The following is a 115,343-nucleotide window of genomic DNA, read 5'->3' as shown; positions in this document are numbered from 1 at the left end:
AGGTCTGCCCCCAGCAGGCTCAGGTCATGCCCGGCATAGATGCGGTCAGCCTTGGTGGCTTTGAGCAGCAAGGCATGGCCCTGTTGCACCGGCCAGCCCGGCATGTCCTTGGCCCGGATGTCGCGGGCGAACACCTTGTCGCCGCAGACTTTGAACAACGCATCGTTACGGAAACGCGCCTTGCCGTCGTGGTTCATCCACTTCTGCGGCGAAGTGGTGACGCGTTCCTCCATCAGCGCGGCGAATGCCTGGCTGCCAAGTGGCGCCATGGTCACACCGACACCAGCGACCAGGCCGCCTTGCAGGAAGGCGCGCCTGGAAATATCACGGTTGGACATGCTTGATCCTCTGGGCAGTCGAGGGTCTGCCCTTTCTTCTGATTCTGGGCCTGGCTTGCAGAAAGCTGACCTGAGCGTCAACTTTACAGCAATTTAGCGAGGACAGGCAAAGTCAAGCCGACAATATGTCGCGGTGTGTCGGGTTTTTAGCGGGGGGATCCTTGCTTGGGCTGATAGGTGTTCGCCTTTGAAGATTCGACGCTTGGGAGATCGAGCGCCGCCCGCGCGGCGCTTCGCGGGTAAACCCGCTTGTACAACGGGCCGGGGTGGCCGGCAGCCCTGCGGGGCCGGGCCGGCATCATTGATCGATGTAGGAGCGGGTTTACCCGCGAATACGATGGTGCCGGCAATGCACAATGCCTGGCAGAAACTGGCCCGCAGGCCTGGCCCTTTCGCGGGTAAACCCGCTCCTACAACGGGCGGGGGTGGCCGGCAGCCCTGCGGGGCCGGGCCGGCATCATTGATCGATGTAGGAGCGGGTTTACCCGCGAATACGGTGGTACCGGCAACGCACAATGCCTGGCAGAAACTGGCCCGCAGGCCCGGCCCTTTCGCGGGTGAACCCGCTCCTACAATGAATCGCGCAAGCTTTTCAAATTTTGAGAAAGACAGTTGCTCCGTTTGTTTTCGGGCCAGTTATGCCTGTGGGATTTGCGCGCGAACGCCTTGGCGCCCACCACGATATCGCGCCGTACGAACAAGGCGGTCGCGCGCGCCTGTCACAGGCAATACTGGCCCGAAACAAGCGTAGGAGCGGGTTTACCCGCGAAGCGCCGCGCGGGCGGCGCTCGGTCTCACAGGCGCTGCAAATCCCCCGTCAAGCACCGAAAAACCCTCACCCCCTTCAAAACCGCCGTTAACCTTCATTTAATCAACCCCAGCCAGCATGGCCCCATTCCCCGATCTGCCAAGGCGAAGACATGCGCGTTCTCCTGCTCTTCCTGACACTGCTACTGGCTGGCCCCCTGCAAGCCAACCCGTTCGACGTCAAACCCGATTTCCTGCCGGTCGAGCAGGCCTTCGTACTGACCCACGACCGCCAGGCCGACGGCCAGATGCGCCTGTACTTCCAGATCAAGCCGGGCTACTACCTGTATCAGAAGCGCCTCAAATTCGATGGCCTGCCGAGCGATCAACTGCCGCAATTGCCGCCGGCACTCAACCACCACGACGAGTTCTTCGGCGACAGCGCGGTGTACCGTGACCAGCTTGAACTGCTGCTGCCGGCCAACGCCCAGGGCCAGTTGCGCCTGGGCTGGCAGGGCTGCGCCGACGCCGGCCTGTGCTACCCGCCACAAACCACCAGCATCGACCTGGGCGGCAGCGTAGCGCCGGCCGCCGAACAAGCCAGCGACCAGGCCTTGGCCAGCGGCCTGCAACAGGGGCGCCTGGCATGGAGCCTGCTGGCCTTCTTCGGCCTGGGCCTGTTGCTGGCCTTTACCCCCTGCTCGCTGCCGATGCTGCCGATTCTCGCCGGGCTGGTGTTGGGCAACGGTGCCAGCGCCCGCCGCGGTTGGCTGCTGGCCGGGGTCTACGTACTGAGCATGGCCCTGGTCTACGCCGCCCTGGGCGTGGTCGCCGCGCTGCTAGGCGCCAGCCTGCAAGCCTGGCTGCAACAACCCTGGCTGCTGGGCAGCCTGGCGGGGCTGTTCATCATCCTTGCCCTGCCGATGTTCGGCGCCTTCGAACTGCAGTTGCCCGCCGCCCTGCGTGATCGTCTCGACCGGGCCGGGCAAGGTACCCGCGGCGGCAACCTGTATGGTGCGGCCTTGCTGGGCGCGTTGTCCGGGTTGCTGCTGGGCCCCTGCATGACCGCGCCTTTGGCCGGGGCGCTGCTGTACATCGCGCAAAGCGGCGATGTGCTGCAAGGCGCGCTGGTGCTGTTTGCCCTTGGCCTGGGCATGGGCGTGCCGCTGCTGTTGCTGGTCACCCTGGGCAACCGCTACCTGCCACGCCCGGGCGCCTGGATGGACCGGGTAAAGGCGGTATTCGGCTTCGTGTTCCTGGCCATGGCGCTGTACACCGTGCGCAGCCTGCTGCCGGCCAGCCTGCTGCTGGCCCTCGCCGGAGCCTGGCTGGTCGCCCTGGCCTGGGCAGCCTGGCCGGCCCTGCAGCGGCTGCCGGCACTGCGCGCAGTGCCGCTGCTGGGGGCGCTGTGGGGGGGCTTGCTGTTGGTTGGCGCGGCAGCCGGCGGCGACGACCTCTGGCAACCCCTGCGCCCATTCGCCGGGGGGGCAGCCGCGCCAGCCACTGCTGCGCATGCCGAGGACAGCTTCGTCACCGTCAGCCGCCCAGAAGACCTGCAACGCGAACTCGATGCCGCCAAGTCTCGCGGGCAATGGGTCATGCTCGACTACTACGCCGACTGGTGCGTGTCGTGCAAAGTGATGGAAAAACAAGTGTTCAGCCGCAGCGACGTGCAGGCCGGGCTGGCCGGCGTGCACCTGCTGCGGCTGGACGTGACCGCCAACAGCCCCGCCAGCAAAGCGCTGCTACAACGCTACCAGGTACCCGGCCCGCCCAGCATCATCTGGATCGGCCCAGAAGGCGAAGAGCGCCGCGCGCGGCGCATCACCGGTGAAGTGGACGCCGCCGCGTTCCAGCAACACTGGGCCCAGACCAGGAGCCAAGGCTGATGCTCACCGTGACCCTGGGGCCGCTGACCATGGCCCTGAACCACCTGCTCATGCTCACCGCGCTGGTGATCGCCAGCGTGGTCGGCTGGTGGGTCGCACGGCGCGGCGGTGAAAGCCCGGAGTCGGCGCTGTTCAACCTGTTTCTGCTTGGCTTGCTCAGCGCGCGGGCGGGGTTCGTGCTGGCGTACTGGCCGATGTACCGGGACGATCCGCTGCAAATCATCGACATCCGTGATGGCGGCTTTCTGTTCTGGTCGGGCCTGGCGGGTATCGTGGGCGGTGCCCTGTGGCAGGGCTGGCGCCACCCAGGCCTGCGCCGCCCGCTGGGCTGGGCGCTGTTCAGCGGCGCGCTGTTCTGGGGCCTGGCCAGCTTTGGCGGGCACTTGTACAGCAAGGGCACCGAACTCCCCGAACTGAACCTGCGCAATGCCGGCGGCCAGCCCGTGGCGCTGCACAGCTACCGCGGTACACCGCTGGTGATCAACCTCTGGGCCACCTGGTGCCCACCCTGCCGGCGCGAAATGCCGGTGCTGCAGCAGGCGCAGAGCGAATACCCGAACGTGACCTTCCTGTTCGTCAACCAGGGCGAGACCCCGGAAAACGTCAGCACCTTCCTCGCCACCACCGGCCTGAGCCTGACCCACGTGCTGTTCGACGGCACCGGCCTGCTGGCCCAACGCGTCGGTTCGATGGCCCTGCCCACCACGCTGTTCTATGACGCCCAGGGGCGGCTGGTCGGTAGCCACCTGGGCGAGTTGTCCCGGGCCAGCCTGCGCCATGCCCTGGAACCTTTCGAGCGGGCCGCAGCGCCCGCCCCTGCCGCACAAGGAAACTGAAATGCGATTGACTGCACTGCTGCCCCTGTCCCTGGCCCTGCTGGCCGCCCCCGCCTTGCAGGCTGAAGAGCTGCCCAAGGCGGTTCAGCAACTGCAAGCCAAGGGTGCGGTGATCAAGGGCAGCTTCGACGCCCCCAACGGCCTGCGCGGTTACGCCGCCGAGTACCAGAACAACGCCCTGGCCCTGTACCTGACGCCCGACGGCAAGCACGTACTGGTCGGCAACCTGTTCGACGAACAGGGCAAGGACCTGAGCGCAGAGCCGCTGGAAAAGCTGGTGTATGCGCCGATGAGCAAGGAAATCTGGGCGAAGATGGAGAAAACCGCCTGGATCGCCGATGGCAGGGACGATGCACCGCGCAAGGTGTACCTGTTCAGCGACCCCAACTGCCCGTACTGCAACATGTTCTGGGAACAGGCACGACCTTGGGTCGAGTCGGGCAAGGTGCAGTTGCGCCACATAATGGTCGGCATCATCCGCGAAGACAGCCCAGGCAAGTCGGCCGCCCTGCTGGCGGCACAAGACCCGGCCAAGGCTTTGCACGCGCATGAGAAGGCCGGCAAGGCCAGCACCCTGACAGCGCTGAAGCAGGTGCCGCCGGCGGTTCAGCAAAAGTTGGCGGCAAACATGGCGTTGATGGAAGAGATGGGGTTGCAGGCCACCCCAGCGATTTTCTACCAGGATGACCAGGGTCAGCTGCAGAGCCAGCAAGGCGCACCACGGCCGGAGATGCTTGGGAAGATTCTTGGCAAGCGCTGAGATATTGGTTGCCAGTACTGGCCCGTTCGCGGCCGAACCCGCTCCTACAGGTACTGCATAAGCCTTGAGAGCGGCGCTATATCTGTGGGAGCGGGCGTGCCCGCGAAACAGGCGACGCGATGGATGCCACTGACTTTGCCGGTGTTCGCGGCGGTTCGACGCCTCGACAAGCTCGCTTCCACAGGCCGCGTCGCTGGTATCGTCTCACCACACCGAAGAAATCGTAACGAACTGCCACCGGTTCTACATGCTTGCACACCAGCGCATCGAGTCGTTCGGGAATGGTGAAGCGTTTCTGACCCGCTACAGCGCAAAGTCCTATGATGAAGCTTTTATCAACGCTGCGATGTAAATCCAGTCATCTAGTTTGCATGGCGCGCCCCCGCCGCCAGACATTGGCGGTAGGGGCATAGCCTGCGGTTTACAACCCCTCCAGCTCCGCCATCAGGTCACTTAGCCGATCGACCTTGTCGTCATCCAGTGCACTGCCCTGCAGCCCCTGCACATACTCGGCCAGCTCCGCCACGGTGCTGCACTCGAACATCGCCCTCAGCGGCACGTTCAACTGCAACTGCTTCTGCACCCGCGAGGCTATCTGCGTGGCCAGCAACGAGTGCCCGCCCAACTCGAAGAAGTTGTCGTGCACCCCGACCCGCTCAGCCTTGAGCACCTCGGCCCAGATACCCGCCAGTACGTCTTCCAGCTCATTGCGCGGTGCCTGGTAGGCCTGGCTGTGCTGGCCGCCGATGTCGATGGCGGGCAGGGCCTTGCGGTCCAGCTTGCCGTTGGCATTGTGCGGCAGGCTGTCGAACCAGCCCCAGTGCAACGGCACCATGTACTCCGGCAACTCGGCGCGCAGGCGTTGCTTGATCCGCTCCAGCAATTCAGCGTCCCCGGCAATGCCCTGGTGCGCAACCAGGTAACCGACCAAGTGCTTGCCATTGGCACCCTCCTGCACCCCCACGGCAGCATCGCGGATTTGTGCCTGTTCGTGCAGGCGCGCCTCGATCTCGCCCAACTCGATGCGATAACCGCGAATCTTCACTTGGTGGTCGATGCGCCCAACGTACTCCAGCACACCGTCCGGGCGCTGCCGCGCCAGGTCGCCAGTACGGTACAGGCGCTCGCCCGGCGCACCGTACGGGTGCGGGATGAACGCCAGCGCCGTGCGCACCGGGTCGCCAACGTAGCCACGGCCAACGCCGGTGCCAGCCACGCACAGTTCACCCACCGCGCCCAGCGGCACCAGGGCCTGATCGTCCCCGCACAGGTACAGGCGGTTGTTGTCGGTCGGCGTGCCGATCGGCAAATAGGCGCCTTGAGTCGAGGCAGCATCGACCCGGAAGAACGCCACGTCATCCGAGCACTCGGCCGGGCCATAGGCGTTCACCAGCCCCACCTGCGGGTAGCGCTGCAGCCACTGCGCGGCCAGCTCCGGTGGCATGGCCTCGCCGGTTGGCAGCATCCAGCGCAAGCTATCGAGCGCCTGATGGTCGCTGGCCAGCATGCCCTGGATCAGCGATGGCACGCTTTCCAGCACGGTGATGCCACTGGCCTGCACATGCGCCAGCAGGCCCTGCGGATCATGGGCGATGGCGTTCGGCACGATCTGCACGGTAGCCCCGAACAACGGCGCAGCCAAGAACTGCCACACGGAAATGTCGAAACTCTGCGACGCCGTCTGGGCTATCACATCCTGCTCGCTGAGGCCCAGGTAAGGCACCTTGCTCAGCTGGTTGTTGAGCATGCCGCGCTGCTCGACCATCACGCCTTTGGGCAGGCCGGTGGAACCTGAGGTGTAGATCACGTAGGCCAGGTTGTCCGGCCCGCTGTGAATCCCAGGGTTGTGGCTGGCGACCTGGCTGGCCTGGATTTCCTCCCACACCAGCAGTTGCGGGCGCGCCTGCGTGGGCAGCGCACTCAACAGTTGCCGCCCTTGCTCGGCACAGGCGGCGCTGCACACCAGCACCGGCGTGCGGCTGAGCTCGATGATGCTTTGCAGGCGCGCCGCCGGCAGGCCAGGGTCCAGCGGCAGGTAGCCGGCGCCGGCCTTGAAGCTGCCGACGATCATGCCCAGCAGCGGCAAGCCGCGCTCGGCCAGCAGCGCCACCGGCTGGTCGACCTTCACGCCGGCCAGGATCAGTGCGTGGCCCAGGCGGTTGGCGGCCAGGTTCAGACCGGCATAGTCGTAGGCGCCTTCCAGGCAGCGGGCAACGACACGCTGCGGGTGCGCGGCCACTTGCGCTTCGAACTGGGCAACGTAGCTTTGCTCCAGCGGATAAGCCCGCCCGGTGCTGTTGCAGTCTTCCAGCAGGAAGCGCTGCTCTTCGGCGCCCAGCAACGGCAGTTCGCTCACCTCCCCGGCAAAGCCCTCTACCAGCGCCAGCAACAGCCGCTTGAACTCGGCCAGCAAGCGCTCGACGGTCGGGTAGTCGAAGTAGCGCTGGTCGAAAGACAGGTGCAGGCCCAGGTCATCGCCGGGGTAGCACACCGCCGTGAGCGGGAAGTTGGTGTGGGTACGGCCCGAGTCGGAGCTGGCGTTCAGGTGCTGCGCATGGTCGAGCACCGCGGTTTCCACCGGGGCGTTCTCGAACACGAACAAGCTGTCGAACAGCGGCTGGCCCTTGGGCAGTTGGCTGCACTCCTGGATCGCCACCAAGGGCAGGTACTCGTACTCGCGCAGCTCCATGTTGCTTTGCAGCAGGCTGTGCAACCACTGGCGCACGCTGCAACGCTCCCCGGCCAGCGGCAGGCGCACGCGCAACGCGACGCTGTTGATGAACAGGCCCACGGTGCGCTGCATCTGCGGCATGCTGACCGGGCGGCCGGCCACGGTCACGCCAAAGGCCACGTCACGCTCGCCACTGTAACGCGCCAGCAGCAGGGCCCAGGCCGCCTGGGCAAAGGTGTTGACGGTCAGCTGGTGCGCCTGCGCCAGTTCGCGCAGGCGCACGCCCTCGCTCACCTGCAAGCGGGTATGGCAGTCGCCCACGACCATGCCGCTGCCGGCATGGTCATGGCGCAATGGGCGGTCACTGGGCAGCGCCGTGGCGCGCTCGAACCCGGCCAGGTTGGCCTGCCACCAGGCCCGCGCATCGTCCAGCCCCTGGCGTTGCAGCCAGCCAATGTAGTCGCGGTAGCGCGGCGGCACCGGCAACTGCGCCTGGCGGCCCTCGCCAAGCGCCTGATAAACCTCGAAGAAGTCGTTCATCAACAGCGAGCGGCACCAGGCATCGATCAGGATGTGGTGGTTGCTCATCATGAACCAGTAGCGCTCGTCTGCCACGCGCACCAGGCGCAGGTGGAACGGTGCCTCGCTGAGCAAGGCGAAGCCCGCTTCGCGCTCCTGCTTGTGCAAGGCTTGCAGGCGTTGCTCCTGCGCAGCCTCGGCAATCCCGCGCCAGTCCTGGTAGTCGACGGCCAGGTCGCCCGGTTTGTGAATGATCTGCAACATCGCCTCACCGCTGTTCCAGCTGAACGAGGCGCGCAGTGCTTCGTGGCGCGCCACCACGACCTGCCAGGCCTGGGCGAAGCGATCGGGGTCCAGCGCACTGTTGATGCGGTAGCGGTCCTGCATGTAGTACAGGCCGGTGCCCGGCTCCAGCAGGGTATGCAGCAGCATGCCCTCCTGCATCGGGCTCAGCGGGTACACGTCCTCGATCTGCGCTGCCGGCACCGGCAGGGCGTCGATCTGCGCTTGCGTCAGGTGCGCCAGCGGGAAATCCGAAGGGGTGAAACTGCCATTGCCCTCGGCCAGGCAATGCTCCACCAATGCCAGCAGTTCCAGGCGGTAGGCTTCGGCCAGCGCGGCAATGGTCTGCCTGTCGTAGCGTTCGGCGCTGAAGGTCCAGCGCAGCTGCAGGGCGCCGCCATACACCTGGCCATCGACACTCAGCCAGTTGGGCAGCGGCGCGTCGGGGTCGTGGGCCAGGCCGGCCGGGGCATCCAGCGGCTGGAACAGCGCCGCGCTGTCGAACTGCTGGTCGAACTGGCCCAGGTAATTGAAGGTAATGCGTGCCTGCGGCAACGCCGCCATCTGCTCGCGCCCGGCGTCGTCTGCCAGGTAGCGCAGCACGCCGTAACCCAGGCCTTTGTGCGGCACCTGGCGCAGCTGCTCCTTGATGCGTTTGATCGAGCCTGCCCGCGCGGCGTCATCCTCACCGGGCACCGGGCGCAGGCTCAACGGGTAGGCATTGGTGAACCAGCCCACGCTGCGGGTCAGGTCCATATCCTCGAACAGCCCATCGCGGCCATGGCCTTCCAGCTGCACCAGCACGCTGTCGTCACCACTCCAGCGGCACATGGCCCGCGCCAGCGCGGTCAGCAGCAGGTCGTTGACCTGCGTGTGGTAGGCAGCCGGGGCCTGTTGCAGCAACTGCCGGGTCTGCTCGGCATTCAGGCCGGTCGCCAGGGTTAGCGCGTGGCGGTGCAGGTTACCGCCCTGGGGGTGATCGCATGGCAGCTCACGGCGGGCACCCCCCAGTTGGCTTTGCCACCAGCCCAGCTCGTCACGCAACGAATCGCTGCCGGCATAGCTGGCCAGGCGCGCGGCCCAGTCGCCCATGGCATGGGTCTTGGCGGGCAGTGGCTGGCCACGGTACAGCGCCTGCAAGTCTTCCAGCAGCACACGCCAGGACACACCATCGACCAGCAGGTGGTGAATCGCCAGCAACAGGCGCTGGTGGCCCTGGCCGTCCGTCACCAGCAGGCCGCGCAGCAGCGGGCCCTGCTGCAGGTCGAGGCTGCGCTGCACATCGCTGTACAACGCCTGGCAATCGGCAAAATCGGCGACGGTGGCAGCCCACAACAGCTGATCCTCAGCCGGCTGGGTGTAGGCAGCCTGCCAACGGCCCGCGGCAGCACTGAAACGCAGGCGCAGGCTGTCGTGGTGCTGCACCAGCGCGGCCAGCGCCTGCTCCAGCGTGGCTTTATCCAGCGGCTGGCGCAGCGCCAGCAACAGCGCCTGGTTCCAATGCTGTGGCTGCGGCACCTCGCTGTCGAAGAACCAGTGCTGGATCGGGGTCAGGCCAACCTGGCCCTCGCGCAGCCCCTGGTCGATGCTGCTGTGCGCTTCGCTCTGCCTTGCCACAGCGGCCAGCGCCTGGATGGTCTGGTGCTGGAACAGGTCGCGTGGCGTGAACTGCAGCCCGGCCTGCCGCGCCCGGCTGACCACCTGGATCGACAGGATCGAATCGCCGCCCAGTTCGAAGAAGTTGTCCTGCACCCCCACCGGGGCGACGTTGAGCACCTCGCCCCAGATCTGCGCCAGCCGAGCTTGCACGTCATCGCCAGGGGCCTGGTAGTGCTGGCGGGCGTGCTGAAGGTCCGGTAGCGGCAGGGCGCGGCGGTCGAGCTTGCCGTTGCCCATCAGCGGCAGGCTGTCGAGCAGCACCAGGTGCGCAGGCACCATGTAGTCAGGCAAGTGCTGGCGGGCCTCGGCCTTCACGGCTTCGCGCAGGCGGTGCTGCGCCTCGTTGTCGGCTGCGGCCTGCTGGCACACCAGGTAGCCTACCAGCTGCTTGCCGCCTGGCAGGTCGAGGGCCAGTACCACTGCCTCGTCGACATCGGCGTGTGCCTGCAGACGGCTTTCGATCTCGCCCAGTTCGATGCGGAAACCGCGAATTTTCACTTGCTGGTCAGCGCGGCCAACATACTCGACCAGGCCATCGGCGCCCAGGCGTACCAGGTCACCGGTGCGGTACAGGCGCCCACCTGCGCTGCCGAACGGGTCGGCAACGAAGCGCTCGGCGCTCAGCCCCGGGCGATCGTGGTAGCCCTGGGCCAGGCCGGCGCCGCCGACATACAGCTCACCGATACCCCCTTGCGGCAACAGCGCCAGGTCTTCGTCGAGGATGTAGGCCGTGCGGCTGCCGATGACCTGGCCGATCGGCACACTGCCCAGCGCTGCAGGCAGCACCTCTGGCGCCAGGCAGGCCAGCGGCATGACCACGGTCTCGGTCGGCCCATAGGCATTGAAGAACTGCTGGGGCGCGAATGCCTGGCGAATACGCTGCAGGTGCTCACCGGTCAGCGCCTCGCCACCGGTGATCACCAGGCGAACCGGCAGCTGCTCGCCCTGGCCGCCCAGGTATTGCGCCAGTTGGCTCCCGTAGCTTGGGGTAAAGCCAAGGATGTTCACCTGCTGCTCACGCACCAATTGGCATATTTCCTCCGCACCCCACTGCCTCTGGGCACGCAACACCACCCGCGCACCGCACAACAGTGGCACCCACAGGCGCTCGCTGGCGGCGTCGAAGTTGATCGAATAGAAATGCAGCTCGCAATCGTCGCTGCGCATGCCGAACGCGGCGCTCACGGCCTGGCAGTGCATGGCGAACTCGCCATGGCTGACGACCACGCCCTTGGGTTTGCCGGTGGAGCCAGAGGTGTAGATCAGGTAAGCCTGGTGCTGCGGCAGGCTGAGGTTGGCCAGCGGCGCAGCGCTGTAGGCCGCCAGGCTGGCTGCGTCGTCTTCCAGGCTCCAGCGCGCCACGCCTTCGGGCAATTCGCCCAGGCTTTGCAGCAGCTCGCGCTGGCTAAGCAGCAGGCCGATACGGCTGTCCTCGATCATGTAGCGCAGGCGGTCGAGCGGGTATTCAGGGTCCAGTGGCACGTAGGCGCCGCCAGCCTTGAGGATGGCCAGCAGGCCAACCACCATTTCCAGCGAACGCTGCAGCGCCAGGCCTACCCGCACCTGCGGCCCGACACCCCGTTCGCGCAGGGCCCGGGCCAGGCGGTTGGCGCGCTGCTCGAGCTCGGCATAGCTCAGGTGCTGGCCGGCGAAGGTCAACGCCCCGGCCTGCGGCGTACGTGCGGCCTGGGCCGCGAACAACCCGTGCAGGGTCTGCCCGAGGCCCAAGTGCGGGTCGCCCTGCAACTGGCCCAGCAGTTGCTGCTGCTCGCTGCTGCTCAGCATCGGCAGCTCGCACAGGCGCTGTTGCGGGTTGTCGAGCAGACCGACCAGCAGCTGTTGCCAGTGTTCGGCCATGCGCGCGATACGCGGCTCATCGAACAGGTCACGGCTGTAGGTCAGGCAGCAGCCCAGGCGGCCATCCAGGTCGGTCACTTCCAGGTACAGGTCGAACTTGGTGGCGCAGGCGTCGTTGACCAGGTAATCCACCTGCATGCCGGCCAGGCTGCGGCTTTGCTGGAAGGCCCAGCGCTGCACGTTGCACATCACCTGGAACAACGGGTTGTAGGCACTGCTGCGTGGCGGTTGCAGGGCCTCGACCAGTTGATCGAACGGCAGGTCCTGGTGCGACTGGCCTTCGATGGCAGCCTGACGCACCTGCTCCAGCAAGGCGCTGGCGCTCATCTGCCCATCCAGTTCGCAGCGCAGCACCTGGGTATTGAGGAAGGCGCCGATCAGCCCTTCGCTTTCCGGGCGGATGCGGTTGGCCACCGGCGCACCGATGCGCAGGTCGCGCTGGCCACTGTAGCGGTGCAGCAAGGCAGCCAGGGTGGCTGTCATGGTCATGAACAGGGTCAGGCCACGCTGGCTGTTGAAGGCATGCACGCGCTCGACCAGGGCCGGGTCGAGCTCGAAGCGGTACAACCCGCCCCGGTGGCTTTGCACCGCCGGGCGTGGGCGGTCGGCGGGTAACGCCAGCACCGGGTGCTCGGTGCCCAGGCGCGTTTGCCAGTAGGCCAGTTGGCGAGCGCCCTCGCCGCTTTCCAGCCATTGCCGTTGCCACACGCTGTAGTCAAGGTACTGCACCGGCAGTGGCGCCAAGGGCGACTCGCGGTCGTCGACAAAGGCCTCGTACAGTTCACCCAGCTCGCGGGCGAAGATGTCCATGGCCCAGCCTTCGGTCACGATATGGTGCAGGGTCAGCACGAAGAAGTGCTCGCGCTCTGCGGCCTTGACCAGGCAGGCGCGCAGCAGCGGGCCGCGTTCAAGGTCGAACGGCTGGTGCGCCTGGTCATCGGCCAGCTGTTGCAGGCGTTGCTCACGGGCAGCGCCGGGCAAGGCGCTGAAGTCCTGCCAGTGCAGGTGCAGGCCGCTGTCTTCGGCCACGCACTGGTAGGGCACCCCGTCGATGCTGGGGAACGTTGTACGCAGGGCTTCGTGACGCACGATCAGCGCATGCAGCGCCCGCTCGAACGCCTCAACGTGCAAGGTGCCGCGCAAGCGTGCCATGCCGCCCACGTTATAGGCCGGGCTGTCGGGCTGCATTTGCCAGAGGAACCACATGCGCTGTTGCGAATAAGACAGCGGCACCGCCTGGCGGCGGTCTACGCGGGCGATCTGCCCTTGCAGGTTGCGCTGGCCATTGCCCTGGATGCGGGCAACCTCGGCACAGAATGCGCCCAGCTCGCTGGCCTCGAACAGGGCCTTGAGCGGCAGCTCCACGTCGCACGCCTGGCGCGTGCGGGAAACGATCTGTGTGGCCAGCAGCGAGTGGCCGCCCAGGGCGAAGAAATCATCGCGCAGGCCCACACGGGGCAGGTTCAGTACATCGCGCCAGATGGCAGCGACCTGCTGTTGCAGTGCTGTTTGCGGCTCGACGTGCTCACGCTGCTGCCACACCGGGGCCGGCAGCGCCTTGCGGTCGACCTTGCCGCTGGGGCCCAGGGGCATTTGCGCAAGGGCAGTCAGCTGCGCCGGCACCATGTACGCCGGCAGGTGCTCGGCCAGTACCGTCAACAAGGCTTCGGCCTGGGCGCTGCCGGTGTAGTAGCCGACCAGTTGCGCGCCGACCGCATCGTTGTGAATCAGTACCAGCGCCTGCTCGACACCCGCTTGCGCCAACAGGCAGGCCTGGACTTCTTCAGGTTCAACGCGCAACCCCCGTACTTTCACCTGCTGATCCAGGCGCCCGAGGTATTCCAGCGCGTGCAACTGAACCTGCCAACGGGCGCGGTCACCACTGCGGTACAGGCGCTGGCCGTTGCCATCGGCCTGGGGTACGAAACGCTCGGCGGTAAGCCCTGGGCGCCCCAGGTACCCACGGGCCAGGCCCGCACCGCCCAGGTACAACTCGCCCGGCACGCCGGGTGCGGTGAGCTCGAGTTCGTCATCCAGTACCCGGCACAGCACGTTGGCCAGCGGCCGGCCGATGGGTGAACGCTCGCCGTCCGTGGCCTGGCAATGCCAGTGAGTGACGTTGATGGCGGTTTCGGTCGGACCGTAGCGGTTGTGCAGCTGCACGTGCGGCAGCAGTTGCAGCACCCGGTCGCGCAGCGCCGCCGACAAGGCCTCGCCCCCGGAAAACACCCGGCGCAGGCTGGCGCAGCCCGCGGCCTGTGGTTCCTGGACAAACACCTGCAGCAGTGGCGGCACAAAATGCAGGGTGGTCACGCCATGCGCCTGGACCAGGGCCGCAATGCGCTGCGGGTCGCGATGCTCGCCAGGGCCGGCGAGCACCAGCTTGCAGCCGGTGATCAACGGCCAGAAGCACTCCCACACCGACACGTCGAAACTGATCGGTGCTTTCTGCAGCAGCACATCCTCGTCGCCCAACCCATAGGTGGCCTGCATCCAGTGCAAGCGCTCGGCCAGCGCCGCGTGAGTATTGCCCACGCCTTTGGGCTGGCCGGTGGAGCCGGATGTGTAGATCACGTAGGCCAGGTTGTCACCTTGCAGGTGCAAGCCAGGGGCATGGTTGGGCCAGTTGTCCAGGTGCAGCTGGTCGAGGGCGATGGTGCTGACGCCATCGACCTGTGGCAGCTTGCCCACCAGGCTGCTATGGCTGAGCAACAGGCCGGTACCACAATCGGCCAACATGTACGCCAGGCGCTCGGCGGGGTAATCCACGTCGAGCGGCACGTAGGCGCCGCCGGCCTTGAGAATGGCCAGCAAGCCGACCAGCAGTTGCGGCGAGCGCTCGAGGGCGATGGCGACGCACGTGTCAGGACCGACACCTTTGTCGCGCAGGTAGTGGGCCAGGCGGTTGGCCTGCTGGTGCAGTTCGGCGTAGCCCAGGCTGCCGCCCGCCCATACCAGGGCAGTACGTTGCGGCGTCAGGCGGGCCTGCTCGTTGAGTTGCTCGACCAGCAGTTGCTGCGGCGCGGCGGCTTCGGCCTGGCCCCAGCCCGACAACTGGCGCCGGCCCGCCTCGTCGAGCAGTTGCACCTCGGCCAGGGCCAGGTCGGGCGCGGCGCACACTTGCTCCAGCAGTGCCAGCAGTTGCCCGGCCAGGCGCTGGATGGTGCTGGCCTCGAACAGTTCGTCGGCATAGTCGAACGCCAGGCTCAGCCGGCCCTGGTGGTCCTCCTCACTGTGCAGCTGCAGGTCGAACTTGGCTTCGCGGCTGTGCCACGGCAACTCTTCGGCCAGCAGGCCTGGCAGGCGGCGCAGTGCCGACAGGTCGCGTTGCTGGTGGTTGAACATGACCTGGAACAGGCCCTGCTCGCGGGCTTGCGGCAGGGCCTCGAGCAACTGCTCGAACGGCAGGTCCTGGTGGGCCTGGGCCTGGAGCGTGGCCTGGCGCACCTGCGCCAGCAGCTGGCTGAACGGCATGCGGCCATCGAGTTGCGCGCGCAGCACCTGGGTGTTGATGAAGAAGCCGACCATGCCCTGGGTTTCCAGGCGCGGGCGGTTGGCATTCGGCACGCCGACGCGGATCTCGGCCTGGCCGCTGTAGCGCTGCAACAGTGCCTGCCAGCCGGCCAACAGGACCATGAACAGGCTGGCCTGCTGCGCCTGCGCCAGGTCCTTGAGGGCTTGGCTGAGCGTGGCGGGGACCTTCACGCTGAAACGCGCAGCACTGAATGTGCGCTGGTTGGCCCGGGGTTGGTCGGTGCACAGGTCAAGCACAGGCAGTTCGTCACCGAGCTGGGCCTTCCAGTACTGCAGTTGGCGTTCGGCTTCGCCGTCGGCCAGCCACTGCCGCTGCCAGTTGCCGTAGTCGGCGTAGCCCAGGGGCAGCGGCGGCAACGGTGCCTGCAGGCCCTGGCAGTGAGCGGCATACAATTTGGCGAATTCATCGAGCAGGATGTTCAGCGACCAGCCGTCGGCCACGATGTGGTGCAGGGTCACCCACAGCTGATGGTTTTCATCGTCGAGCCGGGCCAGGGTCACACGCAGCAACGGGCCTTGCGTCAGGTCGAACGGCTGGCAGGCCTCGGCCTCACGCTGGGCGGTGACCTGCTCGGGGGTCTGGCCTGCGAGGTCCAGGCGGGCGAGGCTGAACGGCTGCTGCGGCACAATACGCTGCAGCGCCTGGCCGTTTTCTTCAGCGAACACGGTACGCAGCGACTCGTGGCGCGCCACCAGTGCCTGGAATGCGGCCTGCAGGGCGCTAGCGTCCAGTTCGCCGCGCAGGTGCAGGCCGGCGGGAATGTTGTAGGCCGCCGATTGTGGTTGCAGTTGCCACAACAGCCACAGGCGGTTCTGCGCCAGCGACTGGGGCAGCGCCTGGGCGCGTGCCAGGGGCGCGATAGCTGCGGGCTGGGCAGCGCCTGCACCGATGAGCGCAGCCACCGCATGGCTGTAGTCGGCCAGCACCGGCGCCTCGAACAAGGTGCGCAGGCTCAGGTCGATGCCCAGTTCGTCGGCCAGCCGTGCCGTGGCCTGGGTAGCGGCGATGGAGTTGCCGCCCAACAGCAGGAAATGGTCATCTGCCGCTACTGCCTGGACCTTGAGGGTGTCGCGCCACACCGCCGCGATGCGCGCCTGCAAGGCATCGCCTGATGCCTGGGTGGCAGCAGCGGCGCTCGGCTCAGGGAATTGGGCATAGCAGTCCAGGCTGCCATCGGCCATGCGCACGCGGCAGGCCGAACGCTGCAGCTTGCCGCTGGAGGTTTTCGGCAGCGCGCCTGGGTTGAGCAGCAGCACCACCGCCGGCGCCTGGCGGCAGGCATCGGCGGTGACCTGGCGCAGGGTGTTGATCAGCGCCTGGGGTTGGGTGGCCTTTTGCACGCTGCGGCTGATCTCCACCGCCACGCCGATGCCCTCCTCGCCCTGATGCTCGACGGCGAACACCGCCACCCGGCCTTTGCGCAGTGCCTGCACTTCACGCTCGAGGGTTTTTTCCAGGTCTTGCGGGTACAGGTTCTGCCCACGCACGATCAGCATGTCTTTCAGGCGCCCGGTAACGAACACCTCGCCTTCACGCATGAAACCCAGGTCACCGGTTCGCAGCCAGGTCTGCCCGTCCATTTCGACGAAGGTGCGCGCGCTGGCTTCTGGGTTACGCCAGTAGCCCGAGGCGATACTCGGCCCGCCGGCCCAGATTTCCCCCACCTGGTTGTCGCCCAGCCATTGCCGCTGTTGCGGCTCGACGATGCGTACCGCGTGCCCCGGCTGCGGGAAGCCGCAACTCATCAGCACGCTGCCGGTACCGGGTTCGGCGCGGTTGGCGGCCAAGGCGTCGGCATCCAGCGCAAGCGCGGGGATACCCTGGCCACGGCGGCTACCGCTGACGAACAAGGTTGCTTCGGCCAGGCCGTAGCTGGCGAAGAAGCTCTGGGGGTCGAAGCCGCAGGCCTTGAAGGTGTCGGCGAAACTCGCCAGGCTGTCCTGGCGGATCGGCTCGGAGCCCGAATAGGCCACGCGCCAGCGGCTCAGGTCGAGCCCGGCCAGCGAGGCCTCGCTGACCCGCTCGCTGCACAGGCGGTAGGCAAAATCGGGGCCGCCGCTGATGGTGCCGCCGTAGTCGCTGATGGCCTGCAACCAGCGCACTGGCCGGGCGAGGAAGTAGCCTGGCGACATCAGTACGCAAGGCACACCGCTGAAGATCGGCTGCAACAGGCCGCCGATCAGCCCCATGTCGTGATACAGCGGCAACCAGCTGACGATCACGTCGTCGGGGTTGAGGTCGATGCCAAAGCCGCTGCGGATGAGTTGTTCGTTGGCCACCAGGTTGCCATGGCTGACCTGCACGCCTTTGGGCAGTGCGGTGGAGCCGGAAGTGTACTGCAGGAAGGCGATGTCCTGGCTGCTGAGGGCAGGTTCCTGCCAGGTCTCGGCCAGGGCGGGGTCCAGGCCATCCACTGCCAGCAACGCGGGCGCCGCCTCGGCGGCAAGTGCTTCCAGGCCCTGCAGGTTGTCGTGCAGCGCCGCCACGGTCAGCAGCAGGCGCGGCTCGGCGTCGGCGATGATCGACAGCAGGCGTTGCTGGTGGTGCTGGCGGGCAGATTCCGGCGGGTAGGCCGGCACTGCAATCACGCCGGCGTACAGGCAGCCGAAGAACGCCGCTACGTAATCCGGCCCACTGGGAAACAGCAACACCGCGCGGTCACCGACGCTGGCGCGTGCCTGCAGGGCGGCGGCGATGGTGCGCGCGCGCTGGTCGAGCTCCCGATAACTGAGCACAGCCTGCTCGTGCGGGGCGTCGGCGAGAAAGCGCAGGGCAATCCTGTCCGGGGTCTGCGCGGCGCGTTGCGCCAGGGCCTGGACCAGCGAGAGCGGGAGTTCGAAGGCGTCCGTCATGGGGTGTTCCTGCCAGTATCTGTTGGGGCGTGCCGACTGCGCCGCGAACATTGGCGGGCAGCGGTTGGCGGCCGGGGATGTACACAGGGGAACGGATGGGCGGCGGGAGAAATTAGCGGAGGTGGCGGGGTAAGGCGGGTTCAGGGGTATGCCAGCGACACGCATGTCATGGCCTATGCCTCAAAAATCGAAAACTCCTGATACCAATTACATTTCGCATTTGACAATCATTATCATTGTGAATAGCTTGTCGCACGTCGTAGGAAGCGTCCCTGCCCCGGGTGCCTCCTCCCCCTCTGTGACAAGGTGATTTCCATGGCGGAACAACTATCCACAAGTAAGTGCGATTCACCATTACTGCAGGCCTTCGTAGACAACCGCAGCATCCTGGTCAAGATCGCTGCGCGCATTACCGGCTGCCGCTCGCGTGCCGAAGATGTGGTCCAGGACGCCTTCTTCCGGCTCAGCGCCGCCCCGCAGATAACCTCGTCGTTCAAAGCGCAGCTGAGTTACTTGTTCCAGATCGTGCGCAACCTGGCGATCGACCATTACCGCAAGCAGGCGATGGAGCTGAAATACTCCGGCAGCGAAGAGGAAGGCCTGAATGTGGTCATCCAGAACGCCTCGCCCGAAGCTACCCATATCAACCTGGCCGCGCTGGACGATATTGCCGAAGCGCTGAACCAGTTGCCCCAGCGCACCCGCTATGCGTTCGAGATGTACCGCCTGCATGGCGTGCCGCAGAAGGACATCGCCAAGGAGCTGGGCGTGTCGCCGACCTTGGTCAACTTCATGATCCGCGATGCCCTGGTGCATTGCCGCAAGACCGCTAACCGGCAGGGCTGACCAAAGCTGCAAGCTGCAAGCTGCAAGCTGCAAGCTTCAAGCTTCAAGCTTCAAGCTTCAAGCAAAAGCCGATCGCGTTCTGCCTTGGCTTTTTCTTTTAACTTGTAGCTTGTAGCTTGTAGCTTGTAGCTTGCCGCTTGCCGCTTGCCGCTCTCGCCATCAGGCGAGCCTGCAACGATCGAAGAACCGCTCCCGGCCCAGCATCATCAGCGCCGCGCGCTTGTGCGGGAAGTCGAACTCTTTCTCGCAATGGAAGCACTGGTCGAGCATGTAGCCGATCATCTTGCCGTTGTCGGCACGCGGCTCGGCGACTACCCGCTGGGTACGCGGGTCATCCAGGAACAGGTAATGCACCAGCGCCGATAGCCAGCTGGCGACCTTGTGCGGCCCACGATGGCTCTGCTCCCCGACCAGCATGTGGATGCCGCGGTCGTAGTCATCGGCCGGGTAGAACGGTGCAATGCGGTCTTCCTTGGCCCAGTATGCCTCGAAATAGGCAAAGGGCTGATCGTCGAAACAGCCAATCAACGTCAGGGTATGCGGGTCGGCCTCCAGCTTGGCCAGGTACGCGCGGTGCTGGGCAAGTGTGCCGCTTTCCTGCCAGAACGCCTCCACGCGCGGGTTGTTCTGCCAGCGGTTGAAGCGCTCCAGGTCATGTTCGATGTCCAAGGTGCGCAGCGATACCCAGCTACCCAGCCGCGCATCGAAGCGCCGATAGACCTCGCCACGGGGCTTGGGCGCACGCCGCGGGTGGCGCTTGCCGTTACTGATCTGCATCTGCTGCGGGTAGGGGGCAGCCAGCGCCTCACCCAGCCAGGGTTGCGGCAACTGCCAGAACAGCGCGCGCTCGCACAGGTACTGGCCAGGCACATCGCCCACCAACAGCAGGCCGCTGGTCAATGCCTGCGGCACCACCTCGGGCAGGTGCCAGGCCAGGCGCTGGCGGGCGCTGTCACGGGACAACAGCCAATAGCAGGCAGCCCACAGGGCTTGATAAGGGCGCTCGGGGCACAGTTGCTCAAGGTGTACCTGCAAGGGTGGACCTGCCTGCAGGCGCACCTGCGCCAGCGGGCGGCCCTCCAGGGTCAGGCTCAGCCTGTTGTCCCCCTCCTCGGCGCTGAGGCTGCGCCAACGTGGCGGTGACTGTGGCTGCGAAGCGGCATCGAAGGGCATGGGTAGGTCTCGCGAATGAACAAAGGGCTCACTGTCGAGAACGATGCCACCTGGCGGCAATTTAGTCCTCGGGCGCACTGACGGCGATGCGGTAAGGCTGGAAAATGCGCGCCAGCTCGCCACTATCACGCAAGCCTCTCAACAGTTCAGCGAACGACTGCTCACCAATGGGTGCGGCGGGCCGCAGCAGTGCGTAGTGGTGGTAAACCTGGTCGATGCGTTGCGAGGCGACCAGTTGCGCACGGCTGGACGGGTTACGTGCCAGGAAGTCACTGAAGTAGGAACGCGTGACCAGGGCGATGTCGGCGCGGCCAGCCTGCACCATCAACAGGTTGCTGTCGTGCGAATAGGTCAACGTCGCGTTGTAGACCTTGCGCAGGTAGCGCGGGTCGGCGTTGAAGCCGGTGAACGCATAGTGGTAGCCATTGAACAGCGCCAGGCGCTTGCCCTTCAGGTCATCGAAGTAATGCGGGTCGCGCCCGTCGACCTGGCGGGCCACGAACACTTCGGCGTCTTCAAGGCCCATGTCCACCTGCTGGTGGGCGATCTGCTGCCAGCCCCACTGCGGGTTTTCGAAAATGGCCATGTCGGTACGGCCTTGCTGGAAATCACTGAAACGCCGCTGGATGGAAGTGGGCACCAGCACGAAGCGGTAGCGCTGCTGGGCACGGTTGAGCGCAGCGACCAACTGCGGCAGCAAACCGACATCGGCCCCCTGCTCGGGACGCACCGTATACGGCGGGAAATGCGCGGCACCGACCTTCACCTCGATGGCATCTGCCGCCCATGCCGGTACGGCCAACCAGTAAACAGCCAGCAACACGAGGGTGGACAAGGCCTTCAGGCCGGGCGCGGGGGTCAAGGCGGACATTCATCACGGTTCATGCCTGGGTCCGCTTAAGCTAGGCGTTTTCCGAGGGCGGCACAACTGCTGCCTCCGGCTTTCGTGCCCCTCGATACGCCATTGGCGGTGACAAAACGGGCGGCAAAATGCCACGAGGTGCCGGATGCGCCGAGTTTGGCTACGCTCTAGCAGGATCTGCAAGGGAGCCTGGTATGGGCCATTGGTTGGTGATCGACCTGGAGGCCACCACCGATGAGGGTGGGTGGCCGGTCACGGAGATGGAAGTCATTGAAATCGGCGCGAGCCTGGTCACCCGCGAAGGGCGTGAGGTCGACCACTTCCAGCGGTTCGTGCGCCCGCGGCGGCGCCCGCAGCTGACCCCGTTCTGTCGCGAGCTGACCCACATCAGCCAGGCTGACGTTGACGCTGCCGCGCCGTTTCGCGAGGTGTGGGCCAGCTTCGAGCACTGGCTCGGGCAGCATCGTCAACAGCTGCAGGCCTGGGTCAGTTGGGGCGACTACGACCGCCAGCAACTGCACCAGGAATGGCACCTGCACGGCGTGGACAGCCTGCTGCGTACGCTGGCGCACATCAACCTCAAGCAACGCTTTGCCAAGGCCCGCCACCTGCAGCGCCCTGCCGGCCTGAACGGCGCCCTGCAACTGGCTGGCATGCACTTTTGCGGGCAGCAGCACCGGGCCCTGGAAGATGCGCGCAACACAGCGCGGCTGCTGCCCTTGAGCCTGCCCGCCGACGGGCCCTGAAAGCAGATGACGAGGCCATTGGGCTTGGGCATACTGGCCAGCCCTTTTTCCTCCCCTTTTTCAGGAGACGCCCATGTTCCAGGTCAACGAGTACTTCAACGGCACCGTCAAGTCGATCGCCTTCACGGGCGAAGAAGGCCCGGCCACTGTCGGCGTGATGGCCCCGGGCGAATACGAGTTCGGCACCGCCAAGCGTGAAATCATGCACGTGGTGTCGGGTGCGTTGATCGTCAAGCTGCCAGGCAGCGACAACTGGGAAACCTTCAAGGCGGGCGACACGTTCAATGTACCGGCTGACAGCAAGTTCCAGCTGCAGGTCAAGGTAGACACCGCTTACCTGTGCGAGTACCGCGACTAAGCGTCATCCTGCATCGGCCCTATCGCCGGCAAGCCAGCTCCCACAAGATCACCGCCAGCCTCCAGGGCTGCGCAGTACGTGTGGGAGCGGGCAAGCCCGCGAAGCATCCAGCGCTAACCCTTCAGGAATGCCGCAACCTGTTCAGCCGCCGCCTGCAAATGCTGCTCATGGCTGAACCCCGAAGCCTTCAACGGCTTCAGGTCATGGTCCGCCGCCACTAGCCAGCTCACCTCGATCGCCGGCGACAACGCATACCCTGCCACCGCCTCCCGGTTGCCCAGCGCATCGCGCTCGCCCTGCACGATCAACGTCGGTGTTTTCAACTCGGCCAGGTGCTCCACGCGCGGCTTCTCGGGTTTGCCCACCGCGTAGAACGGGTACCCCAGGCACACCAGCGCATCGGCGCCCAGTTCGTCGGCCAGCAGGCTGGCCATGCGCCCACCCATCGACTTGCCACCCACAGCCAGCTTGCCCGCGACCAAAGGTCGCACCTGCCGATATACCTCGCGCCAGCTTTCCAGCAATACCTTCTGCGGGTTCGGCGGCCGCTTGCCACCGCCAACCCGGCGCTCGGCCATGTACGGGAACTCGAAGCGCAGCACCGCTACCCCAAGTGCCGCAAGCCTTTGCGCCATTTCGTCCATGAACCCGCTGTCCATCGGCGCACCGGCACCGTGGGCCAGGATCAGGCAGCCCTTGTAACCCTCCCCGCCCTCGACCCGCGCAAGATCGCAACGCAAGCCTGGGACATTTCCGACCTTCGCCCATTGATCCCCGTCAATACCGGCACTTTGCCCATTAATCATGCTTGCCTCGCTGTAAAGCCTGCCAAATAACCGTGGATGGGAACCCATACATGAACACAACCAGCAGTACCGCCTATAACTACAAGGTGGTCCGCCAATTCGCCATCATGACGGTGGTGTGGGGAATCGTCGGGATGGGGCTCGGCGTTTTCATCGCCGCCCAGCTTGCCTGGCCTGCCCTCAACTTCGACCTCCCCTGGACCAGCTTCGGCCGCCTGCGCCCACTGCACACCAATGCGGTGATCTTCGCCTTCGGCGGCTGCGCGCTGTTCGCCACGTCCTATTATTCGGTGCAACGCACCTGCCAGACCACCCTGTTCGCACCCGGCCTGGCCGCGTTCACCTTCTGGGGCTGGCAGCTGGTGATCCTGCTGGCGGCCATCAGCCTGCCATTGGGCTACACCAGCTCCAAGGAATACGCCGAGCTGGAATGGCCGATCGACATTCTGATCACCATCGTCTGGGTCTGCTACGCCATCGTGTTCTTCGGCACGCTGATCAAGCGCAACACCAAGCACATCTACGTGGGCAACTGGTTCTTCGGCGGGTTCATCCTGACCGTGGCCATGCTGCACATCGTCAACAACCTGGAACTGCCGGTCAGCCTGACCAAGTCGTACTCGGTCTATGCCGGTGCCACCGACGCCATGGTGCAGTGGTGGTATGGCCACAACGCGGTGGGCTTCTTCCTGACCGCGGGCTTCCTGGGGATGATGTACTACTACGTGCCCAAGCAGGCCGAGCGCCCGGTGTATTCCTACCGCCTGTCGATCGTGCACTTCTGGGCGCTGATTACCCTGTACATCTGGGCCGGCCCGCACCACCTGCACTACACCGCCCTGCCTGACTGGGCGCAATCGCTGGGCATGGTGATGTCGCTGATCCTGCTGGCACCGAGCTGGGGTGGCATGATCAACGGCATGATGACCCTGTCGGGGGCCTGGCACAAACTGCGCAGCGACCCGATCCTGCGCTTTTTGGTAGTGTCGCTGGCGTTCTACGGCATGTCCACCTTCGAGGGCCCGATGATGGCCATCAAGACGGTCAACGCCCTTTCCCACTACACCGACTGGACCATCGGCCACGTGCACGCTGGTGCCCTGGGCTGGGTCGCGATGATCTCGATCGGCGCCCTGTACCACACCATCCCGAAAGTGTTTGGCAAGGAACGCATGTACAGCATCGGCCTGATCAACGCGCATTTCTGGCTGGCCACAATCGGCACCGTACTGTACATCGCCTCGATGTGGGTCAACGGCATTGCCCAGGGCCTGATGTGGCGCGCAGTGAACAGCGACGGCACGCTCACCTATTCGTTCGTGGAAACCCTGGTGGCCAGCCACCCCGGCTTCATCGTGCGCTTCGTCGGCGGTGCGATCTTCCTCAGCGGCATGTTCCTGATGGCCTGGAACACCTGGCGCACCGTGCGTTCGCCGGCGCTTGATGCTGCCCCTGCGAACGCCCAGCTGGCTTGAGGAGACCTGCCTGATGAAACATGAAGTCATCGAGAAAAACGTTGGCCTGCTGGCCCTGCTGATGGTATTCGCCGTCAGTATCGGCGGCCTGACCCAGATCGTGCCGCTGTTCTTCCAGGACGTCACCAACAAGCCGGTCGAAGGCATGAAGCCCTACACCGCGCTGCAGCTCGAAGGCCGCGACATCTACATCCGCGAAGGCTGCGTGGGCTGCCATTCGCAGATGATCCGCCCATTCCGCGCCGAAACCGAACGCTACGGCCACTACTCGGTCGCCGGCGAGAGCGTGTGGGACCACCCGTTCCTGTGGGGCTCCAAGCGTACCGGCCCGGACCTGGCCCGGGTCGGCGGCCGCTACTCGGACGACTGGCACCGCGCGCACCTGTACAACCCGCGCAACGTGGTGCCGGAATCGAAAATGCCGGCGTACCCCTGGCTGGTCGCCCAACAGGTGGATAACAGCCACACCGACGTGAAGATGCGCACCCTGCGTACCCTTGGCGTGCCGTACACCGACGACGACATCGCCGGTGCCCGCGACGCGGTCAAGGGCAAGACCGAGATGGACGCGCTGGTGGCCTACCTGCAGGTGCTTGGCACCGCGATCAAGAACAAGAGGTGATTGCGATGGAAATGGACACCGGCATGATTCGCGGCCTCGGCACCCTGGTGGTGATGGTCGCCTTCATCGGCCTCTCCTTGTGGGTATTCAACCGCCGTCGCGACCGTGATTTCGCCGAGGCGCGCTTGCTGCCCTTCGTCGACGACCGCCTGCCCGCTGCCGGGCAGGAACCTGCTGCAAAAAGGAGTAACGGGCAATGACCACCTTCTGGAGTACGTATATCAGCGTACTGACCATCGGGAGCCTGATTGGCCTGACCTGGCTGTTGCTCGCCACCCGCAAGGGCCAGAGCCACAACCCCACCGACCAGACCATGGGCCACAGCTTCGACGGCATCGAGGAGTACGACAACCCCTTGCCCAAGTGGTGGTTCTGGCTGTTCGTTGGCACCCTGGTGTTCGCGGTCGGCTACCTGATCCTTTACCCGGGCCTGGGCAACTGGAAAGGCATTCTGCCGGGTTATGAAAATGGCTGGACCGGCGCCAACGAATGGCAAAAGGAAATGGACAAGGCCGACGCCCGCTTCGGGCCGATCTTCGCCAAGTACGCCGCCATGCCGGTGGAGGAAGTGGCCAACGACCCGCAGGCGTTGAAAATGGGCGGGCGCCTGTTCGCCTCCAACTGCTCGGTCTGCCATGGCTCGGACGCCAAGGGCGCGTTCGGCTTCCCCAACCTCACCGACAAGGACTGGCGCTGGGGCGGTGATGCGCAGACCATCAAGGCGTCGATCATGAATGGCCGCCATGGTGTGATGCCGGCCTGGGCCGAGGTGATTGGCGAGCAGGGCGTGGCCGACGTCGCCGCGTTCGTGCTGACCAGCATGGACGGCCGTAAACTGCCGGAAGGCGCCAAGGCCGACCCGGCCAAGGGCAAGGAGATCTTCGCCGGCAACTGCGTGGCCTGCCACGGGCCGGAAGGCAAAGGCACCCCGGCCATGGGCGCGCCGGACCTGACCCACCCACAGGCGTTCATCTATGGGTCGAGCTTTGCCCAGCTGCAACAGACCATCCGCTACGGTCGCCAAGGGCAGATGCCGGCGCAGGCCGAGATTCAGGGTAACGACAAAGTGCACCTGTTGGCGGCTTATGTGTACAGCCTGTCGCAGGATGGCGCGGCTGAAACCGTGACCTCCAAGTAATAGCCCTGGGGCCGCTTTGCGGCCCATCGCGACGCAAGGCCGCTCCTACAGGAGATCGCATTTTTTCTGAAGGAGCGGCCTTGCGTCGCGAAAGGGCTGCAGAGCAGCCCCAGCGCTCCCCCGCCCTACTCCCCCCCTTGCACCCCCTCCGAACAGAACTAAGCTTGTTGCCACGGTGGGCATACTACGAAAGCACCGGCGCATACGCCGCGCCTGGCGAGTGGCCGCCCCAAAAAAAGCTTGACCGATCGATCAGAAAAAGGTGAAAAACGGTACACATTACAAATATTTATTTGTGTACAATCCACCTGACCCGAGCGCTGCGGGACATCAGTGAACGGGCCCGGACACGGGTCGGCGTACCAAAGTTGCGTTGCGGTAACCCGGATGGTTATCAATACTGGCGCCGATTTTTCAACCAACAAGAACATCAAAACCGTGGAACCTTAGAATGAGCACAGCAATCAGTCCGACTGCTTATAACTATAAGGTCGTCCGCCAGTTCGCCATCATGACGGTGGTCTGGGGGATCCTTGGCATGGGCCTCGGCGTCTTCATCGCCTCGCAGCTGGTGTGGCCACAACTGAACCTGGACCTGCCCTGGACCAGCTTCGGCCGCCTGCGTCCGCTGCACACCAACCTGGTGATCTTCGCCTTCGGCGGCTGCGCGCTGTTCGGCACCAGCTACTACGTGGTGCAGCGCACCTGCCAGACGCGGCTGATTTCCGACAGCCTGGCCGCCTTCACCTTCTGGGGCTGGCAGGCAGTGATCGTCGGGGCGCTGATCACCCTGCCGATGGGCTACACCACCACCAAGGAATACGCCGAGCTGGAGTGGCCACTGGCAATCCTGCTGGCCATTGTCTGGGTCACCTACGGGGTGGTGTTCTTCGGCACCATCGTCAAGCGCAAGACCAAGCATATCTATGTCGGCAACTGGTTCTACGGTGCCTTCATCGTGGTCACCGCGATGCTGCACATCGTCAACCACATTTCCCTGCCGGTCAGCCTGTTCAAGTCGTACTCGGCCTACGCCGGCGCCACCGATGCGATGATCCAGTGGTGGTACGGGCACAACGCCGTGGGCTTTTTCCTGACCACCGGCTTCCTGGGCATGATGTATTACTTCGTGCCCAAGCAGGCCGAGCGGCCGATCTACTCGTACCGCCTGTCGATCGTGCACTTCTGGGCGCTGATCACCCTGTACATCTGGGCCGGCCCGCACCACCTGCACTACACCGCCCTGCCCGACTGGGCGCAGTCGCTGGGTATGGTGATGTCGATCATCCTTCTGGCGCCAAGCTGGGGCGGCATGATCAACGGCATGATGACCCTGTCGGGGGCCTGGCACAAACTGCGTACCGACCCGATCCTGCGCTTTTTGGTGGTGTCGCTGGCGTTTTACGGCATGTCCACCTTCGAAGGCCCGATGATGGCCATCAAGACCGTCAACTCGCTATCGCATTACACCGACTGGACCATCGGCCACGTGCACGCCGGCGCCCTCGGCTGGGTCGCCATGATTTCGATCGGCGCCGTGTACCACATGATCCCACGCCTGTATGGCCGCGTGCAGATGCACAGCGTTGGCCTGATCAACGCGCACTTCTGGTTGGCCACCATCGGCACCGTGCTGTACATCGCCTCGATGTGGGTCAACGGCATTACCCAGGGCCTGATGTGGCGTGCCATCAACGATGACGGCACCCTCACCTACTCGTTCGTCGAAGCACTGCAAGCCAGCCACCCGGGCTACATCGTGCGCGCCCTGGGCGGTGCGTTCTTCGCCAGCGGCATGCTGCTGATGGCCTACAACGTGTTGCGTACCGTGCGTGCCGCCAACCCGGCACAGGCTGAAGAAGCCGCCAAGATCGTCGTTGTGGGAGCGCACTGATGAAGCATGAAGCCGTCGAGAAGAACATTGGCCTGCTGGCCTTCTTCATGGTCATCGCGGTAAGCGTCGGTGGCCTGACCCAGATCGTCCCGCTGTTTTTCCAGGACGTGACCAACAAGCCGGTGGAGGGCATGAAGCCGCGTACCGCCCTGGAAGTGGAAGGCCGGGACATCTATATCCGCGAAGGTTGCGTGGGCTGCCACTCGCAGATGATCCGCCCGTTCCGCGCCGAAACCGAGCGCTACGGCCACTACTCGGTCGCCGGCGAGAGCGTGTGGGACCACCCGTTCCTGTGGGGCTCCAAACGCACCGGGCCGGATCTGGCACGGGTCGGTGGCCGCTACTCCGATGACTGGCACCGCGCGCACCTGTACAACCCGCGCAACGTGGTGCCGGAATCGAAGATGCCGGCCTACCCCTGGCTGGTCGAGAACACGCTCGACGGCAAGGACACCGCGAAGAAGATGGAGGTGCTGCGCACACTCGGCACACCGTACACCGACGCCGACATTGCCGGCGCCCGTGACGCGGTCAAGGGCAAGACCGAAATGGACGCCCTCGTGGCGTACCTGCAGGGTCTTGGCACCATCATCAAGAGCAAACGGTGACGCTGATGGATATCGGGATGATTCGCGGCCTGGGTACCGTCGTGGTGATGGTGGCGTTCGTGGGCCTGGCGCTGTGGGTGTTCAACCCACGGCGCAAGAAGGACTTCGACGAAGCGACCCAACTGCCCTTCGCCGATGACCCCGAGGCCAAACAGCCCGTCGAGCAAGCAAAAGCTTCTGGGAGCAAACAACAATGACAACCTTCTGGAGTCTGTACGTTACCGTCCTGACCCTGGGCACCATCTTCTCGCTGACCTGGCTGCTGCTGTCGACCCGCAAGGGCCAGCGCGAAGAGGTGACCGACGAAACCGTCGGGCACGCTTTCGATGGTATCGAGGAGTACGACAACCCACTGCCGAAATGGTGGTTCTGGCTGTTCGTCGGCACCATCGTCTTCGCCCTCGGCTACCTGGTGCTGTACCCGGGGCTGGGCAACTGGAAAGGCATGCTGCCGGGTTATTCGTACCTGGACAACGACAAACAGACCGAGTTTTCCAACGGCCAGCAGGGCTGGACCGGCGTGCACGAGTGGGAAAAGGAAATGGCCAAGGCCCAGGCGCGCTTCGGCCCGATCTACGCCAAGTTCGCCGCCATGCCTATCGAGGAAGTGGCCAAAGACCCGCAGGCGCTGAAAATGGGCGCACGCCTGTTCGCCTCCAATTGCTCGGTATGCCATGGCTCCGACGCCAAGGGCGCCTTCGGTTTCCCCAACCTGACCGACAATGACTGGCGCTGGGGCGGCGAGCCGGAAACCATCAAGGCCACCATCATGGGCGGCCGCCACGGTGTGATGCCGGCATGGGCCGAAGTGATCGGCGACCAAGGTGTGGCCGACGTCGCGGCATTCGTGGTCAGCAAGCTCGATGGCCGTACCCTGCCGCAAGGGGTCAAGGCCGATGTGCAGAACGGGCAGAAGATCTTCGCCGCCAACTGCGTGGCCTGCCACGGGCCGGAAGGCAAAGGCACGCCAGCCATGGGGGCACCTAACCTGACCCACCCGCAGGCGTTCATCTACGGCTCCAGCTTTGCCCAGTTGCAGCAGACCATCCGCTATGGCCGCCAGGGGCAGATGCCGGCCCAGGAACAGCTGCAGGGCAACGACAAGGTGCACCTGCTGGCGGCTTATGTGTACAGCCTGTCGCACCAGGCTGAGCCGGCCAAGGCCGAGTAAGGCAGGCCTGGCCTCTTCGCGGGTAAACCCGACCCTTGTAGGAGCGGGTTTACCCGCGAAGAGGCCGGTACTGGCACAGCATTTCTCGCAGGCTGATGACCTGGATCAATTGACACCTGCCATAACACGATTCATACCGCGAACCCAACGCGACTAAAGGTCGCAGTGCGACCCCGGGCCGCCCACAGCGGCGTATCATGAACCGCAGAGCGCTAGCAGATTGCGCGAGACTGCGGCCGGCACGCACTGGCCGCGGCATTTTTCCACTGCCGTGGGACTTGATGATGAGCAAGCAAATTCCGGTACATGATGTAACGCCGCCTGCCACGAAAGGGAAGGACGCCGTCGACCTCTACGCGTCCCGCGAAAAAATCTATACCCGCGCCTTCACCGGCCTGTTCCGGCGTTTGCGCATGGTTGGCGGTGCCGCACTGTTCCTGCTGTACTTCGGCACCGTATGGCTGAACTGGGGTGGCCACCAGGCGGTGTGGTGGAACCTGCCCGAGCGCAAGTTCTATATCTTCGGTGCCACCATCTGGCCGCAGGACTTCATCCTGCTGTCAGGCATCCTCATCGTCGCCGCCTTCGGCCTGTTCTTCATCACCGTGTTCGCAGGCCGGGTCTGGTGTGGCTACACCTGCCCACAAAGCGTGTGGACGTGGATCTTCATGTGGTGTGAAAAGGTCACCGAGGGCGACCGCAACCAGCGCATCAAACTCGACAAGGCGCCCATGAGCGCCAACAAGTTCCTGCGCAAGTTCAGCAAGCACAGCCTGTGGCTGCTGATCGGTTTCGTCACCGGCATGACCTTCGTCGGCTACTTCTCGCCGATCCGTGAACTGGTGATCGAGTTCTTCACCGGCCAGGCCGATGGATGGGCCTATTTCTGGGTCGGCTTCTTCACCCTCGCTACCTACGGCAACGCCGGTTGGCTGCGCGAGCAGGTTTGTGTGTACATGTGCCCCTACGCCCGCTTCCAGAGCGTGATGTTCGACAAGGACACACTGATCGTCTCCTATGACCCGCGCCGCGGCGAAACCCGGGGGCCGCGCAAGAAAGGCGCGGATTACAAGGCCCAAGGCCTGGGCGACTGCATTGACTGCACCTTGTGCGTGCAGGTCTGCCCGACCGGCATCGACATCCGCGACGGCCTGCAGATCGAATGCATCGGCTGCGCGGCCTGCATCGATGCCTGCGACAGCATCATGGACAAGATGAACTACCCCAAAGGGCTGATCAGCTACACCACCGAGCACAACCTCTCCGGGCAGAAAACCCACCTGCTGCGGCCACGCCTGATCGGCTACGCGCTGGTGCTGCTGGTGATGATCATCGGCCTGGCCACGGCCTTCGCCACCCGCTCGCTGGTCGGTTTCGACGTCAGCAAGGACCGTGTGCTGTACCGCGAAAATGCCCAGGGCCGGATCGAGAACGTGTACAGCCTGAAGGTCATGAACAAGGACCAGCGTGACCATGTGTATGTGCTGGACGCCACTGGCCTGCCAGACCTCACGCTCGAAGGCCAACGCGAGATCCGCGTGGCCGCCGGGGATATCGTCAGCCTGCCGGTGCAGCTGTCGGTGGCGCCGGAAAAACTGCCATCGACCACCAACGAAATCACCTTCATCCTCAACAGCGCCGACGACAGCAGCGCGCAGGTTGAAGCCAAGAGCCGCTTCATCGGCCCACAGATCCGCTAAGAGAGATAACCCACAATGCCTGCCACCGCCGCCGACCCTTGGTACAAGCACCTCTGGCCCTGGATCATCATTGCGATCCTCACCACCTCGGTGTGCCTGAGCCTGAGCATGGTCAGCATCGCCGTCAACAACCCGGACAACCTGGTGAACGACAATTACTACGAGGCGGGCAAGGGCATCAACCGCTCACTGGACCGCGAACTGCTGGCACATAAGCTGCGCCTGCAAGCCAGTGTGCATCTGGATGAACTGACCGGCGAAGTGGACCTGCGCCTGACCGGCAACAGCAACCCGCAGAACCTGGAACTGAACCTGATATCGCCCACCCAACCGGAAAAGGACCGCAAGGTGCTGCTGAGCCAGGTCGAGGCCGGGCGTTACGTGGGGCAGCTGCAAGACAAGGTTGACGGGCGGCGTTTCGTTGAGCTGCTGGGCAGTGAAGGTGGCCAGGTGTGGCGGCTGTTCGAGGAGGAAAAGGTCGAGCATGGCGTGACCTTGCAGCTGGGTGATGAAGCCATCCAAGGCGCCGAGCACTTGTAGGAGCGGCCTTGTGTCGCGAAAGGGCTGCGCAGCAGCCCCTGCAACCTATGCTGCGAAGCTGAGATCGTGGGGCCGCTTCGCGCCCCTTTCGCGACACAAGGCCGCTCCTACAGGGAAGCGCGCCAACCGGCCGCTATGTGTAAGGCAATGATGTGATGACCCAACCCACCCCCTGCTACCACTGCGCCCTGCCCGTCCCCGCCGGCAGCCGCTTCACCGCCGTGGTCCTCGGCGAGCCCCGGCAGTTCTGCTGCCCCGGCTGCCAGGCAGTGGCCGAGGCGATCGTGGCCGGCGGCTTGGAACACTACTACCAGCACCGCAGCGACAACAGCGCCAACCCCGAAGCGTTGCCCAGGCAGTTGCAGGACGAACTGGCCTTGTACGACCGCAGTGACGTGCAGCAAACCTTCGTCCACCACGTGGGCGACCTGGCCGAGGCCACCTTGCTGATCGAAGGTATCAGCTGTGCGGCGTGTGGCTGGCTGATCGAAAAACACCTGCGCAACCTGCCCGGCGTCGCCGAGGCGCGCCTGAACCTGTCCAACCACCGCCTGCTGGTTGCCTGGGATGCCTCGCAACTGCCACTGTCGCGCCTGCTGGCCGAACTGCGCCAGATCGGTTACGCCGCCCACCCCTACCAACCCGACCAGGCCGCCGAGCAGTTGGCCCGGGAAAACCGCAGCGCCCTGCGGCGCCTGGGCGTAGCCGGGCTGCTGTGGTTCCAGGCAATGATGGCGACCATGGCCACCTGGCCGGAATTCAACATCGACCTGTCGCCCGAGCTGCACACCATCCTGCGCTGGGTGGCGCTGTTCCTGACGATCCCCATCGTGTTCTACAGCTGCGCACCGTTCTTCAAAGGCGCCGCCCGCGACTTGCGCACCCGCCACCTGACCATGGATGTTTCGGTGTCACTGGCCATTGGCCTGGCCTTCGGCGCGGGTATCTGGACAGCCATCACCGGCAGCGGCGAGCTGTATTTCGACACGGTGGGCATGTTCGCCCTGTTCCTGCTGACCGGGCGCTACCTGGAACGCCGCGCCCGCGAGCGCACCGCAGCGGCCACGGCGCAACTGGTGAACTTGCTGCCGGCTTCGTGCCTGCGCCTGGACAGCCAAGGCCGCAGCGGGCGCATTCTGCTCAGTGAACTGCAATGCGGCGACACCGTGCAGGTGCTGCCCGGCGCGGTGATTCCCGCCGACGGACGCATCGTCGAAGGCCGCTCCAGCGTCGACGAATCGCTGCTCACCGGTGAATACCTGCCACAGCAGCGGCGGGTGGGGGACCGGGTCACCGGCGGCACCTTGAACGTGGAAAGCACGCTGAACGTAGAAGTCCAGGCCCTGGGCCACGACTCGCGGCTGTCGGCCATCGTCCGCCTGCTGGAGCGCGCGCAGACGGAAAAACCACGCCTGGCAGAAATTGCCGACCGCGCCTCGCAGGGGTTCCTGCTGTTCTCGCTAATGGCCGCAGTGGCCATCGGCCTGTGGTGGTGGTACCTGGAACCGGCACGGGCGTTCTGGATCGTGCTGGCCATGCTGGTGGCGACCTGCCCTTGTGCGCTGTCGCTGGCCACCCCCACCGCACTCACTGCAGCCACCGGCACCCTGCACAAGCTTGGCCTGCTGGTGACCCGTGGCCATGTGCTGGAAGGCCTGAACCAGATCGATACGGTGATTTTCGACAAGACCGGCACGCTGACCGAAGGCAGGCTGACCTTGCGCAGCATTCGCCCGCTCGGCAGCCAACCCGCGGATCGTTGCCTGGCGCTGGCGGCGGCACTGGAGAACCGTTCGGAACACCCCATCGCCCGCGCCTTCGGGCGCGCGGCCACACCTGCTGAAGAGGTGCAGACTGTGACCGGCGTGGGCCTGGAGGGGCTGGTCGATGGCCAGCGCCTGCGCATTGGCCAGGCCAGCTTCGTCTGCGCCTTGAGCGGTGCGCAAATACCCGCAGTGCCCGAGCCTCGCGGCCAGTGGCTGCTGCTGGGCGACCGCCAGGGGCCATTGGCCTGGTTCGGCCTGGACGACCGCTTGCGCGATGATGCACCGGCCCTGCTGGCTGCCTGCAAAGCGCGGGGCTGGCGCACCCTGCTGCTGTCTGGCGACAGTTCACCGATGGTGGCGGAAGTTGCCGCGCAACTGGGCATCGACCACGCCATTGGCGGCCTGCGCCCGGACGACAAACTGGACCGCCTCAAAGCCCTGCAGGCCGACGGGCGCAAGGTGCTGATGCTGGGTGACGGGGTCAACGATGTGCCGGTGCTGGCCGCCGCCGACATCAGCATCGCCATGGGCAGCGCCACCGACCTGGCTAAGACCTGCGCCGACGCAGTGCTGCTGTCCAACCGCCTGAACGCGCTGGTGCAGGCGCTGGAACTGGCGCGCCGCACCCGCCGCAATATCCTCGAGAACCTGCTGTGGGCAACCCTGTATAATGGCCTGATGTTGCCGTTCGCCGCCCTCGGCTGGATCACCCCGGTGTGGGCTGCTGTCGGCATGTCGGTGAGCTCACTGATCGTGGTGCTCAATGCCCTGCGCCTGACCCGCTTGCCAGTCAGCGCCGGGCTGCTCGCGATGGATGCCGCGCAACCCGCCAGGAGTACGCCATGCCCGCCCTCTATGTCATGATCCCCGCAGCCCTGCTGCTGGTCGGCGTGGCCGTGTACATCTTCTTCTGGGCCGTGGACAGTGGCCAGTACGACGACCTCGATGGCCCGGCGCACAGCATTCTGTTCGACGACCAGGACCCTCGTCACCAGGCGGCGGTCAAACCCGACGACACGCCGGACAACGCCGACAAGGACTTGCCACCCCGTGCCTGACCTGCTTCCCCTGCTGGGCTCGGCGCTGGTGCTCGGTTTGCTCGGCGGCGGCCACTGCCTGGGCATGTGCGGCGGTCTGATGGGTGCGCTGACCTTGGCCATCCCCCCTGAACAACGCGGCAGGCGCCTGCGCCTGCTGGTGGCGTACAACCTTGGGCGCATCTTCAGCTATGCCTGCGCCGGGTTGCTGCTGGGCCTGGCCGGCTGGGCCGTGGCCAGCAGCCCGGCTGCCCTGGCCCTGCGGGTCCTGGCCGCCTTGCTGTTGATTGCCATGGGCCTGTACCTGGCCGGCTGGTGGAGCGGGCTGACGCGTATCGAGGTGCTAGGCCGCGGCGTGTGGCGGCATATCCAGCCGCTGGCGTCGCGCTTGCTGCCGGTGTCCAGCCTGCCCCGTGCGTTGCTGCTGGGGGCCTTGTGGGGGTGGTTGCCATGCGGGTTGGTGTACAGCACGTTGTTATGGGCGGCCAGCCAGGGCCACGCCGGCTACAGCGCGGCGTTGATGCTGGCGTTCGGGGTGGGCACCTGGCCGGTACTGCTGGCCACCGGATTGGCGGCAGAGCGGGTAAACACTTTGTTGAAACGGCGCAGTGTGCGGGTGGCCGGCGGGGTGCTGGTGATGCTGTTTGGTATCTGGACCATGCCCGGGCCGCACCAGCATTGGCTGATGGGGCATTGAGGGCTACAAGCTACAAGCTACAAGCTACAAGCTACAAGCTACAAGCTACAAGCTACAAGCTACAAGCTACAAGCTACAAGCTACAAGCAAAAGCAGATCTGCTTTCGACTTTCGACTTTCGACTTTCGACTTTCGACTTTCGACTTTCGACTTTCGACTTTCGACTTTCGACTTTCGACTTTCGACTTTCGACTTGCCGCTTGCCGCTTGCGGCTTGGCGCTTGATACAAATCAACACAGATTCCTACAGACGCCCATAGACTCCGGTTCACTGCTGCTCTTTCCGGGGACCGCCCACATGCTCGACGACATTCGTTGGGATACCGACCTGATCCGCCGCTACGATCTCGCCGGGCCACGCTACACCTCCTACCCGACCGCCGTGCAACTGCACAGCGAGGTGGGTTCGTTCGACCTGCTCCACGCCCTGCGCGAAAGCCGCCGGGCGGTACGCCCGCTGTCGCTGTATGTGCACGTGCCGTTCTGCGCCAACATCTGCTACTACTGCGCCTGCAACAAAGTCATCACCAAGGACCGCGCCCGCGCCGCGCCGTACCTGCAGCGCCTGGAGCAGGAGATTCAGCTGATCGCCTGCCACCTGGCACCGAAACAGCGGGTGGAACAGCTGCATTTCGGCGGCGGCACCCCGACCTTCCTCAGCCATGTGGAACTGCGCCAGCTGATGACTACCCTGCGCCAGCACTTTCACTTGCTGGACGATGACTCCGGCGACTACGGCATAGAGATCGACCCCCGCGAAGCCGACTGGTCGACCATGGGCCTGCTGCGTGAACTGGGTTTCAACCGCGTCAGCCTCGGCGTGCAAGACCTCGACCCAGCCGTGCAGCGCGCGATCAACCGCCTGCAAAGCCTGGAGCAGACCCGCACCCTGATCGAGGCGGCGCGCACCTTGCAATTCCGCTCGATCAACCTCGACCTGATCTACGGCCTGCCCAAGCAAACCCCGCAAGGCTTCGCCCGCACCGTCGAAGAGGTGATCCGGCTGCAGCCCGACCGCTTGTCGGTGTTCAACTACGCCCACCTGCCCGAACGCTTCATGCCACAACGGCGTATCGACAGCAGCGACCTGCCCAGCGCGGCCGCCAAGCTGGAGATGCTGCACGCCACCATCGAGCAGTTGACCGCCGCTGGCTACCGCTATATCGGCATGGACCATTTCGCCCTGCCCGACGACGAGCTGGCCATCGCCCAGGAAGAAGGCACCCTGCAGCGCAATTTCCAGGGCTATACCACCCACGGGCACTGCGACCTCATCGGCCTTGGCGTGTCGGCCATCAGCCAGATCGGCGACTTGTACTGCCAGAACAGCAGTGACCTCAACACCTACCAGGACAGCCTGACCAACGCCCAGCTGGCGACCCAGCGCGGCCTGCTGTGCAACCATGACGACCGCATCCGCCGGGCGGTCATCCAGCAACTGATCTGCCATTTCCAGCTGGATTACGAACCCATCGAGCAAGCGTTCACGATCGATTTTCGCGGTTACTTCGACCACCTCTGGCCAGAACTGCTGACCCTGCAGCGCGACGGCCTGATCAGCCTGGACGACAAGGGCATCCGCATTCTCCCGGCAGGGCGCCTGCTGGCGCGCTCGGTATGCATGGTGTTCGATGCCTACCTGGCGCTGCAGAACCGCCAGCGCTTCTCCCGGGTTATCTGAAAAGCGAGACGTTCAACCGCATGGACACGCCACCTTGCCAGGCACACTATGGGCGAACAAGGACCCCCGGCAGGCCATTTGCCGGGGTTTCGCCAGCGCGCAGCATCGATGCGCACACTGGCCTACACCCTGTGTCGTAGGTTACCCTTACGACTTATGTGTGCTTTCCCACAAGGATCGATCCAAATGTCCGAGCCAGTCAAACTGCGCCCCCACAACCAGGCCCATTGCAAGGATTGCAGCCTGGCCCCCCTGTGCCTGCCTCTTTCGCTCAACCTGGAAGACATGGATGCACTGGATGAAATCGTCAAACGCGGGCGTCCGCTGAAAAAAGGCGAGTTTCTGTTCCGCCAGGGTGACATTTTTGGCTCGGTCTACGCGGTACGTTCCGGTGCCCTGAAAACCTTCAGCCTCAGCGACAGCGGCGAAGAGCAGATCACCGGTTTCCACCTGCCCAGCGAACTGGTCGGCCTGTCAGGCATGGACACCGAAGCCTACCCGGTGTCGGCGCAAGCTCAGGAAACCACCTCCGTGTGCGAAATCCCCTTCGAGCGCCTCGACGAACTGTCGGTCCAGCTCCCGCAGCTGCGCCGCCAGCTGATGCGGGTAATGAGCCGTGAAATCCGCGATGACCAGCAAATGATGCTGCTGCTGTCGAAAAAAACCGCCGACGAGCGCATTGCCACGTTCCTGGTGAACCTGTCAGCACGTTTCCGCGCCCGCGGTTATTCGGCCAACCAGTTCCGCCTGAGCATGTCGCGCAACGAAATCGGCAACTACCTGGGCCTGGCAGTGGAGACCGTGTCACGGGTGTTCACCCGCTTCCAGCAGAACGGCCTGCTGCGCGCCGAAGGCAAGGAAGTGCACATCCTTGACCCGATCCAGCTGTGTGCGCTGGCCGGTGGTGCAATGGAGGCCTGAGGCCGGTATTTAGCGGGTATACTTGGGCATTCGTTTTCCCAGGATACCCGCAACAATGCACAGCGACGCCTTCGACCTCAAAGCCCTGATCCGCCCAGTGGTGGACTTTCCCAAGCCCGGCGTGATCTTCCGTGATATCACCCCGCTGTTCCAGTCGCCGCGCGGGCTGCGCTATGTGGCCGACCAGTTCATCGAGCGCTATGTCGAGGCTGAGTTCAGCCACATTGGCGCCATGGACGCGCGGGGTTTCCTGATTGGTTCGATCATCGCCCACCAGTTGAACAAGCCACTGATCCTGTTCCGCAAGCAAGGCAAGCTGCCAGCCGACGTGCTGAGCGAGGGTTACCAGACCGAGTACGGCGAGGCCTTCCTGGAGGTGCACGCCGACAGCCTGTGCGAAGGCGATTCGGTGTTGATTTTCGATGACTTGATTGCCACGGGCGGGACCTTGCTGGCAGCGGCCAACCTGGTGCGCCGCACTGGTGCGCAAGTGTTCGAGGCCGCCGCGATCATCGACCTACCCGAACTGGACGGTTCGCGCCGGCTGCAGGCGGCGGGAGTGCCGACCTTCTGCCTGACCGAGTTTTCCCTCAGCGAGTATTGAGTTTCAAGTTGAAAATCGCAAGTCGCAAGCAAAAGCCGATCTGCTTTTGCTTGTAGCTTGTAGCTTGTAGCTTGTAGCTTGTAGCTTGCAGCTTGCAGCTTGCAGCTTGCAGCTTGCAGCTTGTAGCTTCAGAGCGAAATCGGCCGTCGCCCGGCAAAGGCATGGGCCAGTGTCCCGCCATCCACCAGTTCGAGTTCCCCGCCCAGGGGCACACCATGGGCGATGCGCGAGGCCACCAGGCCTTTTTCATTGAGCAGTTGGGCGATGTAATGCGCCGTCGCCTCGCCTTCCACGGTCGGGTTGGTCGCCAGGATCACCTCGGTGAAGGTACCCTGCTCTTCGATCCGCGCCATCAGTTGCGGAATGCCGATGGCCTCCGGGCCCAGGCCGTCCAGCGGCGACAGGTGGCCTTTGAGCACGAAGTAACGGCCGCGGTAGCCGGCCTGCTCGACCGCATACACATCGGTCGGCCCCTCGACCACACACAGCTGGGTGTCGTCACGCCGTGGGTCAGCACACTGTGGGCACAGGTCCTGCTCGGTCAAGGTGCGGCACTGCCGGCAATGCCCTACCCCTTCCATGGCCTGGGTCAAAGCCTGAGCCAGGCGCAGCCCCCCGCTACGGTCACGCTCGAGCAGTTGCAGGGCCATGCGCTGGGCGGTTTTCTGGCCTACACCTGGCAAGATGCGCAGGCCGTCGATCAATTGGCGGATAAGGGGGCTGAAGCTCATGGGGAAGGCCTGACAATTCAATAAGGGGCGGTTTATACCCAGCGGGGGCAGTGGCGTCAAATCAGCCTCCGGGTGGGAGCGCGCCGGGTCAAGAATAATGACCGCGGCGGCTGCGAGTACGCACAAAAAAAACCGCCGCTGGTGTCAGCGGCGGTTTTCGAGGGCGCATGCCTTAGAACGGCATCTTGAAGCCCGGCGGCAGCTGCATGCCGGCGGTCATGCCGCCCATTTTTTCCTGGCTGCTCTGCTCCACCTTGCGCACTGCATCGTTCAACGCAGCGGCGATCAGGTCTTCCAGTACTTCCTTGTCATCTTCATCGGTCGACATCAGGCTCTGGTCGATGCTGACGCGCTTGACGTCGTGACGACCGGTCATCACCACGCTCACCAGGCCGCCACCGGACTGGCCGGTGACTTCGGCGTTGGCCAGCTCTTCCTGCATTTTCTGCATTTTTTCCTGCATCTGCTGGGCCTGCTTCATCAGGCCGGCCATGCCACCTTTCATCATGGGGGTATACCTCGATTGGGTCATTTGATGCGGCCCAGCGCCGGGCCGGCCGCAGGGTTATCCGTTACTGGCCCTGGTTGGCCAGGGCTTCTACAGGCTCAATAGTATCCTGCCGCACCTTGGCACCGAACAACTTGATCATCTGCTGGATCAATGGATCCTGCTCGATCGAGGCGACGGCGCCCTGCTGACGCTCGGCCCGCTTGCGCGCGGCGGCCTGGGCCGGGGTTTCCTGCTCGGGCAGGACCAGTTCGATGCGCAGGTTCAGCGTGCGCCCCAGATGCTGGTTGAGCGCCTCGTTCAGGCGCCGCTGCTGGGTCGTGTTGAACAGCGCACCTTGGCCTGGGTCCAGGTGCAGCAGCCAGTCGTCGCCATCGGCGGCAATCAGCGTACAGTTTGCTGCGATGTTGCCTGTCATACCGGAGACAGGCAACTGTGGGAATAATTCCAGCCATTGCAGGGCCAGACCGGTGGCCGGCTTGGCGGCTGGCAACGGGGCAGGCGCGGGCGCAGGGGCTTCTTCCTGAACGTGTTCGGCCAACTCGTCGAGGTAGCTGAAGCCAACCGGATCGCTTTCGCCGCCATAGTAGTCCTCGTCCAGCGGCGGCTCGTCGTCCCGGTCCATGCCAACGGCGGCATAGGCAGACGGGTCGAAAGGCGGCTCGTCATGCACGACAGGCGCAGCCTGCGGGGTCGGCCGCGGGGCTGGCGCGGGCTCGGCAACAGGCTCTGTGACAGGCGCGCTGGCCGGGGCTGGGTCCTCCCACGGCAGGTCGACCACCTCGGCGACGGGCTCAGGCACCGAAATGGCCTCGACTTCGGCCCTCAGCTCGGCGTCTGCGGGCAGCTCGGGCTCATGGTCCACCGTGGCTGGCGGCGGCACTACCAGCGGCGCGGGCGCCGGCTCGGCGGCGGGCGGCGGCACGGCAGGCGCAGGGGCTGCCACCGGGTTGGCAGGATCAGCTGTGGCCTGGCTGATCCCCACTGGCTTTAGCACCGGTTTCGGCGCATCGTCGGTGTCGGCCGGGCGGAAGGCGAGCATCCGCAACAAGACCATCTCGAAGCCACCACGCGGGTCCGGCGCCAGCGGCAGGTCACGTCGGCCGATCAGGCCCATCTGGTAATAGAACTGCACATCCTCGGCCGGTAATGCCTGGGCCAGCGCCAGCACCCGGTCGCGGTCGCCCTGGCCGTTGTCCACTGCCTCGGGCAGCGCCTGGGCGATGGCTACACGGTGCAGCACGTTGAGCATTTCCGCCAGCACGCCAGCCCAGTCCGGGCCTTGCTCGGCCAGGTTGCGCACGGCCTCCAGCAGGGCCCGGGCATCGCCCTCGAGCAGCGCCTGCAGCACCCCATAGACCTGCCCGTGGTCGAGGCTGCCGAGCATGGCCCGCACATCGGCGGCCAGCACCTTGCCTTCGCCGAATGCGATGGCCTGGTCGGTCAGGCTCATGGCGTCACGCATGGAGCCGTCGGCGGCACGGCCCAACAGCCACAGGGCATCTGCCTCGAACGGGACGTTCTCCGCAGCAAGCACATGGCTGAGGTGCTCGACCACCCGCTCTGGGCTCATGTTCTTCAGCGAGAACTGCAGGCAACGCGACAGGATGGTGGCCGGCAGCTTCTGCGGATCGGTGGTGGCCAGGATGAACTTGACGTACGGCGGCGGCTCTTCCAGGGTCTTGAGCAAGGCGTTGAACGAGTGCGTCGAGAGCATGTGCACTTCGTCGATCAGGTAGACCTTGAAGCGCCCACGGCTGGGCGCGTACTGCACGTTATCGAGCAGTTCGCGGGTGTCTTCGACCTTGGTACGGCTCGCGGCGTCGATTTCGATCAGGTCGACGAAGCGGCCCTCGTCGATCTCCCGGCACACCGAACAGGTGCCGCAGGGCGTGGAGGTGATACCCGTCTCGCAGTTCAGGCATTTGGCGATGATACGGGCAATGGTAGTCTTGCCCACGCCACGAGTACCCGTGAACAGGTAGGCATGGTGCAGGCGCTGGTTGTCCAAGGCATTGATCAAGGCCTTGAGCACATGGGTCTGGCCGACCATTTCGCGGAACGAGCGCGGACGCCATTTACGTGCAAGAACCTGATAACTCATCGAAAAACCATCGTAGCCTGATCGAGCGGAAGATCGCTAATGCTAGCGGAGCGGGGGCAAAATTGCACCCTGCGCAGCTCGGCTAAGCTATGAATCGAGCGCCTGTTGTCCAGGGAGGAGATGCTTTTGCGAAAACTGCTGGCCTTGCTGTTGGTCTGGGCTACCCAGAGCGTGGCTGAACAGCCGGTGCTGCGTTTTTCCGTGGCTGAAAGCTGGAGCATGCCGCTGGTGCGGGTTGAAGACGACCAGCCGGTTGAGGGCCTGGTCTATGACCTTGTACAGGCGCTGGCCAGGGAAGCAGGGGTCCGCCCTCACTATCACGTGATGGCCAGGCTACGCTTGCAAGAGGCCATGAACAGCGGTGACATTGATGTGCGTTGCTATGTCAGCACGCAATGGTTCAATGACCGCCCAGGGGACTTTGTCTGGAGCATACCGCTGTTTCACCAGCGCGACGTGCTGGTGGGGCGCATTGGCGACAGCACCCCGGTCGCAGCAGAGCAACTGCCACCCCAAGCCATCGGCACGGTGCTGGGTTATACCTATCCATCCCTGCAACCCCTGCTTGACCAAGGCCGCCTGAGCCGCGAAGACAGCCGCAGCCAGCTGCTGGTCCTGCAGAAATTGCAAGCCCACCGCTATCGCCATGCAGTGAGCAACGAGTTGTCGCTGCAGTGGTTCAACCAAGGGCAGCCGGCGGCTCAGCAACTGCAAGTACTGGCAGTGCTGGAGGAGCAGGACCTGGGGTGCATGGTGCGCAACGACCCGACGATACCCACACAAGGGCTGCTGCGCGCCTTGGTGCGGCTGAAGCAGACGGGGGAAATCGAGCGGATCCTTCAGCGGTACGCGGGGATGGGCCGTAGCGACAACCCGTCTGTCGCTCGCCCGTGAAACAGACGCGCTGGTGATGCTCAGAAGCTGCAAGCCAGCACTCTCCCTGTGGTCGCTGCCTTGCCGGCGATCTACGGTGAAGCTGGTGCCTATACCGCGTCGCCTGTTTCGCGGGCACGCCCGCTCCCACAGGGTATTGCGACCGATTCGAGCTCGCGTGCTGCCTGTGACATGGACTACAGCATGCATGGAAACCGGCGATAGTGCCTCGCACCCTGTCAGCGCATAGTTTCGTGATACCTATGGCAGCTTAACCACTACCGAAAAGACAGGCCGATGCTTCAGGATGACCGCTCACACCTCGAACTTGAGAAGTTACAAAATGAAGGCCGCAAGCTAGGCGCCGAGACGCAGAAATTCGTGGCAGAAGCGCGTACGCTCAGACAAGAAGCTTTTTGGTATCCCATAGCAACTGGCTCAGCGGTCGTAACGACCATCGTTGGCATCATGGCGCTGGCCAGCAAGCTGTAAGTTTTAGATCGATCCAGTAACAAGGAGTCGCTAATGCGCTTCACTCCCCCCAAGTCACACTGAAAACGCACGAAGTGAAGCGGAGGCATTCGCCGAGGAAATGCGCAAGCTCAGAACATCCTCACCCTGGACAGGCGTGCTGCTGTTTTACCTTGGCGCACTTTCTACAGCGCTCATGCTGATTGCCGGCATTTTAATCCTGCGCTCGCTCTGACCGCCGGCCTGTACTCACACCGAGGCCCGCAGCCCCGCACTCAGGAACAACCCCACACCAAACACAAAATGCGTAACCAGGCTCTTCACGCAATTACGCGCAGGCGTCGGTGTCCTCGACGCAAAGAACCCTGCCCCCAACAACGGCTGCATGAGACACAACGGCGCAACGGCCGTGCCCACACCGAGAACTACCGCAGGCAGCAAGGTAGGCGCCATCAACCATCGCTCCCCCACAAACCCAACCAGCAATATCGCGAACAGCACGCCGACGGCGTAATGAATCCCCCACCCCAACACCTGCTCATGCCGCACCGGTTCAGCCCTGGCAATCGCCTGATGCCGCACACGCCCATTCAGCAGATGCCCCGCCCAACGCCCGACCATGGCGAAATTCAAGGTGGCAACGCCCAAGCGCCTCAGCAACAGGCCCCACATGTCCATTACTACCGTAGCACCGATACCGATCGGCAAGGCCGCTGAAAACATCGCAGTAAACGTCATTGAAAATTCCCATAGATTGACTGTCATCACCACGCCACGCCACGCAGCATAGAAGTTGAAGCCAGCTTTAAGTCAAGGACCCAAAATGGACATAGCCGAGGTTGCCAAACGCACGGGCGTACCCGCCTCGACACTGCGTTACTACGAGAAGAAAGGGCTGCTCAAATCGCTCGCTGCACACGGCCAGCGGCGTCAGTTCGCAGCCGATGTGGCAGACCGCCTGGCGCTGATCGCCTTGGGCCAGGCTGCGGGTTTTTCGCTGGATGAGATGGGAGCGATGCTGGTGAATCTGCAGGTCGACCGGCAGCAGCTGCTACTCAAAGCCGATGAACTGGATGCACGGATCAGGCGCCTACAGGCTATGAGCAAAGGCTTGCGACATGCGGCGCAGTGCCCTGAGGAGGATCATCTGGCCTGCCCTAAATTCCAGCGACTGATGAAGCTGTCGGCGTTGGGGGCATTGGGCGAGAAGCAGGACAGAAAGAAGGCGTTCGCAGCAGATTGAGGTTTTCCGACCCCGGAATGGAGGCGGCCCCACCAGCCACACCCCGGCACTCGATGTTCCCGCTATGGCTGCTCCCTTCCGGGCCTGACCAGGTTAACGGGTAATCAATGCGGGGGGACCGATGGGGCCACCACTACATGCCTCGCTGAGCAGCGAGTGGCGCCATTGTACCGGTCCTGGGGGCAGATACAACCTCTAGGAGCAGAAAAAGTCATCATTTCTCAATGACTTGTCTGGGTTGGGGTGATGTTGCAGGCAAGACTGGCGCGAGCCCTGTGGGAGCGGGCGTGCCCGCGAAGCAAGCTACGCGATGGATGGCACCGGCTTTGCCGGTGTTCGCGGGCATGCCCGCTCCCACAAGGGGCGCGCGCAGGGACTTAAATAGCGATGCCCTGCTCGGCCAGGAACGCGACGAAGGCCTCTTCGTCCAGCACCTTCACGCCCAGCTCGCTGGCCTTGGCCAGCTTCGATCCAGCCCCCGGCCCTGCGACCACGCACTGGGTCTTGCCCGACACCGAACCGGCCACCTTGGCGCCAAGGCTTTCCAGCTTGTCCTTGGCCACATCCCGGCTCATGCGCTCCAGGGTACCGGTCAGTACCCAGGTCTGGCCGGCCAGCGGCAAACCTTCGGCGACTTTCTTCTCGCTGGTCCAGTGCATGCCGAACGCCAGCAACTGCGCCTCGATAGCCCGCGCCAGTTTCTGGTTGGCTTCATCCTTGAAGAATTCACGCACCGCATCCGCCTGCTTGGCCGCCAGTGCCTGGCGCAGGTCGATGCCGTCGGCAGCGATGATCTTGTCCAGGCTGCCGAGCTTGGCTACCAGTTTCTCGGCACCGGTTGGGCCTACCGAAGCGATGTCGAGCTTGGCGATCATGCCGGCCAAGCTGGTGCTGGCCGCGAATTCGGCGGCCAACTCGCCTTCGTCCTGCAGTTGCATGCCGCTGTCGAGCAACTGCTGGATAACCTTCTGGTTGTGTTCGTCTTCGAAGAAGTTGTGAATCTCGTAGGCGACCTCAAGGCCAATGTCCGGCAGATACGTCAGCACCTGCGGCAAGGCCTGCTGCACGCGCGCCAGGCTGCCCAGCGAACGGGCCAGCACCTTGGCCGTCTCCTCACCCACATCCGGTATGCCCAGCGCATAGATGAAACGCGCCAGGCTCGGCCGCTTGCTGGCTTCGATGGCATCCAGCAGTTTGCGGGTGGACACCTCGGCGAAGCCTTCCAGGCCGACCACCTGCTCGAACTGCAGCTTGTACAGGTCAGCCGGCGAGCCGATCAGGCCTTCGTCCACCAACTGCTCGACGCTTTTTTCGCCAAGCCCGTCGATGTCCATGGCGCGACGCGACACATAGTGAATGATCGCCTGCTTGAGCTGCGCACCACAGGCCAGGCGGCCGACACAGCGGTACACCGCCCCTTCGCTGGTGGTTTCCTTGCCCTTGCTGCGCTTGACCAGCTGGGTGCGCTCGACTTGCGAGCCACACACCGGGCACTCGCTTGGCACGGCAACCGGGCGGGCATCGTCCGGGCGACGCTCCAGCACCACCTGCATCACCTGCGGGATCACGTCGCCGGCCCGGCGGATGATCACCGTGTCGCCAATGCGCAGGCCCAGGCGGGCGATTTCGTCCATGTTGTGCAGGGTGGCGTTGGACACGGTCACGCCCGCCACCTTGACCGGTTTCAGGCGCGCCACCGGGGTGACCGCGCCGGTACGGCCGACCTGGAACTCGACGTCCAGCACCTCGGTCAGCTCTTCCATGGCCGGGAACTTGTGGGCGATTGCCCAGCGCGGTTCACGGGCGCGGAAGCCCAGTTCACGCTGGGCGGCCAGGCTGTTGACCTTGAATACCACACCATCGATTTCATACGGCAGGCTGTTACGTCGCTCGCCGATGTCGCGGTAGTAATCCAGGCACTCTTCGATCCCTGCCGCATGCTTGAGCTCGCGGCTGATCGGCAGGCCCCATGCCTTGAGCTGTTCAAGGATGCCGATATGGCTGTCGCCGATGCTGGCAGACAGCTGACCGACGCCGTAGCAGCAGAACTCCAGCGGGCGGCTGGCCGTGATTTTCGAATCGAGCTGGCGCAGGCTACCGGCAGCCGCGTTGCGGGGGTTGGCGAAGGTCTTGCCGCCGGCTTCGGCCTGGGCTGCATTGAGGCGGTCGAAGCCGGCCTTGCTCATGTAGACCTCGCCACGCACTTCCAGCACCGCGGGCCAGCCCTCGCCGTGCAACTTCAGCGGAATGTTGCGCACGGTGCGTACGTTGGCGCTGATATCTTCGCCAGTGGTGCCATCGCCGCGCGTGGCACCCTGCACCAGCTGGCCGTCGCGGTACAGCAGGCTAACGGCCAGGCCATCGAGCTTGGGTTCGCAGCTGTAGTCAACGGCGCCCGGCTGATCGAGGCCGTCCACCACACGGCGGCCGAACTCACGCAGGTCGGCTTCCTCGAAGGCGTTGCCCAGGCTGAGCATGGGCACTTCATGGCGCACCTGGCTGAAGGCCGACAGGGCTGCACCGCCGACGCGCTGGGTGGGCGAGTCGGGGGTAACCAGGTGCGGGTGTTCGGCTTCCAACGCCTTGAGCTCGTTGAACAGGCGGTCGTATTCGGCGTCGGGCACACTGGGCTCGTCGAGCACGTAGTAGCGGTAGTTGTGCTGGTCGAGTTCGGCACGCAGTTCGTGGATACGGGTTTCGGCGGTCATGGGGTTTGTCTTCTCTTGCAAAGCAAAAGAGCAGCCTGGGGTGGTGCGCGGGGTTCCAGGTGTCTATTGCCTGTGCCGGCCTCTTCGCGGGTAAACCCGCTCCTACATGGGCATCACACGCCCAATGGCGGTGGTGTACCTGTAGGAGCGGGTTTACCCGCGAAGAGGCCGGCACAGGCAACGACGGTACCCGAACCGACCCGCACGCCCTCAGGCTGCTCTTTCGTTGGATCTGTCAGCGCTTCTGGGTCAGCGCACGGCGCTCGAACTCGACGATGCGCTGGCGATAGTGCTCGATGGTCTGGGCAGTCAGCACGCTGCGCTGGTCGTCCTTGAGCTCACCGTTCAGTTCATGGGCCAGCTTGCGCGCGGCCGCCACCATCACGTCAAAGGCCTGCTTCGGATGACGTGGGCCAGGCAGGCCGAGGAAGAAGCTCACCGCACGGGTGCTGAAATGGTCGATGTCATCCAGGTCGAACACACCAGGCTTGACCGCATTGGCCATGGAGAACAGCACTTCGCCGTGGCCGGCCATGCTTTCATGGCGGTGGAAGATGTCCATTTCGCCGAAGCGCAGGCCGCTTTCAAGAATGTTCTGCAACAATGCCGGGCCCTTGAAGCCACCCTCGTCGCGGGAAATGACGCTGATCACCAGCACCTCTTCGGCCGGCGGCAGCTCCTTGACGCTGCTGCTGGCAGCGGGCGCAGGGTTGGCACGGGTGTTGTCGGCGGCGAAGTCGTCGTCGCTGTCGGTGAACAGGTCGGGCTCGCGCGGCTCGGCGCTCAGGCCCAGGTCGCCCTGCTGCACATCGGCCGCGGCTGTGGCGCGCTTGCCACGCTTGCTGGCCTTGGCCGGCTTTGGCTCGCGCTCGCGGTCACGTGCCGAGGCGCTGAGCGAAGGCAGGTCGCTTTCGTCCAGTTCCGGTTCTTTATGGGTATCCAGCACCCGCGGCGGGCCGAGCACTTCGGCACTGCCGCCCTCTTCGTCCGGCAGGTTGGAATAACTGCGGTCCAGACGGAATTTCAACTTGCCTTTGCCGCCGCGCATGCGGCGCCAGCCGTCGAAAAGAATACCGGCAATGACAATGATGCCGATGAGGATCAGCCACTCGCGCAGACCGATTTCCATGTAATCCCGTGCCTCTATAAAAATATGCTTGAAAACAAAGGGTTCAAAGCCCTTTAACACGTGGCGCCAACTCTATGTTCTGACAGGCGTTTTACCCACGCAATAAACGAGTGACATTAAGCTAGCACGACCAAAGACAACTTTACACCGTCTGTCGCACATGACGGGGGCATTTCCTTGGAGAAAGTGCCCGCATCGTCGCGCATCACGCATCGACCATGGCCATGGCGGCCTCCACATCAACTGCAACAAGACGTGAACAACCGGGTTCATGCATGGTTACCCCCATCAGTTGATCGGCCATCTCCATCGCAATCTTGTTATGGGTGATGTAGATGAACTGCACGCTCTCACTCATTTCCTTGACCAGGCGCGCGTAGCGCCCGACGTTGGCATCGTCCAGCGGCGCATCGACTTCGTCGAGCATGCAGAACGGTGCGGGGTTCAACTTGAAGATGGCAAACACCAGCGCCAATGCGGTCAGTGCCTTTTCGCCGCCGGACAGCAGATGGATGGTGCTGTTCTTCTTGCCCGGTGGTCGCGCCATGATCGTCACCCCTGTATCGAGTAGATCTTCGCCCGTCAGTTCCAGATAAGCGCTGCCACCACCGAAAACTTTTGGGAAAAGTGCCTGTAACCCGGCATTTATCTGATCAAAGGTATCCTTGAAGCGGTTGCGGGTTTCCTTGTCGATCTTGCGAATGACGTTTTCCAGGGTCTCCAGTGCCTCCACCAGGTCGGCGTCCTGGGCATCAAGGTAGCGCTTGCGCTCAGATTGTTGCTCGTACTCCTCAATGGCGGCGAGGTTGATCGCGCCCAGGCGTTGGATACGCGCCTCGAGTTGCTCCAGCGCCTGCTCGGTGCCCTGCTCGCTGGCATCGGACTCCAGGGTGGCAAGCACCCCTTGCAGGTCGTAACCGTCGGCCAGCAGCTGCTCATGCAAGGTCTTGCGCCGCACATCCAGGCCTTGGCACTCCAGCCGCAGCTGCTCCAGCTGGCCGCGCAACAGCAGCGCCTGCTGCTCGGCCTGCGTGCGGCGCTTCTCGGCCTCGCGCAATTCGCGGTCGGCTTCGTCCATGTGCAGGCGCGCCTGGCGCATTTCCTCGTCAACACTCATGCGCAGTTCCAGCAGCGCTTCGAGCTTCAGGCGCAACTCCTCCTGTGGCGCCTCGCCCTCCTCCAGGTTCAGGCTCAGTTGCTCCTGGCGCTCGGCCAGCCTTGCCGCCTGCTGTTCCAGGCGCTCCAGGGCCTGGCGGGTGGATTCATGCTGTGCCCGCAGCGAGCCCAGGCGCACGGCCAGCTGGTGGGCGTGGTCCTTGTGCTGGCGGGCCTCCTGGCGCACCCGGTCGAGGCTTTCGCGCAGGGCGTCGCGGCGGGCCATCAATTGCTCGCGCTGTTCGGTGTCCTGGGCCATCAGCTCCACCGCCTCTTGCAGCAACAAGCGGGCTTCGCCCAGCTGTTCGTGCTCAAGGGCGCGCTGCTCCTCCAGTTCGGCCAGTTCTTCGTGCAAGCGCCGGCGGCGCAGCTCGACCTGTTCGGCGCGCGCACGGCTGGCCGAGAGGCTGGCTTTCAGTTCACCGTGCAGGCGGTTTTCTTCCTGGCTGCGGCGGCGCAGTTGCTCGCGCTGTTCTTCCAGGTCCCGCTGCTGCTCGCGCAGGGTTTGCAACTGTTGCTCAAGCTGTTCCAACGCCGCTTCCTGCCGCAGTTGTTCCTGGCCCAGGCGGTCGATTTCCTGGCCACGCGCCAGCACACCGCCTTCGGCCTCACCGCCACGGCGCACCCGCAGGAAGTGCCGGCCAACCCAGTAACCATCGCGGCTGACCAGGCTCTGGCCGTCGCCAAGCGATGTGCGCTGCGCCAGCGCCTGGGCCAAGTTTTCGACAGGCTTGACCTGGCTCAGCCAGGGGGCCAGATCAACACGGCCTTCGACCTTTTCCAGCAGGCTGCCGGGCAACGACGCGCTGGCTTCGCTGGCCTGCAGCAAGCGCAGCTCGCCTTGTTCCAAACCGGCAAAATCCAGGCCGTTGAAATCGTCCACCAGCACGGCCTGCAGGTCAGCGCCGAGCACGGCTTCTACGGCAAGCTCCCAGCCCGGTTCTACCCGCATGCCTTCGGCCAAGCGTGGCTGTTGCTCCAGGCCCTGGCCCTGCAGCCAGTCTGCGGCGCCGGCCCCCGGCTCCAGGGCTGCCTGCTGCAACGCTTCCAAGGATGCCAGGCGGCCGCCCAGGCGCTGCAGGTCGCCTTGCGCCTGCTGCTGGGCCTGGGTAGCCTGCTGCAACTGCCCGCGCGCGCATTCCAGACGCTCGACCACCTGTTCTTCGCAGAGCTGCAGTTCTTCCAGCAACATTTCGCTGCTGGCCAGTTGCTCGGCCAGATCCAGCAGGGTGGCGTCCTGCGGATCGCTCCCCAGTTGCTCGCGCTCTTCGCCCAGCTTGCGCTGGCGCTCAGCCTGGCGCTCCAGGCTGGTTTCCAGCTGCTGCAGGCGCGCCTGCTGCACTTCGGCCTGGCGGCGTGGCTCGGCGGAACGGCTGTTGAAGCTGTCCCACTGCTCTTGCCAGCCGTGCATGGCCAGCTCGGCCTCTTCCAGTGCCGCCGCAGCCTCTTCGGCGGCGGCCAGGGTCATTTCCTGCTCGGGTTCGAGCATGGCCAACTCTTCGCCCAGGGTCGCCAGCAACGTGCGATCATGCCCCAGGTGCGACTCGGTTTCCAAGCGGGTGCGTTCGGCCTCCTTGAAGTCGTCCTGCAACTGGCGCAGGCGCTGCTGACCGTGCTGGATACTCTGCTCGACCCGGGCAATGTCACCGGCCACCGAATAGAAGCGGCCCTGCACCTGGTTGAACCGCTCGGACAACTCGTGATGACCGTCACGCAGGCGCTCGATACTGGCATCGGCGTTGCGCTGCTCGGCCACCAGTGCCTCGTGGGCCACGCCCTGGTCACCGATCACCGACTCGCGCTGGCGCACTCGCTCGTCCAGGTCGCGCCAGCGCAAGGCCGACAGGCGCGCTTTCAGCTGCCGTTCCTGCGCCTTGTACTCACGGTACTTTTCCGCGGCCTGGGCCTGGCGGTGCAGGCGCTCGAGCTGGCGTTCCAGTTCTTCACGCAGGTCGGTCAGGCGCGCCAGGTTTTCCTGGGTGCGGCGGATCCGGTTCTCGGTCTCGCGGCGGCGCTCCTTGTATTTGGAGATGCCGGCGGCTTCCTCGATGAAATTGCGCAACTCTTCGGGCTTGGCCTCGATCAGCTTGGAGATCATGCCCTGTTCGATGATCGAGTAGCTGCGCGGCCCCAGCCCGGTGCCGAGGAAAATGTCGGTGATGTCGCGCCGGCGGCACTTGGTGCCGTTCAGGTAGTAGCTGTTCTGCCCGTCGCGGGTGACCTTGCGGCGGATGGAAATTTCGGCGTACGCGGCATACTCGCCGACCAGGGTGGTTTCACTGTTGTCGAATACCAGCTCGATGCTGGCCTGGCTGACCGGTTTGCGGCCACTGGAGCCGTTGAAGATGACGTCGGTCATCGATTCGCCGCGCAGGTTTTTCGCCGAGCTCTCGCCCATCACCCAGCGCACCGCGTCGATGATGTTGGATTTGCCGCAGCCGTTGGGGCCGACCACGGCCGCCATGTTGCTGGGGAAATTGACCGTGGTCGGGTCGACGAACGACTTGAAGCCGGCCAGGCGAATGCATTTGAGGCGCATCGGTCAGCCTCGGGCCAGTGCCGCCAGCACCAGTTCGCAGCTGCGCTGGCAGTAAGCGGTAAGCACCTCGCGAATGTGCGGCAGGTCACGGGCGACCACTGCTTCGAGCAGGCGGGCGAACAGGTCGAGGTAATCGATCATGTTGGCCTGGCGTTGGTCCAGCGCCAGGTAATAGGCACGGCTCATGGCCGGCTGCAGGTTTTCCACGGTTTCCTGCAGGAATGGGTTATCGGCAAACGGATAGGCGGCGCGCATCACCGCGAAGCTGTCGCCGACGAAAGCCTTGATGTCCAGCCGGTCGTGGGCGCGCTGAAGCCGTTGCTGAATTTCCAGAAACGGGCGCAGGTCGGCTTCGGTGCGCCATTTTTGCGCAACCGCGTTGCCCAGCAGGATATAGAACTCGCCCATCAGCGCACACAGGCTGCGCACGTTGCGTTCGTCCAGCTCGGTGACGTGCGCACCGCGGCGCGGCAAAATCGCCACCAGGTGGCGGCGTTCGAGAATCAGCAGCGCTTCGCGCACCGAGCCACGGCTGACATTGAGTGCCTGCGTAACCTTTTGCTCCTGAATGCGCTCGCCGGGCGCCAGCTCGCCGCGGATGATGCGTTCGGCCAGGTAATCGGCAATCTGCTCGGAGAGGCTGTCCGGGGCCTTGAACGTCATGGTTTTCCTTCAAAATCATTGAACTGGGCACAAGGGGCGAAGTGTAGCGCACTTGACCATTGGTCGCGCAGAGGGAGCAGGCGCTTTATTTGACCCCGCAGACAACCGCGGGGCCGGCGCGATCTATGCTTGCAATAGGGCAATGAACAGGGTTGGGCGAGACCATGCGCAATTTCTTGACCTTTGGGTCAGAAAAATATTGACCTGCTGGACAGGTGTTGCTTAGAGTCCGCCCAACAACAATAAAACCATTGCGAGGCCATCCCCGTGATCCAGTTTCTCGTCAATCAGGAGCTGCGTAGTGAGCACGCCCTGGACCCTAACATGACGGTGCTGCAGTACCTGCGCGAGCACCTGGGCAAACCCGGCACCAAGGAAGGCTGCGCCAGCGGTGACTGCGGCGCCTGCACCGTGGTGGTCGGTGAACTGACCCAGGACGAACAGGGCAACGACAGCCTGCGCTACCGCAGCCTCAATTCGTGCCTGACCTTCGTCTCGTCGCTGCATGGCAAGCAACTGATCAGCGTCGAGGGCCTCAAGCACCAGGGCCAGCTGCACATCGTGCAGCAGGCCATGGCCGACTGCCATGGTTCGCAATGCGGGTTCTGCACACCAGGCTTCGTGATGTCGCTGTTTGCCCTGCAAAAGAACAGCGACGGTGCCGACCTGCACCAGGCCCAGGAGGCCCTGGCCGGCAACCTGTGCCGCTGCACCGGCTACCGGCCGATCCTCGACGCCGCCGAGCAGAGCTGCCGTCAGCCTTGCCGCGACCAGTTCGATGCTCAGCAGGCGCATACCATCAGCCGCCTGAAGGCCATTGCCCCCACCCAGACCGGTGAACTGAACAGCGGCGACAAGCGCTGCCTGGTGCCACTGACCGTGGCGGATCTTGCCGAACTGTACAGCTCGCACCCAGAGGCGCGGCTGCTGGCCGGCGGTACCGACCTGGCTCTGGAAGTCACCCAGTTCCACAAGACCCTGCCGGTGATGATCTACGTGGGCCACGTCGCCGAACTCAAACGCATCGAAAAAACCGCCAGCCACCTGGAAATCGGCGCTGCAACCCCGCTTACCGACTGCTACGGCGCCCTGAACGACGAGTACCCCGACTTCGGCGCCCTGCTGCACCGCTTCGCCTCGCTACAGATCCGCAACCAGGGCACCCTCGGTGGCAACATTGGCAATGCCTCACCGATTGGCGACTCGCCACCCCTGCTGATCGCCCTGGATGCGCAGGTGGTGCTGCGCCAGGGTGAGCGTCAACGGGTGATGCCGCTGGAGGACTACTTCATCGACTACCGCATCACTGCCCGCCAGGACAGCGAGTTCATCGAGAAGATCATCGTGCCACGCGCCAGCCGCGACTGGGCGTTCCGTGCCTACAAGGTATCCAAGCGCCTGGACGACGACATCTCCGCCGTGTGCGGCGCTTTCAACCTGAGCATCGAGGACGGAGTGGTCAGCGGTGTGCGCATCGCCTTCGGCGGCATGGCAGCGATACCCAAGCGCGCGCGCGCCTGCGAAGCCGCGCTGCGCGGCAAACCCTGGAACGCGGCTGCCATCGAGCGTGCCTGCCAGGCCTTGGCCGAAGACTTCACCCCGCTCAGCGACTTCCGCGCCAGCAAGGAATACCGCCTGCTGACTGCGCAAAACCTGCTGCGCAAGTACTTCATCGAACAGCAATCGCCGCACATCGAAACCCGGGTGACCGCTTATGTCTAACCACCATGTAGCCAAGAGCCAGGCCGAGATGGCCGAACTGTTCAGCCAGCACCTGACCACCGGGGTTGGCCGCAGCGTCAAGCACGACAGCGCCGACAAACATGTTTCCGGCGAGGCGCTGTACATTGACGACCGCCTGGAATTCCCCAACCAGCTGCACGTCTATGCCCGCACCGCCGACCGTGCCCATGCGCGCATCCTGCGCATCGACACCACGCCGTGCTATGCCTTCGAGGGCGTGCGCATCGCCATCACCCACGAAGATATCCCTGGCCTGAAGGACATCGGCCCGGTGGTGGCGGGTGACCCGCTGCTGGCTATCGACAAGGTCGAGTTCTTCGGCCAGCCGGTGCTGGCCGTGGCTGCGGGTGACCTGGACACCGCACGCAAGGCGGCCATGGCCGCAATCGTCGAATACGAGGACCTGGAACCGGTGCTGGACGTGGTCGACGCGCTGCGCAAGCGGCACTTCGTGCTCGACAGCCACACCCACCAGCGCGGCGACTCCGCCAGCGCCCTGGCCAGCGCCCCGCACCGCCTCCAGGGCACCCTGCACATCGGTGGCCAGGAGCACTTCTACCTGGAAACGCAGATTTCCTCGGTGATGCCTACCGAAGATGGCGGCATGATCGTCTACTGCTCCACGCAGAACCCCACCGAAGTGCAGAAGCTGGTCGCCGAAGTACTCGACGTGCCGATGAACAAGGTGGTACTGGACATGCGCCGCATGGGCGGCGGCTTTGGCGGCAAGGAAACCCAGGCCGCCAGCCCGGCCTGCCTGTGCGCGGTGGTGGCGCGCCTGACCGGCCAGCCGACCAAGATGCGCCTGCCGCGGGTCGAAGACATGACCATGACCGGCAAGCGCCACCCGTTCTACGTCGAGTACGACGTGGGCTTCGATGAAGATGGGCGCCTGCATGGCATCAATCTGGACCTGGCCGGCAACTGTGGCTACTCGCCCGACCTGTCTGGCTCGATCGTCGACCGCGCCATGTTCCACTCCGACAATGCCTACTACCTGGGCGATGCCACCGTGCATGGTCACCGCTGCAAGACCAACACCGCCTCCAACACGGCGTACCGCGGCTTTGGCGGCCCGCAGGGCATGGTTGCCATCGAACAGGTGATGGACCACATTGCCCGCCACCTGGGCCGTGACCCCCTGGCGGTGCGCAAGGCCAACTACTACGGCAAGACAGAACGCAACGTCACCCATTACTACCAGACCGTCGAGCACAACATGCTCGAGGAGATGACCGCCGAGCTGGAGGCCAGCAGCGACTACGCCGAACGCCGCGAATCGATCCGCCGCTTCAACGCCAACAGCCCGGTGCTGAAGAAAGGCCTGGCCCTGACCCCGGTCAAATTCGGCATTTCGTTCACCGCCACCTTCCTCAACCAGGCCGGTGCGCTGATCCACATCTACACCGATGGCAGCATCCACCTGAACCACGGCGGCACCGAAATGGGCCAGGGCCTGAACACCAAAGTGGCGCAGGTGGTGGCACAGATCTTCCAGGTGGATTTCAGCCGTATCCAGATCACCGCCACCAATACCGACAAAGTGCCCAACACCTCGCCCACGGCAGCCTCGAGCGGTGCCGACCTGAACGGCAAGGCGGCCCAGAACGCGGCCGAGATCCTCAAGAAACGCCTGACCGAGTTTGCCGCACGGCACTACCAGGTGACCGAGGAAGACGTCGAGTTCCGCAACGGCCATGTGCGGGTGCGCGATCAGATCGTCAGTTTCGAGCAACTGGTGCAGCAGGCGTACTTTGCCCAGGTGTCGCTGTCCAGCACGGGTTTCTATCGTACGCCGAAGATTTATTACGACCGTAGCCAGGCCCGTGGCCGGCCGTTCTACTACTTTGCCTTCGGCGCTGCCTGTGTGGAGGTGGTCGTCGACACCCTGACGGGTGAATACAAGATGTTGCGTGCCGATATCCTGCACGATGTCGGTGACTCGCTGAACCCGGCCATCGACATTGGCCAGGTAGAGGGCGGTTTCATCCAGGGAATGGGCTGGCTGACCACCGAGGAACTGGTGTGGAACGCCAAGGGCAAGCTGATGACCAATGGCCCGGCCAGCTACAAGATTCCGGCAGTGGCCGACATGCCACTGGACCTGCGTGTGAAGCTGGTGGAAAACCGCAAGAACCCGGAAGACACCGTGTTCCACTCCAAAGCCGTGGGCGAGCCGCCGTTCATGCTCGGCATCGCCGCCTGGTGCGCGATCAAGGATGCCGTGGCGAGCCTTGCCGATTACCGCGTGCAGCCGAACATCGACGCGCCGGCAACGCCGGAGCGGGTGTTGTGGGGGTGTGAGCAGATGCGAAAGGCGGTGGCTGCCGCGCAACCTACTGAACAGAAACTGGAAACCGTCACCCACTGAGGTAGGTGGCCGCCTGTCCGGGCCCTATCGCCGGCAAGCCGGGCTCACACAGGTGCTGCACCGCTGGCGAGCCCTGTGTTGTCCCTGTGGGAGCCTGGCTTGCCAGGGATAGGGCCCTAACAGGCCACCCGGAATGAGGAACTGCATCATGCACCAATGGATCAACGCCCTCGCCGACCACCAGGCGCGTGGCGAAGCCTGCGTACTGGTGACCATCATCGAGGAACGCGGCTCGACCCCGCGCAATGCCGGCTCGAAGATGGTGGTCAGCGCCAGCGGCCTGTTCGACACGATCGGCGGTGGCCACCTGGAATACAAGGCGCTGCACATCGCCCGGCAGATGCTTGAGGCACAACGCACCACGCCGCACCTGGAACGCTTCAGCCTCGGCGCCAGCCTGGGCCAGTGCTGCGGCGGCGTCACCGTTCTGCTGTTCGAACCCATGGCTGCAGTGCAGGCGCACATCGCCGTGTTCGGCGCGGGCCATGTCGGCCGCGCTCTGGTACCCTTGCTCGCTGCCCTGCCCTGCCGGGTGCGCTGGGTCGACTCGCGTGAACAGGAATTCCCCGAATTCATCCCCAACGGGGTGACCAAGGTGGTCAGTGAAGAGCCGGTAGACGAAGTGGCACAGCTGCCGGCCGGTTGCTATTGCATCGTCATGACCCACAACCATCAGCTCGACCTGGAACTGACCGCCGCCATTCTCAAGCGCAACGACTTCACCTGGTTCGGCCTGATTGGCTCGAAGACCAAACGGGTCAAGTTCGAGCACCGCCTGCGCGAACGGGGCTACGACGACGCGCTGATGGCGCGCATGCGCTGCCCGATGGGCCTGGCCGAGGTCAAGGGCAAGCTGCCCATTGAGATCGCGGTGTCCATCGCCGGTGAAATCATCGCCACCTACAACGCCTGCTTTGGCCAGCACGACGCTGCCGCCAATGCCGGCCCCATTGCCCAGTTGCTGCCGCCCTCCCGGCGCAGCCAAGCCCTTTGACGAGTGAGTTATGACCGTTACCCGCAAAGCCTACCGTGCCGCCATCCTGCACAGCATCGCTGACCCGGCCGAGGTGGGCCTGGAGGCATCCCATGAATACTATGAAGACGGCCTGCTGGTCGTCGACGATGGCCGCATCAGCGCCGTTGGCCACGCCAGCGAGCTGCTGCCGACCCTGGCCGCCGATTTTCCGGTCGAGCACTACCAGGACGCACTGATCACCCCGGGTTTCATCGATACCCACATCCACTTCCCGCAAACCGGCATGATCGGTTCCTACGGCGAGCAGTTGCTGGACTGGCTGAACACCTACACCTTCCCGTGCGAACGGCAGTTTGCCGACAAGGCCCACGCCGACCCGGTGGCGAAGATCTTCCTCAAGGAACTGCTGCGCAACGGCACCACCACCGCATTGGTATTCGGCAGCGTTCACCCGGAATCGGTGAATGCCCTGTTCGAAGAGGCCGAGCGCCTGGACCTGCGGCTGATCGCCGGCAAGGTGATGATGGACCGCAACGCCCCGGACTACCTGACCGACACTGCCGAGTCCGGGTATACCGAAAGCAAGGCGCTGATCGAACGCTGGCACGGCAAAGGCCGCCTGCACTACTCCGTCACCCCGCGGTTCGCACCGACCAGCACGCCTGAACAGTTGACCCTGGCCGGGCAGTTGCTCAAGGAGCACCCGGGCGTGTACATGCACACGCACCTGTCAGAAAACCTCAAGGAAATCGACTGGGTCAAGTCGCTGTTCCCTGAGCAGAAGGGTTACCTGGATGTCTATGACCACTTCGAGCTGCTGGGCGAGCGCTCGGTATTCGCCCACGGCGTGCACCTGTGCGACGACGAATGCCAGCGCTTGGTCGAAACCGGCTCGGCCGTGGCCTTCTGCCCCACCTCCAACCTGTTCCTCGGCAGCGGCCTGTTCAACCTGCCGCAGGCCGAACGCTTCAAGGTCAATGTGGGCCTGGGCACCGACGTCGGCGCCGGGACCAGCTTCTCGCTGCTCAACACCCTGAACGAGGCGTACAAGGTGATGCAGCTGCAAGGCGCGCGCCTGCACCCGTTCAAGTCACTGTACCTGGCCACCCTCGGCGGCGCCCGTGCGCTGCGCCTGGACGACCGCATCGGCAGCCTGCGCCCCGGCAACGATGCCGACTTCGTGGTGCTGGACTACAAGGCCACGCCACTGCTGGACTACCGCATTCAGCAGTCCAACAGCATTGAAGAGACCCTGTTCGTGCTGACCACCCTGGGTGACGACCGCACCGTGCGTGAAACCTACGCTGCCGGGCGTTGCGTGCACCAGCGCTAGCCACCGCAGCCCTGGTAGGAGCGGCCTTGTGTCGCGATGGGCTGCAAAGCAGCCCCAGGGGTGAGCGCAAATGCACACCCCTGGGGCTAACCAGGCAAACGATCAACCCTTGACGGAAACCTTAGGCTTTTTCAGCAAATGCGAGAACACCGCATGCAGGTCGTCCGAGGCGCTTTCCTCGTCCAGGTTCAGCTTGCTGTCGATGTGGTCCATGTGGTGCATCATCAGGCTCACCGCCTGCTGGGCATCGCGCGCCTCGATGGCGTCGATCAGCTGCATGTGTTCGTCATACGAGCAGTGCGAACGCGTGCCGCTTTCGTACTGGGCAATGATCAGCGAGGTCTGCGACACCAGGCTGCGCTGGAAGCTGACCAGCGGCGCATTGCCCGCTGCCTCGGCCAACTTGAGATGGAACTCGCCGGACAGGCGGATACCGGCACCACGGTCGCCGCGCGAGAAGCTGTCACGCTCTTCACGCACCATCTGCCGCAGCTCGTTCAGCTGCTCGGCGGTGGCATGCTGCACGGCCAGTTCGGTAATGGCCCGTTCGACCATGCGCCGCGAGAAGAATACCTGGCGCGCCTCTTCAACGGTCGGGCTGGCCACCACGGCACCGCGGTTGGGCCGCAGCAACACCACGCTCTCGTGAGCCAGCCGCGACAGGGCGCGGCGGATGATGGTGCGGCTGACGCCGAAGATTTCGCCCAGCGCTTCCTCGCTCAACTTGGTGCCCGGGGCCAGCCGCTGTTCAAGAATCGCCTCGAAAATATGCGCGTAGACGATGTCGTCCTGGGTACCGCTGCGGCCGGCCTTGCCGACCCGTGCAGGTTTCTTCAGAGGTTGCAGCTGTTCGTTCATGGGCTCTCGAGGCACGAAGAGAAAGTATGGCGCCATTGTACACAGGCTGAGGCGATTCCGCAGGGGGCGTTTTAGCTATATAGCCGTTGTACGACGCATTGCGCACACAAAACATAAAACATTATTTGCATTCTTTGTACACAAAAGCATAATCCATCGAGCAACTTCTTGACCCATAAGTCAACAAAACGGTCGGACGTCTGCCTCACCTCGCGGGGTCACCAAGTGCATGGCGCAGGAACTGGCCCCCACAACAACAAGAAAGACTTGAGGAGTACACGCTGTGGAAAGCCGCAAATCCGAAGCCCCTACGCTGGATCTTGCCCCACCGCTCGAAACGAGTTGGCTGGAGCGGATTTTCAAACTCAAGCAACACGGCAGCACCGTCAAAACCGAAATGATCGCCGGGGTGACCACCTTCATCACCATGGCCTACATCATCTTCGTCAACCCCAACATCATGGCCGACGCCGGCATCGACCATGGCGCCGCCTTCGTCGCCACCTGCATTGCCGCGGCGCTGGGTTGCCTGCTGATGGGCCTGTACGCCAACTGGCCGGTGGGCCTGGCGCCGGGCATGGGGCTTAACGCCTTCTTCACCTACACCGTGGTCGGCACCATGGGCTACAACTGGGAAACCGCGCTGGGGGCCGTTTTCGTCTCGGGCGTGCTGTTCATGTTCCTGACCTTGTCGAAAGTGCGCGAATGGTTGCTCAACAGCATCCCGGTCAGCCTGCGCCATGCCATGGGGGCCGGCGTCGGATTGTTTCTCGGGCTGATCGGCCTGAAGACCGCCGGCATCATCGTCGACAGCCCCGCCACCCTGATCAAGCTGGGCTCGCTGCATGAGCCAGGGCCACTGCTGGCGGCGGTGTGCTTCCTGCTGATCGCCATCCTCAGCTACAAGCGCGTGTTCGGCGCGATCCTGATCAGCATCATCGGCGTCACCCTGGCCGGCTGGGGCCTGGGCCTGGTGAAATTTGGCGGGGTGATGTCGATGCCACCGAGCCTGGCACCGACCTGGATGGCGATGGACGTGGCGGGCGTGTTCAACGTCAGCATGATCAGCGTGGTGCTGGCGTTCCTGTTCGTGCACATGTTCGATACAGCCGGCACGCTGATGGGGGTGGCCCAGCGGGCGAATCTGGTAGCACCGGACGGCCGTATCGAGAACCTGTCGCGGGCGTTGAAGGCCGACAGCGCATCGAGCGTGTTCGGCGCGGTGGTGGGTGTACCGCCGGTGACCAGCTATGTAGAAAGTGCTGCTGGTGTTGCTGCCGGTGGTCGTACTGGCCTGACAGCGGTGGTGGTCGGCCTACTGTTCGTCGCGGCGATGTTCTTTGCCCCACTGGCCGGGATGATTCCGGCCTATGCGACTGCGGGTGCGCTGATCTACGTGGCGATGCTGATGATGGGTAGCATGGCACACATCCATTGGGACGAAGCCACCGACAGCATTCCGGCAATTGTCACGGTGATCATGATGCCGTTGACCTTCTCGGTTGCCGATGGCATCGCCCTGGGCTTCATCAGCTATGTGGCATTGAAGGCGGGTACCGGCAAGTACAAGGAAATCTCCGCCAGCCTGTGGGTGCTGTGCGCGATCTTCATTGCCAAGTTCGTGTTCCTCTGAACCTCGCCCCACTAACCAAGGGCGCCTCGGCGCCCTTTCTTCGTTGCTGCAGGCTGTGCCGGCCTTTGCGCGGATAAAGGTCGGCACCGCCAATACAAAAACACCAGACGAAAAAAAGCCCGCCAGTGTGAGAGCGGGCCAAAGGACCTACGAAGATTCTTCTAGCGACCAACTAGCTTCCACGGTAGGTCGAATAGCTGTACGGCGAGATCAACAGCGGCACGTGGTAATGCTCCTGCTGCTCGTCGATGCCAAAGCGCAACACCACAACATCCAGGAACGCCTGGGTCGGCAGTTGCACACCGCGGGCGCGGTAATAGTCGCCTGCGCTGAACTGCAGCTGGTAGACGCCAGTACGGTAGTCGTCGCCTTGCAACAGCGGCGCGTCGACGCGGCCATCGCTGTTGGTCAGGGCGGTGTTCACCAGCTCCAGTTGCTGGCCTTCGACACGGTACAGCTCGACCTTGATCGAGCTGCCCGGGCAGCCATGCGCGGCATCCAGTACGTGTGTGGTCAAACGTCCCATTGCGTGTCGCCTCTTGTTCAATCTGTGGGCAAGAAATACTCGCCAGCGCACCCAAACAGGGCCTGCGGTAGGCGCGAATGACGCCATTAAGACATTCCTCCGCAAAATTGTACACAATTTTTTAGACCCAACCGCCGCACCCTGCCGTACCTTAGCCACAAACGACCCAGCGGTCGCGAATACAGGCGGGATAACGACGCCAACTTCATTATCTGACCAATCAGGCAGGTTTCTTGCACTGAATTTCCTGCTGGCAGTGAAGCGACAAAAGGGCAGAAATGCGGAAAAACAGGCTTACAAAAGATTTCATAAGTTGTATACAATCAGCTCATCCGGTGGTGCGACATCCCGACGCGGCCCGCCCACCCCCCGCACCAACGCACAAGAAGGAAGACTGCAGTGAGCGCTGACTATCCTCGCGACCTGATCGGTTACGGCAACAACCCTCCTCACCCGCAATGGCCGGGCAACGCTCGCATCGCGCTGTCTTTCGTGCTCAATTACGAGGAAGGTGGCGAACGCAACATCCTGCACGGGGACAAGGAGTCCGAAGCGTTCCTCTCCGAAATGGTTGCTGCCCAGCCGCTGCAAGGCCAGCGCAACATGAGCATGGAGTCGCTGTATGAATACGGCAGCCGTGCCGGTGTATGGCGCCTGCTCAAGCTGTTCAAGGACAGCGGCGTCCCACTCACCATCTTTGCCGTGGCCATGGCCGCCCAGCGCCACCCCGACGTGATTCGCGCCATGGCCGAAGCTGGCCACGAGATCTGCAGCCACGGCTACCGCTGGATCGACTACCAGTACATGGATGAGGCACAGGAGCGCGAGCACATGCTCGAAGCCATCCGCATCCTCACCGAAATCACCGGTGAACGCCCAGTGGGCTGGTACACCGGCCGCACCGGCCCGAACACCCGCCGCCTGGTGATGGAGGAAGGTGGCTTCCTCTACGACAGCGACACCTACGACGACGACCTGCCCTACTGGGAGCCAAACAACCCGACCGGCAAGCCGCACCTGGTGATCCCCTACACCCTGGACACCAACGACATGCGCTTCACCCAAGTGCAGGGTTTCAACTGTGGCGAGCAGTTCTTCCAGTACCTGAAAGACGCGTTCGACGTGCTTTATGCCGAAGGCGCCGAAGCGCCGAAGATGCTCTCCATCGGCCTGCACTGCCGCCTGGTCGGCCGCCCGGCGCGCCTGGCTGCGCTCAAGCGCTTCATCGACTACGCCAAGAGCCACGAGCAGGTCTGGTTCGCCCGTCGCGTGGACATCGCCCGCCACTGGCACACCACCCACCCGTACAAGAAAGAGAACGCCTGATGACCGCCTTCAAGACCCTCAAGCCCTCCGCCCTGGACCGCGACGCCTTCGTCGAGGTATTCGCCGACATCTACGAGCACTCGCCGTGGGTCGCCGAAAAAGCCTACGACCTAGGCCAGTTGGGTGAACTGGACGAAGTCGAGGCGCTGCACCAGCGCATGAGCGACATCCTGCTCAGCGCCAGTCACACTGACCAGCTGGCACTGATCAATGCTCACCCGGACCTGGCCGGCAAGGCCGCCATTCAGGGCGAGCTCACCGCATCGAGCACCAACGAACAGGCCGGCGCCGGTATCCACCAGTGCACCGCCGAAGAGTTCGCCCGTTTCACCGAGCTGAACGATGCCTACAAGGCCAAGTTCCAGTTCCCGTTCATCATGGCGGTAAAAGGCAGCAACCGGCACCAGATCCTCGCCGCGTTCGAAAAGCGCATCCACAACGACAGCGAGGCCGAATTCAAGGAAGCCTTGGCGCAGATCAACCTGATCGCCCTGTTCCGCCTGCTGCAGCTGTAAGCGGCAGCCGACCCCATTCAGTACAACGAACATAAAAGAGAGACCCGCATGCGCACCCTGATGATCGAGCCCCTGACCAAAGAAGCCTTCGCTCCCTTCGGCGACGTGATCGAAACCGACGGCAGCGACCACTTCATGATCAACAACGGCTCGACCATGCGCTTTCACAAGCTCGCCACGGTCGAGACCGCTGAGCCTGAAGACAAGGCGATCATCAGCATCTTCCGCGCCGATGCGCTGGACATGCCGCTGACCGTACGCATGCTGGAACGCCACCCGCTGGGCAGCCAGGCTTTCATCCCGCTGCTCGGCAACCCCTTTCTGATCGTGGTCGCGCCCATTGGCGATGCACCTGTATCAGGCTTGGTCCGTGCCTTCCGCAGTAATGGCAGGCAGGGCGTTAATTACCATCGCGGCGTCTGGCACCACCCGGTGCTGACGATCGAAAAGCGGGATGACTTCCTGGTGGTTGATCGCAGCGGTTCTGGCAACAACTGCGATGAGCATTACTTCACCGAGGAACAGATGCTGATCCTCAATCCCCACCAATAAGAAAAGGTCGGTCATCGTTCTCGGTGATCGGCAGAGGTACATACTGTGGAAGCACACCTTCACGAATGGCTGAACCTGAGCATTCGCTGGGTTCACATGATCACCGGCGTGGCCTGGATCGGTGCATCGTTCTACTTCGTTTGGCTGGAGAACCACCTGAACCGAAGCAACCCGCGCGATGGGTTGTCGGGTGATCTCTGGGCGATTCACGGCGGTGGTATCTACCACCTGGAGAAATACAAGCTCGCCCCCCCGAAAATGCCCGAGAACCTGCACTGGTTCAAATGGGAAGCCTACTTCACCTGGATGTCCGGTATCGCCTTGCTGTGCGTGGTGTTCTACTGGAACCCGACGCTGTACCTGCTGGCCCCTGGCAGTACCCTCAGCGGTGCCGAAGGCGTGGCCATCGGTATCGGCTCGCTGGTGGCCGGCTGGTTCATCTACGACTTCCTGTGCGACTCGCCGCTGGGCAAGAAGCCGGCGTTGCTGGGTGCCGTACTGTTCGTGCTGATCATCGCCGCATGCTGGGGCTTCAGCCTGGTGTTCAGCGGCCGCGGTGCCTACCTGCACACCGGCGCGATCATCGGCACCATCATGGTCGGCAACGTGTTCCGCATCATCATGCCGGCCCAGCGCCAGCTGGTGGCCGCGATCGAGAACAACCAGACCCCCGACCCGGTACTGCCGGCCAAAGGCCTGTTGCGCTCGCGCCACAACAACTACTTCACCCTGCCGGTGCTGTTCATCATGATCAGCAACCACTTCCCGAGCACCTACGGTAGCCAGTACAACTGGCTGATCCTGGCCGGTATCGCGGTAGCTGCGGTGCTGATCCGCCACTACTTCAACACCCGCCACGACAGCAACAAGTACGCCTGGACCTTGCCTGTCGGTGCCCTGGCAATGATTTGCCTGGCCTACGTCACCGGCCCCAAACCGATGGCAGTGAGCCCTGAGCAGGCCGCCGCGAAGATCGAGTATCAGCCTCTGCCGGCTACTGCTGTGGGTGGCAAGACCGCTGCCGAGCAACGCGCCGAGGACGCCGCCAAGGCCGCCGCAGCGCCTGCTGAAGCTCCGGCCCAGGCCCCGGCTACGGCCCAGGCCGGTGGTGGCGACTTCGACAAGATCCACAATGTCATCCAGGAACGCTGCACCGTGTGCCACTCGGCCAAGCCGACCAGCCCACTGTTCAGCGCCGCACCTGCCGGCGTGATGTTCGACACCCCGCAGCAGATCCAGGCCCAGGCCGCGCGCATTCAGGCGCAGGCAGTGGCCAGCCAGATCATGCCGCTGGGCAACATCACCCAGATGACCACCGAGGAGCGCAAGCTGGTCGGTGACTGGATCGCCAAGGGCGCCCAGGTCAACTGATCGAGCCACAAGCGTCAAGCTGCAAGCCTCAAGCTGTACGTAGTAGGAAGCAAGCATCGAGTGTCAGGCTCCAGTGCGGATACCAAGCTTTTTCTTGAAGCTTGCCGCTTGGAGCTTGTCACTTGGATCCGAGAATAAAAACAAAACTCGAGGTGCTGCATGTCCGAGTCCCGCAAGGCGTACATACCCGTTGCGCCACCGCGCGAACCCTTGCCCCTGTTCCAACTGTTCCTGGTTGGCCTGCAACACGTTTTGCTGATGTACGGCGGCGCCATCGCTGTGCCACTGATCATTGGCCAGGCCGCCGGGCTGTCCCGTGAAGAAGTCGCTTTCCTGATCAACGCCGACCTGCTGGTCGCTGGCGTCGCCACCATCATCCAGTCGTTCGGTATCGGCCCGGTGGGCATCCGCATGCCGGTGATGATGGGTGCCAGTTTCGCAGCCGTGGGCAGCATGGTGGCCATGGCCGGCATGCCCGGTGTAGGCCTGCAGGGGATCTTCGGCGCGACCATCGCCGCCGGGTTCTTCGGCATGCTGATCGCACCGTTCATGTCCAAGGTCGTGCGCTTCTTCCCACCGCTGGTCACCGGTACGGTGATCACCTCGATTGGCCTGTCGCTGTTCCCGGTAGCGGTCAACTGGGCCGGCGGTGGCCAGGATGCCAGTACGTTCGGCTCGCCGATCTACCTGCTGGTGGCTGGCTTGGTGCTGGCCGTGATCCTGCTGATCAACCGCTTCATGCGCGGCTTCTGGGTCAACGTGTCGGTGCTGGTTGGCATGGGCCTGGGCTACGTGCTGGCCGGCGCCATCGGCATGGTCGACCTGTCAGGCCTGAGTGAAGCGCCGTGGTTGCAGGTGGTGACGCCCCTGCACTTCGGCATGCCGACCTTCAGCCTGGCACCGATCCTGTCCATGTGCCTGGTGGTGGTGATCATCTTCGTCGAGTCCACGGGCATGTTCCTGGCCCTGGGCAAGGTGACCGACCGAGAAGTCACCCCAGGCATGCTCCGCCGCGGCCTGCTGTGCGATGCCGGGGCCTCGTTCATCGCCGGCTTTTTCAACACCTTCACCCACTCGTCGTTCGCCCAGAACATCGGCCTGGTGCAGATGACCGGGGTCCGCTGCCGCTTTGTCACCATCGTGGCCGGCGCACTGCTGATTCTGCTCAGCCTGCTGCCCAAGGCGGCCTTCCTGATCGCCTCTATCCCGCCCGCGGTACTGGGTGGGGCGTCGATCGCCATGTTCGGCATGGTGACCGCTACCGGGATCAAGATCCTACAGGAAGCCGACATCGGCGACCGCCGCAACCAGTTGCTGGTTGCGGTAAGCGTGGGCTTCGGCTTGATCCCCGTGGTGCGCCCGGAGTTCTTCGCGCAGATGCCGCAGTGGATGGAGCCCATCACCCACAGTGGCATCGCCATGGCCACGGTCAGCGCCCTGGTGTTGAACGTGCTGTTCAACATTCTGGGCGGTGCCGACCGCGCGGTGCACAACGACGCCTGTCACCAGCACTGAAGCAAAACCCCTTCGAGTGACCGGGAGCGGCCTGTTGCCGCTCCGGTCTCGAACCGTCGTAGACGCTATACCGTCGGCCCGCCGGAATGGGCCGCCCGGGGCACCTGCACGCCAAAAAAACCCAAAAAAAACAATAAGTCCGGGAAGCACAACATGAAACGCATCACCACGTCCCTCTTGCTGGGCAGCAGCCTGCTGGCCACCGTTCCCGCCCACGCGGGCGAATGGCTGCAATGGCACGGCGAAAGCCTGACCTACCTGTACGGCAAGGACTTCAAGGTCAACCCCAGCATCCAGCAAACGGTTACCTTCGAGCACGCCAACAAATGGAAGTACGGCGACACCTTCATGTTCGTCGACAAGATTTTCTACAACGGCAAAGCAGACGCCAGCAAGGGCGTGACCACCTACTACGGTGAGTTCAGCCCGCGCCTGTCATTCGGCAAGATCTTCGACCGGAAACTGGCATTCGGCCCGGTCAAGGATGTGTTGCTGGCCATGACCTACGAACGTGGCGAAGGCGACAACGAGGCCTACCTGATCGGCCCCGGCTTCGACCTGGCCATCCCGGGCTTCAACTACTTCACCCTTAACTTCTATGTGCGCAACACCGAGGGCAGCCGCCCCGGGGACAATGTGTGGCAGATCACCCCGGCCTGGTCGTACACCCTGCCGGTGGGCAAGTCCGACATCCTGATCGATGGTTACATGGACTGGGTCACCGACAACGACCAGACCCGCCGTGGCACCTACCACGCCAACCTGCATTTCAACCCGCAGGTCAAATATGACCTGGGCAAGGCCCTGAACCTGGGGGCAAAGCAGCTTTATGTGGGCTTCGAGTACAGCTACTGGAAGGACAAGTACGGCATCGACAGCCGCGGCAACCTGGACAGCAACCAGAGCGTGGCGAGCGCGCTGATCAAGGTACACTTCTAAGAAGTTGACCAAACGCACAAGTTTGATTCACAGCGCTCCAGGACGGAGCACTTGAGGCGCGGCGCGCAAGCCAGTAATCTGCGCGCCCCCTCGATCAGGGCAGAACGGATTCTGCCTGCGTTTACTGACCGCTCAGTCAATGAATACGGGCGGTTGGCGAACGTGTTGCCAGCCTGAAAGACCCTTTTCATCCGTTCAGAACGAAGTCGAGCAGGAAGGTTTTGCCAACCCGGAAAAGTTGGCCCAACCCTTGCCAAACAGCTGTGGCCTATCGAAAAAAGCTGACTCAAAAGACAAAAAGCGCCAACAACGAGCGCAGACAACAGATCAAACAAGGGAGCGACACTTGCAATGCGTACCATCAACAGCCTGATCCTTGCTGGCGGCCTGCTGGCCTGCGGCACCACCTTCGGCGGTGACTTGCTGCAATGGCAGAACAACAGCCTGACCTACCTGTGGGGCAAGAACTTCAAGGTCAACCCGCCGACCCAGCAAACCGTGACCTTCGAACATGCCGATGGCTGGAAGTACGGCGACAACTTCATCTTCGTCGACAAGATCTTCTACCAGGGCCAGAAGGACGAGGGCAACGGCCCGAACACCTACTATGGCGAGATCAGCCCACGCCTGTCGTTTGGCAAGATCTTCGACCAGAAGCTGGCGTTCGGCCCGGTCAAGGACGTGCTGCTGGCCATGACCTACGAGTTTGGCGAGGGTGATACCGAGTCGTACCTGATCGGCCCGGGCTTCGACCTGGCCATCCCCGGTTTCGACTACTTTCAGCTGAACTTCTACAACCGCACCACCGACGGCAGCCGTGCCGGCGACAATGTGTGGCAGATCACGCCGGTGTGGTCGTACACCATCCCGGTGGGGGATTCCGACGTACTGATCGACGGCTTCATGGACTGGGTGGTCGACAACGACCAGAACCGCCGTGGTACCTACCACGCCAACCTGCACTTCAACCCGCAGATCAAGTACGACCTGGGCAAGGCGCTGCACTTTGGCGAAAAGCAGTTGTACGTGGGTGTGGAGTATGACTACTGGAAGAACAAGTACGGCATCAAGGACAGCGATGCCTTCACCACCGACCAGAACACCATGAGCTTCCTGGTCAAGGTGCACTTCTGACCTGAGTCCTCGGGGCCGCGCTGCGGCCCATTCGCGGGCACGCCCGCTCCCACAGGGTCCGCGCTCGGCCCAAGGCAGGCACTGTACCTGTGGGAGCGGGCGTGCCCGCGAACCGGGGCAGCGCCCCGGCCATGCGCACTAGCTGGCCGGCCGAACCGCCCGCCATAACTTGCCGGCAACCGTCACCACCGCCAGCACCACGGCCCCGGCCACCACCCCGGCCACGCCGTTGAGCAGCGCACCGGTCAATGCACCACCACGGCCTTCGCTGAACGCCTCGACCGCGTGATGCAGCGGCGCGATGCCATGCACCAGAATCCCGCCACCCACCAGAAACATCGCCGCCGTGCCGACCACCGACAGGCCTTTCATCATGTAGGGTGCGGCGCGCAATATGCCATTGCCTACCGCCTGAGCCACGCCCGACCCCCGCTTGGTCATCCACAGCCCAAGGTCGTCCAGTTTGACGATGCCGCCCACCACCCCGTAAACACCCAAGGTCATTACCACTGCGATGCCCGACAGCACGATGACCTGCTGTGGCAGCGGCGAGTCGGCGACGATGCCCAGGGTAATGGCGATGATTTCCGCCGACAGGATGAAGTCGGTACGCACAGCCCCTTTGATCTTGGCTTTCTCATACGCCACCAGGTCGACATTGGCATCGGCCACAGCCTGTTTGCGCGCAGCCTTTTGCGCCTCGTCGTCTTCCTTGCTATGCAAGAACTTGTGCGCCAGCTTCTCGAAGCCCTCGAAGCACAGATACGCGCCGCCCAGCATCAGCAAGGGCGTGACCGCCCAAGGGATGAAGGCGCTGATCAGCAGGGCCGCCGGTACCAGAATGGCCTTGTTCATCAACGAACCCTTGGCCACCGCCCACACTACCGGCAGTTCGCGATCGGCCCGCACACCCGTCACCTGCTGGGCATTGAGCGCCAGGTCATCACCCAGCACACCTGCGGTTTTTTTTGCTGCCACTTTGGTCATCAGCGAGACATCGTCCAGCAACGTGGCGATATCGTCGATCAGTACCAGTAGACTGCTTCCTGCCATGTTTGCCTGCATCCGAATGAGTAAATGCCCAGAATTCTAGCCCAAAGCCGCTGCCTTGAGCGCCCGTCGGGCCCGGTGCTACCATGCCCGATCCCTCTTAGAGGTGGCCAGACACGAGGAAGATCCCTGACCATGAGCACCATTCGCGAGCGCAACAAGGAATTGATCCTGCGCGCAGCCAGCGAGGAATTCGCCGACAAGGGCTTCGCGGCCACCAAGACCAGCGATATTGCGGCCAAGGCCGGCTTGCCCAAGCCGAACGTGTATTACTATTTCAAGTCCAAGGACAACCTGTACCGTGAGGTGCTGGAAAGCATCATCGCGCCGATCATGCAGGCGTCCACGCCGTTCAATGCCGACGGTGACCCGAAAGAAGTGCTGAGCGCCTACATTCGCTCGAAAATCCGCATTTCCCGCGACTTGCCCCATGCTTCCAAGGTATTTGCCAGCGAGATCATGCACGGCGCTCCGCACCTGTCACCGAACCAGGTGGCGCAGTTGAACGAGCAGGCCCGGCACAACATCGAGTGCATCCAGCGCTGGATCGACAACGGGCAGATCGCCCATGTAGACGCGCACCACCTGATGTTCAGCATCTGGGCGGCCACCCAGACCTATGCCGATTTCGACTGGCAGATTTCTGCGGTGACCGGCAAGGCCAAGCTGGCCGACAGCGACTATGACGCAGCAGCCGAGACCATCATCCGCATGGTGCTCAAGGGCTGTGAGCCCGAGGTGGCCTGACAGGGCCAGTGGGGCTGCTTTGCAGCCCTTTCGCGACACAAGGCCGCTCCTACAGGGTTACGCGATTCCCCGTAGGAGCGGCCTTGTGTCGCGAAAGGGCCGCAACGCGGCCCCGGCTATCTTGAGCTTTACGCCGCTACTCCGGCATCCGCCAGCAACCCCACCTCCTCGATCGCACTGATCGCGCACTGTTCGTCGATATCCGACGTATCGCCGCTGATCCCGACAGCACCCAGTACCTTGCCGTCCTGATCACGAATCAGCACGCCCCCCGGCGCCGGCACCACCGGCCGTTCACCCATTCCGTTCAGCGCGGCAAAAAACGCCGGCCGCTGCTGCGCATCCAGCGCCAGCAAGCGCGAGCCCTTGCCCAGGGCTATCGCACCCCAGGCTTTGCCGGTGGCCACTTCCGGGCGGATCAGGCTGGCGCCATCTTCGCGCTGCAGCGCCAGCAGGTGGCCGCCAGCATCCAGCACCGCCACGGTCAGCGGCGCGGCGTTGATCTTGCGGCCCGCCGCCAGCGCGGCGTTTACCAGCCCAACGGCGACTTTCAGGTTCAAATCGTTCATGAAAAGGTCCTCTTCTTGTTGTGAGAAGCCCTGAGGGCAGTTGAAAACCGATGAACAAATAGAACACAACGAAGATTATTTTTGTATACAATATTTTGAAACGATCGTATGCGATCACGCAAACTCCCGTTTTCATGGGCGCTCTGAGGAAAGCCAAGTCAACCGATGAAAACCCATTGACCTACAGCGCTAGGCGTGAATACACTCTATCGCAAAGCAAGTTGTATACAATTACAAAATCAATGAGGCACAAACCATGAGCAAAATGAGAGCAATCGATGCAGCCGTTCTGGTCATGCGCCGTGAAGGTGTAGATACCGCGTTCGGCATCCCGGGGGCTGCCATCAATCCGCTGTACTCGGCCCTGAAGAAAGTCGGTGGCATCGATCACGTCCTCGCTCGCCACGTCGAAGGTGCCTCGCACATGGCCGAGGGCTACACCCGCGCCAACCCGGGCAACATCGGTGTGTGCATCGGCACCTCCGGCCCTGCCGGCACCGACATGGTCACCGGCTTGTACAGTGCCTCGGCCGACTCCATTCCTATTCTCTGCATCACCGGCCAGGCCCCGCGTGCGCGCCTGCACAAGGAAGACTTCCAGGCTGTCGATATCACCAGCATCGTCAAGCCGGTGACCAAGTGGGCGACCACGGTACTGGAGCCAGGCCAGGTGCCTTACGCTTTCCAGAAAGCCTTCTATGAAATGCGCACCGGCCGCCCAGGCCCGGTGCTGATCGACCTGCCGTTCGACGTGCAGATGGCCGAAATCGAATTCGACATCGACGCCTACGAGCCGCTGGCTATCAACAAACCTGCCGCCACCCGCGTGCAGGCCGAAAAAGCCCTGGCCATGCTCAATGACGCCGAGCGCCCGCTGCTGGTCGCCGGCGGCGGCATCATCAACGCCGACGCCAGCGACAAGCTGGTGGCGTTCGCTGAACTGACCGGCGTACCGGTAATCCCGACCCTGATGGGCTGGGGCACCATCCCGGACGACCACGCGCAGATGGTCGGCATGGTCGGCCTGCAGACGTCGCACCGCTACGGCAACGCCACCCTGCTCAAATCGGACCTGGTGTTCGGTATCGGTAACCGCTGGGCCAACCGCCACACCGGCTCCGTGGACGTCTACACCGAGGGCCGCAAATTCGTCCACGTGGACATCGAGCCAACCCAGATCGGCCGCGTGTTCACGCCGGACCTGGGGATCGTTTCCGACGCTGGCAAGGCGCTGGACGTACTCCTGGAAGTCGCCCGCGAGTGGCAAGCCGCTGGCAAGCTGAAATGCCGCAAGGCCTGGCTGGAAGACTGCCAGCAGCGCAAGGCCAGCCTGCAGCGCAAGACCCACTTCGACAATGTGCCGGTCAAGCCGCAGCGTGTGTACGAAGAAATGAACCAGGTGTTCGGCAAGGACACCTGCTACGTCAGCACCATTGGCCTGTCGCAGATTGCGGGCGCGCAGTTCCTGCACGTGTACAAGCCACGCCACTGGATCAACTGCGGCCAGGCCGGCCCGCTGGGCTGGACCATCCCTGCGGCACTGGGTGTGGTAAAGGCCGATCCGCAGCGCAAGGTCGTGGCGCTGTCGGGTGACTACGACTTCCAGTTCATGATCGAAGAGCTGGCGGTGGGAGCACAATTCAACCTGCCGTACGTTCATGTGCTGGTGAACAACGCCTACCTGGGCCTGATCCGCCAGGCGCAGCGTGGCTTCGACATGGATTACTGTGTACAACTGGCGTTCGAGAACATCAACTCGACAGACGCTGCCACCTACGGCGTTGACCACGTGGCCGTGGTCGAAGGCCTGGGCTGCAAGGCCCTGCGCGTGTTCGAACCGGCCGAGATCGCCCCTGCCCTGCTCAAGGCGCAGAAGATGGCCGAAGAGTTCCGCGTACCGGTAGTGGTCGAGGTCATTCTCGAGCGCGTCACCAACATTTCCATGGGCACCGAGATCAACGCGGTCAACGAGTTCGAAGACCTGGCGCTGGTCGGCAACGACGCGCCAACCGCCATCTCGATGCTGGACTGATCGCCTGACGCCCCCAGGCATGCCCTGGGGGCCTTCACCGCAAGGAGACAACTATGCCTCGCTTCGCTGCCAACCTGTCCATGCTGTTCACCGAACAGGACTTCCTGGCCCGCTTCAAGGCTGCCGCCGATGCTGGCTTCAGCGGCGTCGAATACCTCTTCCCGTACGACTACAGCGCGGCTGAAATCAAGCAGCAGCTGGACGCCAACGGCCTGACTCAGGTGCTGTTCAACCTGCCGGCCGGTGACTGGGCCAAAGGCGAGCGCGGGATCACCTGCCACCCCGACCGCGTCGAAGAATTCCGCGCGGGGGTCGACAAGGCCATCGAATACGCCAAGGTGCTGGGCAATACCCAGGTCAACGCCCTGGCCGGCATTCGCCCACAAGGCCTGCAGTGTGCCGACGTGCGCAAGACCTTCGTCGACAACCTCAAGTATGCCGCCGACAAACTCCAGGCCGCCGGCATCCGCCTGGTCATGGAAATGATCAACACCCGCGACATCCCTGGTTTCTACCTCAATACCACCCAGCAGGCCCTGGAAATCCAGGCCGAGGTGGGCAGCGACAACCTGTTCCTGCAGTACGACATCTACCACATGCAGATCATGGAAGGTGACCTGGCCCGGACCATGGAAGCCAACCTGAAGTTGATCAACCACATCCAGTTGGCCGACAACCCCGGCCGCAACGAGCCAGGCACCGGCGAGATCAACTACCGCTTCCTGTTCGAACACCTGGACCGCATCGGCTACCAGGGCTGGGTGGGCGCGGAATACAAGCCGCTGACCACCACCGAAGCAGGCCTGGGCTGGCTGAAAACCCATAACGCAATCTGAACGGCTGAACGCTAGCCCCCTGTGAAACACGAAACCCTGTGGGAGCGGGCATGCCCGCGAACACCGGCATAGCCGGTGCCATCCACCGAGTCGCCTGTTTCGCGGGCATGCCCGCACCCACAGCTTGAGACATCACAAATACAAAGAGGCATATTCTCATGGCTAAAATCGGTTTCATCGGCACCGGCATCATGGGCAAGCCCATGGCCCAGAACCTGCAAAAAGCAGGGCACAGCATTTTCGTTTCCACCCACCACGACGCCGCGCCAGCCGACCTGATCGCCGCCGGTGCAGTGGCCCTGGCCAACCCGAAAGAAGTGGCCCAGGAAGCCGAGTTCATCATCGTCATGGTGCCGGACACCCCACAAGTGGAAAGCGTGCTGTTCGGTGACAACGGCGTGGCCGAAGGCGTGGGTCCGAACAAGGTGGTGATCGACATGAGCTCGATCTCCCCTACCGCCACCAAAGCCTTTGCCGAAAAAATCAAGGCCACCGGCGCCGCCTACCTGGACGCCCCGGTGTCTGGTGGCGAAGTAGGTGCCAAGGCCGCGACCCTGAGCATCATGGTTGGCGGCTGCCCGAACGCTTTCGAGCGCGCCCTGCCACTGTTCCAGGCCATGGGCAAGAACATCACCCGTGTGGGTGGCAACGGTGACGGCCAGACCGCCAAGGTGGCCAACCAGATCATCGTCGCCCTGAATATCCAGGCTGTCAGCGAAGCGCTGCTGTTCGCCGCCAAGAACGGCGCCGACCCGGCCAAGGTGCGCGAAGCACTGATGGGTGGCTTTGCCTCGTCGAAAATCCTCGAGGTGCATGCCGAGCGCATGATCAAGGGCACCTTCGACCCGGGCTTCCGCATCAACCTGCACCAGAAAGACCTGAACCTGGCCCTGCAAGGCGCCAAGGAGCTGGGCATCAACCTGCCCAACACCTCCAATGCCCAGCAAGTGTTCAACACCTGCCAGGCCCTGGGTGGCGGCAACTGGGACCACTCGGCGCTGATCAAAGGCCTGGAACACATGGCCAACTTCTCGATCCGCGACGACAAGTAAATAATCACTGGCCTCTTCGCGGGCTTGCCCGCTCCCACAGGTACTGCGCAGGCCTGCGGGCCACGATATTCCTGTGGGAGCGGGCAAGCCCGCGAAGAAGCCAACACCGATGAGCCTGCGACCACAGGCCCAAAGGTGGCACCGAGCAACACCCGCCCCTGGTTCAGCCTGCACGGAGGCGATTCCAGGGGCGTTTTTGATTGTGCAGAACAACAATAATTGGGAGCCTGCCATGTCGGTCGATCCGCAAAAAATTCTCCGCGACCTGTTCGACACAGCCATCGCCGCCGCCCACCCCCGTCAAGTTCTCGAACCCTACCTGCCCGCCGACCGTAGCGGCCGGGTCATCGTCATCGGCGCCGGCAAGGCCGCAGCCGCCATGGCCGAAGTGGTCGAGAAAAGCTGGCAGGGCGAAGTCTCCGGCCTGGTCGTCACCCGTTACGGCCACGGCGCCAACTGCCAGAAAATCGAGGTGGTCGAAGCCGCCCACCCGGTACCGGATGCCGCCGGCCTGGCCGTGGCCAAGCGCGTGCTGGAACTGGTCAGCAACCTCAATGAAGAAGACCGCGTCATATTCCTGCTCTCCGGCGGTGGCTCTGCCCTGCTGGCCCTGCCCGCCGAGGGCCTGACCCTGGCCGACAAGCAGCAGATCAACAAGGCACTGCTGAAATCCGGCGCCACCATCGGCGAGATGAACTGCGTGCGCAAGCACCTGTCGGCGATCAAGGGCGGCCGCCTGGCCAAGGCCTGCTGGCCGGCCACGGTCTACACCTATGCCATCTCCGATGTACCCGGCGACCTCGCCACGGTGATCGCTTCCGGCCCCACCGTGGCCGACCCGAGCACCTCGGCCGATGCCCTGGCCATTCTCAAGCGCTACAACATCGAAGCGCCAAAAGCGGTGATCGACTGGCTCAACAACCCGGCCTCGGAAACCGTCAAGGCCGACGACCCGACCCTGGCTCGCAGCCACTTCCAGCTGATTGCCAAGCCCCAGCAGTCGCTGGAAGCCGCCGCAGTCAAAGCGCGCCAGGCAGGCTTCAGCCCGCTGATCCTCGGCGACCTGGAAGGCGAATCGCGGGAAGTGGCCAAGGTGCATGCCGGCATCGCCCGGCAGATCGTGCTGCACGGCCAGCCGCTGAAGGCGCCCTGCGTGATCCTGTCCGGTGGCGAAACCACCGTGACCGTGCGCGGCAATGGTCGTGGCGGGCGCAATGCCGAGTTCCTGCTCAGCCTCACCGAAAGCCTGAAAGGGCTGCCGGGCGTGTACGCCTTGGCCGGGGACACCGACGGTATCGACGGTTCGGAAGAGAATGCCGGCGCGCTGATGACCCCAGGCAGCTACGCCAGCGCCCAAGCCCTGGGCCTGTCGGCCAGTGATGAGCTGGACAACAACAACGGCTATGGCTACTTCGCCGCGCTGGACGCGCTGATCGTCACCGAGCCGACCCGCACCAACGTCAACGACTTCCGCGCCATCCTGATCCTCGAGACTGCCCAATCATGACGCCTGATAAAAAAGTGAAGATCCTCGCCACCCTCGGCCCGGCGATCGAAGGCATCGACGACATCCGCCAACTGGTCGAAGCGGGGGTGAACATCTTCCGCCTCAATTTCAGCCACGGCGAACACGCCGACCACGCCCTGCGTTACCAGTGGATCCGCGAAGTCGAGCAGCAGTTGAACTACCCCCTGGGTATTCTCATGGACCTGCAAGGGCCCAAGCTACGGGTCGGCCGCTTTGCCGAAGGCAAGGTCCAGCTGCAACGCGGCCAGGCCCTGCGCCTGGACCTGGACAACACCCCGGGCGATAACCGCCGGGTCAACCTGCCGCACCCCGAGATCATCGCCGCCCTGGAGCCAGGCATGGACCTGCTGCTGGACGACGGCAAGCTGCGCCTGCGGGTAACCGCCAAGCACAGCGACGCAATCGACACCGAAGTGCTGAACGGTGGTGAGCTGTCGGACCGCAAGGGCGTCAACGTACCGCAAGCGGTGCTCGACCTCTCGCCGCTCACCGAAAAAGACCGCCGCGACCTGGCCTTTGGCCTGGAGCTGGGCGTGGACTGGGTCGCCCTGTCGTTCGTGCAGCGCCCTGAAGACATCGTTGAAGCGCGCCAGTTGATTGGCGACCGCGCCTACCTGATGGCCAAAATCGAAAAACCGTCGGCAGTCGAGCACCTGCAAGCCATCGCCGGACTGGCCGACGCCATCATGGTGGCCCGTGGTGACCTGGGCGTGGAAGTGCCAGCCGAAAGCGTGCCGCAGATCCAGAAGCGCATCATTGGCACCTGCCGCCAGCTGGGCAAGCCAGTGGTGGTGGCCACGCAGATGCTCGAATCGATGCGTTTCTCGCCGGCACCGACCCGTGCCGAAGTCACCGACGTGGCCAACGCGGTGGCCGAGGGTGCCGACGCGGTGATGCTGTCGGCCGAAACCGCCTCGGGGGATTACCCGCTGGAGGCTGTGCAGATGATGAGCAAGATCATTCGCCAGGTCGAGAATGGCCCGGACTACCAGGCGCAGCTCGACGTCGGCCGGCCCAAGGCCGAAGCCACCGTATCGGACGCCATCAGCTGCGCGATCCGCCGTATCAGCGGCATCCTCCCGGTGGCGGTGCTGGTCAACTACAGCGAGTCGGGCGCCTCCACCCTGCGCGCTTCGCGTGAACGGCCACGGGCACCGATCCTCAACCTTACGCCCAACCTGAACACCGCGCGGCGCCTGAGCGTGGCCTGGGGTGTGCACTCGGTGGTCAACGACCGCCTGCGCCAGGTGGATGAGGTGGTCTCCACGGCCCTGGAAATTGCCCAGGCACAAGGCATGGCCAGCCGGGGCGACACACTGCTGATCACTGCCGGGGTGCCGTTCGGCAAACCTGGGTCGACCAACACGCTGCGGATCGAAACACTGATCTAAGCCACTGCATAGACCCTGTGGGAGCGGGCGTGCCCGCGAATGCGTCAGTCCAGGCCACTTCGTTGACCCTGCTGGCCCTTTCGCGGGCACGCCCGCTCCCACAGGGTCGGTGGTGAAGCAAAGAATCGCGGAAAAACGAGGCCCAAAGAGACCCACCGCTCTCCATCCACTTCACTGACTGCCCCATGTACAGCAAACATTTCGTCAACCCGTGCCCCGACTGGGCCACGGCGTTACTCAACGGCTTCAGCCAGGTGCTGCTGCTGCGCAACCCCCTGTGCGGCCTGTGCTGCCTGCTGGCCATCCTGCTGACTGCGCCCGACCTGGTCGGCGGCGCCCTGCTCGGCGCCCTCGCCGGCCTGCTCACAGCCCAGCGCCGCGGCTACGACCGTGCCGACCGCCAGGCCGGGCTGTACTGCTACAACGGCGTACTCATCGGCATCCTGATCAGCGCCGTGCTGCCCTGGTCGGCCATCCTGCCGCCCTTGATCATTGCCGCTGGCGGCCTTTCGAGCATCATCACCCACCAATGGCGCAAGCGCGGCGGCAAGCTGCTGGTTGCCTACACCGCACCGTTCGTGCTGCTCGGCTGGGTTACCCTGCTGTTTGCCAGCCCCGTACCCAGCACCTTCATCGAAGTAGATCTTGCGTACGCCCTGGCGCGTGGCGTGGGGCAGATCTTCCTGCTCGACCAGCCGCTGGCCGGGTTGCTGATCATCGTCGGGATGTTTATTGCCAACCCCTATGCTGCGATGTGGGCGGTGATCGGCTCGGCTATCGGTGGCGGTGTAGCGTTGGTCACCGATCAGGAGCAAGCAGCGTGGCTGGGGTTGTACGGTTTCAACGCCGCACTGGCGGCACTAGCCTTCAGCCGGCAGGGTGAAAAACCCTGGGTGACGCTGCTTGCCATCGCCCTGGCCTTGCTGCTGCAACCGTTGTTCAAGCTGTTGCCGTTGCCCGGCCTGACTGCGCCCTTCGTCGCTGCCTGCTGGTTGATGCACTTGGGCAGCCATCTCAAGCAGTTAGGCGAACGACGGAATAGCGAAGGGCTCCACAGCTAAACTCAACGCTGCTTGTTCACGAGGGGCTATCACGCTTTCGCCCCTTACGGATTGCAGTTGCCAGCCCAGGCATGGCCAGATCCCTCGTAGAGTAATCAGTCATGCCTGATTCACTAATGATGATCGTATTGGCATCATATTTAGGTCTCCCATTCTCGATAATCACGTGGGTCGGATTGACGTTCATAAGGGTGAACCCCTGACGCGTGAACCCCTCATCTAAGGATCCAAATGGCACCATTCCAATACCCTTAGAAGGTACAAGGTGCTCGCTAATGAATAGGTCTCGATCAGCACTTACATAGAATCTTCCGCTGATATTTACAGCAGGGTCAGGCCGATCCGAGACCTGTCCATTTACTGATTTCGCTCTGAATAACTTGATACGGCTGCCTTTAATTGCTGTTTGGTCATAAGCAAAACCTTGCACCCGCAGATTAGTGCCGTTTATTTTCTTGAATACTGGTTCAAAAGCGGGCGAATTCTTGAGCAATCGGGTAGTGCCTTGGGGATCGCTGAAATTGACCGGGTCTCCTCCACAATATGCATAGGCATTAATCCCTCCTTTCTCAAATGGGCTGTATATGTCCGGACTTAAAAAGCGCATCAGTACCGGGCTGAACAGCCTCCTCCCATTTCCCAGCAAATAACCTTGCACAACACCATCCAGTAGATAGCCGTTGTAACCCAATCGATCGCTACGCGCGCCAGCACGCAATGTGCCATAGACCGAATATGCAAACGGTTCTGGTAAACTTCGAGTCCGGCTCACCCCATTGTCCATACATGCCTCCAAGACGGTGCAACTCACTCGTTTAATGTTGTATCGCATCCCTAAAAATCGAAACTGACATTTCTACTAGGTTGGCTCCGATTTTCTTGACCTTGCATGCACTGACACAGACCCTCTAGGCTTGACACTCACACCATCGGAAAAGCCTCCGCATGTCCACCACGCAATCCCTCCGCGAACGCCTCTACATCATGGTCTTCCAGACCGACACCGTAGCCGGCCGGCGCTTCGACAAAATCCTCCTGCTGATCATCCTCGCCAGCCTGGTCACGGTAATCCTTGACAGCATCGACGAGGTGCACCAGGGCTACGCCGGCCTGCTGGCCGGTATCGAATGGGGCTTTACCGCGATCTTCCTGGCCGAGTACCTCACCCGCCTGTACTGCTCGCCCAAGCCGCTGCGCTATGCCTTCAGTTTCTATGGGCTGGTCGATTTACTGGCGATCGTGCCGGGGATCATCGCGCTTTATTACAGCGACGCCCAATACCTGCTGATCGTCCGCGTCATCCGCATGCTGCGGATCTTCCGCGTGCTCAAGCTCAGCCCCTACCTCAAGCAGGCCCATTACCTGATCGACGCGCTGCGCGGTAGCAAGCAGAAGATCATCGTGTTTCTGGTCACGGTATCGACCTTGGTCACGGTCTTCGGCACGCTGATGTATGTGATCGAAGGGCCGGAGCACGGTTTCACCAGCATTCCCAAGGGCATCTACTGGGCGATCGTCACCCTGACCACCGTGGGCTTTGGCGACATCGTGCCGAAGACGCCCTTGGGTCAGGTGATTTCGTCGATGGTGATGATCATCGGTTATTCGATCATTGCCGTGCCTACCGGGATCTTTACTGCAGAGCTGGCCAACGCCATGCGGGGTGAGCAGCTGCAGCATGATTGCCCGGTCTGCAAGAAAAAGACCCATGAACAAAGCGCGGCGTTCTGCTCGCGGTGCGGGAATGGGTTATTCCCCAAAGCGTGACAGCGCCTGCGCCGGCCTCTTCGCGGGTGAACCCGCTCCTACAACAGGCCCGGGCCGTGCGCGGTCCCGTAGGAGCGGGTTTACCCGCGAAGAGGCCGGCACAGGCAGAAGCAGAAGCATAACCAAAGCATTTTTTGTTCTTTAACCCGCACAAATCCAACCGCTATAGTCGCTGGCAATCTGCCTCGATTACCGCCAAGTACAAGGAAGCAACGTGAAAAGACTCTTCACCGCCTCGCTGCTCGCCGCAGGCCTGGCCTTGGGCAACATCGCCCAGGCCGCCCCGACCCTGCTCAACGTTTCCTACGACGTGATGCGCGACTTCTACAAGGACTACAACCCGGCCTTCCAGAAACACTGGGAAGCCGAGCACAAAGAGAAGGTCAACGTGCAAATGTCCTTCGGCGGCTCGAGCAAGCAGGCACGGGCAGTGATCGACGGGCTGCCGGCCGACGTCATTACCATGAACATGGCCACCGACATCAACGCCCTGGCCGACAACGGCAAGCTGGTGCCGGACAACTGGGTGAGCCGCCTGCCGAACAACAGCGCGCCGTTCACCTCGGCCACCGTGTTCATCGTGCGCAAGGGCAACCCGAAAGCCCTGAAAGATTGGCCCGACCTGCTCAAGGACGGTGTGCAGGTGATCGTGCCCAACCCGAAGACTTCGGGTAACGGCCGTTACACCTACCTGTCGGCATGGGGTTATGTACTCAAGCAGGGCGGTGACGAGGCCAAGGCCCGTGACTTCGTCGGCAAGCTGTTCAAACAGGCCCCGGTGCTGGATACCGGTGGCCGTGCTGCCACCACCACCTTCATGACCAACCAGATTGGTGATGTGCTGGTAACCTTCGAGAACGAAGCCGAAATGATCGCCCGCGAGTTCGGCCGCGACCAGTTCGAAGTGGTTTACCCGAGCGTGTCGGCCGAAGCCGAACCTCCGGTTAGCGTGGTCGACAAGGTGGTGGCCAGGAAAGGCACCCAGGCCGTGGCCGAGGAATACCTGAAGTACCTGTGGTCGCCAGCGGCCCAGGAAATTGCCGCACAGAACTACCTGCGTCCACGCGATGCGACGGTGCTGGCGAAGTACACCGACCGGTTCCCGAAGGTGGACTTCCTGTCGGTGGAGAAAACCTTTGGTGACTGGCGCACCGTGCAGAAGACCCACTTCAATGATGGTGGGGTATTTGACCAGATCTATACCGGTCAGTAATTGATTTAGGCAGGCCCGGCCCCTTCGCGGGCACGCCCGCTCCCACACGTTGGACTGCCCCCAAGAAGTTGGACACCAATCCAATTTCTTGGGGTGTCCATATGAGCAAGTACTCAGACCAATTCAAGCTTACAGCCGTTCATGCCTACCTGGAGGGTGGTGAAGGTTTCCGAAAAGTAGCCCAGCGACTTGCAGTGGACTTCAGCCTGCTGCGGCGCTGGGTCTCCAGCTTCCAGAAACATGGCCAGTTCAGTCTGCGTAAACCAGGCCAGCGGTACAGTGCGACCTACAAGCGCTCAGTCCTTGAGTACATGCACAAGCATCAGCTTTCCTTGCGCCAGACCGCCGCCCATTTTGGTCTTGGTCAGTCTTCGCAGATAGGCATTTGGGCGCGGCAGTACTACAGTGGAAGTCCGGCTTCGCCTGCTCCCAAGAGAAGAAAACCTGCTGCCATGTCGAAAAAGCCTTACCCCATCAAACCCACAACCTCTGATGACACCGATAAAAGCCGCGACCAGTTGCTGGCTGAGCTTGAATGGCTGCGCATGGAGAACGCTTACCTAAAAAAGCTGGAAGAGTTGAAGAAGCAGGAGCGAAGGCAGCCCAAAAAACCCTGATCGTGTCTGCGCTCAAGGACAGGTTTCCCTTGGCCGCTGTTCTGGAGTTGGCGGATCTGCCGCGCAGTACGTTCTATTACCAGCTTCAAGCGCAGGCCAAACCTGATAAGCATGCTGCTCTGAAGCAGATGATTCAGCGTGTCTATCACGAGGAAAAAGGGCTTTACGGTTACCGGCGCGTTGCGATCGTGATCCGCAATGGCGGGACCTTGGTTAACAAAAAAGTGGTGGAGCGTTTGATGATCGAGCTTGATCTTCGCTCACTCGTGCGGCCGAAAAAATATCGGTCGTACAAGGGAGTCGTCGGCACCATCGCGCCCAACCTGCTGGAGCGAAACTTTATCGCCCAGCGCCCGAATCAGAAGTGGGTGACCGATGTGACCGAGTTCAAAGTGGCTCAGGAAAAAGTCTACCTCTCCCCCGTGATGGACTTGTACAACGCCGAAATTGTGGCCTACGAAGTGGCCAGCAGGCCATGCCTTGGGCTGGTTACCAACATGCTGGGCAAGGCCTTCAAGCGCCTGGGAAACAAGCCGAAACTGGTACTCCACTCGGATCAAGGCTGGCACTACCAACACTCGCAGTACCGCCACAAACTGGCCGAGCAAGGGGTGAAGCAGAGCATGTCACGCAAAGGAAACTGCTTGGATAATGCGGCTATGGAGAGCTTTTTTGGTACGCTTAAGTCCGAATTTTTCTACCCGCAGCGCTTCAAGAGCGTTGAAGAACTGAAATCCGGTCTGGATGAGTACATCCACTACTACAACCATGACCGCATCAAGCTAAAGCTCAATGGCATGAGCCCTGTGAAATACAGGGCTCATGCTGCAGGGGCTGCTAGCTGAAACTGTCCAACTTATTGGGGGCAGTCCAGAATCGTGCAAAACCCAGGCCTACGATAATCCTGTGGGAGCGGGCTTGCCCGCGAGGGGGCCGGACCAGGCGACATCAAGCCTGGCGGAACACCAACGCCTTCAGCCCCCCCGCCGGGTCCACATCGGGAAATTCCGGTGGGTTCTCCAGCCGCTCGACAAACGCCAAAGAAGGCGCCTGCTCGGCCATCCCATCGATCAGGAATTCCGGCCCGATACCCGGGTCGTTGACACACGCCAGGACCGTTCCCCCCGCATTCAGCAACTCCGGCAGTCGCCGCAGGATCTTCGCGTAATCCTGGGTCAACACAAAGCTGCCACGCTGGAAGGTAGGCGGGTCGATGATGATCAGGTCGTAAGGCCCGTACTTGCGCACCTTGCCCCATGACTTGAACAACTCATGCCCCAGATACGCCACCCGCGACGCATCGTGGTCATTCAAGCGATGGTTGTCCCGGCCCCGCGACAACGCCGACTTGGCCATGTCGAGGTTCACCACCTGCTCGGCACCGCCGGCAATTGCTGCCACCGAAAAGCCACAGGTGTAGGCGAACAGGTTCAGCACGCGCTTGCCCGCCGCCTGCTCACGCACCCAGCGCCGGCCGTAGCGCATGTCAAGGAACAGGCCGTTGTTCTGTCGCACGCCCAGGTCCAACAGGTAGGTAAGGCCGTCCTCTATCACCTCGCGCTGCTGGCACGGCTCGCCCATCAGCCACTGGCCGGGGCTGTCGGGCAGGTAGCGGTGCTGTATGAGGATGGCCTGGCCGGACCATTGCGGGCGCTCGGCAACGGCACGCAGCATGGCCTCCAGCTCGGCCAGTTGGCCTTCAGGCATCTCGCGGAACAATGCGACCGATAACACACCTTGCAGCCAGTCGACGGTGACTTGCTCCAGGCCCGCCCAGCAGCGGCCACGGCCGTGGAACAGGCGGCGGGTTTCCTGCGGGGCAGGGTCGAGGGCGGCGAGCAGGTGTTGCTCGAGGGTGTGGATTGGCGAAGTCATGGTGGGTCGCAAGCTGGCAAAGAGCGGCATTCTACCTTGCTGGCCTCTTCGCGGGTAAACCCGCGAAGAGGCCAGCAAGGTCAGCTCAATGCTTGACTGCAAATCGCGTAGGTCGGAACCACCACCCCTGCTGCATACCCGCCGCAGCCAGCAGGATCAACCCTACTCCCAGCCACTGCAGCGGGGCCAACCGGTGTCCGAACGCCACCCAATCCACCAGAATCGCCGCAACCGGGTAGATGAATGACAACGCACCGGTGAACGCTGTGGGCAAGCGCTGGATGGCGCTGTACAGCAGCACGTACATCACACCGGTATGGACAATGCCCAGGGTCACCAGGCTGGCCAATGCTGGCACCTCACCCGGCAATCCACCAAGCTTGACCCACGGCGCCAGTAGTAGCACCCCGGTCATGACCTGGATCAGCGCTATCAAATGCGGGGGTGTGCCTTTCAGCCGCTTGATGATCAATGCCGCAATCGCATACAAGAACGCCGCGCCCAGTGCCAGCGCAATGCCCAGCAGATAGTCTTCACCAGTCCCCTGCCCTGCACCATGTGCACTCACGATGGCCAGCATGCCGAGAAACGCCACACTCAGCCAGGTGACCTTGGCCAACGTGATCTTCTCGCCCAGAAACAGCGCCGCCAGCCCCACCAGCATGAACGGCTGCACGTTGTACACCGCCGTGCCGATGGCGATCGACGCCCGTGAATACGAAGCAAACAACAGCACCCAGTTGCCGACAATGGCCACACCACTGGCAATCGCCAACAGGACCGCCGTGCGGCTGATCACCCCCGGCCGCAAAAAGCCGAACGCGGCGCAGATCACCAACAGGGTCACGGCGCCGAACACGCAGCGCCAGAACACCACCTCAAGCACCGGCTGGCCAGACACCAGCACGAACCAGCCGATGGTCCCGGAAATCAGCATGGCAGCGACCATTTCCAGCGAGCCACGGCGCAATGAACTGTCCATCTCATACCTCCCGTTGACGATGGCAACAGTATGCAAAGGTTAGCGGTGGGCCATCCAGCGGATAACGAAGGCCGGTTTGCGGTCTTGCCTTTACTATCAAGGCAAATCACCAGAATTACCTGACGAGAAAAACATGACCGATGCCATCGACCAATTACTGATCAATGCACTGATGGAGGACTCGCGCCGCTCGCTCAAGGCCTTGGCGCAGGTCAGCGGGCTGTCCGCGCCCAGCGTCAGCGAGCGCCTGCGCCGGCTGGAGGAACGCGGCGTGCTGCGCGGTTACACCGTGGAGGTCGACCCGCGCGCCTTTGGTTACCAGTTGCAGGCCATCGTGCGCATTCGCCCGCTGCCGGGGCAGTTACAGGAAGTGGAGCGGCAAATCATTGCCATCCCCGAGTTCACCGAGTGCGACAAGGTTACTGGCGAGGATTGCTTCATCGCCCGGCTGCATGTGCGCTCGATGGAGCAACTGGACACCCTGCTCGACCGCATCAATGTGCTGGCCGAGACCAACACCGCAATCATCAAGAAGAGCCCGGTGAAGCGGCGGTTGCCGCCGATGGATTGATTTTTTCCTGTGCGGCCCTCTCGCGGGCATGCCTGCTCCCAAAGGTTTCGAGATTGCTGGAACTCATTGTGGGAGCGGGCGTGCCCGCGAAAGGGCCGGCGCAGAAAAAGTTGACTGTTTTTTGTACACAGGAATGTCACCTTAAGTGCCATTTTTGTGTGCACTTTTTCAAGGTAACGCCCCAATACGTTACACCCACCTCACAACAAATTTTGACCATTCGATCAACTAAGTTGCGGTCTTGAAAATTAAACCTGCTCATCTGGTCAACTTATAGCTCCATAATTTCATAAACTTATCTTTCAACAAGACAAATACCAAAAACTTCCCCGTCTAAAGTTGACTTTTCCTTGGCACAAAAATGGCTTTTGTGTGTTCGTGTTTTGTATACAACTCAAACAAAACATAAATACACAAGAACCCGCGACGCCGACCCAATGTTGGCCGCCGCGCCCAGAACCCTGTGATGCCAACGCTGCACCGACGAGATGGCGAGCCCGTGCGCATGCCCGCTCATCGCAGTCACTGTGCATCAGGAGCCGCCGGAATGAGTAGCAGCCTCGACCTTGCCCCTGAACAATCCGTCGCCAGCACCCACCCCGCTTCCACACTTGCCGGCAGCCAGCCGGAACTGGCGCTGAGCCCACGCCTGCATAACCGCGACCTCGCCCCGACGCGCACCGAAGGCCGCCGCTGGGGTGGCTACAGCATCTTCGCGTTGTGGACAAACGATGTGCACAATATCGCCAACTATTCGTTCGCCATGGGCTTATTCGCCCTCGGCCTGGGTGGCTGGCAAATCCTGCTGTCGCTGGCGATCGGCGCGGCGCTGGTGTACTTCTTCATGAACCTGTCCGGCTACATGGGGCAGAAAACAGGGGTACCGTTCCCGGTCATCAGCCGCATCGCCTTCGGCATCCACGGCGCGCAGATTCCGGCGCTGATCCGCGCGGTCATCGCCATTGCCTGGTTCGGTATCCAGACCTACCTGGCCTCGGTGGTGCTGCGTGTGCTGCTCACCGCCGTGTGGCCGCAACTGGCCAGCTACGACCACGACAGCATCCTCGGGCTGTCGAGCCTGGGCTGGGTGTGTTTCGTGGCGATCTGGCTGGTGCAGCTGGTGATCCTTGCCTACGGCATGGAGATGGTGCGCCGCTACGAAGGCTTTGCCGGCCCGGTCATCCTGCTGACCGTGGCTGCGCTGGCCGTGTTCATGTACTTCAGGGCCGACGCGCGCATCGCCTGGTCGGTGGCCGAGCCGCTGAGCGGTTATGAGATGTGGCGCAACATCTTTGCTGGCGGTGCCCTGTGGCTGGCGATCTACGGCACCCTGGTGCTCAACTTCTGTGACTTTGCCCGCTCCTCGCCGTGCCGCAAGACCATACGCGTAGGCAACTTCTGGGGCCTGCCGGTGAACATCCTGGTGTTCGCGGTGATCACCGTGGTGCTGTGCGGCGCGCAGTTCCAGATCAATGGCCAGATCATCGACAGCCCGACGCAGATCGTCGCCGCTATTCCCAGCACAATGTTCCTGGTACTCGGCTGCCTCGCCTTCCTGATCGTCACCGTGGCGGTGAACATCATGGCCAACTTCGTCGCCCCGGCGTTCGTGCTCAGCAACCTCGCCCCGCGCCACCTCAACTTCCGCCGCGCCGGGTTGATCAGCGCCACCGTCGCCGTGCTGATCCTGCCGTGGAACCTGTACAACAGCCCGCTGGTGATCGTGTATTTCCTCTCTGGCCTGGGCGCCCTGCTAGGCCCGCTGTACGGGGTGATCATGTCCGACTACTGGTTGCTGCGCAAAGGCTGCATCAACGTGCCGGAGCTGTACACCGAACACCCGACCGGCGCCTACCACTACTGCAAGGGCATCAACCTGCGCGCCGTGGCCGCCTTCGTACCCGCCGCACTGCTAGCCATTGTCCTGGCCCTGGTGCCGAACTTCCATGGCATCGCACCGTTCTCCTGGCTGATCGGTGCCGGCATCGCCGCCGCCATCTACCTGCTGATCGCACCACGCAACCGCCAATACCACGACGTCAGCGGCGAGTGCATTGCCGTCGACCACAGCTGCCATTAATCAGGGAGGACTGCCCATGCGTATTCTGATCGCCAACGTCAACACCACCGAAGCCATCACCGACGCCATTGCCGAGCAGGCCCGTGCGGTCGCCGCGCCCGGCACTGAAATCATCGGCCTTACCCCATGGTTTGGCGCCGAGTCGGTGGAAGGCAATTTCGAAAGCTACCTAGCCGCCATCGCGGTGATGGACCGCGTGCTGGCCTACGATGGCCCGTACGACGCCGTGATCCAGGCCGGTTACGGCGAACATGGCCGCGAAGGTCTGCAGGAACTGCTCAACGTGCCGGTGGTGGACATTACCGATGCCGCCGCCAGCACGGCCATGTACCTGGGCCATGCCTACTCGGTGGTGACCACCCTGGACCGTACCGTGCCGCTGATCGAAGACCGCCTGAAACTGTCGGGCCTGTATGACCGCTGCGCCTCCGTGCGGGCCAGCGGGCTGGCGGTACTGGAACTGGAAGCCGACCCGCAGCGGGCCGTGGAAGCGATTGTCGAGCAGGCCGAACGCGCCGTGCGTGACGACAAGGCCGAGGTGATCTGCCTGGGTTGCGGCGGCATGGCCGGGCTGGACGAGCAGATTCGCCAGCGCACGGGGGTGCCGGTGGTGGATGGGGTGAGTGCGGCGGTGACCATTGCCGAGTCGCTGGTGCGCATGGGGTTGAGTACCTCCAAGGTGCGCACCTATGCCACGCCGCGGGTGAAGAAGGTGGTGGGTTGGCCGATGCGGTTCGGCCGCTAGTCCTTTAGTTGCCAGTACCGGCCTCTTCGCGGGCACGCCCGCTCCCACCGGCTAACCACAAGCCTTAAGGCTGTGGGGTCCCTGTGGGAGCGGGCGTGCCCGCGAAGAGGCCGGCACAGGCCAACACATCACCCGGGCCAACCGCTGCACTGCCATAGCCAAGCACTAAAACCCTCATGTCGGGCAGCTATGCGCTCCGTCATTCAAACCCTGGCGCACGTTACGGCTGAGCAGGGTGGCCTTGCCGTCATGCCAGGTGAGGGTCAGTACGTAAAGGGTGTCAAAGTCATCGCCACGCCAGTCCTCGGTAATCACCCGGTCATCACCCAGGGCCTTGCCGGCCACGGTATTGATCAGTTCCGGCAGGTAGCCGTGGGACCAGGCGGTGTATACTGTCGCGTTGCGGTATTTGTCGCTCAGCAACTCATCGGCCAGCTCATCGGTGTCGTTGGCGCCGTAGTCGATGTTCACCGGCAGACCGAGGCGGATGGCGCTGGGGGTAATGGTCATCAGCGGGCGGATATAGCTATAGCTTTCGTCCATGCTGCCTTCCTCGACATGCCGCGAAGGGTTGGCGGCAAACACGAAGTCCGCCTTGCCGAAGCGCTCGGGCAGCAGCGTGGCCAGGTCCAGCGCACGGTTGAGGCCCTGGCAGTTTAACTGGCCCAAGCCCTCGCCCGGTTTCTCGGCATGGCGCAGGAACACCAGCGTCTGGGTGCCATCCACCGGTTGCGCGCGGCTTTCGACAGCCTCCAGCGCCAGCGGTACGGCGACAGCTGTAAGCACCAGGCTCAGCAGCAGGTGACGGTGACGGCGGAAGAATGTTGGCAACTTCATCAAGGCAGGCTCGTGTGGCAGAGAAAATCGGGTTACCCGCCACATCGCCCCGGCAATTGCGGGACGCTATCAGTAGTGAAGGCCATCCTTGGCAACGAGTGAGGGTCAGAGTGCCCTGAACCCGTTTGGTTCCTCCCTGGAGGTGGATGCCGTTCCCTAGGCAAGGCCTAAGTTACGGCATGGGTGTTGCGCAATTGTGTACGGTGCAAGAACCTGCGGTTGCACTGCAGCCGCTCAATCATCCCGCGTCAGCACTTCCAGCAACTCGATCTCGAAGGTCAGGTCCGAATTCGGCGGAATCGCCCCCACACTGCGCTCGCCATAGCCCAGGTGCGCCGGTACCAGCAGCTTGCGTTTGCCGCCCACGCGCATGCCCATCAGGCCCTGGTCCCAGCCTTTGATCACCCGGCCGCTGCCGATCACGCACTGGAACGGCTTGCCGCGCGACCAGGACGAATCGAACTCACTGCCATCGGCCAGCCAGCCGGTGTACTGGGTAGTGATCAGGGCGCCTTTGACGGCGGCTTTGCCGTCCCCCTCGACCAGTTCAATGATCTGCAGTTCTTGGCTCACAGGCATACTCCAACGCTTGAAAACAAAGCCGCCCTTTTCTCAGGAATGCACCGGTTTGGCAAGCGCGCGTGGTGTTTCGTGCTGGCGCATCGACCACAGCACACCGCCCATCACCAGCACGATCGCCGCCGCTTCCAGCAGGCTTGGCCCGGTCTGCCGCCAGAGAAAGGCGTACAACAACGCGAACAGGGTCTCGAACACAATCAGTTGCCCACTCAAGGTCAACGGCAAGCGTTTGGACGCGGCATTCCACAAAGCCATGGCCAACCACGAACCGAGCACCGCGCAGCCCAGGCTGGCCGCCCAGAACAGCCACCAGCGCGACATCGGCGCTTCTACCTGCAGTTGCTGCGGCTGCCACACCGCCAGGCCGGCGACCATCAGCAGGCTGGCCAGACCTGTCATGACCCCACACAGCACCGACCATTGGTGGCTGTCAAAATGCCCGCACTGCTTCAGGTAGCGGCTGTTCTGCACGGCGTACCAGGTCCAGCAGGCCAACGCTGCCAGCGCGTAAAGCAGGCCCATCAGTTTGTCGCCGATGTCGCCGGGGGCGAAGGCGAAGGTTTCCAGGTTGATGCACAGCATGCCGGCAAGGATCAGCGCCAGCGGGCCGACCAGCCGCGCCAAAGGCACTGCGCCACTGTCATTACGCCCGTACAAGGTGATGGTCAGCGGCAGCACGCCGACGATCAGCGAAGCCGGGGCCACGCCCAGGCGCTGGATCGCTGCAACCAGGAACACGAAGTACACCAGGTTGCCGATCACTGCCAGGCGCAGCAGCATCCATGCATCGCTCGCGGTCAGCTGGCGCAGCTGGCGGGCCATGGGCAAGGCCAGCAACAGTGAGATCACGCCCACCATCAGGTAGCGCACGCTGCTCAGCAGCATCGGGTTGAACTCGGGCAACAGTTCGGGAACCATCAGCACCATGCCCCATAACGCACCGGCCATGCCGGCGTACACCACACCGCGTTTCACGTGTCTGCTCCTGTTTGAAGATGAGCGCAGGCTACCTGTGCGCGGGGTATCGGGCAAAAGATCAATTTGCATGGTGGCATTCCCTGGAGGAATGGCTCAGCGCTGATTATGATGCTGGCAATACTGGCCCTATCGCCGGCAAGCCGGCTCCCACAGGTATCGCGCAGGCCTGAGCATTGTGCGGTCCCTGTGGGAGCTGGCTTGCCGGCGATAGGGCCGGTGCAGCCAACCCGTTGCCCGGAATCGACCATGAGCCGCTGCAGCCGCCACCTGCCCCCGCTTGATACCCTGATCGCCTTCGAGGCAGTGGCCAGCACGGGCAGCTTCACCCGCGCCGCCGGCGAGCTGTACCTGACCCAGAGCGCAGTGTCCAAGCAGATTCGCCTGCTCGAAGACCAGCTCGGCACGCAGCTGTTCGAACGCCGCGCCCGGGGCATTGCGCTGACCACTGCCGGCGAGCACTTTCATGGTTTTGTCGAGCCGATGCTGGACAAGCTGCTGGCCAACGTCCAGCGCCTTAAAAGCGGCCACGGCAGCCGCCATGTCAGCGTCATCTGCACCCACGCCGTGGCGCAATACTGGCTGTTCCCGCGCCTGCTGCGCTTCAACGAACAACACCCCGGGCTGACCGTGAACATCCACGCCAGCAATGACATCAACGAGAGCCTGGTGGCCGACTACGACTTCGGTATTCTCTACGGGCATGGCCGCTGGCGCTCGCTGCAGGCCAGCAAGCTGTTCGACGAATTGATCTACCCGATTGCCAGCAACAACTGGGACCTGCGCCAGGTCGACAGCCTGACGGCGCTGCAGGCGCTGCCGCTGATCCAGCTCGATGCCTCGCCCTGGAACTGCCTGGGCTGGCATGACTGGTTCGCCCACTTTGGCCTGCGCTACCAGGCACCGGCCGACGCACCCACCTTCAACCAGGTGAACCTGGTGTTCGACGCGGTGATGCAAGGCATGGGCGTGGGCCTTGGCCGGAAGTCCATGGCCCGTGACCGTATCAACAGCGGCCTGATCCGCCAGGTGTGCGATTTCGAGGTCCGCACCGGCCAGTGCCGACTACTTGGTGCATGACCGCCAGACCCTGCCCTCGCCCGCCGCCCAGGTGTTTGCCGAGTGGCTGCTGGCGCAGGCCTGAATCAGCTGTTCTGCTCGAAGACTTCCTGGCCGGTCAGTTCCTTGGTCTGGTTGGCGAAGCAGTACCAGGCGGGTTTCTCTTCGACGAAAATCTGCATGTTGAAATCCCAGTCCTGGTCGCCCTCGAGCAGGCCGACCGGTATGGCATGGAAGTCGTTGGCCTTGAGCCGGTAGTACAAGTGCGTGCCGCACTGGCCGCAAAAAGCACGCTGTGCCCAGTCCGACGAGTCATAAACGCTGGGTGCACGCCCCTCGATCAGCGGGGGCTTGCTGCAATCAACCACCAGCAGCGGGCCACCGGTCCACTTGCGGCACATGCTGCAATGGCAGGCGCTGATGTGGGTATTGTCGACGGTGACGGTAAGCCGGGTGGCGCCGCACAGGCAGGTGCCGTGTTTTTCCAGGGCCATGGCTGGCTCCTTGAACAGGGGTTGGGCCATGTAAGAGCGGCCTTGTGTCGCGATCGGGCTGCAAAGCAGCCCCCGGATTGACGCATCAACGCGAAAATCGAGGGGCCGCGTTGCGGCCCGATCGCGACACAAGGCCGCTTCTACAGGCAGACGGTGTCAGCCTGTTAAATATAGACAGTTCCGCGCAGGTACAACGCCGCCCGCCCGCTGATGATCACCCGGCCATTACCCGGCACTTCACACAGCAACTGCCCTTTGCGCGCCCCGCCCTGCTCGCACGCCAGCACCTGCTTGCCCAGCCGCTCGGCCCACACTGGCGCGAGCGAGGTATGCGCCGAACCCGTCACCGGGTCTTCGTTCACACCCACGTTGGGGCCGAACCAGCGGGTGACGAAATCAAAACCACGTCCTGCAGCAGTCACCGCAATGCCGCGCACATCGAAGGCCGACAGTGCAACGAAGTCTGGCTTCAGGGTATCGAGCAGCAATGCGTCATCGATCACCACCACATAGTCGTCACTGCGGTACAGCGCCTGCGCCTGGCTCAGGCCCAGCGCTTGCAGCAGCCCCTGCGGCATGTCCTCGGCGAGCGGTTGCTTGGCCGGGAAGTCCATGGCCAACAGGCCGTCCGCACCGCGGCTGACGCGCAGTTCGCCACTGCGGGTATTGAAACGCAGCACCTGCGCCTGCTCGCCCAGTTGTTCGAACAGCACGTAGGCCGAGGCCAAGGTGGCGTGGCCGCACAGGTCGACTTCCACGGCCGGGGTGAACCAACGCAGGTCGTAGGTTTCGCCATTGCGCACGAAGTAGGCGGTTTCCGACAGGTTGTTCTCTTCGGCAATGCGTTGCAGTACATCGTCCGGCAGCCAGCTTTGCAGGGGAATCACAGCTGCCGGGTTGCCGCCGAACGGCTCAGCGGAAAAGGCATCGACCTGGAAAATTTCGAGTTGCATGCACACGCTCCTTGTTGCCTGGGCGCTGCCAGGCAGATGTCTGAATAGGGTTACGGGCGTATAGGCGTCAATACCGGCTCACCGGCAAAAAACGCCTGCAGGTTGCGCAGCACCAGGGTCACCGTGTCGCGCGCCGCCTCGGGTGACTGGCCGGCTACATGGGGCGTTAGCACGGTGTTGGCCAGGGTTTTCAAGGCATCGGGCACGGCCGGCTCGTCGTCGAACACATCCAGCGCGGCGCCGGCCAGTTGGCCACGTTGCAGTGCGGCAACCAGCGCCTGGGTGTCGACCACGCTGGCCCGGGCGATATTCACCAGATAGCCCTCGGCGCCCAGCGCCTCCAGCACCCGGGCATCGACCAGATGCCGGGTACTGGCACCACCGGGGGTGGCCACGACCAGGATATCCACGGCATCGGCCAGGTGTTGTGGGCTGTCATACCAGGTGTAGGGCACACCCTGGCGCAGGGTGCGGCTGTGGTAGCTGACGGGCATGTCGAAGCCGAGGTGGGCGCGTTTGGCGATGGCCAGACCTACGGCGCCGAGGCCGAGAATGCCCAGGCGCTTACCGCTTACCGAAGGGCTGATCACCCGGTTCCACTCGCCGCGGCGAGTGCTGGCATCGCCGCGGGGGATGTCGCGCAGCAGGGCCAGCAGCAGGGCCAGGGTGTGATCGGCAACGGCAGCAGCATTGGCCCCGGCGCCGTTGGTGACGGTAATGCCGCGTGCGGCGGCGGCGGCCAGGTCGACTTGTTCATAGCCGGCACCGATGACGCAGATGATCTGCAGGTTGGGCAATGCATCTATTTCGACAGCGGTCAGGCCTAATGGGCCGCGGGTGAGCACGGCGTCGATTTGATTGGCGTGGCGCTGGATGGCATCAGCCCGCTGTTGGGGTGACGGGGCACGAATAAGGCGGTAACCGGCCTGCTCCAGCAAGGGCAGGTAATCATCGACGGTTTCCACGAGTACCAAGACTGTCTTGTGCATGCCACCTCCGTTCACGAAGGGGCATTATGCGGACTTACGCTACAGTACAGTCAATGGCTAATTACCGTTCGAACTGTACTGTACGGGTACCCCTGGCAGTGGGTAGGGCCTGGCAAGCTCGCTATTGCGCGAATGCACGCCCCAACCCACCTGGCACCCCGCTGCTGTCGGTTTCCTGCCAAGGGCCATTCGGGCCTAGTGACCAGCTCCAACCATTGTCGAAGCGGTAGTAGGTCCGCTGCCGGTAGAACGTGTTGGGTTGTTTATCCAGCACATAGACGCCCAGTTTCGGATCCCAGTGGCTGGCACCACCCGGCGGTGGCGCGAAGCTGGCCGAGGTGCGCGGCATCGGCTTGGGAATGGCCGCCGGCTTGCCTGGCTGGGTAGAAGGCTGGCCGCCGGGCAATGGCTTGACCACCGGCCCCTGGGGCGGCACCCGCTCTATCGGCGGCTCGGGGTGCTCGTAGGGCTGCTGCGTCGTACACGCAGACAAACCCAGGGCCAGGGTAATCAGGGTCAGGCGGACGGCGCTGTGCATGGCATTGCTCTCTTACGGATCGGGGCTGTCGATGGTCAAGTGTTGGGTGGCCTGGGTCGCGCTGGACAGGGGTGCACCTTGGCCGATCCACTCACCTTGGGTCGGCTGCCCAGCACGCGACACACGTGCCATCAGTTGGACTTCGGCAAAATCGGACAGTTTCATCTGCGGCATCATCGCGTCCGCATCAGACAACTCCACCTCGATCGGCAACTGCGCCACTGTCACCCGCTTGGCCGCCAACGGCATCGGTGGGCCATTGCTGGCGCGGGCAAAGATAAACACGGTGTCGTCCGGCTTGACCTTGTCCCGCAACGTCGCCGCCAGTTCCACCCGCACCTTCAGGCGCGCCGCGACCGGCGCGGGTTCGTTCGCCCGCGCCGGCGAGCTGCCCAGGCGCTCGGCAGCGCGGTCGATGCCGCCTTGCAATGCCGCGCGCGATGCATCGCCCTCGGGCAGCTGCGCCAGCAAACGCTGCCAGTAATCGATGGCTTGCTGGTAACGCTCGTCTTCGAAAGCGGCAATACCGCGCAGCCCCAGGCTGGTAACTTCGTTGGGGTCGCCCTTCAAGGCTTCGTCCGTGAGGGCCTGCAGCTGTGGGCTCCACTGTTTGTCAGCAGCAAAATACAGGGCTTGCGCCCACTGCCCCAGCAGCTCTGGCTGACGCCCGGCCAGGGCCACGGCACGTTCAAAGGTACGCGCAGCATCTGCCGGGCGCTGCTCGGCCATGTAGGCACGGCCGAGGAAGTACACGGCTTCGGCCGAGTCTGGCTGGGCTTGTACCACACGCTCCAGGCGCGTGGTCATTTCCTCCATCGACTTCGGCGCCTGGGCAAACTCCTGGGTCAGGGCCACCTTGTCGGCTGCGCCGAAATGCAGGTACAACCCCAACGCCAGCACCGGCACCAACACCGCGGCCAGCAGGGGGAATGCCTTGCCCAGGTGGCCTTGGCGCGGGGCGTCAGCGCCCTCGGTGTCGGCCAGCAGCTCACGGGCGGCTTCGTCGCGGCCCTGGGCCAACTGCGCTGCGTCCAGTACCCCGGCAGCCTGCTGCGCAGCCAGTTCGGCGACCCGCTCCTGATACAGGGCCACATTCAGGGCGGTACGGTCTTCTTCCTGTTGGCGACGACGGCCACGCAGGATCGGAATCAGCAGGAAGCTGAGGGCAGCGAGCAACAACAGGCCCGCGCTAAGCCAGAATTCAATCATGGGTCGGTTCTTTTTCCAGCAGTTTGGCGAGACGCTCGCGTTCTTCAGCAGACAATGCATCGGTGCCTGGCGTGGCACTGCCACGGCGCCGGCGCACGATCAGCGCCAACACCACGAACCCGCCCGCCAGCAGCAGCCCTGGGCCGAACCACAGCAGCCAGGTGCGGCCACTGAGCGCCGGCTTGTAGCGCACGAAATCGCCATAGCGGTCGACCATGAAGTCCACGATCTGCTGGTTGCTCTTGCCCTCGCCCAGCATGCGGAAGATCTCCCGGCGCAGGTCGGCAGCGATGGGGGCGTTGGAGTCGGCAATGTCCTGGTTCTGGCACTTCGGGCAGCGCAGTTCCCTGGTCAACGCCTGGTAACGCTGGCGCTCTGCCTCGTCGCGGAACTGGTAGGTATCGATGGCCGCCTTGGCCACGCTGGCCAGGCTCATGCCCAGCAGCACCGCTGCCAGCCAACGCCTCATGGTTTGGCCTCGTCGACCAGGCCCTGGTACAGCGGCGCCAGCTGCTCACGCCACACCGTGGCATCGACGATGCCCACATGCTTGTAGCGGATGATGCCCTTGGCATCGATCAGGAATGTTTCCGGCGCGCCGTACACCCCCAGGTCCAGGCCCAGGCTGCCCTGCTCGTCACGGATGTCCAGCTGGTAGGGGTTGTGGAAATCGGCCAGCCATTTGCGCGCTGCGGCGTTGTCGTCCTTGTAGTTGACCCCGTGAATCACCACGCCCTGCTGCGCCAGCTGGTTCAGGTACGGGTGCTCCACCTTGCACGACGGGCACCAGGTGGCCCACACGTTGACCAGTGCCGGGCGGCCGTGCAGGTCAGCCTCGGTCAGGGTACGGTCGCCCTGGGTCGAGGCCAGGGAAAACGCCGGGAACGCTTTGCCGATCATTGCCGAGGGCAGCTCGTCGGGCTTGAGGAACAGGCCCTTGTAGAGAAACACCGCCACCAGCAGGAACACTGCCAGGGGCACTACCATGATCCAACGCTTCATGCATCTGCTCCAGACACGCCCAGGGCTTCACGCACCCGGGTCTTGACCTTGACGCGGTAGCGCCGGTCGAGGGCCGCCAGCAACCCGCCCAGGCCAGTCAACAGACCGCCCAGCCAGATCCAGCGGACATAAGGCTTGATATGCACGCGCACCGCCCAGGCGCCGTTCTCCAGCGGCTCGCCGAGGGCCACGTACAGGTCGCGGGTGAAGCCGGCATCAATGCCGGCTTCGGTCATCATCGACTGCTGCACGGTGTACAGGCGTTTTTCCGGGTGCAGGGTTGTCACAGCCCGGCCATCGCGGCTGACCACGATCGTGCCTTTGTCCGAGATGAAGTTGGGCCCTTCGAAGTGCTTGGCACCTTCGAACAGGAAGTGGTAGCCGCCCAACTCGACGCTCTCGCCCGGCGCCATGCGCAGGTCGCGTTCGGCGCTGTTGTTGCTCGACAACACCACGCCCAGCGCGCACACCGCCAGGCCCAGGTGCGCCAGCTGCATGCCCCAGTAACTGCAGCCCAGCCCCGGCAGGCCCTTGACCAGCCCCTTGTGGCGCGTCTTGTCGAGGATGTCACGCAGCCCGCCGAGCACCACCCAGGCAGCCAGGGCGAAGGCAGTCAGCGTCGGCCAGTCGAAGTCATCGACGATCAGGCCGGCCAGCGGTGCAAGGATGGCGCTGCCCACCAGCACCGGGCTCATCATGCTCACCAGCCATTTGCCCGGGGTGTCCTTCCAGCGCACCACCACGCCAATGCTCAACACCACCATCAGCAGCGCCATCAACGGCAGGAACAACGCATTGAAATACGGTGGGCCCACCGACAACTTGGCCCCGGTAAGGGCATCGAGCACCAGGGGGTAAAGGGTGCCGAGCAGGATCATGGATGCCGCCACCACCAGCACCAGGTTATTGGCCAGCAGCAGTGTTTCCCGCGACCACAGGGCAAAGCCCACCTGGCTTTTGACCACCGGCGCGCGCAGGGCGAACAAGGTCAGCGACCCCCCGACCACGAACAGCAGGAAGATCAGGATGAAAATGCCCCGCGACGGGTCTGCGGCAAACGCGTGCACCGAGGTCAGCACGCCGGAACGCACCAGGAAGGTGCCCAGCAGGCTCAGCGAGAACGCGGCAATCGCCAGGAGCACGGTCCAGCTCTTGAACACCCCGCGCTTTTCGGTCACCGCCAGCGAGTGGATCAGCGCAGTGCCCACCAGCCAGGGCATGAACGAGGCGTTTTCCACCGGGTCCCAGAACCACCAGCCACCCCAGCCCAGTTCATAGTAGGCCCACCATGAGCCCAGGGTAATGCCCACCCCCAGAAACGCCCAGGCGACGATGGTCCATGGCCGCGACCAGCGCGCCCAGGCGGCATCCAGGCGGCCACCGAGCAAGGCGGCGATGGCGAAGGCAAAGGCCACCGAGAAGCCCACGTAGCCCATGTACAGCATTGGCGGGTGCACGATCAGGCCGAAGTCCTGCAGCAGCGGGTTGAGGTCGCGGCCGTCGGTCGGCACCTGCGGCAGCATGCGCTGGAACGGGTTGGAGGTGATGATCAGGAAGCTCAAAAAACCTACGCTGATCATGCCCATCACTGCCAGCACGCGGGCCAGCATCACCTGCGGCAACTGCCGCGAGAACACCGACACGGCAAAGGTCCAGCCACCGAGAATCAGCGCCCACAGCAGCAAAGAGCCTTCGTGGGCGCCCCACACGGCGCTGAACTTGTAGTACCACGGCAAGGCGCTGTTGGAGTTGCTGGCCACGTAGGCTACCGAAAAGTTGTCGGTCATGAAGGCGTGGGTCAGGCAGGCGAAGGCGAACACCAGGAACGCGAACTGCCCCCAGGCCGCAGGCCGTGCCAGGCTCATCCACAGGCTGTCGCCGCGCCAGGCGCCAAGCAGCGGCACGCTGGCCTGCACAGCTGCAAAGCAGATGGCCAGGATCATCGCCAGCTGGCCCAGTTCAGGTATCACCAGTGCGGCGTTCATGGCTTGCTCCCCCCGCCAGCGGCTGCCTGGCCGCTTTCCTTGAGGGCCTTGGTAACCTCGGGCGGCATGTATTTCTCGTCATGCTTGGCCAGCACTTCATCGGCTACCACCACGCCCTGGTCATTGAGCTTGCCCAGGGCGACGATGCCCTGCCCTTCGCGGAACAGGTCGGGCAGGATGCCGCGGTAGGTGATCGGCACCGATTTGTTGAAGTCGGTGACCACGAAGCGTACGTCCAGCGAGTCGGACGAGCGTTGCACCGAGCCTTTCTCGACCATGCCGCCCGCGCGGATACGGGTGTCCAGCGGCGCGTCGCCATTGGCAATTTGAGTGGGGGTATAAAACAGGTTGATGTTCTGCTGCAGTGCGCTCAAGGCAAAGCCGACGGCAACCCCGACGCCGACCAACAGGCCGGCGATGAGCAACAGGCGTTTCTTGCGCTGCGGATTCACTGGTTGTTCTCCCGGCGCAAACGGCGCGCCTCTTCTTGCAGGTAGCGACGACGAGCGAGCAGCGGCGCGGCGACATTCAGCGCCAGCACCACCAGGCAGATGCCATAGGCCGACCACACGTAAAGGCCGTGGTGGCCCATGGCAAGGAATTCGTCGAAGGTGGCAAAGCTCATGGTGCGGCCCTCCGCCCAAGGCTGTTCAATACTTCGTCCTTGACCCAACTGGCGCGCGCCTCGCGCTTTAGCACTTCCAGGCGCATGCGCAGCAGCAGCACAGCGCCGAAGAAGCAGTAGAAACCCAGCGCCGTGCACAGCAGCGGCAGCCACATTTCTGCCGGCATAGCCGGTTTTTCGGTGAGGGTGAAGGTGGCGCCCTGGTGCAGGGTGTTCCACCACTGCACCGAGTACTTGATGATCGGGATGTTCACCACGCCGACGATCGCCAGCACAGCACAGGCTTTGGCTGCGCTGTCACGATTACTGATCGCCTGGCCCAGCGCAATAATGCCGAAGTACAGGAACAGCAGGATAAGCATGGACGTAAGTCGGGCATCCCACACCCACCAACTGCCCCAGGTCGGCTTGCCCCAGATGGCACCGGTGACCAGCGCCACCGCGGTCATCCAGGCGCCGATCGGGGCCGCACATTGCAGGGCGACATCGGCCAGCTTCATCTTCCACACCAGCCCCACCACCCCGGCCACGGCCAGCAGCACATAGCAGGACTGCGCCAGCATCGCCGCCGGCACGTGGATATAGATGATGCGGAAGCTGTTGCCTTGCTGGTAGTCCTGGGGGGCGAAGGCCAGGCCCCAGGTGATGCCGACCAGCAGCAGAAGCACGGCGGCAGTGGCCAGCCATGGCAGCATGCGGCCGCTGATGGCATAGAACCATTTCGGGGAGCCCAGCTTGTGGAACCACGTCCAGCTTATTTTCATCAGGGTACATCCAGGGTATTTGCCGGGCTTGAGAGCCCGGGACTCGTTATTCGCCGACGCTGATCTTCAGCCCGGCCGCTATCGCAAAGGGTGCCAGGGTCACGGCCAGGGCGGTGAGGCTGGCGAGCCAGAGCAAGTGGCCGGTTGCCGGCATATTCTGCAACGCCGCTTGCAACGCACCACTGCCCAGGATCAATACAGGGATATACAACGGCAAAATCAGCAACGCCAGTAACAAACCGCCGCGCTTGAGGCCAACGGTCAGCGCCGCGCCTACCGCACCCAGCAAGCTCAGTACCGGCGTACCCAGCAGCAGTGAAGCGAGCAGCACCGGCAGACAGTGGCCGGGCAAGCCCAGCATCAAGGCCAGCAGCGGCGCCAACAATACCAGCGCCAGCCCGGAAAAGATCCAGTGCGCCAGCACCTTGGCCAGCACCAGCAGCGCCAGCGGGTGCGGCGACAGCACCCACTGCTCCAGCGAGCCGTCCTCGAAATCACTTCGGAACAGGCCGTCCAGGGACAGCAGCACCGCCAGCAACGCGGCCACCCACACCAAGCCCGGCGACAAGGTTTGCAACAATTGGCTCTCAGGGCCGACCGCGAGCGGGAACAGGGCCACGACGATGGCGAAGAACACCAGTGGGTTGGCCAACTCGGCCGGGCGCCGGAACAACAGGCGCGCTTCACGGCGCAGTAACAGGTTGAATACGCTCATGCCGCCCATTGCCCCAGGTTCAGTTCACGGTAGCCGGCTGGCTTGCGCGTCAGCGTGTGGTGGGTCGTCAGCACGACGGTGCCGCCCTGCTCGCAGTGCGCCACCAGGTGTGCTTCCAGTTGCGCCACGCCCTGCTTGTCGAGGGCGGTGAACGGCTCATCGAGAATCCACAGCGGCGGGCCGGCCAGGTGCAAGCGGGCCAGGGCCACGCGGCGCTGCTGGCCGGCCGACAGGGTGTGGCAAGGCACATCTTCGAAACCGCGCAGGCCTACCGCCGCCAGTGCTGCCCAGATAGCGTCGCGGCTGGCCGGTTGATGCAGGGCGCACAGCCAGGTGAGGTTTTCCTCGGCGGTCAGCAGGTCCTTGATGCCGGCGGCATGGCCAATCCACAGCAGGAGGCTGGCCATGGCATGACGCTGCTCAGCCAACGGCTTGCCACCCAGCAGAATCTGCCCGGCGGTCGGCTGCATCAGCCCGGCCAACAGGCGCAGCAGGCTGGTCTTGCCACTGCCGTTGGGGCCACTGATCTGCAGCATGTCGCCCGCACCCAGCTCGAAATCGAGCTGCTCGAACAGCAGGCGCCAGTCGCGCTCGCAGGCCAGGCCTGCGGCTTGGAGGTGGAAGGTCACGGTTTCGCCTTATCGTGTAGAGGGCCTCAGGCCGGTGTTGCCGGGTTGGCAGGCGAGCCAACCTGAAGCCTCGTGTCTCAAGTCGCCCGGTGCGCTGCCGTTATACTGGCAACCACAGGCGGTCGGCATTATTGCACGCGCCGCTGCGCTGCCAAGAGGCCGGGTTCGACAGGTTGTATACAATCATGACTGAAATCAATAGTCTTGGCGCACAAACTGCGCTTGGCAACCAAGCCACCAAGGCGGCCATGACCGGCGAGACCCTGCGGCTGGTCCAGCCCCAGCCCGGTTTGCTGGCGCCCGGTGAAACCGCGCAAGCCCACGTGCTGGCGTTGCGTCAGACCGGCCAGGAGTTCCAGCTGCTCCTACGGCTGGTCCAGGCCAACGGCGCACAGACCCAACTGCAGGCGAGCGCCGGCCAACCCCTGGCCCCAGGTAGCCAGGTTACCGTCAGCCAGACCGAAGGCAATCGCCTGGCCATCTTATTGCAGCAGGCCGCTGCCAGCCAGGCCGCCACCCTGACCCGCCTGGATACCCGCCAGCTATCTGTCGGCACGCTTTTGCAAGGCAAGGTCCTGACCAACCAGGCATTGCCCCAGGCGCCTGGGCAGGCGCCGGTCTATCGGGCATTGATCAGTTTGCTCAACAGCGCCCAGGCCGGTGCCACGCTGAGCATCGACAGCCCCCGCCCGCTGGTCGTTGGCAGCCTGCTGAGCGCGCTGGTGCAAAGCGATCAGTCACTGCGCTTCGTGCCACTGAGTGGCAGGCAGGAGCAGCTGAGCATTGCTCAGCAGCTAATGACCCAACAGAACCGCCAGGCCTCGCTGCCCGGCCTGCTCGACGCGCTGCAGCAGCTCACCCGCAGTGCCGATGCCCCTGGCGACCTGCGCGCCAGTGCCGAACGCCTGCTGGCCGGCCTGCCGGACGTACGGCAACTGGCGGACGCCAAAGGCGTGGCACAAGCCCTGAGCAACAGCGGTGCCTTCCTTGAAGCAAAATTGCTGGGCGGCTTCCCTGCCAGTGTCGCCACCGACCTCAAGGCACACCTGCTGCAGCTGGTGGCGCAGGCACCGAGCCTGCCGCCCGGTACGCCAAGCCTGGCCCCGGACAGCCTGGCCGTGACCATGCCCGCCGTGGCACGCGGCGCCCTGGGCATGCTCGAACGGGTGAGCCCCAAGCCACAGCCCGGGGCATTCCCGCTGCCGTCGCGGTTGCTGAAGGCGCTGGAAGACGAAGGCGACCTGCAACAGCTGCTGCGCCTGGCCGCAGCGGCCATTTCCCGCCTGCAGAGTCACGCCATGAGCAGCTTGCAACAAAGCGGCACACTGGAAAACGGCAACCTGCAGACCACGTGGCAAACCGAAGTGCCGATTCGCCACGGCCAGGAGTTCATCCCCTTGCAGGTCAAAGTGCAGCGCGAAGAAACGCCACGGCAGCAGGCCGATCGTGAACATGAAGCACGCGACTCGCTGCAAGCCCTTTGGCGTATCGACCTGGCTTTCGACCTGCCCCCGCTGGGCCCCATGCAGGTCCAGGCCCAGTTGAATCAAGGGCAGCTGTCGGGCCAACTGTGGGCCGAGCGCGAGCAGACCGCGCGCCTGATCGACAGCCAGCTAAGCAGCCTGCGCGAACGCTTGCTTGCCCGCGGCCTGGAGGTCGGCGACCTGGAATGCCGTGCGGGTATCCCACCGCAAGGGCCCCGTACACGAGTGGAACAACGCTGGGTGGACGAAAACGCATGAACGACCGACAACCCCGCCAGGCCATTGCCTTGAGCTACGATGGCCAGCAGGCGCCGAGCCTGACGGCCAAAGGTGACGACAGCGTAGCCGACGCCATACTGGCCCTGGCCCGCGAGCACGACGTTCCCATCTATGAAAACGCCGAGCTCGTCCGCTTGCTGGCCCGCCTGGAGCTGGGCGAGCAGATCCCCGAAGCGCTGTACCTGACCATCGCCGAAATCATCGCCTTTGCCTGGCAACTGCGTGGCAAGGTGCCCGTGGGCTTCGACGACGAGCCGCCGGGCGAGCGCGACATTACCCCAGCGCCCCCGCTGATGAGCGTTCTGCCAGCGGATGACAGCATTAATTAGCACTTGAGCGGTGTGCCCGCTGGCTACCCTGCAACGCCGAAAGCCACGGACACCCAACGATGAACCTTCCACAACCCATGAAGCAGCGCCTGTTGCACAGTGCGCTGGCCCAGATGCCGCGCCCCGACACATTGGCCGACAAGCTATTGCGCGACTGGCTTGCGCAACGCGGTGTGCTCCTGTCCCCCGCTGACATCGACGTCGTCACCTTCCACTACCAGGACGCAGAGCGCGAAGAGGGCCAACCTTGGCTACCTCCGCAGGCCAAGGTGATTCAACGCACCAGCCTGACCGATGCCCTGCTGGGCAACTGGCAAGGTGAGCCAGCCAATGGCAGTTTTCGGATTGGCGATTGGGCGGGTATGGCACCGCGGGAAGCCGTGACGTTTGTCGACCGGATGCGACCCCCACCCCTGCTTTCCAACGCGTCTGCCTATCGCGTATTCAACGGCCTTTATCAACGTACCGCGAATCAGGAGCTCAGCCCGGCGACCCTGCTGCCCATCCGTGCCGAGGTCTTTCAGGACTATGTATGGGGTTTGCACCTGCACGCTCGCCTGAAGACGCAATTGGACAATTATTGGCAGCAAAGCCAGGCCGACTATGCGCGCGCACTGGAAATTGCCTTCATCACCGCCTGCAACAATCAGGTCGGCGAGGGTAGCCTGAGTCTCGCTGCCTGGCGCCTGGCCTGGCAGGCCGTGGGCCTGTTGCCACAGGACACCCGCGCGATAAAGACCCGCCTGCTGAATGTATACGGCTATTACAGCACATCGATCATCTACATCACGGCCGACGACAGCAGCACCGTTGTGCTCCATATACCGGGCAACGCGTCGCCTTTACATGAGTTCCCAAACCTGTCCGCGCTCAAGCACTGGTTTGCCCAACAATGCAAAGACCCAGCACGCCGCGAGTGGTTGCAGCAGTGTTTCTCACCTGCCGATTGGCCCGACGGCCTGGAGTTCAGCGGCCTGATCACCGCCCTGGAAGGGCTTGGCTGCTATCCCGCTGCGCATCACCTGCCCGTGAATCGTCCAGGCTTTGCCACCAGCGGTGTCTGGGATCCTGAAGCTACCATCGAGTTCGGGGCTTCGACGGACAACCCGCCCATCACAGGTAACCTGTTCGTCCACCTGGCTGACTGCCAGAAGCAGCGCAGTTACGCCGATATGGATTACCGCGTCATCACCAACCGCCAGGTCGACACGACGCGCTGGGCGAACTACCTGAACTTTGCCCAGTGCATACTGGCGCCTTTATGCGTAGCGCTACCGGGGTTCATTCCGGTGATGGTACTGGGTGGCCTGGCCCAATTCGGCCTGGGCATGGACCAGATGATCAACGGTCATTCGCTGAACGAGAAAGCTCAAGGGGTCGAGAACCAAGCCTTCGGTCTGTTCAACGCATTGCCCTTGCCTGTCGGCGTCGCCCGCGCCAGCCAGCCGTTCCAATATTGGTGGCCAGGGCTGGTGCGGCCTTCCCAGCTAGCCGAGCTGCTGGGCAAAACGGCCAACGCGAGCCTGCCGACGGACACGTTCGAGTGGGTACCGGCACAAGCGGCGTTCCGCCAGACGGCACACATTTCACAGGCCCCGGCGCGCGTCGTGGTGACACGTGTGGCCGATGATCTGAACCACTACTTCGAGGGCGCATTCCAGTCCAGCCGAGGCATCGAACTGCAGCCTGTGATGTACGACGTGCACACCGACAGTTTCATCAAACTGTCCGACTACCTGCAGGCACCCCATGAGCGCTGGATGATCGACCCCGGCGCATCTGCGTGGCTGGTCCGTGTGGCCAACGCCCACCGCGTCGTCACCGACGCACAGCGCATGGCCACCCTGGAGCAGTTAGGCATCCAGCTGGATCTACCCATCGACTACGACCAGTTCGACGCCTTGGAGCGCACGCCAATTCCCCGCATCGTTTCCAGCATATGGGTGGGTGACAAGGCCATTTCCGACGTCTTTCTGGAGGCGCTCGCACATAACGCCAAGGCCCTGGAAAATACGGAGTACCAGTACCAGCTGTTTCTTTCGCGGCAAAGCCCCAGGGCCTACACCGCCAACCTCACGCTGCTGAGGAACGAGTCGCTTCACCTAAGCGTGCTGCCCCTTGAAGACCAGCCGTTCTACCAGGCGTTCGCGCGTTCGGCCTACTTCGCCCAGTACCAGGCCGCACTGGGGGTCACCCACCCGGGCATGACCAATTTCAGCTCGGCGTGCGACATCCTTCGCTACCGCTTACTCAAGCATTTCGGTGGTTTGTATCTCGATGCCGACGACCGTCTGCTCAATGCCGCATCGGAATCGGGCGGTGCAACCCTGGCCAGGCAAACCCTGCGCACGACCGCCGATGGCTTGCTGCTGCCTCCTCCCGTTTCCAACGACCAATTGGGCATGTACATCAAGTACAACACCAGCATGATCGGCAGCCACCCTGGTAACCCGACACTGGACGCGATTTCCGACGAGATCCTGAAACGCTTCCAGCAAGACCCGACGTTTTACACCGAACGGCCCGATGGGGTCCTCAACCCCGTGGCGTTCAACGCCTACGCCAGGCGGCTGAACCGCTTGACCGGGCCAGGGGTACTCAATGATGTCATCGACGCCCGGCTGCCGTGGCTCAGACAGTTACGCGAGCTGTGCAAGCTGCTGGTATCCCCTGTCTATCAGATGCACCACACCGTTCAACCTAGCCGGTTGAGCCAACTGATTCGTGAGCATGCCCCCCTGGACCGCTACATCGAAACGGGGCGCGCGCATAGTTGGCGATACACCAGATGACGCCATAGCGGGCGTATGTAGTTATCTACCACTGGCGTGCAGCAGCATCCTGCAACCTTGCAGCTCCCACTCACGCAAGGTAACCACGATGGGCACTACCGGGATCAACGCCACTGGCGTGCACTATGTCCGCGATCATTTGAACCATGTCCCTCGGCCCGATCGCCAGGCCAGCCAGGCCGTGAAGCAATGGTTCGCCGAGCAGGGCCATGACCTCGACCCCGACCGGGTCGATGTGGTGACCCTGCACTACCGTTCCGACCGCAAAGGCGGCAGCCTGGCAGAGGTCAGGCAATGCGTCAGCCTGAGCCAGGCCGTGCTCAGCAACTGGCAGGGCGAAAGCAATAACGACCTGTTCGGCGCCTTGTTCCGTGCGCCCTGGGCCGGCACTTTGCCAGAAGGCCCGGTGCGGATCGTCAACGCCCTGCCCGCCCGGGGTTTCAACCACTATGGCGCCGAATTTTCGGTCTTCAATGGGCTGTTCCGGCGTACCGAACCACCGCGCTATGACGCCACTACCCATGTGCCGGTAGCCGCCGAAAGTTTCCAGCAATTCATCGAGAACCTGGACTTCCAGGCGCCATTCAAGAACACCCTGCACACCTACTGGCGCGAGCACATGAGCGCACACCGCCTGGCGTGCAAGCTCAACTTCATTGCCGCCTGCAACAAGCAGGTCAGCGAAGGCAGCCTCAGCGAAGCCGCACGGAAATTGCTGTGGCAAGCCGCCGAGTTGATGCCCCGGGTCGACAAGCTGCGCATGAGCACCTTGAGCATCTATGGCTACGCCGCCACCGACCTACTTTACCTGTGCAACCCAAGCACGGACCTGACAGTGCTCTACATACCCGGCAACAGCTCACCCTTGCTGGAGTTCGCCAGCGAAAATGCGCTGAAGGACTGGGTGGGCGAGCAGTGCAAAGACCCACTCAAGCGTGAAGCCCTGAAACAGCATTTCCGGCTGGCCGACAGGCCACAGGGCGTGGACTTCAGCGGGCTGGATACCGCACTCGACGGGCTGGCCGAGTACCCCCGGCGCCACGTGTTGCCACCGGAACACGGCATGTTCAACGATGACGGCATCTGGCCGCCGCGCACCTACGTCAACTACCGGCCGAGCCGCTACAACCCGAGGATCACCGGCGACTTGTTCCAGGCGCTGGCCGAGCGCCAACGCCAACGCAGCTTGGATGACGCCGACTACATCATCACCAGCGACAGCCAGGTCAGCAAAGCCAAGTGGCGGGGCTACCTGCTCACCACCCTCAATTTACTGGCACCGCTGTGCCTGGTGGTGCCAGGCCTGGCGCCGGTGCTGGCGCTCGGTGGCATTGCGCAGTTAGGCCTTGGCCTGGATGAAGCGCTCAACGGCAAGACTCTGCAGGCACGGCAGGAGGGGGTAGCCAACATCACCTGGGGGCTGTTCAATGCCGTGCCATTGCTGTTGACAGGGGCGTCCAAAGCCTCGGCACTGTTCCAGTTCAAGAGCGATGGCTTCGTGCCGCCGATTCGGCTCAACGACCAGATAGGTTACCCATTGAGCCCAGTACGCCCCCCCGTACTGCTGGCCCCAGCGCCTGAAGGTGCCCCTTACTTCCATGTCTGCGAACCGATCCCGCCGCTGCCGCAGGCAGACCCGCTAACTGCCGAGGCCGTGATCCGCAGGCCGAGGTACAACGGCATGCCGGACACCCTGGAATCGGTGATCGACGACTATATCAAGGAGCTGGTGTATGACCTCGAGCGGGATGTCTTCATCCTTGACGAGGACGTTAACGACGTTGAGCCCGTTGGCTACGTGGCGAGCCCTGACGCTGGCGGCCTGGTACCCGAACCGGCCGAACGCATCGTCACCGATGCGATGCGCACTGCCACCCTGCGCGCGCTGGGTATCGACCTGGTGCTGCCAAGCGAAATACCACGCGCACCCGCCAACAGCATGCCCATCCCCAAGCGGATTTCCTGTCTCTGGGTAGGTGACAAGACGTTGCGCCCGGCCTTGCTGAGCAACCTTGCCCACAATGTCGCGGCGCTGGAAAACAGTGATTACAACCTGCGCCTGTTCCTGTCCACGGCCAACCCTGGCGCTTACGAAGAAAACCTGCGTCTGCTGGCCGAACAAGCGCCGGGGCTGCAGGTGCTACCCCTGGAAGAACAAGCGTTCTTCAGGGCATTCCAGCAGACCAAGTACTATGCCCAGTACGACGCGGCGCTGGATGGCAATGGTGGCGTGGCCACCAACTATGCGTCGGCGAGCGATGTGCTGCGCTACCCGCTGCTGCACCATGAAGGGGGGTTGTACATGGATGTCGACGACACGCTACGGGTGCCAGGCAAGGCCGGGCAACCCGAGCACGGCGAACCACCTGCAACGCCCACCGAAGCGATCAATGAGGTGGACCTGTGCATCCCGCCCGACGGCTTGCTGCTGCCGCCGCCGATGGCCAACGAGAAACTGAGCATGAACTGCCTGTACAACACCAGCCAGATCGGTAGCCACCCTGGCAACCCGACCCTGGAGGCGATCAGCGAGGAAATGCACGCCCGCTTCCGCATCCATTCGGACTTCTATGACCACAGACCTAGCCTGGCCGAAGACCCATTGAACTTCTACCGTTATGCCAGCCGCCTGAGCTACCTGACCGGCCCCCGCCTGCTCAGCGACGTGATCGACCAGAAATTGCCCAATCTGGCAACCTTGCGCCAGATGGTCAACCTGTACAACATCCCGCGTATCAATACCGCCACCTTCATCAACGGCAGCGCGTTGAGGGAGGCCGTGCACCAGCAATTGCCGCTCAACCGCATCGCCACGGTGGGCGGCAATCACTCCTGGGTCCAGACCTGAGCCTGGGCGCAGGCCTGAGCGGGCCTTGAAGTGGCCCGCCAGGCTCAGTCGCTACGGTGCAGCTTGCTCATCAGCTCTGCCTCGGCCTGGGTCAGGCCGCAACTCTCGGTCAGCTCGGCGATGCTGGCGCCCATGCCCACCAGCTTGGCTGCCTGGGAGAACGTCACATTATGAGGGTCGCGTTGCTCCAGTTGCTGGATCCGGTCCGGCAATGGGGTAACCGCCACGGTCAGTTCGTGCAGCGCCTCCCCCATGCGCACCGTGACGTTCTGGTAGTCATCCAGGCGCTTGGCGAGGTCCTTGATGCGCTGGTCGCGCAAGGCATCGCCCATGGCCTGCTGCGCGGCCACTTCGCGCTGGCGTTTGCTGTAGTTGAGGAAAAACCAGAGGCTCAAGGCCCACAGCAATGCCAGAAAGATTACCGCAACCTCGAAGATCAACTCAGATGTTCTCCAGCTCGGACCACTCTTCCTCAGTCATCATCTTGTCCAGTTCGACCAGGATCAGCAGTTCGCCGTTCTTGTTGCACACGCCCTGGATGAACTTGGCCGATTCTTCGTTACCCACGTTCGGCGCGGTTTCGATTTCCGACTGGCGCAGGTAGACCACCTCGGCCACGCTGTCGACCAGGATACCGACCACTTGCTTGTCGGCCTCGATGATGACGATACGGGTATTGTCGGTGACTTCGGTCGGCATCAGGCCAAAGCGCTGGCGGGTATCGATCACCGTTACCACATTGCCTCGCAGGTTGATGATGCCCAGCACGTAGCTTGGCGCACCCGGCACCGGCGCGATCTCGGTGTAACGCAGCACTTCCTGCACCTGCATCACGTTGATGCCGTAGGACTCGTTGTCCAGCCGGAAGGTTACCCACTGCAGGATTGGATCTTCAGAACCTTGTGCAGACGACTTTTTCATTCCCCTAGCCCTCTAAATCCGCTTTCTGGCGGTTGTGTTCGGTGTCATTTGTTTGTCGTGCAGCTGCTTGACTGCGCCGCTGGCGATCAGCTCGGCCAGTGCAGCAACATCGAGCAATGCACACATGTGTTCAATAACCGTGCCGGCCAACCACGGGCGCTGGCCACGCTGGCTGCGCCATTTGATTTCCGACGGGTCCAGGCGCAACGAACGGCTGACCTGGTGCACGGCCAGCCCCCATTCGTAGCCCTGCACCGAAATCACGTACTGCAGGCCCTGGCGAAAATCGTCGCGGTAGCGGTCGGGCATCACCCAGCGCGCCGTATCCAGGACCTTGAGGTTGCCCGCCTGGCAGGTGAGGATGCCAAGGAACCATTCGGGCTGACCGAACAGCGGTGTCAGCTCCTGGCCGGCCAGGGTGTAGATCGAGCCCAGGCACACCAGCGGTACGGCCAGGGTCAGGCCGGCGACATCGAACAACAGGCACTCGAAGGGTTCGGCGGCCCAGGCCGGGCGGCCGTCGACAGTGGCCGGTGGCACGGGCGGCGCTGGCAGGTGCACGTCGACCAGTGGCAGCGCCGGCTCCAGCGCAGGTGCTTCGACCAGCACCGGTATGGCCGCCTCGGCCACCACATCGTGCTCGACCACCGTCACCACCGGCGGGTCTACCGGCATCACGCTGGGCAGCACCGCCAGGCGGGGTTCGGCGAACGGCCGAGGCGCAGGGCGGGCAACGGCCACGAGCGGTTCGGCGGGTTGCGGCTGGCGGGCATCGCGGGCCTGCTCCTCGCGCACGGCTTCAGCGAAGTCATCGGCTGCAGCGGGCTCGACGGGTGGCTGCAACAGCGCCTCGTCTTCGGTGGCCTCCTGCAGCAGGCCATCCAGATACGATTGCAAGGCCATCTGTGGCCGGGTGCCGGTGTACCGGATCTGGGTCATCAGGCCACCTGCGCTGCGGGTTTGTAGGTCAACAAGTGCTTGAGCAGTGCCCGGTAGGCGACCAGCCCACGGCTCTTGGCGTCGAACTGCGAGGGCGTCACGCCCTTGCGGCTGGCGTCGCGCAGGCGCGTATCGACCGGGATGTAGCCCGGCCATACATGCTGGCCGTAAGTGTCACGCAGCAGCTTGAGGGTGCCCAGCGAGGCCTGGGTGCGGCGGTCGAACAGCGTTGGCACGATCTGGTACGGCAGCGCCTGCTTGCGTGACCGGTTGACCATGGCCAGGGTCGCGACCATGCGCTCAAGCCCCTTCACCGCAAGAAACTCGGTTTGCACCGGGACCACTAACTGCTGGCTGGCGGCCAGGGCATTGACCATCAGCACGCCGAGCAAGGGTGGGCTGTCGATCAAGGCAAAGTCGAAATCCTGCCACAACTGCGCCAGACTCTTGGCGATCACCAGGCCTAGGCCATTCTGCCCCGGCGACTGACGCTCCAGCACGGCCAGCGCGGTGCTCGACGGCAACAGCGAGATCCGCTCGTCGCTGGTGGGCAGCAGCAGCTGCCCCGGCAACCCCTCAGGCACGCTGCCTTTGTGCAGGAACAGGTCGTAGCAACTGTGCTCGAGGGCATCAGGGTTGTGGCCGAAGTAACTGGTCATCGAACCGTGCGGGTCCAGGTCGACGACGACCACGCGCTTGCCGGCCTCGGCCAGCAGGCCGGCCAAAGCGATGGTCGTGGTGGTCTTGCCGACGCCACCTTTTTGATTGGCTACTGCCCAGACTCTCATCAAGCAAACTCTATGTATTGATTTGAAAGCTCGTGCGCTCAATGTGGCAGCGGGCGAGCCCGCGAACACCGGCGAAGCCGGTGCCAATCACCGCGTCGCCTGCTTCGCGGGCTCGCCCGCGCCCACAGGGGACGGCGTCAGATTCAAAATTGTGCTTGTAGCAGTGCCAGAGAATTGACGAATCACTGCCCCGCCACCGTTGCTGGCGTAGCCGGTGCACTTTGTGTGCCAGCCCGGCGCAAGGCAGCATCCGGTGTTGCATTGGCGCTGCCCGAGCCCGTCAGGCTGCGGCGCACTTCCAGGTTACGGGAAATCACCAACACCACCCGACGGTTGCGCGCGCGGCCATCGGCAGTGTCATTGCTGGCCACCGGCTGGTACTCGCCATAGCCGACCGAGGCCATGCGGGCCGGGTTCACCCCCTCCATGGCCAGCAGGCGCACAATGCTCGCTGCCCGCGCCGACGACAGCTCCCAGTTGGTCGGGTACTGCGCGGTGCGGATCGGCAGGTTGTCGGTGAAACCCTCGACATGTACCGGGTTGGCGAACGGCTTGAGAATATCGGCCACCTTCTCGATGATGGCGAACGCCTTGTCGCTGGGCATGGCATCGCCACTGCCGAACAACAGCGATGAATTGAGCTCGATCTCGATCCACAGTTCGTTGCCGCGCACCGTCATCTGGTTGCTTTTGATCAGGTCGCCAAAGGCATCGCGCACGTCATCGCTGATGGTCTTCAGCGGGTCGGTATTGGTTGCAGCAAGGCCTGCTTCGGTCTGCTCGCTGTCGTTGACCAGCGGCTCGGCCGGGCGCACGGTCAATGGCTTTTCCTCGCCCACAGGGATGGGCTTCATGCTGCGCTCAGGGTCGTTGAACACCCCGAGCAGCGCCTGGGAAATGACCTTGTACTTGCCCTCGTTGATCGACGAAATCGAGTACATCACCACAAAAAATGCGAACAGCAAGGTAATGAAGTCGGCGTACGACACCAGCCAGCGTTCGTGGTTTTCGTGTTCCTCGGTATGACGGCGGCGGCGCATGGGTTACTCCATGAAGCCTTGCAGCTTCAGCTCGATCGAGCGCGGGTTTTCACCCTCGGCAATCGACAACAGGCCTTCAAGCAGCATTTCGCGATAGCGTGACTGGCGCATGACCACGGCCTTGAGCTTGTTGGCGATCGGCAGCAGCACCAGGTTAGCGCTGGCCACACCGTAGATGGTGGCGACAAAGGCCACGGCAATGCCATTGCCCAGCTGCGACGGGTCGGCCAGGTTGCCCATCACGTGGATCAGGCCCATGACCGCACCGATGATTCCGATGGTCGGCGCGTACCCGCCCATGCTCTCGAACACCTTGGCCGCCTGGATATCGCGGCTTTCCTGGGTCAGGAAGTCGACTTCGAGGATACTGCGAATGGCTTCTGGCTCGGCGCCGTCGACCAGCAGTTGCAAGCCCTTGCGTGCATACGGGTCGGGCTCGCTGTCGGCCACCCCTTCCAGGCCCAGCAAGCCTTCCTTGCGCGCCGTCAGGCTCCAGTTCACAACCCGGTCGATGCCGCCCGCCAGGTCGACCCTGGGCGGGAACAGGATCCAGCGCAGAATCTGCAGGGCCCGCTTGAACGAGGCCAGCGGTGACTGCAGCAGTGCTGCCGCCAAGGTGCCGCCTAGCACGATCAATGCCGCCGGCCCATTGACCAGGGCACCGACATGGCCACCCTCGAGGAAATTGCCACCGACAATGGCAACAAAGGCGAGGATCAGGCCGATCAGGCTCAGCACATCCATCAGAGGCAGGCCTCTACCAGGTGCTTGCCGATCTCGTCCAGGCTATACACCGCGTCGGCCAGGTTGGCCTTCACGATGGCCATGGGCATGCCATAGATCACACAGCTGGCTTCATCCTGGGCCCACACCGTACTGCCGCCCTGCTTGAGCAGGCGCGCGCCTTCGCGGCCATCGGCACCCATGCCGGTCAGCACCACCGACAGC

98 protein-coding genes and 1 other RNA gene (2 of these 99 only partly in view) are annotated in these 115,343 nt (G+C 63.4%); 55 read left to right on the top strand and 44 right to left on the bottom strand.

Annotated features, from left to right (window positions below; genetic code table 11):
- Window positions 1–338, bottom strand: partial view of a xanthine dehydrogenase family protein molybdopterin-binding subunit gene (locus tag GEV39_RS08290; RefSeq protein ID WP_173888202.1) — the beginning only. It extends 2,494 nt beyond the left edge of the window; the window shows 338 of its 2,832 coding nt (coding positions 1–338); it begins with the start codon at window positions 336–338; its stop codon lies off the left edge, out of view.
- Between the two features lie 920 nt (window positions 339–1,258).
- On the opposite strand from GEV39_RS08290, the gene dsbD reads away from it, so the two are divergent.
- The 3 genes from dsbD to dsbG are packed head-to-tail and all read left to right on the top strand — an operon-like array spanning window position 1,259 to window position 4,570.
- A complete protein-coding gene (gene dsbD / locus GEV39_RS08285; protein WP_173888200.1) occupies window positions 1,259–2,974 on the top strand; it encodes a protein-disulfide reductase DsbD in 1,716 nt (571 codons plus the stop codon).
- Complete coding sequence (locus GEV39_RS08280; protein WP_009684802.1) at window positions 2,974–3,810, top strand: TlpA disulfide reductase family protein; 837 nt, start codon at window positions 2,974–2,976, stop codon at window positions 3,808–3,810. Before dsbD ends, GEV39_RS08280 begins: the two co-directional genes overlap by 1 nt.
- 1 nt (window position 3,811) lies before the next feature.
- Entirely contained in the window at window positions 3,812–4,570 is a 759-nt protein-coding gene (gene dsbG / locus GEV39_RS08275) for a thiol:disulfide interchange protein DsbG (RefSeq protein ID WP_009684803.1), read from the top strand.
- A 421-nt stretch (window positions 4,571–4,991) separates the two neighbouring features.
- On the opposite strand, the gene GEV39_RS08270 is transcribed toward dsbG, so the two are convergent.
- Window positions 4,992–17,945, bottom strand: a complete 12,954-nt coding sequence (locus GEV39_RS08270) for a non-ribosomal peptide synthetase (protein ID WP_173888198.1) — start codon at window positions 17,943–17,945, stop codon at window positions 4,992–4,994.
- A gap of 315 nt (window positions 17,946–18,260) precedes the next feature.
- On the opposite strand from GEV39_RS08270, the gene GEV39_RS08265 reads away from it, so the two are divergent.
- Window positions 18,261–18,791 (top strand): RNA polymerase factor sigma-70, encoded by a 531-nt coding sequence (locus GEV39_RS08265; RefSeq protein WP_173888196.1) that lies wholly within the window; start codon window positions 18,261–18,263, stop codon window positions 18,789–18,791.
- Between the two features lie 159 nt (window positions 18,792–18,950).
- Here GEV39_RS08265 and GEV39_RS08260 read toward each other — a convergent pair whose 3' ends face one another.
- Both GEV39_RS08260 and GEV39_RS08255 read right to left on the bottom strand, forming a co-directional pair.
- A complete protein-coding gene (locus GEV39_RS08260; RefSeq protein ID WP_173888194.1) occupies window positions 18,951–19,964 on the bottom strand; it encodes a GNAT family N-acetyltransferase in 1,014 nt (337 codons plus the stop codon).
- A gap of 61 nt (window positions 19,965–20,025) precedes the next feature.
- A complete protein-coding gene (locus GEV39_RS08255; RefSeq protein ID WP_173891669.1) occupies window positions 20,026–20,826 on the bottom strand; it encodes a substrate-binding periplasmic protein in 801 nt (266 codons plus the stop codon).
- A gap of 194 nt (window positions 20,827–21,020) precedes the next feature.
- On the opposite strand from GEV39_RS08255, the gene GEV39_RS08250 reads away from it, so the two are divergent.
- Both GEV39_RS08250 and ppnP read left to right on the top strand, forming a co-directional pair.
- Window positions 21,021–21,572, top strand: coding sequence for a 3'-5' exonuclease (locus GEV39_RS08250; RefSeq protein WP_173888192.1), 552 nt, complete (start codon window positions 21,021–21,023; stop codon window positions 21,570–21,572).
- 73 nt (window positions 21,573–21,645) lie between these two features.
- Window positions 21,646–21,930: a pyrimidine/purine nucleoside phosphorylase gene (gene ppnP, locus GEV39_RS08245; protein WP_009684816.1), complete on the top strand. Its 285-nt coding sequence runs from the start codon at window positions 21,646–21,648 to the stop codon at window positions 21,928–21,930.
- A 113-nt stretch (window positions 21,931–22,043) separates the two neighbouring features.
- Here ppnP and GEV39_RS08240 read toward each other — a convergent pair whose 3' ends face one another.
- Complete coding sequence (locus tag GEV39_RS08240) at window positions 22,044–22,736, bottom strand: alpha/beta family hydrolase (RefSeq protein ID WP_249414328.1); 693 nt, start codon at window positions 22,734–22,736, stop codon at window positions 22,044–22,046.
- Between the two features lie 50 nt (window positions 22,737–22,786).
- Between GEV39_RS08240 and ccoN (GEV39_RS08235) the strand changes: the two genes are divergently transcribed.
- The 16 genes from ccoN (GEV39_RS08235) (at window position 22,787) to GEV39_RS08160 (ending at window position 38,590) form a co-directional block, all read left to right on the top strand.
- Window positions 22,787–24,211 carry a cytochrome-c oxidase, cbb3-type subunit I gene (ccoN, locus tag GEV39_RS08235; RefSeq protein WP_173888190.1) on the top strand — a complete coding sequence of 475 codons (1,425 nt, stop codon included), beginning with the start codon at window positions 22,787–22,789 and terminating at the stop codon, window positions 24,209–24,211.
- 13 nt (window positions 24,212–24,224) lie between these two features.
- The gene (gene ccoO, locus GEV39_RS08230) at window positions 24,225–24,833 is read left to right on the top strand and encodes a cytochrome-c oxidase, cbb3-type subunit II (RefSeq protein WP_173888188.1); all 609 of its coding nucleotides are present in this window, start codon (window positions 24,225–24,227) and stop codon (window positions 24,831–24,833) included.
- A 5-nt stretch (window positions 24,834–24,838) separates the two neighbouring features.
- Window positions 24,839–25,033 carry a cbb3-type cytochrome oxidase subunit 3 gene (locus GEV39_RS08225; RefSeq protein ID WP_009683895.1) on the top strand — a complete coding sequence of 65 codons (195 nt, stop codon included), beginning with the start codon at window positions 24,839–24,841 and terminating at the stop codon, window positions 25,031–25,033.
- Window positions 25,030–25,971, top strand: a complete 942-nt coding sequence (ccoP, locus tag GEV39_RS08220; RefSeq protein WP_173888186.1) for a cytochrome-c oxidase, cbb3-type subunit III — start codon at window positions 25,030–25,032, stop codon at window positions 25,969–25,971. Before GEV39_RS08225 ends, ccoP (GEV39_RS08220) begins: the two co-directional genes overlap by 4 nt.
- 451 nt (window positions 25,972–26,422) lie before the next feature.
- Window positions 26,423–27,865, top strand: a complete 1,443-nt coding sequence (ccoN, locus tag GEV39_RS08215; RefSeq protein ID WP_173888184.1) for a cytochrome-c oxidase, cbb3-type subunit I — start codon at window positions 26,423–26,425, stop codon at window positions 27,863–27,865.
- Window positions 27,865–28,473, top strand: coding sequence for a cytochrome-c oxidase, cbb3-type subunit II (gene ccoO / locus GEV39_RS08210; protein WP_173888182.1), 609 nt, complete (start codon window positions 27,865–27,867; stop codon window positions 28,471–28,473). The genes ccoN (GEV39_RS08215) and ccoO (GEV39_RS08210) overlap by 1 nt, the downstream gene beginning before the upstream one ends.
- Before the next feature lie 5 nt (window positions 28,474–28,478).
- The gene (locus GEV39_RS08205) at window positions 28,479–28,670 is read left to right on the top strand and encodes a cbb3-type cytochrome oxidase subunit 3 (protein ID WP_173888180.1); all 192 of its coding nucleotides are present in this window, start codon (window positions 28,479–28,481) and stop codon (window positions 28,668–28,670) included.
- On the top strand, window positions 28,667–29,644 hold the full coding sequence (gene ccoP / locus GEV39_RS08200) for a cytochrome-c oxidase, cbb3-type subunit III (RefSeq protein WP_173888178.1): 978 nt from the start codon (window positions 28,667–28,669) through the stop codon (window positions 29,642–29,644). The genes GEV39_RS08205 and ccoP (GEV39_RS08200) overlap by 4 nt, the downstream gene beginning before the upstream one ends.
- 284 nt (window positions 29,645–29,928) lie before the next feature.
- Complete coding sequence (gene ccoG, locus GEV39_RS08195; RefSeq protein ID WP_173888176.1) at window positions 29,929–31,344, top strand: cytochrome c oxidase accessory protein CcoG; 1,416 nt, start codon at window positions 29,929–29,931, stop codon at window positions 31,342–31,344.
- 15 nt (window positions 31,345–31,359) lie between these two features.
- Window positions 31,360–31,884: a FixH family protein gene (locus tag GEV39_RS08190; protein ID WP_173888174.1), complete on the top strand. Its 525-nt coding sequence runs from the start codon at window positions 31,360–31,362 to the stop codon at window positions 31,882–31,884.
- 155 nt (window positions 31,885–32,039) lie between these two features.
- Window positions 32,040–34,514 (top strand): heavy metal translocating P-type ATPase, encoded by a 2,475-nt coding sequence (locus GEV39_RS08185; protein WP_173888172.1) that lies wholly within the window; start codon window positions 32,040–32,042, stop codon window positions 34,512–34,514.
- Window positions 34,493–34,708, top strand: coding sequence for a cbb3-type cytochrome oxidase assembly protein CcoS (gene ccoS, locus GEV39_RS08180; RefSeq protein WP_173888170.1), 216 nt, complete (start codon window positions 34,493–34,495; stop codon window positions 34,706–34,708). Before GEV39_RS08185 ends, ccoS begins: the two co-directional genes overlap by 22 nt.
- Window positions 34,701–35,384, top strand: coding sequence for a sulfite exporter TauE/SafE family protein (locus GEV39_RS08175; protein ID WP_173888168.1), 684 nt, complete (start codon window positions 34,701–34,703; stop codon window positions 35,382–35,384). The genes ccoS and GEV39_RS08175 overlap by 8 nt, the downstream gene beginning before the upstream one ends.
- 298 nt (window positions 35,385–35,682) lie before the next feature.
- Entirely contained in the window at window positions 35,683–37,065 is a 1,383-nt protein-coding gene (gene hemN, locus GEV39_RS08170) for an oxygen-independent coproporphyrinogen III oxidase (protein ID WP_173888166.1), read from the top strand.
- Between the two features lie 186 nt (window positions 37,066–37,251).
- On the top strand, window positions 37,252–37,986 hold the full coding sequence (gene fnrA / locus GEV39_RS08165; protein ID WP_173888164.1) for a Crp/Fnr family transcriptional regulator FnrA: 735 nt from the start codon (window positions 37,252–37,254) through the stop codon (window positions 37,984–37,986).
- 55 nt (window positions 37,987–38,041) lie between these two features.
- The gene (locus tag GEV39_RS08160; RefSeq protein WP_009683910.1) at window positions 38,042–38,590 is read left to right on the top strand and encodes an adenine phosphoribosyltransferase; all 549 of its coding nucleotides are present in this window, start codon (window positions 38,042–38,044) and stop codon (window positions 38,588–38,590) included.
- 128 nt (window positions 38,591–38,718) lie between these two features.
- Here the strand turns inward: GEV39_RS08160 and recR are convergent, their stop codons facing one another.
- The 3 genes from recR to dnaX form a co-directional block, all read right to left on the bottom strand.
- Complete coding sequence (recR, locus tag GEV39_RS08155; protein WP_009683911.1) at window positions 38,719–39,321, bottom strand: recombination mediator RecR; 603 nt, start codon at window positions 39,319–39,321, stop codon at window positions 38,719–38,721.
- Between the two features lie 172 nt (window positions 39,322–39,493).
- Entirely contained in the window at window positions 39,494–39,829 is a 336-nt protein-coding gene (locus tag GEV39_RS08150) for a YbaB/EbfC family nucleoid-associated protein (protein ID WP_003254305.1), read from the bottom strand.
- 64 nt (window positions 39,830–39,893) lie between these two features.
- The gene (gene dnaX, locus GEV39_RS08145; protein ID WP_173888162.1) at window positions 39,894–41,933 is read right to left on the bottom strand and encodes a DNA polymerase III subunit gamma/tau; all 2,040 of its coding nucleotides are present in this window, start codon (window positions 41,931–41,933) and stop codon (window positions 39,894–39,896) included.
- Window positions 41,934–42,053: 120 nt separating this feature from the next.
- On the opposite strand from dnaX, the gene GEV39_RS08140 reads away from it, so the two are divergent.
- Window positions 42,054–42,827, top strand: a complete 774-nt coding sequence (locus GEV39_RS08140; protein WP_173888160.1) for a substrate-binding periplasmic protein — start codon at window positions 42,054–42,056, stop codon at window positions 42,825–42,827.
- Window positions 42,828–43,103: 276 nt separating this feature from the next.
- Entirely contained in the window at window positions 43,104–43,298 is a 195-nt protein-coding gene (locus GEV39_RS08135) for a hypothetical protein (RefSeq protein WP_173888158.1), read from the top strand.
- Window positions 43,299–43,526: 228 nt separating this feature from the next.
- On the opposite strand, the gene GEV39_RS08130 is transcribed toward GEV39_RS08135, so the two are convergent.
- Window positions 43,527–44,015 carry a DUF2938 domain-containing protein gene (locus GEV39_RS08130; protein WP_173891667.1) on the bottom strand — a complete coding sequence of 163 codons (489 nt, stop codon included), beginning with the start codon at window positions 44,013–44,015 and terminating at the stop codon, window positions 43,527–43,529.
- 85 nt (window positions 44,016–44,100) lie between these two features.
- On the opposite strand from GEV39_RS08130, the gene GEV39_RS08125 reads away from it, so the two are divergent.
- The gene (locus tag GEV39_RS08125) at window positions 44,101–44,520 is read left to right on the top strand and encodes a helix-turn-helix domain-containing protein (RefSeq protein WP_173888157.1); all 420 of its coding nucleotides are present in this window, start codon (window positions 44,101–44,103) and stop codon (window positions 44,518–44,520) included.
- Between the two features lie 27 nt (window positions 44,521–44,547).
- Here GEV39_RS08125 and ffs read toward each other — a convergent pair.
- The 5 genes from ffs to GEV39_RS08100 all read right to left on the bottom strand — a co-directional run bounded on the left by ffs (window position 44,548) and on the right by GEV39_RS08100 (window position 52,714).
- Window positions 44,548–44,644: signal recognition particle sRNA small type (gene ffs / locus GEV39_RS08120), an RNA gene on the bottom strand.
- A gap of 253 nt (window positions 44,645–44,897) precedes the next feature.
- Complete coding sequence (gene ligA, locus GEV39_RS08115) at window positions 44,898–47,228, bottom strand: NAD-dependent DNA ligase LigA (protein WP_173888155.1); 2,331 nt, start codon at window positions 47,226–47,228, stop codon at window positions 44,898–44,900.
- Between the two features lie 235 nt (window positions 47,229–47,463).
- Entirely contained in the window at window positions 47,464–48,357 is an 894-nt protein-coding gene (gene zipA / locus GEV39_RS08110) for a cell division protein ZipA (RefSeq protein WP_173888153.1), read from the bottom strand.
- A gap of 205 nt (window positions 48,358–48,562) precedes the next feature.
- Window positions 48,563–52,051 carry a chromosome segregation protein SMC gene (smc, locus tag GEV39_RS08105; RefSeq protein WP_173888151.1) on the bottom strand — a complete coding sequence of 1,163 codons (3,489 nt, stop codon included), beginning with the start codon at window positions 52,049–52,051 and terminating at the stop codon, window positions 48,563–48,565.
- A gap of 3 nt (window positions 52,052–52,054) precedes the next feature.
- Entirely contained in the window at window positions 52,055–52,714 is a 660-nt protein-coding gene (locus GEV39_RS08100) for a GntR family transcriptional regulator (protein ID WP_173888149.1), read from the bottom strand.
- Window positions 52,715–52,981: 267 nt separating this feature from the next.
- On the opposite strand from GEV39_RS08100, the gene xdhA reads away from it, so the two are divergent.
- The 4 genes from xdhA (at window position 52,982) to guaD (ending at window position 59,137) form a co-directional block, all read left to right on the top strand.
- Entirely contained in the window at window positions 52,982–54,436 is a 1,455-nt protein-coding gene (xdhA, locus tag GEV39_RS08095) for a xanthine dehydrogenase small subunit (RefSeq protein ID WP_173888147.1), read from the top strand.
- Complete coding sequence (gene xdhB / locus GEV39_RS08090; protein WP_173888145.1) at window positions 54,429–56,828, top strand: xanthine dehydrogenase molybdopterin binding subunit; 2,400 nt, start codon at window positions 54,429–54,431, stop codon at window positions 56,826–56,828. Before xdhA ends, xdhB begins: the two co-directional genes overlap by 8 nt.
- Window positions 56,829–56,976: 148 nt before the next feature.
- Complete coding sequence (xdhC, locus tag GEV39_RS08085) at window positions 56,977–57,822, top strand: xanthine dehydrogenase accessory protein XdhC (RefSeq protein ID WP_173888143.1); 846 nt, start codon at window positions 56,977–56,979, stop codon at window positions 57,820–57,822.
- Between the two features lie 10 nt (window positions 57,823–57,832).
- Window positions 57,833–59,137: a guanine deaminase gene (gene guaD, locus GEV39_RS08080; RefSeq protein WP_173888141.1), complete on the top strand. Its 1,305-nt coding sequence runs from the start codon at window positions 57,833–57,835 to the stop codon at window positions 59,135–59,137.
- Window positions 59,138–59,239: 102 nt separating this feature from the next.
- On the opposite strand, the gene GEV39_RS08075 is transcribed toward guaD, so the two are convergent.
- Entirely contained in the window at window positions 59,240–59,995 is a 756-nt protein-coding gene (locus tag GEV39_RS08075) for a GntR family transcriptional regulator (RefSeq protein ID WP_054890194.1), read from the bottom strand.
- 283 nt (window positions 59,996–60,278) lie between these two features.
- On the opposite strand from GEV39_RS08075, the gene GEV39_RS08070 reads away from it, so the two are divergent.
- Window positions 60,279–61,628: an NCS2 family permease gene (locus GEV39_RS08070; protein WP_056801455.1), complete on the top strand. Its 1,350-nt coding sequence runs from the start codon at window positions 60,279–60,281 to the stop codon at window positions 61,626–61,628.
- Window positions 61,629–61,800: 172 nt separating this feature from the next.
- Here the strand turns inward: GEV39_RS08070 and uraH are convergent, their stop codons facing one another.
- Window positions 61,801–62,154, bottom strand: coding sequence for a hydroxyisourate hydrolase (uraH, locus tag GEV39_RS08065; RefSeq protein WP_173888139.1), 354 nt, complete (start codon window positions 62,152–62,154; stop codon window positions 61,801–61,803).
- A 399-nt stretch (window positions 62,155–62,553) separates the two neighbouring features.
- Here uraH and puuE point away from each other — a divergent pair, with 399 nt between their 5' ends.
- The 7 genes from puuE (at window position 62,554) to GEV39_RS08030 (ending at window position 69,506) form a co-directional block, all read left to right on the top strand.
- Window positions 62,554–63,480, top strand: coding sequence for an allantoinase PuuE (puuE, locus tag GEV39_RS08060; protein ID WP_009683931.1), 927 nt, complete (start codon window positions 62,554–62,556; stop codon window positions 63,478–63,480).
- Window positions 63,480–63,995 carry a 2-oxo-4-hydroxy-4-carboxy-5-ureidoimidazoline decarboxylase gene (gene uraD, locus GEV39_RS08055; RefSeq protein WP_054911344.1) on the top strand — a complete coding sequence of 172 codons (516 nt, stop codon included), beginning with the start codon at window positions 63,480–63,482 and terminating at the stop codon, window positions 63,993–63,995. The genes puuE and uraD overlap by 1 nt, the downstream gene beginning before the upstream one ends.
- Before the next feature lie 48 nt (window positions 63,996–64,043).
- Window positions 64,044–64,547: an ureidoglycolate lyase gene (locus GEV39_RS08050; RefSeq protein ID WP_009683933.1), complete on the top strand. Its 504-nt coding sequence runs from the start codon at window positions 64,044–64,046 to the stop codon at window positions 64,545–64,547.
- Window positions 64,548–64,592: 45 nt separating this feature from the next.
- The gene (locus GEV39_RS08045; RefSeq protein ID WP_173888137.1) at window positions 64,593–65,918 is read left to right on the top strand and encodes a urate hydroxylase PuuD; all 1,326 of its coding nucleotides are present in this window, start codon (window positions 64,593–64,595) and stop codon (window positions 65,916–65,918) included.
- A 159-nt stretch (window positions 65,919–66,077) separates the two neighbouring features.
- On the top strand, window positions 66,078–67,433 hold the full coding sequence (locus GEV39_RS08040) for a nucleobase:cation symporter-2 family protein (RefSeq protein WP_054911346.1): 1,356 nt from the start codon (window positions 66,078–66,080) through the stop codon (window positions 67,431–67,433).
- A gap of 153 nt (window positions 67,434–67,586) precedes the next feature.
- On the top strand, window positions 67,587–68,372 hold the full coding sequence (locus GEV39_RS08035) for an outer membrane protein OmpK (RefSeq protein ID WP_009683937.1): 786 nt from the start codon (window positions 67,587–67,589) through the stop codon (window positions 68,370–68,372).
- Between the two features lie 351 nt (window positions 68,373–68,723).
- Entirely contained in the window at window positions 68,724–69,506 is a 783-nt protein-coding gene (locus GEV39_RS08030; RefSeq protein ID WP_173888135.1) for an outer membrane protein OmpK, read from the top strand.
- A 138-nt stretch (window positions 69,507–69,644) separates the two neighbouring features.
- Here the strand turns inward: GEV39_RS08030 and GEV39_RS08025 are convergent, their stop codons facing one another.
- A complete protein-coding gene (locus GEV39_RS08025; RefSeq protein WP_173888133.1) occupies window positions 69,645–70,559 on the bottom strand; it encodes a DUF808 domain-containing protein in 915 nt (304 codons plus the stop codon).
- 132 nt (window positions 70,560–70,691) lie between these two features.
- Between GEV39_RS08025 and GEV39_RS08020 the strand changes: the two genes are divergently transcribed.
- Window positions 70,692–71,303: a TetR/AcrR family transcriptional regulator gene (locus GEV39_RS08020; RefSeq protein ID WP_054911348.1), complete on the top strand. Its 612-nt coding sequence runs from the start codon at window positions 70,692–70,694 to the stop codon at window positions 71,301–71,303.
- A 128-nt stretch (window positions 71,304–71,431) separates the two neighbouring features.
- Here the strand turns inward: GEV39_RS08020 and GEV39_RS08015 are convergent, their stop codons facing one another.
- Complete coding sequence (locus GEV39_RS08015) at window positions 71,432–71,872, bottom strand: GlcG/HbpS family heme-binding protein (RefSeq protein ID WP_173888131.1); 441 nt, start codon at window positions 71,870–71,872, stop codon at window positions 71,432–71,434.
- A gap of 256 nt (window positions 71,873–72,128) precedes the next feature.
- Here GEV39_RS08015 and gcl point away from each other — a divergent pair, with 256 nt between their 5' ends.
- The 6 genes from gcl (at window position 72,129) to GEV39_RS07985 (ending at window position 79,772) form a co-directional block, all read left to right on the top strand.
- On the top strand, window positions 72,129–73,904 hold the full coding sequence (gene gcl / locus GEV39_RS08010) for a glyoxylate carboligase (protein ID WP_173888129.1): 1,776 nt from the start codon (window positions 72,129–72,131) through the stop codon (window positions 73,902–73,904).
- Between the two features lie 53 nt (window positions 73,905–73,957).
- Complete coding sequence (gene hyi / locus GEV39_RS08005) at window positions 73,958–74,740, top strand: hydroxypyruvate isomerase (RefSeq protein ID WP_173888127.1); 783 nt, start codon at window positions 73,958–73,960, stop codon at window positions 74,738–74,740.
- A 158-nt stretch (window positions 74,741–74,898) separates the two neighbouring features.
- The gene (locus GEV39_RS08000) at window positions 74,899–75,792 is read left to right on the top strand and encodes a 2-hydroxy-3-oxopropionate reductase (RefSeq protein WP_125855164.1); all 894 of its coding nucleotides are present in this window, start codon (window positions 74,899–74,901) and stop codon (window positions 75,790–75,792) included.
- 232 nt (window positions 75,793–76,024) lie between these two features.
- Window positions 76,025–77,299 carry a glycerate kinase type-2 family protein gene (locus GEV39_RS07995; RefSeq protein WP_173888125.1) on the top strand — a complete coding sequence of 425 codons (1,275 nt, stop codon included), beginning with the start codon at window positions 76,025–76,027 and terminating at the stop codon, window positions 77,297–77,299.
- Window positions 77,296–78,711, top strand: a complete 1,416-nt coding sequence (pyk, locus tag GEV39_RS07990; RefSeq protein ID WP_173888123.1) for a pyruvate kinase — start codon at window positions 77,296–77,298, stop codon at window positions 78,709–78,711. Before GEV39_RS07995 ends, pyk begins: the two co-directional genes overlap by 4 nt.
- 185 nt (window positions 78,712–78,896) lie before the next feature.
- Window positions 78,897–79,772: an urea transporter gene (locus GEV39_RS07985; protein ID WP_173888121.1), complete on the top strand. Its 876-nt coding sequence runs from the start codon at window positions 78,897–78,899 to the stop codon at window positions 79,770–79,772.
- A gap of 16 nt (window positions 79,773–79,788) precedes the next feature.
- Here the strand turns inward: GEV39_RS07985 and GEV39_RS26495 are convergent, their stop codons facing one another.
- Entirely contained in the window at window positions 79,789–80,556 is a 768-nt protein-coding gene (locus tag GEV39_RS26495; protein WP_457253206.1) for an RHS repeat-associated core domain-containing protein, read from the bottom strand.
- 161 nt (window positions 80,557–80,717) lie between these two features.
- Here GEV39_RS26495 and GEV39_RS07975 point away from each other — a divergent pair, with 161 nt between their 5' ends.
- The 3 genes from GEV39_RS07975 (at window position 80,718) to GEV39_RS07965 (ending at window position 84,214) form a co-directional block, all read left to right on the top strand.
- Entirely contained in the window at window positions 80,718–81,539 is an 822-nt protein-coding gene (locus tag GEV39_RS07975; protein WP_173888117.1) for an ion transporter, read from the top strand.
- A 214-nt stretch (window positions 81,540–81,753) separates the two neighbouring features.
- Complete coding sequence (locus GEV39_RS07970; RefSeq protein WP_173888115.1) at window positions 81,754–82,752, top strand: sulfate ABC transporter substrate-binding protein; 999 nt, start codon at window positions 81,754–81,756, stop codon at window positions 82,750–82,752.
- A 101-nt stretch (window positions 82,753–82,853) separates the two neighbouring features.
- Window positions 82,854–84,214, top strand: a protein-coding gene (locus GEV39_RS07965; RefSeq protein ID WP_238706607.1) for an IS3 family transposase whose coding sequence is annotated in 2 segments (ribosomal slippage) — window positions 82,854–83,322 and window positions 83,322–84,214 — 1,362 coding nt in all. Because the reading frame shifts where the segments join, the coding sequence is not laid out codon by codon here.
- A gap of 103 nt (window positions 84,215–84,317) precedes the next feature.
- On the opposite strand, the gene GEV39_RS07960 is transcribed toward GEV39_RS07965, so the two are convergent.
- Together GEV39_RS07960 and GEV39_RS07955 are read right to left on the bottom strand one after the other, a co-directional pair.
- On the bottom strand, window positions 84,318–85,244 hold the full coding sequence (locus tag GEV39_RS07960) for a class I SAM-dependent methyltransferase (RefSeq protein WP_457253208.1): 927 nt from the start codon (window positions 85,242–85,244) through the stop codon (window positions 84,318–84,320).
- A gap of 85 nt (window positions 85,245–85,329) precedes the next feature.
- Window positions 85,330–86,226 carry a DMT family transporter gene (locus GEV39_RS07955; protein WP_173888111.1) on the bottom strand — a complete coding sequence of 299 codons (897 nt, stop codon included), beginning with the start codon at window positions 86,224–86,226 and terminating at the stop codon, window positions 85,330–85,332.
- A 133-nt stretch (window positions 86,227–86,359) separates the two neighbouring features.
- On the opposite strand from GEV39_RS07955, the gene GEV39_RS07950 reads away from it, so the two are divergent.
- From GEV39_RS07950 to GEV39_RS07940, 3 genes are all read left to right on the top strand, one after another.
- Window positions 86,360–86,797 (top strand): Lrp/AsnC family transcriptional regulator, encoded by a 438-nt coding sequence (locus tag GEV39_RS07950; RefSeq protein ID WP_043197208.1) that lies wholly within the window; start codon window positions 86,360–86,362, stop codon window positions 86,795–86,797.
- Between the two features lie 547 nt (window positions 86,798–87,344).
- The gene (locus GEV39_RS07945) at window positions 87,345–88,877 is read left to right on the top strand and encodes an NCS1 family nucleobase:cation symporter-1 (RefSeq protein ID WP_173888109.1); all 1,533 of its coding nucleotides are present in this window, start codon (window positions 87,345–87,347) and stop codon (window positions 88,875–88,877) included.
- A 16-nt stretch (window positions 88,878–88,893) separates the two neighbouring features.
- On the top strand, window positions 88,894–89,622 hold the full coding sequence (locus GEV39_RS07940) for an aspartate/glutamate racemase family protein (RefSeq protein WP_173888107.1): 729 nt from the start codon (window positions 88,894–88,896) through the stop codon (window positions 89,620–89,622).
- 174 nt (window positions 89,623–89,796) lie between these two features.
- On the opposite strand, the gene GEV39_RS07935 is transcribed toward GEV39_RS07940, so the two are convergent.
- The 3 genes from GEV39_RS07935 to GEV39_RS07925 form a co-directional block, all read right to left on the bottom strand.
- Window positions 89,797–90,459 (bottom strand): histidine phosphatase family protein, encoded by a 663-nt coding sequence (locus tag GEV39_RS07935; RefSeq protein ID WP_173888105.1) that lies wholly within the window; start codon window positions 90,457–90,459, stop codon window positions 89,797–89,799.
- 234 nt (window positions 90,460–90,693) lie between these two features.
- The gene (locus GEV39_RS07930) at window positions 90,694–91,032 is read right to left on the bottom strand and encodes an FKBP-type peptidyl-prolyl cis-trans isomerase (RefSeq protein ID WP_173888103.1); all 339 of its coding nucleotides are present in this window, start codon (window positions 91,030–91,032) and stop codon (window positions 90,694–90,696) included.
- 39 nt (window positions 91,033–91,071) lie between these two features.
- Window positions 91,072–92,013 carry a DMT family transporter gene (locus tag GEV39_RS07925; RefSeq protein ID WP_173888101.1) on the bottom strand — a complete coding sequence of 314 codons (942 nt, stop codon included), beginning with the start codon at window positions 92,011–92,013 and terminating at the stop codon, window positions 91,072–91,074.
- A gap of 249 nt (window positions 92,014–92,262) precedes the next feature.
- On the opposite strand from GEV39_RS07925, the gene GEV39_RS07920 reads away from it, so the two are divergent.
- A complete protein-coding gene (locus GEV39_RS07920) occupies window positions 92,263–93,093 on the top strand; it encodes a LysR substrate-binding domain-containing protein (protein WP_249414327.1) in 831 nt (276 codons plus the stop codon).
- A gap of 65 nt (window positions 93,094–93,158) precedes the next feature.
- Here GEV39_RS07920 and GEV39_RS07915 read toward each other — a convergent pair whose 3' ends face one another.
- The 13 genes from GEV39_RS07915 to ccmA form a co-directional block, all read right to left on the bottom strand.
- Entirely contained in the window at window positions 93,159–93,566 is a 408-nt protein-coding gene (locus GEV39_RS07915) for a GFA family protein (RefSeq protein ID WP_173891666.1), read from the bottom strand.
- A gap of 164 nt (window positions 93,567–93,730) precedes the next feature.
- A complete protein-coding gene (locus tag GEV39_RS07910) occupies window positions 93,731–94,519 on the bottom strand; it encodes a PhzF family phenazine biosynthesis protein (RefSeq protein WP_054881302.1) in 789 nt (262 codons plus the stop codon).
- Between the two features lie 50 nt (window positions 94,520–94,569).
- Window positions 94,570–95,508: a 2-hydroxyacid dehydrogenase gene (locus GEV39_RS07905; protein WP_173888099.1), complete on the bottom strand. Its 939-nt coding sequence runs from the start codon at window positions 95,506–95,508 to the stop codon at window positions 94,570–94,572.
- A gap of 121 nt (window positions 95,509–95,629) precedes the next feature.
- Window positions 95,630–96,046, bottom strand: coding sequence for a hypothetical protein (locus GEV39_RS07900; RefSeq protein ID WP_173888097.1), 417 nt, complete (start codon window positions 96,044–96,046; stop codon window positions 95,630–95,632).
- A 12-nt stretch (window positions 96,047–96,058) separates the two neighbouring features.
- Window positions 96,059–97,255 carry a c-type cytochrome biogenesis protein CcmI gene (gene ccmI, locus GEV39_RS07895; RefSeq protein ID WP_173888095.1) on the bottom strand — a complete coding sequence of 399 codons (1,197 nt, stop codon included), beginning with the start codon at window positions 97,253–97,255 and terminating at the stop codon, window positions 96,059–96,061.
- Complete coding sequence (locus GEV39_RS07890) at window positions 97,248–97,724, bottom strand: cytochrome c-type biogenesis protein (RefSeq protein WP_054911365.1); 477 nt, start codon at window positions 97,722–97,724, stop codon at window positions 97,248–97,250. The genes ccmI and GEV39_RS07890 overlap by 8 nt, the downstream gene beginning before the upstream one ends.
- Window positions 97,721–98,257 carry a DsbE family thiol:disulfide interchange protein gene (locus GEV39_RS07885; protein ID WP_009681936.1) on the bottom strand — a complete coding sequence of 179 codons (537 nt, stop codon included), beginning with the start codon at window positions 98,255–98,257 and terminating at the stop codon, window positions 97,721–97,723. The genes GEV39_RS07890 and GEV39_RS07885 overlap by 4 nt, the downstream gene beginning before the upstream one ends.
- Window positions 98,254–100,227, bottom strand: a complete 1,974-nt coding sequence (locus tag GEV39_RS07880; RefSeq protein ID WP_173891665.1) for a heme lyase CcmF/NrfE family subunit — start codon at window positions 100,225–100,227, stop codon at window positions 98,254–98,256. The genes GEV39_RS07885 and GEV39_RS07880 overlap by 4 nt, the downstream gene beginning before the upstream one ends.
- A gap of 11 nt (window positions 100,228–100,238) precedes the next feature.
- Window positions 100,239–100,694: a cytochrome c maturation protein CcmE gene (ccmE, locus tag GEV39_RS07875; RefSeq protein ID WP_173888093.1), complete on the bottom strand. Its 456-nt coding sequence runs from the start codon at window positions 100,692–100,694 to the stop codon at window positions 100,239–100,241.
- Entirely contained in the window at window positions 100,691–100,867 is a 177-nt protein-coding gene (gene ccmD, locus GEV39_RS07870) for a heme exporter protein CcmD (RefSeq protein WP_173888092.1), read from the bottom strand. Before ccmD ends, ccmE begins: the two co-directional genes overlap by 4 nt.
- Complete coding sequence (locus tag GEV39_RS07865) at window positions 100,864–101,631, bottom strand: heme ABC transporter permease (RefSeq protein ID WP_173888090.1); 768 nt, start codon at window positions 101,629–101,631, stop codon at window positions 100,864–100,866. Before GEV39_RS07865 ends, ccmD begins: the two co-directional genes overlap by 4 nt.
- A gap of 46 nt (window positions 101,632–101,677) precedes the next feature.
- Window positions 101,678–102,346, bottom strand: coding sequence for a heme exporter protein CcmB (ccmB, locus tag GEV39_RS07860; protein ID WP_173888088.1), 669 nt, complete (start codon window positions 102,344–102,346; stop codon window positions 101,678–101,680).
- Window positions 102,343–102,975, bottom strand: coding sequence for a cytochrome c biogenesis heme-transporting ATPase CcmA (gene ccmA, locus GEV39_RS07855; RefSeq protein WP_173888086.1), 633 nt, complete (start codon window positions 102,973–102,975; stop codon window positions 102,343–102,345). The genes ccmB and ccmA overlap by 4 nt, the downstream gene beginning before the upstream one ends.
- Before the next feature lie 185 nt (window positions 102,976–103,160).
- On the opposite strand from ccmA, the gene fliK reads away from it, so the two are divergent.
- The 4 genes from fliK to GEV39_RS07835 all read left to right on the top strand — a co-directional run bounded on the left by fliK (window position 103,161) and on the right by GEV39_RS07835 (window position 110,707).
- Window positions 103,161–104,717 carry a flagellar hook-length control protein FliK gene (fliK, locus tag GEV39_RS07850; RefSeq protein ID WP_173888084.1) on the top strand — a complete coding sequence of 519 codons (1,557 nt, stop codon included), beginning with the start codon at window positions 103,161–103,163 and terminating at the stop codon, window positions 104,715–104,717.
- A complete protein-coding gene (locus tag GEV39_RS07845; protein ID WP_173888082.1) occupies window positions 104,714–105,067 on the top strand; it encodes an EscU/YscU/HrcU family type III secretion system export apparatus switch protein in 354 nt (117 codons plus the stop codon). The genes fliK and GEV39_RS07845 overlap by 4 nt, the downstream gene beginning before the upstream one ends.
- Before the next feature lie 59 nt (window positions 105,068–105,126).
- Entirely contained in the window at window positions 105,127–107,859 is a 2,733-nt protein-coding gene (locus GEV39_RS07840; protein ID WP_173888081.1) for a dermonecrotic toxin domain-containing protein, read from the top strand.
- Window positions 107,860–107,947: 88 nt separating this feature from the next.
- The gene (locus GEV39_RS07835) at window positions 107,948–110,707 is read left to right on the top strand and encodes a dermonecrotic toxin domain-containing protein (RefSeq protein WP_173888079.1); all 2,760 of its coding nucleotides are present in this window, start codon (window positions 107,948–107,950) and stop codon (window positions 110,705–110,707) included.
- 44 nt (window positions 110,708–110,751) lie between these two features.
- Here GEV39_RS07835 and GEV39_RS07830 read toward each other — a convergent pair whose 3' ends face one another.
- The 7 genes from GEV39_RS07830 to GEV39_RS07800 form a co-directional block, all read right to left on the bottom strand.
- Window positions 110,752–111,147 carry a DUF2802 domain-containing protein gene (locus tag GEV39_RS07830; RefSeq protein ID WP_173888077.1) on the bottom strand — a complete coding sequence of 132 codons (396 nt, stop codon included), beginning with the start codon at window positions 111,145–111,147 and terminating at the stop codon, window positions 110,752–110,754.
- Between the two features lies 1 nt (window position 111,148).
- The gene (locus GEV39_RS07825) at window positions 111,149–111,628 is read right to left on the bottom strand and encodes a chemotaxis protein CheW (protein WP_003254393.1); all 480 of its coding nucleotides are present in this window, start codon (window positions 111,626–111,628) and stop codon (window positions 111,149–111,151) included.
- Between the two features lie 12 nt (window positions 111,629–111,640).
- Window positions 111,641–112,567 (bottom strand): CheW domain-containing protein, encoded by a 927-nt coding sequence (locus GEV39_RS07820; RefSeq protein WP_173888076.1) that lies wholly within the window; start codon window positions 112,565–112,567, stop codon window positions 111,641–111,643.
- Complete coding sequence (locus GEV39_RS07815) at window positions 112,567–113,355, bottom strand: ParA family protein (protein ID WP_173888074.1); 789 nt, start codon at window positions 113,353–113,355, stop codon at window positions 112,567–112,569. Before GEV39_RS07815 ends, GEV39_RS07820 begins: the two co-directional genes overlap by 1 nt.
- 182 nt (window positions 113,356–113,537) lie before the next feature.
- Window positions 113,538–114,395 (bottom strand): flagellar motor protein MotD, encoded by an 858-nt coding sequence (motD, locus tag GEV39_RS07810; RefSeq protein ID WP_009681921.1) that lies wholly within the window; start codon window positions 114,393–114,395, stop codon window positions 113,538–113,540.
- A 3-nt stretch (window positions 114,396–114,398) separates the two neighbouring features.
- Window positions 114,399–115,139, bottom strand: a complete 741-nt coding sequence (locus GEV39_RS07805; RefSeq protein WP_009681920.1) for a flagellar motor protein — start codon at window positions 115,137–115,139, stop codon at window positions 114,399–114,401.
- Window positions 115,139–115,343, bottom strand: partial view of a protein-glutamate methylesterase/protein-glutamine glutaminase gene (locus GEV39_RS07800; RefSeq protein WP_173888072.1) — the 3' end only. 920 nt of this gene lie beyond the right edge of the window; 205 of the gene's 1,125 nt are visible here — the last part of the coding sequence; the start codon falls outside the window, past its right edge; it ends in the stop codon at window positions 115,139–115,141. Before GEV39_RS07800 ends, GEV39_RS07805 begins: the two co-directional genes overlap by 1 nt.

Source organism: Pseudomonas sp. NY5710 (assembly GCF_013305665.1).
GTDB classification, from domain to species: Bacteria; Pseudomonadota; Gammaproteobacteria; order Pseudomonadales; family Pseudomonadaceae; genus Aquipseudomonas; species Aquipseudomonas juntendi.
The sequence above is the reverse complement of the archived record's forward strand: the minus strand, read 5'-3'. Positions and strand labels throughout refer to the sequence as shown.

Coding starts and splice junctions, on each gene's coding strand:
- GEV39_RS08140 (WP_173888160.1), top strand. CDS start 42,054: ATGCTTTTGCGAAAACTGCTGGCCTTGCTGTTGGTCTGGGCTACCCAG.
- GEV39_RS08150 (WP_003254305.1), bottom strand. CDS start 39,829: ATGATGAAAGGTGGCATGGCCGGCCTGATGAAGCAGGCCCAGCAGATG.
- GEV39_RS08050 (WP_009683933.1), top strand. CDS start 64,044: ATGCGCACCCTGATGATCGAGCCCCTGACCAAAGAAGCCTTCGCTCCC.
- uraH (WP_173888139.1), bottom strand. CDS start 62,154: ATGGGACGTTTGACCACACACGTACTGGATGCCGCGCATGGCTGCCCG.
- GEV39_RS08185 (WP_173888172.1), top strand. CDS start 32,040: ATGACCCAACCCACCCCCTGCTACCACTGCGCCCTGCCCGTCCCCGCC.
- motD (WP_009681921.1), bottom strand. CDS start 114,395: ATGCGCCGCCGCCGTCATACCGAGGAACACGAAAACCACGAACGCTGG.
- GEV39_RS07950 (WP_043197208.1), top strand. CDS start 86,360: ATGACCGATGCCATCGACCAATTACTGATCAATGCACTGATGGAGGAC.
- GEV39_RS07805 (WP_009681920.1), bottom strand. CDS start 115,139: ATGGATGTGCTGAGCCTGATCGGCCTGATCCTCGCCTTTGTTGCCATT.
- ccoN (WP_173888190.1), top strand. CDS start 22,787: ATGAACACAACCAGCAGTACCGCCTATAACTACAAGGTGGTCCGCCAA.
- GEV39_RS07825 (WP_003254393.1), bottom strand. CDS start 111,628: ATGAAAAAGTCGTCTGCACAAGGTTCTGAAGATCCAATCCTGCAGTGG.
- GEV39_RS08205 (WP_173888180.1), top strand. CDS start 28,479: ATGGATATCGGGATGATTCGCGGCCTGGGTACCGTCGTGGTGATGGTG.
- GEV39_RS26495 (WP_457253206.1), bottom strand. CDS start 80,556: ATGGACAATGGGGTGAGCCGGACTCGAAGTTTACCAGAACCGTTTGCA.
- GEV39_RS07885 (WP_009681936.1), bottom strand. CDS start 98,257: ATGAAGCGTTGGATCATGGTAGTGCCCCTGGCAGTGTTCCTGCTGGTG.
- GEV39_RS08225 (WP_009683895.1), top strand. CDS start 24,839: ATGGAAATGGACACCGGCATGATTCGCGGCCTCGGCACCCTGGTGGTG.
- GEV39_RS08020 (WP_054911348.1), top strand. CDS start 70,692: ATGAGCACCATTCGCGAGCGCAACAAGGAATTGATCCTGCGCGCAGCC.
- ccoP (WP_173888178.1), top strand. CDS start 28,667: ATGACAACCTTCTGGAGTCTGTACGTTACCGTCCTGACCCTGGGCACC.
- GEV39_RS07920 (WP_249414327.1), top strand. CDS start 92,263: ATGAGCCGCTGCAGCCGCCACCTGCCCCCGCTTGATACCCTGATCGCC.
- ccmI (WP_173888095.1), bottom strand. CDS start 97,255: ATGATTGAATTCTGGCTTAGCGCGGGCCTGTTGTTGCTCGCTGCCCTC.
- dnaX (WP_173888162.1), bottom strand. CDS start 41,933: ATGAGTTATCAGGTTCTTGCACGTAAATGGCGTCCGCGCTCGTTCCGC.
- GEV39_RS07940 (WP_173888107.1), top strand. CDS start 88,894: ATGCGTATTCTGATCGCCAACGTCAACACCACCGAAGCCATCACCGAC.
- ccoO (WP_173888188.1), top strand. CDS start 24,225: ATGAAACATGAAGTCATCGAGAAAAACGTTGGCCTGCTGGCCCTGCTG.
- ccmB (WP_173888088.1), bottom strand. CDS start 102,346: ATGAGCGTATTCAACCTGTTACTGCGCCGTGAAGCGCGCCTGTTGTTC.
- ccoG (WP_173888176.1), top strand. CDS start 29,929: ATGAGCAAGCAAATTCCGGTACATGATGTAACGCCGCCTGCCACGAAA.
- smc (WP_173888151.1), bottom strand. CDS start 52,051: ATGCGCCTCAAATGCATTCGCCTGGCCGGCTTCAAGTCGTTCGTCGAC.
- GEV39_RS07915 (WP_173891666.1), bottom strand. CDS start 93,566: ATGGCCCTGGAAAAACACGGCACCTGCCTGTGCGGCGCCACCCGGCTT.
- GEV39_RS07840 (WP_173888081.1), top strand. CDS start 105,127: ATGAACCTTCCACAACCCATGAAGCAGCGCCTGTTGCACAGTGCGCTG.
- GEV39_RS07865 (WP_173888090.1), bottom strand. CDS start 101,631: ATGAAAATAAGCTGGACGTGGTTCCACAAGCTGGGCTCCCCGAAATGG.
- fnrA (WP_173888164.1), top strand. CDS start 37,252: ATGTCCGAGCCAGTCAAACTGCGCCCCCACAACCAGGCCCATTGCAAG.
- ppnP (WP_009684816.1), top strand. CDS start 21,646: ATGTTCCAGGTCAACGAGTACTTCAACGGCACCGTCAAGTCGATCGCC.
- GEV39_RS07815 (WP_173888074.1), bottom strand. CDS start 113,355: ATGAGAGTCTGGGCAGTAGCCAATCAAAAAGGTGGCGTCGGCAAGACC.
- gcl (WP_173888129.1), top strand. CDS start 72,129: ATGAGCAAAATGAGAGCAATCGATGCAGCCGTTCTGGTCATGCGCCGT.
- hemN (WP_173888166.1), top strand. CDS start 35,683: ATGCTCGACGACATTCGTTGGGATACCGACCTGATCCGCCGCTACGAT.
- uraD (WP_054911344.1), top strand. CDS start 63,480: ATGACCGCCTTCAAGACCCTCAAGCCCTCCGCCCTGGACCGCGACGCC.
- ccoP (WP_173888186.1), top strand. CDS start 25,030: ATGACCACCTTCTGGAGTACGTATATCAGCGTACTGACCATCGGGAGC.
- GEV39_RS07890 (WP_054911365.1), bottom strand. CDS start 97,724: ATGAGGCGTTGGCTGGCAGCGGTGCTGCTGGGCATGAGCCTGGCCAGC.
- hyi (WP_173888127.1), top strand. CDS start 73,958: ATGCCTCGCTTCGCTGCCAACCTGTCCATGCTGTTCACCGAACAGGAC.
- GEV39_RS07905 (WP_173888099.1), bottom strand. CDS start 95,508: ATGCACAAGACAGTCTTGGTACTCGTGGAAACCGTCGATGATTACCTG.
- GEV39_RS08240 (WP_249414328.1), bottom strand. CDS start 22,736: ATGATTAATGGGCAAAGTGCCGGTATTGACGGGGATCAATGGGCGAAG.
- zipA (WP_173888153.1), bottom strand. CDS start 48,357: ATGGAAATCGGTCTGCGCGAGTGGCTGATCCTCATCGGCATCATTGTC.
- GEV39_RS08135 (WP_173888158.1), top strand. CDS start 43,104: ATGCTTCAGGATGACCGCTCACACCTCGAACTTGAGAAGTTACAAAAT.
- GEV39_RS07910 (WP_054881302.1), bottom strand. CDS start 94,519: ATGCAACTCGAAATTTTCCAGGTCGATGCCTTTTCCGCTGAGCCGTTC.
- xdhC (WP_173888143.1), top strand. CDS start 56,977: ATGCACCAATGGATCAACGCCCTCGCCGACCACCAGGCGCGTGGCGAA.
- GEV39_RS08125 (WP_173888157.1), top strand. CDS start 44,101: ATGGACATAGCCGAGGTTGCCAAACGCACGGGCGTACCCGCCTCGACA.
- ligA (WP_173888155.1), bottom strand. CDS start 47,228: ATGACCGCCGAAACCCGTATCCACGAACTGCGTGCCGAACTCGACCAG.
- GEV39_RS07960 (WP_457253208.1), bottom strand. CDS start 85,244: ATGACTTCGCCAATCCACACCCTCGAGCAACACCTGCTCGCCGCCCTC.
- GEV39_RS07900 (WP_173888097.1), bottom strand. CDS start 96,046: ATGCACAGCGCCGTCCGCCTGACCCTGATTACCCTGGCCCTGGGTTTG.
- GEV39_RS07975 (WP_173888117.1), top strand. CDS start 80,718: ATGTCCACCACGCAATCCCTCCGCGAACGCCTCTACATCATGGTCTTC.
- recR (WP_009683911.1), bottom strand. CDS start 39,321: ATGAGCTTCAGCCCCCTTATCCGCCAATTGATCGACGGCCTGCGCATC.
- dsbD (WP_173888200.1), top strand. CDS start 1,259: ATGCGCGTTCTCCTGCTCTTCCTGACACTGCTACTGGCTGGCCCCCTG.
- GEV39_RS08030 (WP_173888135.1), top strand. CDS start 68,724: ATGCGTACCATCAACAGCCTGATCCTTGCTGGCGGCCTGCTGGCCTGC.
- GEV39_RS08250 (WP_173888192.1), top strand. CDS start 21,021: ATGGGCCATTGGTTGGTGATCGACCTGGAGGCCACCACCGATGAGGGT.
- GEV39_RS08270 (WP_173888198.1), bottom strand. CDS start 17,945: ATGACGGACGCCTTCGAACTCCCGCTCTCGCTGGTCCAGGCCCTGGCG.
- GEV39_RS07995 (WP_173888125.1), top strand. CDS start 76,025: ATGTCGGTCGATCCGCAAAAAATTCTCCGCGACCTGTTCGACACAGCC.
- pyk (WP_173888123.1), top strand. CDS start 77,296: ATGACGCCTGATAAAAAAGTGAAGATCCTCGCCACCCTCGGCCCGGCG.
- GEV39_RS08015 (WP_173888131.1), bottom strand. CDS start 71,872: ATGAACGATTTGAACCTGAAAGTCGCCGTTGGGCTGGTAAACGCCGCG.
- GEV39_RS08025 (WP_173888133.1), bottom strand. CDS start 70,559: ATGGCAGGAAGCAGTCTACTGGTACTGATCGACGATATCGCCACGTTG.
- xdhB (WP_173888145.1), top strand. CDS start 54,429: ATGTCTAACCACCATGTAGCCAAGAGCCAGGCCGAGATGGCCGAACTG.
- GEV39_RS08260 (WP_173888194.1), bottom strand. CDS start 19,964: ATGCCCTTCGATGCCGCTTCGCAGCCACAGTCACCGCCACGTTGGCGC.
- GEV39_RS07945 (WP_173888109.1), top strand. CDS start 87,345: ATGAGTAGCAGCCTCGACCTTGCCCCTGAACAATCCGTCGCCAGCACC.
- GEV39_RS07985 (WP_173888121.1), top strand. CDS start 78,897: ATGTACAGCAAACATTTCGTCAACCCGTGCCCCGACTGGGCCACGGCG.
- GEV39_RS07845 (WP_173888082.1), top strand. CDS start 104,714: ATGAACGACCGACAACCCCGCCAGGCCATTGCCTTGAGCTACGATGGC.
- GEV39_RS07835 (WP_173888079.1), top strand. CDS start 107,948: ATGGGCACTACCGGGATCAACGCCACTGGCGTGCACTATGTCCGCGAT.
- GEV39_RS08280 (WP_009684802.1), top strand. CDS start 2,974: ATGCTCACCGTGACCCTGGGGCCGCTGACCATGGCCCTGAACCACCTG.
- GEV39_RS08040 (WP_054911346.1), top strand. CDS start 66,078: ATGTCCGAGTCCCGCAAGGCGTACATACCCGTTGCGCCACCGCGCGAA.
- dsbG (WP_009684803.1), top strand. CDS start 3,812: ATGCGATTGACTGCACTGCTGCCCCTGTCCCTGGCCCTGCTGGCCGCC.
- ccoS (WP_173888170.1), top strand. CDS start 34,493: ATGCCCGCCCTCTATGTCATGATCCCCGCAGCCCTGCTGCTGGTCGGC.
- GEV39_RS08000 (WP_125855164.1), top strand. CDS start 74,899: ATGGCTAAAATCGGTTTCATCGGCACCGGCATCATGGGCAAGCCCATG.
- GEV39_RS07820 (WP_173888076.1), bottom strand. CDS start 112,567: ATGACCCAGATCCGGTACACCGGCACCCGGCCACAGATGGCCTTGCAA.
- ccmD (WP_173888092.1), bottom strand. CDS start 100,867: ATGAGCTTTGCCACCTTCGACGAATTCCTTGCCATGGGCCACCACGGC.
- GEV39_RS08190 (WP_173888174.1), top strand. CDS start 31,360: ATGCCTGCCACCGCCGCCGACCCTTGGTACAAGCACCTCTGGCCCTGG.
- ccoO (WP_173888182.1), top strand. CDS start 27,865: ATGAAGCATGAAGCCGTCGAGAAGAACATTGGCCTGCTGGCCTTCTTC.
- GEV39_RS08100 (WP_173888149.1), bottom strand. CDS start 52,714: ATGACGTTCAAGGCCCCGGACAGCCTCTCCGAGCAGATTGCCGATTAC.
- GEV39_RS08075 (WP_054890194.1), bottom strand. CDS start 59,995: ATGAACGAACAGCTGCAACCTCTGAAGAAACCTGCACGGGTCGGCAAG.
- ccoN (WP_173888184.1), top strand. CDS start 26,423: ATGAGCACAGCAATCAGTCCGACTGCTTATAACTATAAGGTCGTCCGC.
- GEV39_RS08130 (WP_173891667.1), bottom strand. CDS start 44,015: ATGACGTTTACTGCGATGTTTTCAGCGGCCTTGCCGATCGGTATCGGT.
- GEV39_RS08265 (WP_173888196.1), top strand. CDS start 18,261: ATGGCGGAACAACTATCCACAAGTAAGTGCGATTCACCATTACTGCAG.
- fliK (WP_173888084.1), top strand. CDS start 103,161: ATGACTGAAATCAATAGTCTTGGCGCACAAACTGCGCTTGGCAACCAA.
- guaD (WP_173888141.1), top strand. CDS start 57,833: ATGACCGTTACCCGCAAAGCCTACCGTGCCGCCATCCTGCACAGCATC.
- GEV39_RS07955 (WP_173888111.1), bottom strand. CDS start 86,226: ATGGACAGTTCATTGCGCCGTGGCTCGCTGGAAATGGTCGCTGCCATG.
- GEV39_RS07935 (WP_173888105.1), bottom strand. CDS start 90,459: ATGAAGTTGCCAACATTCTTCCGCCGTCACCGTCACCTGCTGCTGAGC.
- GEV39_RS08160 (WP_009683910.1), top strand. CDS start 38,042: ATGCACAGCGACGCCTTCGACCTCAAAGCCCTGATCCGCCCAGTGGTG.
- GEV39_RS08035 (WP_009683937.1), top strand. CDS start 67,587: ATGAAACGCATCACCACGTCCCTCTTGCTGGGCAGCAGCCTGCTGGCC.